The sequence below is a fragment of the Nocardia sp. NPDC127579 genome, from assembly GCF_042672005.1.
GTDB lineage: Bacteria > Actinomycetota > Actinomycetes > Mycobacteriales > Mycobacteriaceae > Nocardia.
The window spans coordinates 1-110,611 of the sequence record NZ_JBHXVZ010000001.1; the positions used below are offsets into that span (position 1 = coordinate 1).

122 protein-coding genes and 3 tRNA genes (1 of these 125 cut by a window edge) are annotated in these 110,611 nt (G+C 66.7%); 32 read left to right on the forward strand and 93 right to left on the reverse strand.

Features of this window, described 5'->3' with window-relative positions; all coding sequences use genetic code 11:
* Window positions 1-282: 282 nt before the first annotated feature.
* Complete coding sequence (murA, locus tag ACFVMC_RS00005; RefSeq protein WP_379205556.1) at window positions 283-1,563, reverse strand: UDP-N-acetylglucosamine 1-carboxyvinyltransferase; 1,281 nt, start codon at window positions 1,561-1,563, stop codon at window positions 283-285.
* A gap of 415 nt (window positions 1,564-1,978) precedes the next feature.
* Between murA and ACFVMC_RS00010 the strand changes: the two genes are divergently transcribed.
* The 3 genes from ACFVMC_RS00010 (at window position 1,979) to ACFVMC_RS00020 (ending at window position 4,454) form a co-directional block, all read left to right on the forward strand.
* The gene (locus tag ACFVMC_RS00010) at window positions 1,979-3,178 is read left to right on the forward strand and encodes an FAD-binding oxidoreductase (protein ID WP_379205557.1); all 1,200 of its coding nucleotides are present in this window, start codon (window positions 1,979-1,981) and stop codon (window positions 3,176-3,178) included.
* Window positions 3,169-3,987, forward strand: coding sequence for a DivIVA domain-containing protein (locus tag ACFVMC_RS00015; protein ID WP_379205558.1), 819 nt, complete (start codon window positions 3,169-3,171; stop codon window positions 3,985-3,987). The genes ACFVMC_RS00010 and ACFVMC_RS00015 overlap by 10 nt, the downstream gene beginning before the upstream one ends.
* 95 nt (window positions 3,988-4,082) lie before the next feature.
* Complete coding sequence (locus ACFVMC_RS00020; RefSeq protein WP_379205559.1) at window positions 4,083-4,454, forward strand: group 1 truncated hemoglobin; 372 nt, start codon at window positions 4,083-4,085, stop codon at window positions 4,452-4,454.
* A 59-nt stretch (window positions 4,455-4,513) separates the two neighbouring features.
* Here the strand turns inward: ACFVMC_RS00020 and ACFVMC_RS00025 are convergent, their stop codons facing one another.
* The 22 genes from ACFVMC_RS00025 to argS form a co-directional block, all read right to left on the reverse strand.
* Complete coding sequence (locus ACFVMC_RS00025; RefSeq protein WP_379205560.1) at window positions 4,514-5,086, reverse strand: cob(I)yrinic acid a,c-diamide adenosyltransferase; 573 nt, start codon at window positions 5,084-5,086, stop codon at window positions 4,514-4,516.
* Window positions 5,087-5,108: 22 nt separating this feature from the next.
* Window positions 5,109-5,531 (reverse strand): DUF2550 domain-containing protein, encoded by a 423-nt coding sequence (locus ACFVMC_RS00030; RefSeq protein ID WP_379205561.1) that lies wholly within the window; start codon window positions 5,529-5,531, stop codon window positions 5,109-5,111.
* Window positions 5,532-5,722: 191 nt separating this feature from the next.
* A complete protein-coding gene (locus tag ACFVMC_RS00035) occupies window positions 5,723-6,100 on the reverse strand; it encodes a F0F1 ATP synthase subunit epsilon (protein ID WP_379205562.1) in 378 nt (125 codons plus the stop codon).
* Window positions 6,101-6,106: 6 nt separating this feature from the next.
* Window positions 6,107-7,555 carry a F0F1 ATP synthase subunit beta gene (gene atpD / locus ACFVMC_RS00040; protein WP_379205563.1) on the reverse strand — a complete coding sequence of 483 codons (1,449 nt, stop codon included), beginning with the start codon at window positions 7,553-7,555 and terminating at the stop codon, window positions 6,107-6,109.
* 24 nt (window positions 7,556-7,579) lie between these two features.
* Window positions 7,580-8,551 (reverse strand): F0F1 ATP synthase subunit gamma, encoded by a 972-nt coding sequence (locus ACFVMC_RS00045; protein WP_379205564.1) that lies wholly within the window; start codon window positions 8,549-8,551, stop codon window positions 7,580-7,582.
* A 53-nt stretch (window positions 8,552-8,604) separates the two neighbouring features.
* Complete coding sequence (atpA, locus tag ACFVMC_RS00050) at window positions 8,605-10,245, reverse strand: F0F1 ATP synthase subunit alpha (RefSeq protein WP_379205565.1); 1,641 nt, start codon at window positions 10,243-10,245, stop codon at window positions 8,605-8,607.
* A 57-nt stretch (window positions 10,246-10,302) separates the two neighbouring features.
* Complete coding sequence (locus tag ACFVMC_RS00055) at window positions 10,303-11,112, reverse strand: F0F1 ATP synthase subunit delta (RefSeq protein ID WP_379205566.1); 810 nt, start codon at window positions 11,110-11,112, stop codon at window positions 10,303-10,305.
* A gap of 19 nt (window positions 11,113-11,131) precedes the next feature.
* On the reverse strand, window positions 11,132-11,692 hold the full coding sequence (locus ACFVMC_RS00060; RefSeq protein WP_379205567.1) for a F0F1 ATP synthase subunit B: 561 nt from the start codon (window positions 11,690-11,692) through the stop codon (window positions 11,132-11,134).
* A 5-nt stretch (window positions 11,693-11,697) separates the two neighbouring features.
* A complete protein-coding gene (locus ACFVMC_RS00065) occupies window positions 11,698-11,946 on the reverse strand; it encodes an ATP synthase F0 subunit C (protein WP_379205568.1) in 249 nt (82 codons plus the stop codon).
* Window positions 11,947-12,017: 71 nt separating this feature from the next.
* Complete coding sequence (gene atpB, locus ACFVMC_RS00070; RefSeq protein WP_379205569.1) at window positions 12,018-12,848, reverse strand: F0F1 ATP synthase subunit A; 831 nt, start codon at window positions 12,846-12,848, stop codon at window positions 12,018-12,020.
* A 269-nt stretch (window positions 12,849-13,117) separates the two neighbouring features.
* On the reverse strand, window positions 13,118-13,567 hold the full coding sequence (locus tag ACFVMC_RS00075; RefSeq protein WP_379205570.1) for a hypothetical protein: 450 nt from the start codon (window positions 13,565-13,567) through the stop codon (window positions 13,118-13,120).
* Between the two features lie 10 nt (window positions 13,568-13,577).
* Window positions 13,578-14,723: an MraY family glycosyltransferase gene (locus ACFVMC_RS00080; RefSeq protein WP_379205571.1), complete on the reverse strand. Its 1,146-nt coding sequence runs from the start codon at window positions 14,721-14,723 to the stop codon at window positions 13,578-13,580.
* A gap of 4 nt (window positions 14,724-14,727) precedes the next feature.
* Window positions 14,728-15,393, reverse strand: a complete 666-nt coding sequence (locus ACFVMC_RS00085) for an L-threonylcarbamoyladenylate synthase (protein ID WP_379205572.1) — start codon at window positions 15,391-15,393, stop codon at window positions 14,728-14,730.
* A gap of 253 nt (window positions 15,394-15,646) precedes the next feature.
* Window positions 15,647-16,525, reverse strand: coding sequence for a peptide chain release factor N(5)-glutamine methyltransferase (prmC, locus tag ACFVMC_RS00090; RefSeq protein WP_379205573.1), 879 nt, complete (start codon window positions 16,523-16,525; stop codon window positions 15,647-15,649).
* Window positions 16,526-17,067: 542 nt separating this feature from the next.
* Window positions 17,068-18,135: a peptide chain release factor 1 gene (prfA, locus tag ACFVMC_RS00095; RefSeq protein ID WP_379205574.1), complete on the reverse strand. Its 1,068-nt coding sequence runs from the start codon at window positions 18,133-18,135 to the stop codon at window positions 17,068-17,070.
* A gap of 246 nt (window positions 18,136-18,381) precedes the next feature.
* Window positions 18,382-18,612 (reverse strand): 50S ribosomal protein L31, encoded by a 231-nt coding sequence (gene rpmE / locus ACFVMC_RS00100; protein WP_379205575.1) that lies wholly within the window; start codon window positions 18,610-18,612, stop codon window positions 18,382-18,384.
* A gap of 793 nt (window positions 18,613-19,405) precedes the next feature.
* Entirely contained in the window at window positions 19,406-21,316 is a 1,911-nt protein-coding gene (gene rho, locus ACFVMC_RS00105) for a transcription termination factor Rho (RefSeq protein WP_379205576.1), read from the reverse strand.
* 394 nt (window positions 21,317-21,710) lie between these two features.
* The gene (gene thrB / locus ACFVMC_RS00110; protein WP_379205577.1) at window positions 21,711-22,700 is read right to left on the reverse strand and encodes a homoserine kinase; all 990 of its coding nucleotides are present in this window, start codon (window positions 22,698-22,700) and stop codon (window positions 21,711-21,713) included.
* 1 nt (window position 22,701) lies between these two features.
* Window positions 22,702-23,796, reverse strand: coding sequence for a threonine synthase (thrC, locus tag ACFVMC_RS00115; RefSeq protein WP_379205578.1), 1,095 nt, complete (start codon window positions 23,794-23,796; stop codon window positions 22,702-22,704).
* On the reverse strand, window positions 23,793-25,166 hold the full coding sequence (locus ACFVMC_RS00120) for a homoserine dehydrogenase (protein WP_379205579.1): 1,374 nt from the start codon (window positions 25,164-25,166) through the stop codon (window positions 23,793-23,795). The genes thrC and ACFVMC_RS00120 overlap by 4 nt, the downstream gene beginning before the upstream one ends.
* Window positions 25,166-26,587: a diaminopimelate decarboxylase gene (gene lysA, locus ACFVMC_RS00125; RefSeq protein WP_379205580.1), complete on the reverse strand. Its 1,422-nt coding sequence runs from the start codon at window positions 26,585-26,587 to the stop codon at window positions 25,166-25,168. The genes ACFVMC_RS00120 and lysA overlap by 1 nt, the downstream gene beginning before the upstream one ends.
* Before the next feature lie 49 nt (window positions 26,588-26,636).
* Window positions 26,637-28,295: an arginine--tRNA ligase gene (gene argS, locus ACFVMC_RS00130; protein WP_379205581.1), complete on the reverse strand. Its 1,659-nt coding sequence runs from the start codon at window positions 28,293-28,295 to the stop codon at window positions 26,637-26,639.
* 84 nt (window positions 28,296-28,379) lie between these two features.
* On the opposite strand from argS, the gene ACFVMC_RS00135 reads away from it, so the two are divergent.
* From ACFVMC_RS00135 to ACFVMC_RS00150, 4 genes are all read left to right on the forward strand, one after another.
* Window positions 28,380-29,279, forward strand: a complete 900-nt coding sequence (locus ACFVMC_RS00135; protein ID WP_379205582.1) for a DUF3105 domain-containing protein — start codon at window positions 28,380-28,382, stop codon at window positions 29,277-29,279.
* Window positions 29,280-29,975: a DUF305 domain-containing protein gene (locus ACFVMC_RS00140; protein ID WP_379205583.1), complete on the forward strand. Its 696-nt coding sequence runs from the start codon at window positions 29,280-29,282 to the stop codon at window positions 29,973-29,975.
* A gap of 104 nt (window positions 29,976-30,079) precedes the next feature.
* Window positions 30,080-30,155 (forward strand) — tRNA-Arg (locus ACFVMC_RS00145).
* A 253-nt stretch (window positions 30,156-30,408) separates the two neighbouring features.
* On the forward strand, window positions 30,409-31,395 hold the full coding sequence (locus ACFVMC_RS00150) for a hypothetical protein (protein WP_379205584.1): 987 nt from the start codon (window positions 30,409-30,411) through the stop codon (window positions 31,393-31,395).
* Window positions 31,396-31,474: 79 nt separating this feature from the next.
* Here the strand turns inward: ACFVMC_RS00150 and ACFVMC_RS00155 are convergent, their stop codons facing one another.
* On the reverse strand, window positions 31,475-31,930 hold the full coding sequence (locus ACFVMC_RS00155) for a hypothetical protein (RefSeq protein ID WP_379205585.1): 456 nt from the start codon (window positions 31,928-31,930) through the stop codon (window positions 31,475-31,477).
* Here ACFVMC_RS00155 and ACFVMC_RS00160 point away from each other — a divergent pair.
* On the forward strand, window positions 31,923-32,828 hold the full coding sequence (locus tag ACFVMC_RS00160; protein WP_379207740.1) for an HAD family hydrolase: 906 nt from the start codon (window positions 31,923-31,925) through the stop codon (window positions 32,826-32,828). The genes ACFVMC_RS00155 and ACFVMC_RS00160 overlap by 8 nt on opposite strands.
* Here the strand turns inward: ACFVMC_RS00160 and ACFVMC_RS00165 are convergent.
* On the reverse strand, window positions 32,825-34,090 hold the full coding sequence (locus ACFVMC_RS00165; protein WP_379205586.1) for a hypothetical protein: 1,266 nt from the start codon (window positions 34,088-34,090) through the stop codon (window positions 32,825-32,827). The two genes, ACFVMC_RS00160 and ACFVMC_RS00165, sit on opposite strands and share 4 nt — an antisense overlap.
* 377 nt (window positions 34,091-34,467) lie before the next feature.
* Here ACFVMC_RS00165 and ACFVMC_RS00170 point away from each other — a divergent pair, with 377 nt between their 5' ends.
* The 4 genes from ACFVMC_RS00170 to ACFVMC_RS00185 all read left to right on the forward strand — a co-directional run bounded on the left by ACFVMC_RS00170 (window position 34,468) and on the right by ACFVMC_RS00185 (window position 35,854).
* Entirely contained in the window at window positions 34,468-34,671 is a 204-nt protein-coding gene (locus ACFVMC_RS00170; protein ID WP_379205587.1) for a hypothetical protein, read from the forward strand.
* Window positions 34,672-34,705: 34 nt separating this feature from the next.
* The gene (locus ACFVMC_RS00175) at window positions 34,706-34,915 is read left to right on the forward strand and encodes a hypothetical protein (protein WP_379205588.1); all 210 of its coding nucleotides are present in this window, start codon (window positions 34,706-34,708) and stop codon (window positions 34,913-34,915) included.
* Window positions 34,916-34,928: 13 nt separating this feature from the next.
* Window positions 34,929-35,312 (forward strand): hypothetical protein, encoded by a 384-nt coding sequence (locus ACFVMC_RS00180; RefSeq protein WP_379205589.1) that lies wholly within the window; start codon window positions 34,929-34,931, stop codon window positions 35,310-35,312.
* A gap of 131 nt (window positions 35,313-35,443) precedes the next feature.
* The gene (locus ACFVMC_RS00185) at window positions 35,444-35,854 is read left to right on the forward strand and encodes a hypothetical protein (RefSeq protein ID WP_379205590.1); all 411 of its coding nucleotides are present in this window, start codon (window positions 35,444-35,446) and stop codon (window positions 35,852-35,854) included.
* 166 nt (window positions 35,855-36,020) lie between these two features.
* Here the strand turns inward: ACFVMC_RS00185 and ACFVMC_RS00190 are convergent, their stop codons facing one another.
* From ACFVMC_RS00190 to ACFVMC_RS00215, 6 genes are all read right to left on the reverse strand, one after another.
* On the reverse strand, window positions 36,021-36,665 hold the full coding sequence (locus ACFVMC_RS00190) for a hypothetical protein (RefSeq protein WP_379205591.1): 645 nt from the start codon (window positions 36,663-36,665) through the stop codon (window positions 36,021-36,023).
* 53 nt (window positions 36,666-36,718) lie between these two features.
* Window positions 36,719-37,486, reverse strand: coding sequence for an ESX secretion-associated protein EspG (locus tag ACFVMC_RS00195; protein WP_379205592.1), 768 nt, complete (start codon window positions 37,484-37,486; stop codon window positions 36,719-36,721).
* Entirely contained in the window at window positions 37,483-38,727 is a 1,245-nt protein-coding gene (locus ACFVMC_RS00200) for a hypothetical protein (RefSeq protein WP_379205593.1), read from the reverse strand. The genes ACFVMC_RS00195 and ACFVMC_RS00200 overlap by 4 nt, the downstream gene beginning before the upstream one ends.
* 12 nt (window positions 38,728-38,739) lie before the next feature.
* Complete coding sequence (locus tag ACFVMC_RS00205) at window positions 38,740-39,117, reverse strand: hypothetical protein (RefSeq protein ID WP_379205594.1); 378 nt, start codon at window positions 39,115-39,117, stop codon at window positions 38,740-38,742.
* A gap of 19 nt (window positions 39,118-39,136) precedes the next feature.
* Window positions 39,137-39,667: a DUF3558 domain-containing protein gene (locus ACFVMC_RS00210; RefSeq protein WP_379205595.1), complete on the reverse strand. Its 531-nt coding sequence runs from the start codon at window positions 39,665-39,667 to the stop codon at window positions 39,137-39,139.
* 82 nt (window positions 39,668-39,749) lie between these two features.
* On the reverse strand, window positions 39,750-40,019 hold the full coding sequence (locus ACFVMC_RS00215; RefSeq protein ID WP_379205596.1) for a hypothetical protein: 270 nt from the start codon (window positions 40,017-40,019) through the stop codon (window positions 39,750-39,752).
* Window positions 40,020-41,185: 1,166 nt separating this feature from the next.
* Between ACFVMC_RS00215 and ACFVMC_RS00220 the strand changes: the two genes are divergently transcribed.
* From ACFVMC_RS00220 to ACFVMC_RS00235, 4 genes are all read left to right on the forward strand, one after another.
* Window positions 41,186-41,500, forward strand: a complete 315-nt coding sequence (locus ACFVMC_RS00220; protein WP_379205597.1) for a hypothetical protein — start codon at window positions 41,186-41,188, stop codon at window positions 41,498-41,500.
* Complete coding sequence (locus ACFVMC_RS00225) at window positions 41,500-42,324, forward strand: hypothetical protein (protein WP_379205598.1); 825 nt, start codon at window positions 41,500-41,502, stop codon at window positions 42,322-42,324. Before ACFVMC_RS00220 ends, ACFVMC_RS00225 begins: the two co-directional genes overlap by 1 nt.
* Window positions 42,321-42,869 (forward strand): hypothetical protein, encoded by a 549-nt coding sequence (locus tag ACFVMC_RS00230; protein ID WP_379205599.1) that lies wholly within the window; start codon window positions 42,321-42,323, stop codon window positions 42,867-42,869. Before ACFVMC_RS00225 ends, ACFVMC_RS00230 begins: the two co-directional genes overlap by 4 nt.
* Window positions 42,870-43,045: 176 nt before the next feature.
* Complete coding sequence (locus ACFVMC_RS00235) at window positions 43,046-43,630, forward strand: hypothetical protein (protein WP_379205600.1); 585 nt, start codon at window positions 43,046-43,048, stop codon at window positions 43,628-43,630.
* On the opposite strand, the gene ACFVMC_RS00240 is transcribed toward ACFVMC_RS00235, so the two are convergent.
* The 28 genes from ACFVMC_RS00240 to ACFVMC_RS00375 all read right to left on the reverse strand — a co-directional run bounded on the left by ACFVMC_RS00240 (window position 43,631) and on the right by ACFVMC_RS00375 (window position 67,184).
* Window positions 43,631-44,902 carry a hypothetical protein gene (locus ACFVMC_RS00240; RefSeq protein WP_379205601.1) on the reverse strand — a complete coding sequence of 424 codons (1,272 nt, stop codon included), beginning with the start codon at window positions 44,900-44,902 and terminating at the stop codon, window positions 43,631-43,633.
* Window positions 44,903-44,915: 13 nt separating this feature from the next.
* On the reverse strand, window positions 44,916-45,353 hold the full coding sequence (locus tag ACFVMC_RS00245; RefSeq protein ID WP_379205602.1) for a hypothetical protein: 438 nt from the start codon (window positions 45,351-45,353) through the stop codon (window positions 44,916-44,918).
* A 67-nt stretch (window positions 45,354-45,420) separates the two neighbouring features.
* Entirely contained in the window at window positions 45,421-45,825 is a 405-nt protein-coding gene (locus tag ACFVMC_RS00250; RefSeq protein ID WP_379205603.1) for a hypothetical protein, read from the reverse strand.
* Entirely contained in the window at window positions 45,822-46,145 is a 324-nt protein-coding gene (locus tag ACFVMC_RS00255; RefSeq protein ID WP_379205604.1) for a hypothetical protein, read from the reverse strand. The genes ACFVMC_RS00250 and ACFVMC_RS00255 overlap by 4 nt, the downstream gene beginning before the upstream one ends.
* A gap of 13 nt (window positions 46,146-46,158) precedes the next feature.
* Window positions 46,159-46,749: a glycine-rich domain-containing protein gene (locus ACFVMC_RS00260; RefSeq protein ID WP_379205605.1), complete on the reverse strand. Its 591-nt coding sequence runs from the start codon at window positions 46,747-46,749 to the stop codon at window positions 46,159-46,161.
* Window positions 46,749-47,789 (reverse strand): glycine-rich domain-containing protein, encoded by a 1,041-nt coding sequence (locus ACFVMC_RS00265; RefSeq protein WP_379205606.1) that lies wholly within the window; start codon window positions 47,787-47,789, stop codon window positions 46,749-46,751. The genes ACFVMC_RS00260 and ACFVMC_RS00265 overlap by 1 nt, the downstream gene beginning before the upstream one ends.
* A gap of 68 nt (window positions 47,790-47,857) precedes the next feature.
* Window positions 47,858-48,193, reverse strand: a complete 336-nt coding sequence (locus ACFVMC_RS00270) for a hypothetical protein (protein ID WP_379205607.1) — start codon at window positions 48,191-48,193, stop codon at window positions 47,858-47,860.
* Window positions 48,194-48,257: 64 nt separating this feature from the next.
* Complete coding sequence (locus ACFVMC_RS00275) at window positions 48,258-48,473, reverse strand: hypothetical protein (protein ID WP_379205608.1); 216 nt, start codon at window positions 48,471-48,473, stop codon at window positions 48,258-48,260.
* On the reverse strand, window positions 48,470-49,345 hold the full coding sequence (locus tag ACFVMC_RS00280) for an N-acetylmuramoyl-L-alanine amidase (protein ID WP_379205609.1): 876 nt from the start codon (window positions 49,343-49,345) through the stop codon (window positions 48,470-48,472). The genes ACFVMC_RS00275 and ACFVMC_RS00280 overlap by 4 nt, the downstream gene beginning before the upstream one ends.
* Window positions 49,269-49,829: a hypothetical protein gene (locus tag ACFVMC_RS00285; protein ID WP_379205610.1), complete on the reverse strand. Its 561-nt coding sequence runs from the start codon at window positions 49,827-49,829 to the stop codon at window positions 49,269-49,271. The genes ACFVMC_RS00280 and ACFVMC_RS00285 overlap by 77 nt, the downstream gene beginning before the upstream one ends.
* A 10-nt stretch (window positions 49,830-49,839) precedes the next feature.
* On the reverse strand, window positions 49,840-51,561 hold the full coding sequence (locus ACFVMC_RS00290) for a hypothetical protein (protein ID WP_379205611.1): 1,722 nt from the start codon (window positions 51,559-51,561) through the stop codon (window positions 49,840-49,842).
* Window positions 51,543-52,457: a hypothetical protein gene (locus tag ACFVMC_RS00295; RefSeq protein ID WP_379205612.1), complete on the reverse strand. Its 915-nt coding sequence runs from the start codon at window positions 52,455-52,457 to the stop codon at window positions 51,543-51,545. Before ACFVMC_RS00295 ends, ACFVMC_RS00290 begins: the two co-directional genes overlap by 19 nt.
* Entirely contained in the window at window positions 52,454-56,719 is a 4,266-nt protein-coding gene (locus tag ACFVMC_RS00300) for a transglycosylase SLT domain-containing protein (RefSeq protein ID WP_379205613.1), read from the reverse strand. Before ACFVMC_RS00300 ends, ACFVMC_RS00295 begins: the two co-directional genes overlap by 4 nt.
* Window positions 56,720-57,016 (reverse strand): hypothetical protein, encoded by a 297-nt coding sequence (locus ACFVMC_RS00305; protein ID WP_379205614.1) that lies wholly within the window; start codon window positions 57,014-57,016, stop codon window positions 56,720-56,722. It lies immediately after the preceding gene.
* A 125-nt stretch (window positions 57,017-57,141) separates the two neighbouring features.
* On the reverse strand, window positions 57,142-57,573 hold the full coding sequence (locus ACFVMC_RS00310) for a hypothetical protein (protein WP_379205615.1): 432 nt from the start codon (window positions 57,571-57,573) through the stop codon (window positions 57,142-57,144).
* An 83-nt stretch (window positions 57,574-57,656) separates the two neighbouring features.
* Entirely contained in the window at window positions 57,657-58,562 is a 906-nt protein-coding gene (locus ACFVMC_RS00315) for an Ig-like domain-containing protein (protein WP_379205616.1), read from the reverse strand.
* 70 nt (window positions 58,563-58,632) lie between these two features.
* Window positions 58,633-59,124: a hypothetical protein gene (locus tag ACFVMC_RS00320; RefSeq protein ID WP_379205617.1), complete on the reverse strand. Its 492-nt coding sequence runs from the start codon at window positions 59,122-59,124 to the stop codon at window positions 58,633-58,635.
* Window positions 59,121-59,489, reverse strand: a complete 369-nt coding sequence (locus ACFVMC_RS00325; protein ID WP_379205618.1) for a hypothetical protein — start codon at window positions 59,487-59,489, stop codon at window positions 59,121-59,123. Before ACFVMC_RS00325 ends, ACFVMC_RS00320 begins: the two co-directional genes overlap by 4 nt.
* The gene (locus tag ACFVMC_RS00330; RefSeq protein WP_379205619.1) at window positions 59,489-59,848 is read right to left on the reverse strand and encodes a hypothetical protein; all 360 of its coding nucleotides are present in this window, start codon (window positions 59,846-59,848) and stop codon (window positions 59,489-59,491) included. The genes ACFVMC_RS00325 and ACFVMC_RS00330 overlap by 1 nt, the downstream gene beginning before the upstream one ends.
* A complete protein-coding gene (locus tag ACFVMC_RS00335; protein ID WP_379205620.1) occupies window positions 59,848-60,243 on the reverse strand; it encodes a hypothetical protein in 396 nt (131 codons plus the stop codon). Before ACFVMC_RS00335 ends, ACFVMC_RS00330 begins: the two co-directional genes overlap by 1 nt.
* Before the next feature lie 3 nt (window positions 60,244-60,246).
* Complete coding sequence (locus ACFVMC_RS00340; RefSeq protein ID WP_379205621.1) at window positions 60,247-60,603, reverse strand: hypothetical protein; 357 nt, start codon at window positions 60,601-60,603, stop codon at window positions 60,247-60,249.
* On the reverse strand, window positions 60,600-61,508 hold the full coding sequence (locus ACFVMC_RS00345) for a major capsid protein (RefSeq protein WP_379205622.1): 909 nt from the start codon (window positions 61,506-61,508) through the stop codon (window positions 60,600-60,602). Before ACFVMC_RS00345 ends, ACFVMC_RS00340 begins: the two co-directional genes overlap by 4 nt.
* A gap of 15 nt (window positions 61,509-61,523) precedes the next feature.
* Window positions 61,524-61,895, reverse strand: a complete 372-nt coding sequence (locus tag ACFVMC_RS00350; RefSeq protein ID WP_379205623.1) for a capsid cement protein — start codon at window positions 61,893-61,895, stop codon at window positions 61,524-61,526.
* A gap of 15 nt (window positions 61,896-61,910) precedes the next feature.
* Window positions 61,911-62,528: a hypothetical protein gene (locus tag ACFVMC_RS00355; RefSeq protein ID WP_379205624.1), complete on the reverse strand. Its 618-nt coding sequence runs from the start codon at window positions 62,526-62,528 to the stop codon at window positions 61,911-61,913.
* Window positions 62,525-63,592 (reverse strand): hypothetical protein, encoded by a 1,068-nt coding sequence (locus tag ACFVMC_RS00360; protein WP_379205625.1) that lies wholly within the window; start codon window positions 63,590-63,592, stop codon window positions 62,525-62,527. Before ACFVMC_RS00360 ends, ACFVMC_RS00355 begins: the two co-directional genes overlap by 4 nt.
* Window positions 63,593-65,035, reverse strand: coding sequence for a phage portal protein (locus ACFVMC_RS00365; RefSeq protein WP_379205626.1), 1,443 nt, complete (start codon window positions 65,033-65,035; stop codon window positions 63,593-63,595).
* A 15-nt stretch (window positions 65,036-65,050) separates the two neighbouring features.
* A complete protein-coding gene (locus tag ACFVMC_RS00370) occupies window positions 65,051-66,826 on the reverse strand; it encodes a hypothetical protein (RefSeq protein ID WP_379205627.1) in 1,776 nt (591 codons plus the stop codon).
* On the reverse strand, window positions 66,810-67,184 hold the full coding sequence (locus ACFVMC_RS00375) for a hypothetical protein (protein WP_379205628.1): 375 nt from the start codon (window positions 67,182-67,184) through the stop codon (window positions 66,810-66,812). Before ACFVMC_RS00375 ends, ACFVMC_RS00370 begins: the two co-directional genes overlap by 17 nt.
* A gap of 89 nt (window positions 67,185-67,273) precedes the next feature.
* Between ACFVMC_RS00375 and ACFVMC_RS00380 the strand changes: the two genes are divergently transcribed.
* Window positions 67,274-67,768, forward strand: coding sequence for a hypothetical protein (locus ACFVMC_RS00380; RefSeq protein ID WP_379205629.1), 495 nt, complete (start codon window positions 67,274-67,276; stop codon window positions 67,766-67,768).
* A gap of 110 nt (window positions 67,769-67,878) precedes the next feature.
* Here the strand turns inward: ACFVMC_RS00380 and ACFVMC_RS00385 are convergent, their stop codons facing one another.
* Together ACFVMC_RS00385 and ACFVMC_RS00390 are read right to left on the reverse strand one after the other, a co-directional pair.
* A complete protein-coding gene (locus tag ACFVMC_RS00385) occupies window positions 67,879-68,235 on the reverse strand; it encodes an HNH endonuclease (protein WP_379205630.1) in 357 nt (118 codons plus the stop codon).
* Between the two features lie 81 nt (window positions 68,236-68,316).
* On the reverse strand, window positions 68,317-68,826 hold the full coding sequence (locus tag ACFVMC_RS00390; RefSeq protein ID WP_379205631.1) for a hypothetical protein: 510 nt from the start codon (window positions 68,824-68,826) through the stop codon (window positions 68,317-68,319).
* Window positions 68,827-68,964: 138 nt separating this feature from the next.
* Here ACFVMC_RS00390 and ACFVMC_RS00395 point away from each other — a divergent pair, with 138 nt between their 5' ends.
* On the forward strand, window positions 68,965-69,546 hold the full coding sequence (locus ACFVMC_RS00395; RefSeq protein WP_379205632.1) for a hypothetical protein: 582 nt from the start codon (window positions 68,965-68,967) through the stop codon (window positions 69,544-69,546).
* Window positions 69,547-70,088: 542 nt separating this feature from the next.
* On the opposite strand, the gene ACFVMC_RS00400 is transcribed toward ACFVMC_RS00395, so the two are convergent.
* The 14 genes from ACFVMC_RS00400 to ACFVMC_RS00465 form a co-directional block, all read right to left on the reverse strand.
* Window positions 70,089-70,283 carry a hypothetical protein gene (locus ACFVMC_RS00400; RefSeq protein ID WP_379205633.1) on the reverse strand — a complete coding sequence of 65 codons (195 nt, stop codon included), beginning with the start codon at window positions 70,281-70,283 and terminating at the stop codon, window positions 70,089-70,091.
* A gap of 183 nt (window positions 70,284-70,466) precedes the next feature.
* On the reverse strand, window positions 70,467-71,516 hold the full coding sequence (locus tag ACFVMC_RS00405) for a hypothetical protein (RefSeq protein ID WP_379205634.1): 1,050 nt from the start codon (window positions 71,514-71,516) through the stop codon (window positions 70,467-70,469).
* A complete protein-coding gene (locus ACFVMC_RS00410; protein ID WP_379205635.1) occupies window positions 71,513-71,683 on the reverse strand; it encodes a hypothetical protein in 171 nt (56 codons plus the stop codon). The genes ACFVMC_RS00405 and ACFVMC_RS00410 overlap by 4 nt, the downstream gene beginning before the upstream one ends.
* A gap of 3 nt (window positions 71,684-71,686) precedes the next feature.
* Complete coding sequence (locus tag ACFVMC_RS00415; protein ID WP_379205636.1) at window positions 71,687-72,061, reverse strand: hypothetical protein; 375 nt, start codon at window positions 72,059-72,061, stop codon at window positions 71,687-71,689.
* On the reverse strand, window positions 72,058-72,291 hold the full coding sequence (locus ACFVMC_RS00420) for a hypothetical protein (protein ID WP_379205637.1): 234 nt from the start codon (window positions 72,289-72,291) through the stop codon (window positions 72,058-72,060). Before ACFVMC_RS00420 ends, ACFVMC_RS00415 begins: the two co-directional genes overlap by 4 nt.
* Window positions 72,291-72,635: a hypothetical protein gene (locus ACFVMC_RS00425; protein ID WP_379205638.1), complete on the reverse strand. Its 345-nt coding sequence runs from the start codon at window positions 72,633-72,635 to the stop codon at window positions 72,291-72,293. The genes ACFVMC_RS00420 and ACFVMC_RS00425 overlap by 1 nt, the downstream gene beginning before the upstream one ends.
* On the reverse strand, window positions 72,635-73,483 hold the full coding sequence (locus ACFVMC_RS00430) for a hypothetical protein (protein ID WP_379205639.1): 849 nt from the start codon (window positions 73,481-73,483) through the stop codon (window positions 72,635-72,637). The genes ACFVMC_RS00425 and ACFVMC_RS00430 overlap by 1 nt, the downstream gene beginning before the upstream one ends.
* The gene (locus ACFVMC_RS00435; RefSeq protein WP_379205640.1) at window positions 73,484-74,212 is read right to left on the reverse strand and encodes a hypothetical protein; all 729 of its coding nucleotides are present in this window, start codon (window positions 74,210-74,212) and stop codon (window positions 73,484-73,486) included. It abuts the gene before it with no gap.
* The gene (locus tag ACFVMC_RS00440) at window positions 74,209-75,147 is read right to left on the reverse strand and encodes a hypothetical protein (protein ID WP_379205641.1); all 939 of its coding nucleotides are present in this window, start codon (window positions 75,145-75,147) and stop codon (window positions 74,209-74,211) included. The genes ACFVMC_RS00435 and ACFVMC_RS00440 overlap by 4 nt, the downstream gene beginning before the upstream one ends.
* A complete protein-coding gene (locus ACFVMC_RS00445; RefSeq protein ID WP_379205642.1) occupies window positions 75,144-75,965 on the reverse strand; it encodes a hypothetical protein in 822 nt (273 codons plus the stop codon). Before ACFVMC_RS00445 ends, ACFVMC_RS00440 begins: the two co-directional genes overlap by 4 nt.
* Window positions 75,962-76,219, reverse strand: coding sequence for a hypothetical protein (locus tag ACFVMC_RS00450; protein WP_379205643.1), 258 nt, complete (start codon window positions 76,217-76,219; stop codon window positions 75,962-75,964). The genes ACFVMC_RS00445 and ACFVMC_RS00450 overlap by 4 nt, the downstream gene beginning before the upstream one ends.
* On the reverse strand, window positions 76,219-76,530 hold the full coding sequence (locus ACFVMC_RS00455; RefSeq protein ID WP_379205644.1) for a hypothetical protein: 312 nt from the start codon (window positions 76,528-76,530) through the stop codon (window positions 76,219-76,221). Before ACFVMC_RS00455 ends, ACFVMC_RS00450 begins: the two co-directional genes overlap by 1 nt.
* Before the next feature lie 85 nt (window positions 76,531-76,615).
* The gene (locus tag ACFVMC_RS00460) at window positions 76,616-76,852 is read right to left on the reverse strand and encodes a hypothetical protein (protein WP_379205645.1); all 237 of its coding nucleotides are present in this window, start codon (window positions 76,850-76,852) and stop codon (window positions 76,616-76,618) included.
* The gene (locus ACFVMC_RS00465) at window positions 76,849-77,688 is read right to left on the reverse strand and encodes a phage antirepressor N-terminal domain-containing protein (protein WP_379205646.1); all 840 of its coding nucleotides are present in this window, start codon (window positions 77,686-77,688) and stop codon (window positions 76,849-76,851) included. Before ACFVMC_RS00465 ends, ACFVMC_RS00460 begins: the two co-directional genes overlap by 4 nt.
* Window positions 77,689-78,294: 606 nt before the next feature.
* Here ACFVMC_RS00465 and ACFVMC_RS00470 point away from each other — a divergent pair.
* The 4 genes from ACFVMC_RS00470 to ACFVMC_RS00485 all read left to right on the forward strand — a co-directional run bounded on the left by ACFVMC_RS00470 (window position 78,295) and on the right by ACFVMC_RS00485 (window position 80,889).
* Complete coding sequence (locus tag ACFVMC_RS00470) at window positions 78,295-79,131, forward strand: helix-turn-helix domain-containing protein (RefSeq protein WP_379205647.1); 837 nt, start codon at window positions 78,295-78,297, stop codon at window positions 79,129-79,131.
* 69 nt (window positions 79,132-79,200) lie between these two features.
* A complete protein-coding gene (locus tag ACFVMC_RS00475; RefSeq protein WP_379205648.1) occupies window positions 79,201-79,674 on the forward strand; it encodes an ImmA/IrrE family metallo-endopeptidase in 474 nt (157 codons plus the stop codon).
* A 202-nt stretch (window positions 79,675-79,876) separates the two neighbouring features.
* The gene (locus tag ACFVMC_RS00480; RefSeq protein WP_379205649.1) at window positions 79,877-80,104 is read left to right on the forward strand and encodes a hypothetical protein; all 228 of its coding nucleotides are present in this window, start codon (window positions 79,877-79,879) and stop codon (window positions 80,102-80,104) included.
* Complete coding sequence (locus ACFVMC_RS00485) at window positions 80,101-80,889, forward strand: hypothetical protein (RefSeq protein WP_379205650.1); 789 nt, start codon at window positions 80,101-80,103, stop codon at window positions 80,887-80,889. Before ACFVMC_RS00480 ends, ACFVMC_RS00485 begins: the two co-directional genes overlap by 4 nt.
* A 7-nt stretch (window positions 80,890-80,896) precedes the next feature.
* On the opposite strand, the gene ACFVMC_RS00490 is transcribed toward ACFVMC_RS00485, so the two are convergent.
* Window positions 80,897-82,267: a tyrosine-type recombinase/integrase gene (locus ACFVMC_RS00490; protein ID WP_379205651.1), complete on the reverse strand. Its 1,371-nt coding sequence runs from the start codon at window positions 82,265-82,267 to the stop codon at window positions 80,897-80,899.
* A gap of 97 nt (window positions 82,268-82,364) precedes the next feature.
* Between ACFVMC_RS00490 and ACFVMC_RS00495 the strand changes: the two genes are divergently transcribed.
* Window positions 82,365-82,433: transfer RNA gene (locus ACFVMC_RS00495), tRNA-Ser, on the forward strand.
* 352 nt (window positions 82,434-82,785) lie between these two features.
* Window positions 82,786-84,204, forward strand: a complete 1,419-nt coding sequence (locus tag ACFVMC_RS00500) for a metallophosphoesterase family protein (RefSeq protein ID WP_379205652.1) — start codon at window positions 82,786-82,788, stop codon at window positions 84,202-84,204.
* On the opposite strand, the gene ACFVMC_RS00505 is transcribed toward ACFVMC_RS00500, so the two are convergent.
* A tRNA-Cys gene (locus ACFVMC_RS00505) sits at window positions 84,205-84,276 on the reverse strand.
* Window positions 84,277-84,369: 93 nt separating this feature from the next.
* On the opposite strand from ACFVMC_RS00505, the gene ACFVMC_RS00510 reads away from it, so the two are divergent.
* Together ACFVMC_RS00510 and ACFVMC_RS00515 are read left to right on the forward strand one after the other, a co-directional pair.
* Window positions 84,370-84,918, forward strand: a complete 549-nt coding sequence (locus tag ACFVMC_RS00510) for a MarR family winged helix-turn-helix transcriptional regulator (protein ID WP_379205653.1) — start codon at window positions 84,370-84,372, stop codon at window positions 84,916-84,918.
* A 117-nt stretch (window positions 84,919-85,035) separates the two neighbouring features.
* Window positions 85,036-86,070, forward strand: a complete 1,035-nt coding sequence (locus ACFVMC_RS00515; protein WP_379205654.1) for an Hsp70 family protein — start codon at window positions 85,036-85,038, stop codon at window positions 86,068-86,070.
* Here ACFVMC_RS00515 and ACFVMC_RS00520 read toward each other — a convergent pair.
* The 5 genes from ACFVMC_RS00520 to ACFVMC_RS00540 are packed head-to-tail and all read right to left on the reverse strand — an operon-like array spanning window position 86,067 to window position 91,419.
* Window positions 86,067-86,843, reverse strand: a complete 777-nt coding sequence (locus ACFVMC_RS00520; protein WP_379205655.1) for an enoyl-CoA hydratase — start codon at window positions 86,841-86,843, stop codon at window positions 86,067-86,069. The genes ACFVMC_RS00515 and ACFVMC_RS00520 overlap by 4 nt on opposite strands.
* Window positions 86,840-87,736, reverse strand: coding sequence for a 3-hydroxyisobutyrate dehydrogenase (gene mmsB, locus ACFVMC_RS00525; protein ID WP_379205656.1), 897 nt, complete (start codon window positions 87,734-87,736; stop codon window positions 86,840-86,842). The genes ACFVMC_RS00520 and mmsB overlap by 4 nt, the downstream gene beginning before the upstream one ends.
* The gene (locus ACFVMC_RS00530) at window positions 87,733-88,779 is read right to left on the reverse strand and encodes an enoyl-CoA hydratase/isomerase family protein (protein ID WP_379205657.1); all 1,047 of its coding nucleotides are present in this window, start codon (window positions 88,777-88,779) and stop codon (window positions 87,733-87,735) included. The genes mmsB and ACFVMC_RS00530 overlap by 4 nt, the downstream gene beginning before the upstream one ends.
* Window positions 88,776-89,915: an acyl-CoA dehydrogenase family protein gene (locus tag ACFVMC_RS00535; RefSeq protein WP_379205658.1), complete on the reverse strand. Its 1,140-nt coding sequence runs from the start codon at window positions 89,913-89,915 to the stop codon at window positions 88,776-88,778. Before ACFVMC_RS00535 ends, ACFVMC_RS00530 begins: the two co-directional genes overlap by 4 nt.
* A 4-nt stretch (window positions 89,916-89,919) precedes the next feature.
* Window positions 89,920-91,419: a CoA-acylating methylmalonate-semialdehyde dehydrogenase gene (locus ACFVMC_RS00540; protein WP_379205659.1), complete on the reverse strand. Its 1,500-nt coding sequence runs from the start codon at window positions 91,417-91,419 to the stop codon at window positions 89,920-89,922.
* A gap of 209 nt (window positions 91,420-91,628) precedes the next feature.
* Here ACFVMC_RS00540 and icmF point away from each other — a divergent pair, with 209 nt between their 5' ends.
* Both icmF and ACFVMC_RS00550 read left to right on the forward strand, forming a co-directional pair.
* The gene (icmF, locus tag ACFVMC_RS00545; protein ID WP_379205660.1) at window positions 91,629-94,838 is read left to right on the forward strand and encodes a fused isobutyryl-CoA mutase/GTPase IcmF; all 3,210 of its coding nucleotides are present in this window, start codon (window positions 91,629-91,631) and stop codon (window positions 94,836-94,838) included.
* Between the two features lie 51 nt (window positions 94,839-94,889).
* Window positions 94,890-95,960, forward strand: coding sequence for an amidohydrolase family protein (locus ACFVMC_RS00550; RefSeq protein ID WP_379205661.1), 1,071 nt, complete (start codon window positions 94,890-94,892; stop codon window positions 95,958-95,960).
* 103 nt (window positions 95,961-96,063) lie between these two features.
* Here the strand turns inward: ACFVMC_RS00550 and ACFVMC_RS00555 are convergent, their stop codons facing one another.
* The gene (locus tag ACFVMC_RS00555) at window positions 96,064-96,897 is read right to left on the reverse strand and encodes a helical backbone metal receptor (protein WP_379205662.1); all 834 of its coding nucleotides are present in this window, start codon (window positions 96,895-96,897) and stop codon (window positions 96,064-96,066) included.
* A gap of 328 nt (window positions 96,898-97,225) precedes the next feature.
* Window positions 97,226-97,750 carry a TetR/AcrR family transcriptional regulator gene (locus ACFVMC_RS00560; protein ID WP_379205663.1) on the reverse strand — a complete coding sequence of 175 codons (525 nt, stop codon included), beginning with the start codon at window positions 97,748-97,750 and terminating at the stop codon, window positions 97,226-97,228.
* A 72-nt stretch (window positions 97,751-97,822) separates the two neighbouring features.
* Here ACFVMC_RS00560 and ACFVMC_RS00565 point away from each other — a divergent pair, with 72 nt between their 5' ends.
* Window positions 97,823-98,308: a hypothetical protein gene (locus ACFVMC_RS00565; RefSeq protein ID WP_379205664.1), complete on the forward strand. Its 486-nt coding sequence runs from the start codon at window positions 97,823-97,825 to the stop codon at window positions 98,306-98,308.
* 254 nt (window positions 98,309-98,562) lie between these two features.
* Here ACFVMC_RS00565 and ACFVMC_RS00570 read toward each other — a convergent pair whose 3' ends face one another.
* Complete coding sequence (locus ACFVMC_RS00570) at window positions 98,563-99,321, reverse strand: SWIM zinc finger family protein (protein ID WP_379205665.1); 759 nt, start codon at window positions 99,319-99,321, stop codon at window positions 98,563-98,565.
* Entirely contained in the window at window positions 99,318-102,098 is a 2,781-nt protein-coding gene (locus tag ACFVMC_RS00575; protein WP_379205666.1) for a DEAD/DEAH box helicase, read from the reverse strand. The genes ACFVMC_RS00570 and ACFVMC_RS00575 overlap by 4 nt, the downstream gene beginning before the upstream one ends.
* A gap of 158 nt (window positions 102,099-102,256) precedes the next feature.
* Here ACFVMC_RS00575 and ACFVMC_RS00580 point away from each other — a divergent pair, with 158 nt between their 5' ends.
* Window positions 102,257-102,619: a hypothetical protein gene (locus ACFVMC_RS00580; protein ID WP_379205667.1), complete on the forward strand. Its 363-nt coding sequence runs from the start codon at window positions 102,257-102,259 to the stop codon at window positions 102,617-102,619.
* 41 nt (window positions 102,620-102,660) lie between these two features.
* Window positions 102,661-103,353 (forward strand): HNH endonuclease family protein, encoded by a 693-nt coding sequence (locus ACFVMC_RS00585; RefSeq protein ID WP_379205668.1) that lies wholly within the window; start codon window positions 102,661-102,663, stop codon window positions 103,351-103,353.
* A gap of 16 nt (window positions 103,354-103,369) precedes the next feature.
* Here ACFVMC_RS00585 and ACFVMC_RS00590 read toward each other — a convergent pair whose 3' ends face one another.
* Window positions 103,370-104,191, reverse strand: coding sequence for a sulfurtransferase (locus ACFVMC_RS00590; protein WP_379205669.1), 822 nt, complete (start codon window positions 104,189-104,191; stop codon window positions 103,370-103,372).
* A 220-nt stretch (window positions 104,192-104,411) separates the two neighbouring features.
* Between ACFVMC_RS00590 and ACFVMC_RS00595 the strand changes: the two genes are divergently transcribed.
* A complete protein-coding gene (locus tag ACFVMC_RS00595) occupies window positions 104,412-105,617 on the forward strand; it encodes a benzoate/H(+) symporter BenE family transporter (protein ID WP_379205670.1) in 1,206 nt (401 codons plus the stop codon).
* A 103-nt stretch (window positions 105,618-105,720) separates the two neighbouring features.
* Here the strand turns inward: ACFVMC_RS00595 and ACFVMC_RS00600 are convergent, their stop codons facing one another.
* The 6 genes from ACFVMC_RS00600 to pdhA form a co-directional block, all read right to left on the reverse strand.
* A complete protein-coding gene (locus ACFVMC_RS00600; RefSeq protein WP_379205671.1) occupies window positions 105,721-106,023 on the reverse strand; it encodes a type II toxin-antitoxin system PemK/MazF family toxin in 303 nt (100 codons plus the stop codon).
* A complete protein-coding gene (locus tag ACFVMC_RS00605; RefSeq protein ID WP_379205672.1) occupies window positions 106,020-106,262 on the reverse strand; it encodes a ribbon-helix-helix domain-containing protein in 243 nt (80 codons plus the stop codon). The genes ACFVMC_RS00600 and ACFVMC_RS00605 overlap by 4 nt, the downstream gene beginning before the upstream one ends.
* A 37-nt stretch (window positions 106,263-106,299) precedes the next feature.
* Window positions 106,300-107,658: a nucleobase:cation symporter-2 family protein gene (locus ACFVMC_RS00610; RefSeq protein ID WP_379205673.1), complete on the reverse strand. Its 1,359-nt coding sequence runs from the start codon at window positions 107,656-107,658 to the stop codon at window positions 106,300-106,302.
* 67 nt (window positions 107,659-107,725) lie between these two features.
* Window positions 107,726-108,997, reverse strand: coding sequence for a dihydrolipoamide acetyltransferase family protein (locus ACFVMC_RS00615; RefSeq protein WP_379205674.1), 1,272 nt, complete (start codon window positions 108,995-108,997; stop codon window positions 107,726-107,728).
* Window positions 108,998-109,009: 12 nt separating this feature from the next.
* Complete coding sequence (locus ACFVMC_RS00620) at window positions 109,010-109,984, reverse strand: alpha-ketoacid dehydrogenase subunit beta (RefSeq protein ID WP_379205675.1); 975 nt, start codon at window positions 109,982-109,984, stop codon at window positions 109,010-109,012.
* Window positions 109,981-110,611 carry the 3' portion of a pyruvate dehydrogenase (acetyl-transferring) E1 component subunit alpha gene (gene pdhA, locus ACFVMC_RS00625; protein ID WP_379205676.1) on the reverse strand. Its footprint extends 479 nt past the window's final position, so only the last 631 of its 1,110 coding nucleotides appear in the window; its start codon lies beyond the right edge, outside the window — the gene reads right to left on this strand; its stop codon occupies window positions 109,981-109,983. The genes ACFVMC_RS00620 and pdhA overlap by 4 nt, the downstream gene beginning before the upstream one ends.

The window sequence follows — 110,611 nt, forward strand, 5'->3', positions numbered from 1 at the left end:
TCATCGACACACTATTGAGTTCTCAAAGAACACACGCACACACATCCGCCACTCGATCTCTCGGGGTTTCAGTGAGGCAACTTGAATAGCTTAGCCCAACCAGTCATCCGGATCCAAATCCGAGGTCTTGGTCGAACTAGTGTGATCGTCAGGCGCTCCTCGTCCGACCTCGTGTCCCTCGCTCGGCGTGTCCGCCTCAGCACCGGGTTGGTGTCCGTGTCGCTCTGACTGGATAAAAGTTACGTGGCGCGATGATCAATGTCAAATCGCCTGGTCAACAGGCTAATTCGCGGCTCCGACCCGTTCCACCTGTCCGCCGAGCGCCTGCAACTTCTCCACGAAGTTCGGGTAGCCGCGGTCGATGTGGAAGACATCGTGCACCTCGGTGACACCGTCGGCGCACAGCCCCGCGAGCACCAGACCGGCACCGGCGCGAATATCCGACGACCAGACCGGCGCGCTGGACAACCGCGGAATACCGCGCACCACAGCGTGATGCCCGTCGGTCCGCGCGTCGGCACCCAGCCGAATCATCTCCTCTACGAAACGGAAGCGCGCCTCGAAGATGTTCTCGGTGATCATCGAGGTGCCGTCGGCGATCGCCGCCAAACCGATGGCCATGGGCTGCAGGTCGGTCGGGAAACCCGGGAACGGCAGCGTGGAGAAGTTGACCGCACGCGGCCGCTCCTGCTGAACGACCCGAAAACCGTCCACCTCGAACCAGATTCGCGCGCCGGCCGAGCGCAGCTTGTCCAGCACCAGGGACAGATGCTTCGGGTTCACGCCGGTGACCTTCACATCGCCCATCGTCATGGACGCGGCGATACCCCAGGTCGCGGCGACGATACGGTCGCCGATAACCCGATGGTCGGTCGGCTTCAACGTCTTCACGCCCTGAATGGTGAGCACCGACGTGCCCGCGCCGCTGATCCGCGCGCCCATGCGCACCAGCATGTTGCAGAGGTCGACGATGTCGGGTTCGCGTGCCGCGTTGTCGATCACGGTCTCCCCCTCGGCGAGCACGGCCGCCATGAGGATGTTCTCGGTCGCGCCGACCGACGGGAAGTCGAGCCGAATGGGCGCGCCCTGCAACTGGTCGGCCTGGGCCACGACGCAGCCGTGCTCGATCTCACTGGTCGCCCCGAGCAGGCGCAGACCGGTCTGGTGCATGTCGAGTGGGCGGGAGCCGATGGCGTCACCGCCGGGCAGCGCGACCACGGCGCGCTTGCACCGAGCCATGAGCGGGCCGAGCACGCAGACCGAGGCGCGGAATTGGGTGACCGCCGGGAAGTCGGCGTGATATTTCGGCTCGGCCGGAGTGGTGATGGTGACGACCGAGCGATCGCCCGGCGTCTCATCGGTAATAGTGACCTCGCAACCGAGACCGCGCAGTACGTCCGCCATCAACGGCACATCGAGGATGTCCGGGCAGTTCGTGATGGTCGATGTGCCCTCCGCCAGGAGAGCGGCGGCCATCAGCTTGAGAACGCTGTTCTTCGCGCCGCCCACCGAGACCTCGCCGACGAGTCGATTGCCCCCGGTGACCAGAAACCGCTCGCTCACGCCATGACCTCGCTAGGTCCCGGCGTGCCCGGGAGCGCTGTGCCGATGCTTCCCTCGCTTCGCTCACTCACGGGGGCTAGCTTATCCACCCCCGCACCCGCATACGCGTGTGTACGCGAACCCGGTGCACGACTGAGCGGTTTGCGTGGAATGCGCTCGCTCGAACGCCGGTCGCCGCGATGCTCGCGCGTATCCGCTCGTTCTGCGGTGGGCGTTCGTTTCGACTACGCTACTTGCCAGTCAGTTCGCCCATTGTCGACAGACCAACCCGCGGCGCGTCGCGCCCACCCTGGTGTCGGCTGGGCTCGAAAACCCTACCGTCACCACAGGATCGAGGATTTCTCCGTTGATCACCGGCATACCGGGCCCCGCTGTACCGCCCGGCGCTCTCCCCCGCACCGCCTGCTGACCCGCCATGGACATCCCCGCACTCCAAGCGAGCTGGCGCGACGTCGAGAAGGTCGGCGACGAAGCGGTCTTGTACTTCTACTCACATCTGTTCATGGCCCACCCCGATGTCCGCGCCATGTTCCCGGTATCGATGTCGGCGCAACGCGGCAAATTCTTCGCCGCGCTCGGGCGCATCGTCAGCAATGTCGACAAGATCGGCGCCGACCCCAGCTTCGTGCAGCAGCTCGGCCGCGACCACCGCAAATTCGAGGTCGTCGCCGATCACTATCCGGCCGCGGGCGCCTCGCTGCTCGCGACCCTCCAGTACTTCCTCGGCGCCGCGTGGACCGACACCTTGGCCGCGGACTGGGCCGAGGCCTACGGCATCGTCGCCAAACTGATGGTCATCGCGGCCGAGGACGACGAGGCAACCTCCCCCGCCTGGTGGGAAGCCGAGGTCATCGGCACCGATCGCCGCAGCATCGATGTCGCGGTGCTGCGAATTCGCCCGACCGAGCCGTACCCGTATGTGGCCGGTCAGTCGATGGCCGTGGAAATCCCGCAGCGGCCGAAACTCTGGCGCTACTACACCCCCGCGAACGCGCCGCGCGAAGACGGCACCATCGACCTCAACGTCCAGATCGTCGCGGGTGGGCAGGTCAGCGCGGCGCTGGCCCGCGAGACCCGGCCCGGCGACACCATCCGGCTCGGCGCGCCGCTCGGCACGGCGCTCACCCTGACCGAGGAGTTGCGCGGCGATGTGCTGATGATCGCCGGCGGCACCGGCCTGGCCCCGATGAGCGCGGTGATCGAACAGCTCGACGCGGACTGGCGCGCCACCGGCCGCACCACCAATGTGCATCTCTTCCACGGTGTTCGGACCCAGTGGAATCTCTACGAGCACCACTTCCTCACGGAGATGGCCGATACCCGGCCGTGGTTCCGCTACACCCCCGTCGTCTCCGAGGATCCGACCTATCCCGGCGCGAAGGGCATGGTCGGTGCCGTCGCCGCCCAGACCCACCACTGGCAGGGCTACAACGCGCTGGTGTGCGGCTCCACTCCGATGGTCGAGCACGTCACCGCCGAGTTGACCGCGGTGGGGATGCCGCGCTCGGCCCTCCGATTCGAACAGTTCGACTTGGTCGCGGAGCCGGAACCCGCAGCGGCCGATGCCCTGGCAGTGCCCAGTGCCGATAGACCCGAGGTGACCACATGGCGCTGAAGCCACGCGAAATCGAGAAGGCGAAGTTCAAGAGGTCCGCGCTCGGCAGGCGGGGATACGACGAGAACCAGGTCGAGGAGTTCCTGGAGCGGGTCGCCCGCGAGGTCTCGCGGCTCAATGCCACCAACAAACGTCTTACCCAGCAGCTGGAACTCAGCGGCGACAAATCGCTGCTGTCGGACAACGACTACCTCGCCTCCCGGGTCGCCGATCTGGAACGGCAGCTCGCGATGTACAAGTCCTCGGCGGCGCCGACGGACACCTTCACCGTGGAACAACTGCGTGCCGATCTCGCGGCGGTGCGCCGGGAAAACCATCAGCTGCGCGAAGAAGCCCAGCACGACCTGCTCGGGGTGAACATCCGCGCGGTGAACATGCTCAGCCAGGCGCAGCTGTCGGCGGAGTCGACCGTGGCCGAGGCCGAGATCTACGCGCGCGAACTCGTCGCGGCGGCCCGCCAGCAGTACGCCGACATCCTGCGCCAGGCGCAGGAGTCCGCGGCCCAGGCCGCCGACGGGATCGCCTCGCTGACCAGCGTGCCGAAGGACGTACCCGAACCCGCGCCCGCGGAGATCGAGTACATCCGCACCTACGCGCAGATCGCGCAGAAGCAGATGCACACGATCGTCGAGGCGCTGTTCAGCGAGATCGACAAGCTCGGGGGGCCCGAGGCCGGGCAGCAGAAGGCGACCGCTCGGCCGGTGCAGGCCGAGATCGCGAAGCCGGCCGAGATCGTGGACAAGCCGACCCCGTCGGTCTCGTACTGGAGCCAGGCCCAGCTGACCAGCGGCGAGGACTTCGGCCACTGATCGGCGCTGAGAATCCAAATCTATTGCGCTACAGTGCAATTGGATTCGTGGTCAAGATTCGAACGATCACGACAATTGAGAAGGGGAAGCCTGCAATGGCGGATTCCATTTATGACCGGATCGGTGGGGGCGAAGCAGTCGCCGCCGTCGTCGACGATTTCTACGTCCGGGTGCTCGCCGACGACGAGCTGGCCGGATTCTTCACCGGCGTGAACATGTCCCGGCTCAAGGGCATGCAGGCCGAATTCTTCTGCGCCGCCCTCGGCGGACCCGACGCCTACACCGGCGCTCCGATGCGGGACGTGCACCAGGGTCGCGGCATCGAACAGCGGCACTTCGACCTGGTCGCCGGGCATCTGATCGCGGCGCTCAGCGGGGCCGGGGTGCCGGATGACACCGTCGAGCAGATCATCGCCGCCATCGCGCCGCTGTCCAGCGACATCGTCAGCGCCGGCGTCCGCGGCTGAAGTTCACCGGACAACGAAAGGCCCCTTGATCCGAGCGGATCAAGGGGCCTTCGACGTTTCTACTTCCCCCCACCGGGCTGCCAGAGCACATCCCCGCCCGGATTGGTGACCCGGCTCAGAATGAACAACAGATCCGACAGGCGATTCAGATAGCGCGCGGGCAGCGGATTGGTGTCGTCGGGATGAGCGTCCAGCGCGGCCCACGCCGAACGTTCGGCCCGCCGGGCGACCGTCCGTGCGGTGTGCAACAGCGCGGCCAGCGGCGTACCACCGGGCAGAATGAACGAATTCAACGGCGCCAGTTCGGCATTGAACTCATCACACCAGCCCTCCAGGCGATCGATATAGTCCTGGGTGATGCGCAGCGGCGGATACTTGGGCGCGGCCACCACCGGCGTGGACAGATCCGCGCCCGCGTCGAACAGGTCGTTCTGCACCTGCCGCAGCACGCTCAGCACGGCGGGCTCGGGATCGCCCAGCGCGACAGCCACACCGATCGCGGCATTCGTCTCATCGCAATCGGCATAGGCGGCGAGCCGGGGATCGTTCTTGGAGACCCGGGAGAAATCGCTGAGACCGGTGGTCCCGTCATCGCCGGTGCGCGTATAGATCCGCGTCAGGTGCACGTTCACGGCATCCAGCGTAGTAGCCGGATCAGTGTCCGCCCAGACGGCGGGTGCGGTCCGACGGCCGCGATTCCACCCAGGACAGGAACGCGGCACGCGCACCGCGATCGAGCGCGATCTCGTAGCCGCCATGATTGTCCGAGACGCCGGTGACGATGATTTCGTCGGTCATGATGTCGTATTCGTCCCCGACCGGACCGCGACGCTCCCCGATATCGATACCCTGCCGGCGGATCACCGAATCCGGGCCCAACTTCAGGCTGGTGAGCTTGTAGAAGACGAGGCGATCCTCGTCGTAGCGGATCAGGCCGTGCCGCCAGCCCTGACCACCGCTCGCGGGCAGCACCCGCAGCAGTGCGGCGGTGCCGCCGCGACGCAGCATGATCAGGCGATAGGTGGATATCAAGGCCAGCACGACCAGCAGCACTACCAGGGTGATCAGAACAACCATCCCGGTCTGCAATGCAGTTCGTCCTTTCGCCCGGTGACCACGAGCGGCCGCCGTTACCCATCCGTTGCGATATTCAAACACGAGTCTACAAACGGCCGACCAGTGGGTTACCCTGACCGGCCTGAAAAGCATTGTCGGCGGCGAAGATAACCTTCGCCGCCGACAAGCCTATGGAATTGTGGATCCGGTGCTCAGTGCCCGGCGAGCGCTTCGACCGCGCGCACCTGGGCTTGGGCCACCGTCCGATCCTCCTCGGAGGCCTCGGCATCGGCGAGCACCTTGCGGGCCGCGTCCACATCGACCTCACCGGCAAACTCCGCCGACTCGGCCAGCACGCGCACCGTGTTGGCCGTGACGGAGAAGAACCCGCCGTGCACCGCCGCGACGATCCGCTCACCCTCGACCGGGACGATGGTCACGGTGCCGCCCTCGACCAGCTGGCCGAGCAGCGGCTCGTGGCCCGGCATGATGCCGATCTGGCCCTCGGTGGTCTGCGCGCTGACGAACGAAGCCTGGCCGGACCAGAGCTTGCGCTCGACAGCGACGAGATCAACTGTCATCTCCGCCATGGTGGACTACTTCCCGGCGATCTTCTTCGCGGCCGCCTCGACGTCGTCGAGACCACCGCAGGAGTTGAACGCCTGCTCCGGGAAGTGATCGAACTCGCCCTTGCAGACCCGATCGAAGTCGTCGATGGTCTGCTCCAACGGCACGACCGAACCCGGCTGACCGGTGAACTTCTCGGCCACGATGAAGTTCTGACCCAGGAACTTCTCCAGGCGACGGGCGCGGCCGACGAGGACCTTGTCCTCCTCGGAAAGCTCGTCCATACCGAGGATGGCGATGATGTCCTGCAGTTCCTTGTACTTCTGCAGGATCCGCTTGACCTCGTTGGCCACCGCGAAGTGCCGGTCGCCGACGATCGAAGCCTCGAGGATACGAGAGGTCGAGGTCAGCGGGTCGACAGCCGGGTAGATGCCCTTCTGCGAGATCGGGCGGGAAAGCTCGGTCGTCGCGTCCAGGTGGGCGAAGGTGGTCGCCGGCGCCGGGTCGGTGTAGTCGTCGGCGGGGACGTAGATCGCCTGCAGCGAGGTGATCGAACGGCCACGGGTCGAGGTGATGCGCTCCTGGAGCTCACCCATCTCGTCCGCCAGCGTCGGCTGGTAACCCACGGCCGAAGGCATACGACCCAGCAGGGTCGAGACCTCGGAACCGGCCTGGGTGAAACGGAAGATGTTGTCGATGAACAGCAGCACGTCCTGGTGCTGCACGTCGCGGAAGTACTCGGCCATGGTCAGGGCCGAGAGGGCGACGCGCATACGCGTGCCCGGCGGCTCGTCCATCTGACCGAAGACCAGGGCGGTGTCCGGGAGGACGCCCATCTCTTCCATTTCCAGGCGCAGGTCGGTGCCCTCACGGGTGCGCTCACCGACACCGGCGAACACCGAGGTGCCGGAGAACTCACGCGCGATACGGGTGATCATCTCCTGGATCAGCACGGTCTTGCCGACACCGGCACCACCGAACAGACCGATCTTGCCGCCCTTCACGTACGGGGTCAGCAGGTCGAGCACCTTGACGCCGGTCTCGAGGATCTCGGTCTTGCCCTCGAGCTGGTCGAAGCTCGGCGGCTTGCGGTGGATGCCCCAGTTCTCGCCGTCGCGGCCCAGGCCCGGGGTGTCCAGGCAGTCGCCGAGGGCGTTGAACACGTGGCCCTTGACGATGTCACCGACCGGCACCGAGATCGGCTTACCGGTGTCGGTGACGGTGGCGCCACGGACCAGGCCGTCGGTCGGCTGCATCGAGATGGTGCGCACGATGTTGTCGCCGAGGTGCTGGGCGACCTCGAGGGTCAGGGTCTTGGCCACCGACTTCAGGGCGATGTCGGCGTGCAGAGCGTTGAACAGCTCGGGGATGGCGCCACGCGGGAACTCGACGTCCACGACGGGGCCGATGACACGGACGACGCGACCGGCGGTTGCGCCCGCCTTGCTCGCGTTGTCCTGAGTGACAGCTGCGGTCATTAGATTGGTTCTCTTCCTGCGCTTCTAGTCGCGGTCCGAGCTAGACGCCAGCGCGTTGACGCCGCCGACGATTTCGCTGATTTCCTGCGTGATCTGGGCCTGACGCACCGAGTTCGCCTCGCGCTGAAGCACGCTGGCGAGCTCGTTGGCGTTATCGGTGGCCGCCTTCATTGCGGTGCGCCGAGCCGCGGACTCGGATGCCGCTGCCTCGAGCAACGACGCGTAGATACGCGTATTGACGTACTTCGGCAGCAGGGCCGCCAGCAGCACATCGGCGTCGGGCTCGAATTCGTACTGCGCCTGCGGCTCGGCCGTGGCCGAATCGCTGAACGAGTCCTCGCCCATGTCGAAGTTCTCGTCGACGAAGCTGACCTGGATCGGCGCCAGGCGGCGCACCTCCGGGGTCTGCGTCAGCATGGACACGAACCGCGTGTAGACGACATGCAGTTCGTCCACACCCGCGATCTCACCCTCACCGTTCGGCGCGGCGACCGTGGCCTCCGAGCCCGCCATGAACGCCTCGACCAGGTGGTTGCAGGCGGCCGAGGCATCGGTGTAGTTCGGCTGCTGGGAGAACCCGGTCCACGACGCCATCGGACGGCGGTTGCGGAAGGTGTAGTACGTGAGGCCCTTGTTGCCCATCACGTACAGCACCGGTTCCTTGCCCTCGTTACGCAGGGTGGTCATCAGCTCTTCGGCGCGCCGGAACACGTTCGAGTTGTAGCCACCGCACATGCCGCGGTCACTGCTGATCACCAGAACCGCTGCCCGGCGCGGGTTGTCCCGCTCGGTCAGCAGCGGATGGGCCAGGTTCTTCGACGCGCTCGCCAGCTCGGCCAGCGCCTTGGTGATCTCCTCGGCGTACGGCTTGGCGGCCGCCACCCGGGCCTGAGCCTTGGTGATTCGCGAGGTCGCGATCAGCTCCTGGGCCTTGGTGATCTTCTTGGTCGAATTCACACTGCGAATGCGGGAGCGCAATTCACGCAAGCTTGCCATTGGTCACCCTCCCTTCATTCGCCAGTTCCGAATAGCGCATCAGCTCGTCCGGCTTACTTCTCGACGTGCTTGCGGGTGACCGACAGCTGCTCGACCTCTTCGTGGTCCAGCTCACCGGCCGCCGCCTCGTTCACCACACGGCTGCCGTCGGAGGCGAGGAAGCCCTGCTTGAACTTGTCGGTGGCCGAGGTGATCGCATCGGCGTTCTCGCTGTCGAGCGGCTTGGCGCCACCCTGCAGCGAGTCGATCGCGCCCTGCACGTTGCGGTGCAGGTCCTCGAGCAGCTCGCGGTTGAAGCGGCGGATGTCGCCGACCGGAACCGAGTCGTAGTAGCCCTTGTCCACCAGGAAGATCGAGACGACCTGGTCCTCGACCGAAACCGGCGAGTACTGGTCCTGCTTGAGCAGCTCGACCCAGCGGGCGCCACGCTCGAGCTGCGCCTTCGAGGCGGCATCCAGGTCGGAGGCGAAGGCGGAGAACGCCTCCAGCTCACGGAACTGGGCCAGCTCCAGACGCAGCGAACCGGCGACCTTCTTCATGGCCTTGGTCTGGGCGGCGCCACCGACACGGGAGACCGAGGTACCGACGTTGATCGCCGGGCGGACACCCTTGTTGAACAGGTCGGACTCGAGGAAGACCTGGCCGTCGGTGATGGAGATGACGTTGGTCGGGATGAACGCCGAGACGTCACCGGCCTTGGTCTCGATGATCGGCAGACCGGTCATCGAGCCGGCGCCCATCTCGTCGGACAGCTTGGCGCAACGCTCGAGCAGACGCGAGTGCAGGTAGAAGACGTCACCCGGGTACGCCTCGCGGCCCGGCGGGCGACGCAGCAGCAGCGAGATGGCGCGGTAGGCCTCGGCCTGCTTGGTCAGGTCGTCGAACACGATCAGGACGTGCTTGCCCTGGTACATCCAGTGCTGGCCGATGGCCGAGCCGGTGTAGGGGGCCAGCCACTTGAAGCCGGCGGAGTCGGAGGCCGGGGCCGCGACGATGGTGGTGTACTCCATCGCGCCGTGCTCCTCCAGCGCGGCCTTGACACCCGCGATGGTGGAACCCTTCTGGCCGATCGCGACGTAGATGCAGCGCATCTGCTTCGACGGATCGCCGGAGTCCCAGTTCGCCTTCTGGTTCAGGATGGCGTCGATGCAGACCGCGGTCTTGCCGGTCTTGCGGTCGCCGATGACCAGCTGACGCTGGCCGCGGCCGATGGCGGTCAGGGCGTCGATGGCGGTGATGCCGGTGGCCATCGGCTCCTCGACCGGCTGGCGCTCCAGCACGGTCGCGGCCTGCAGCTCCAGCACGCGACGCTCCTCGGCTTCGATGTCGCCGAGGCCGTCGATCGGCTGACCGAGCGGGTTGACCACGCGGCCGAGGAACTTGTCGCCGACCGGAACCGAGAGCACGTCACCGGTGCGCTTGACTTCCTGGCCCTCTTCGATCTCGGCGAACTCGCCGAGGATGACCGCACCGATCTCACGGTCCTCGAGGTTCAGCGCCACGCCGAGCACGCCGCCCGGGAACTCGAGCAGCTCGTTGGCCATCGCCGAGGGCAGGCCGGAGACGTGCGCGATGCCGTCGCTGGTGTCGGTGACCACACCGATTTCTTCGATGGAGGTCTCGGGGGTGTAGCTCTGGGTGTAGCTCTCGATCGCGCTACGGATCTCGTCGGAGGAGATCGTCAGCTCCGCCATGTTCTTCCTGCTCTCGCTGTGTGGGTCTCGAATGTCGGGTGGTGGGGCGCCGCTGGGCTAGGCCAGCTCGCGGCGCAGCCGCTCCAGTCGGCCGATGGCGCTGCCGTCGATCACGTCGTCGCCGACGCGGACGACCAGCCCGCTCAGCAGACTCGGTTCGACCTCGACGTGCACCGCGACCGCTTTGCCGTAGATGCGCTGCAGGGATCCGGCCAGCCGGTCCCGCTGCTCCTGGGTCAGGTCGATCGCGGACTGCACATGCGCGACAACCTGTTCGCGCCGGGCGGCCGCCAAGTCGGACAACGCGTCGAACGCGTCACCGATGCTGGTCTTCTGCCGGGCGACGGCCTGTTCGGCGAGGGCGACCGTGATGTCGGAGGCCTTGCCGTTCAGCAGCCGGGCGATCAGGTCGCGCTTGGCCTGGGCCGGCTTGGCGCGATCCGACAGTGCCTGCTCCAGTTCGGGGCTGTCGTCGATGATCCGGCCGAGCCGGAACAGCTCGTCCTCCACCGTGCCGAGCTTGCCGCTGTCGGCGGCCGACGCCAGCAGCGCCTCCTGACCGAGCAGCACCAGGGTGTCGACCAGGTCGGCGGTGCGGGACCAGTCCTGGGCCACGGCGGTGGTCAGTACTGCCTGTGTGGCAGGACTGACCTTGCCGCCGAAGACCCGCTCGCTCAGCTCGGCGCGCGCCGAACCAGGCACCGACACGTCCGCGAGCGCAACACGCAGCGAACGCTGTTCGTCCAGCACGGCGACAACGGCGAACAGCTCGGAGCCCGTTGTGGCGGCAACGCTGTCGCTTCCGGTCAGGGCCGCCCGAAGCGCTTCCCGGGACCGGGCGCTTGCCTCGCGGCTCGCTGCGTACATGCTTCTCACTTTCGCGTCGTTACCTTCCGACCCCGATGCCGGCATTCGACTGATCGAGTTCGGTCAGGAACCGTTCGATCGAGGCCGCCTGCTTGGCTTCGTCCGAAACCGACTGCCCGATAACCTTCTCGGCCAGGTCGACGGCCGTACGGCCGACTTCGGAACGCAGCTCGTTCTGGATCTGCTGGCGCTGGGCTTCCAGCTGGCTGTGGCCGGCGGCCACGATGCGATCGCTCTCGGCCTGGGCCTCCGAGCGCATCTGCGCCAGGATGTCCTGCCCCTGGGTGCGGGCTTCCTCACGGATGCGCGCCGCCTCCAGGCGAGCGTCGGCCAGCTGCTGCTTGTACTGCTCGAGCGTCTGCTGGGCCTCTTCCTGCGCGACCTCGGCGCGGGCGATGCCGCCCTCGATCTTCTCGGCACGCTCGTCCAGCACCTTCATCAGGCGGGGGACGACGTACTTGTAGAAGACGATGCCGATGACGAGCAGGCAGACTGCCGACCAAAAGATGTCATACAGCTCGGGAATGAGGGGGTTGCGTTCCTCCCCCGCAGCTTCCGCGAGCACAGTCATGCCGGTCATGGCAATCAGAAGATGAAGCCGGCGACGAGACCGATCAGGGCCAGCGCCTCGGTGAACGCGATACCGAGGAACATGTTGGTCCGGATCGTGCCCTGGAGCTCGGGCTGACGGGCGATGCCCTCGATGGCCTTACCGACCACGATGCCGACGCCGATGCCGGGGCCGATGGCAGCCAGGCCGTAGCCGATGGCGCCGTAGCCCTTGATCTTCTCGCCGGTGGTGGCGGCTTCCTGGGCCAGGTACGCGAGGCTCATGAGTCTTCCATTCCCTTTCTGTTGCACACCGCCGGTCGGCGGTGAGCAGGTATCCAGTCGTTAGTTGTCGGTCAGTGAGAATCTGCGTGCTGCGCGAGCCCGATGTAGACGGCGGTCAGCAGGGCGAACACATACGCCTGCAGGAAGACCACCAGCAGTTCGAACAGCGTGAATCCGAGGCCGGCCAGCAGCGAGAACGGCGAGAAGATCTTCATCCACGCCGCGGCGTCGAAGAGGAAGAACTGCGTCGCGCTGAAGAACAGGACCAGCATGATGTGGCCCGCCAGCATGTTCGCCATGAGTCGGACGGTCAGGGTGAACGGCCGGAGCACGAAGGTCGAGATGAACTCGATCGGGATCAGCAGCACATGCAGCGCGGGCGGAACATTCGGAACCACGATGCTGCTGCGCATGTACTTCAGGAAGCCGTACTTCTTGATACCCACGTAGTTGAACGTCAGGTAGGCGAGTACGGCCAGTACCAGCGGCATGCCGATGCGGGCGTTCGACGAGATGTTCAGACCCGGAATGACGCCGGAGAAGTTCAGAAAGAGAACCGTGAAGAAGATCGTCGCGATCAGCGGGAAGAACTTGCGACCGGATTCCTTACCGAGGACCTCGTCGCAAATCTGCTCCTTCACGAAGAGCAAGCCGTATTCGGCGACGTTCTGGAGGCCGCGCGGAACGATCCTCGGGCTGCGGAATGCCAGCAGCATGAAGCCCAGTAGCAGTGCGGTCATCAAGATGCGTACGAGCATCAAGCGATCGAGTTCGAAGAACGTTCCCTCGAACAGCACAGCTTCAGGGAAGAAGTCATCTAGCGAAGGCGCGTGGAACTCGCCCGCCGCCAAAGTGGTGACGCTCAGCGTTCTCTCCCGTGTTCGGGCCGCGGGTACGGTCATATCCCGCGGTTCGATCGGACATTGACGATCAATTTGGGTCGACTAGGTCGGCTCGAAGTTCGTCAGCAGCTGAGCGGCAAACCCGCCGTGGCGTCTGTACGTGTGTCGGCGACATCGTCGACATGCAGAACCGAAGCCCTCGGGCCCGGTACGGCAGTAAGCATAGCGGCACTTGGCGGGATCATGCTGACCCCCCCTGCCTTGGGTGCTTGCTTACCAACACTTTACCAAGTTATCTACGACGCTGTGTAGGGGGGTGAGAGTTTTTCCTACTCCCCAGTATCGGAGTCGCCCGCCGGAGTGGTCACGTACGGAACCTTTTGGCGCAGAACACCGTACGTCTCGGCCCCAAGAACAATGAGCAGCGCGCCCACCACGGTGAGGAACAAAGCCATCCGGTTGTAGAAGTCGAACTGCTGCAGCACGGCCACCACCAGCAGCACCACGAGCAGCTTCCCGACCCAGCTGACCAGGATGATCAGGCCCGCGGTGCTCGGCGGCAGCTTGGCGCCGAACAGCACCACCGCCGCCGTGGTCAGGATGAATCCGCCGCCGATCGCGGCCCCGATCAGCGCACCCCACAGGCCGGGCAGACCGGCCGTCGCGGTACCGATCGCGACGGCCAGCACGACCAGGACGGCCAACCCGATGAGGCCGTAACGCAGCGCCGACTTCAGCGGAGCGTCGGGACCGGGGATGGGATTCGGTGTGAAAGTCACGATCGAAACTTTACCCGGGCGGCAGCTGGTCGGCGGCGGCCCCGCTGCGGTGCAGCACCGGAACAGCGGTCACAACCAAAGCGAACAGCAATCCGGCAGCCATCACCAGAACGACCACAGTGCGGTCCATCAGCGAACTGCCGACCGCGCCGAAGGCGAGCACGCCGACCCACAAATAGATAAGCAGCACCACGCGCCGGTGCGAATGTCCGATCTGCAACAAACGGTGATGCAGGTGCATTTTGTCCGGAGTCGAAAAACTCACTCCCGCGCGCACCCGGCGCACGATCGCGAGGACCAGATCCAGCACCGGAATGAACATCACCGCACCGACCAGGAGCAGCGGCGAAAGCAGACCGACGATGTCGCGTGTACCGAAACCGGTCATCGGAATACGTCCGGAAGCACTGGTCGACACCGCGGCCAGCACCAAGCCGATCAACATAGAGCCGGAGTCACCCATGAAAATTCGAGCCGGCGAGAAATTGTGCGGCAGAAATCCGAGGCACGCACCCGCCATGGCAGCGGCCAGCATCGCCGGCGGGTAGGTGTTGACCGAGCCGTCCTGCTCGTTCATCAACCCGACAGCAAACACGAAAACAGCACTGGCGCAAATCAATCCGAGTCCTGCGGCCAGGCCGTCGAGGCCGTCGACGAAGTTCATCGCATTCACCAGTGTCACCGTCACGCCGACGGTGACCAGACCGCCTTGCAGCGCGTCCAGCACCACTGTCGTATTGGTGAATACGTTGTAAATAGTGAACCAACTCAGGCCCATTACCGCCATCACGCCCGCAGCGGTCACCTGACCGGCGAACTTGGTCAGCGCGTCCAGGCCCCAGCGATCGTCCACGATACCGACGACCACGATGAGCGTCGCCGCCACCAGCACCGCCGGAATATCGGGCGCATAGTCGAATCCGCGACGCAGTGCGGGTAATTGGTGCGCGAAGAGCACGGCCGCGACCAGGCCGATATACATGCCGACACCGCCCATGCGCGGGATCGGCTTGACGTGCACGTCACGGTCCCGGGGCACCGCCACCGCACCGAATGCGATGGCGAGCGTCCGGACACCACCGGTGGCCAGAAAGGTGACCGTCGCCGAGACGAGCAGCACGAGCAACAGCTCGCGCAGCGGCACAACAGAGTTCATCCGATCACCGGGCAGCGGGACTGGTGAGTTCGTCCGGCTTCATCCCGAGGACCTCGGCGATTTCGGCCACCGGCACCGCACCCTCGCGCAGGATCCGGGGCTGATCGGCGGTCAGGTCGATGATCGTGGAGGCGACAGCGTGCTCGGCTGGGCCACCGTCGAGGTACACCCCGACCAGCGAACCGAGCTGCTCGCGCGCCTCGGCGGCGGTTTTTGCCGGGGCCTGCCCGGAGACATTGGCGCTGGACACCGCGAGCGGGCCCACCTCGCGCAGCAATTCCAGCGCGACCGGGTGCAGCGGCATCCGCAGCATGACCGTGCCGCGGGTGTCACCCAGATCCCACGCCAGCGAAGGCGCTTGCTGCACAACAAGACTCAGTCCACCCGGCCAGAAGGCACGGATCAGCTCGCGGGCCTGCGGGCGCACCGAGAACACCAGGCCGTCGATGGTGTGCCAGGAGCCGACCAGCACCGGGACCGGCATGTCCCGCCCGCGCCGCTTGGCCGCGAGCAGTGAATTCACCGCGGTCGAGTCGAAGGCGTCGGCGGCCAGGCCGTACAGCGTGTCGGTAGGCAGGACCACCAGTCGTCCGGACTTCAGAGCGCTCGTCGCTGCGGACAGTCCGGCGGCGCGCGAGTCGGGATCCGCGCAGTCGTAGACGGTACTCACGGCGCCCATCCTGTCACAGGGCGATTTTCACGAATCTGTCGCGCCGGGTGTCTCGCCCGCCACACCGCTCACCGTGCACAGATCTCACATCGCCGAGCACGCGACAGGCCAGCTCGCTCGGCACAGCAGGACTGGCCACACCGGTGGCGTTGACAGCGTCGTGCTCGATCGTCACGCCGAGGCGGGGCGGCCAGGTGCGAACTTCGGGGGGCAGCGCGCGGATGCCACCCAGGCGATCATCCCGGCCTGCGGTTCAGACGCGGGTGGCGGTGACGAAGCGCGGTTTCTCGGCGAGGTCGAGGTGCTCGGTGACGGCGGTGAAAGCCGCGGATGCCGTCAGCAGGGCGGCGGTGGCGTCGCCGTTGGTGTCGTCGTGCTCGATTCCCACACCGCCGGCCGGACGGAGCAAACGGGAGATGACGGGAAGCATCGGGCGGATGACATCCAGGCCGTCCGGTCCCGCGAACAGGGCGCGGTGCGGATCATGGTCTGCCACTTCGGGGTCCAACGACGCACCCTCCGGTATGTACGGCGGGTTGGCGACAACCAAGTCGACGCGGCCGCTGAACTCGGCGAGCAGGCCCGGATCGGTGACATCCGCGGCGTGCACGGTGATCGGTGTGTCCCCCTCGGCGGCACGCGCTTCGGCATTGCGACGAGTCCAGACCAGCGCCTCCGGATCGAGCTCGACAGCATGGACTTCGGCATCCGGCCGAGCGTTGGCCAGCGCCAACGCCAACGCCCCCGACCCCGCACACAGATCGATAACGACCGGCCGATGATCGTGCGGCAAGGTCTCCAGGTACCCCAGCCCCCACGCGAACAGCAGCTCGGTCTCCGGCCGCGGCACAAAAACCCCTGGACCGACTGCAAGATCGATCGCGCCCATAGCCGCCACCCCGGTCAGATGCTGTAGCGGAATGTGCCCAGCGCGCCGCTCGACAAGAGCCCGATACGCGGCAAGCTGCTCGGGTTCGAGCAACGGCGCCAGCACCAACCGCGTCCGCTCCACCCCGAGCAGATGCGCCGCAAGCTGTTCAGCATCGGCCCGCGGACTATGCACCCCCGCTTCCCGCAGCACCTCCGCAGCCTGACTGATGGCCGGAAGCAAGGGCACCCGCGACGCACTCATACCGACACCTCGATAGCCAGCGCGACCGCTGGTAACTCAGCATCGCCGCGCGCCGCCTGCACACCCGTCACCCGCAGCACCTCCGCAGCCGCTCTGATCGCTGGAAGCAACGGCATCCGCGACGCACCCATACCGAGTCCCCCGCAACCGGCAAGGTAGGCAGCTCAGCATCGCCTCGCACCGCCGCCACCCGCAGCATCTCCGCAGCTCCGTCGATCGCTGAACGCAAGTCCGGCCCCGGCGCGTTCATAACCTGTACCCCCTGGCCGACAAGGGCGCGCCCACCAGCCAGCCGCGCGCGGCCATAACCATCCATCCCGAACAGCCCGGCGTCACCACCCGTGCCGCACAACCCAACTCTCAGCGCGCCAGGCCCGCGTCCGCTGCTGCCCAACCGCAAGCCGACACTTCCCACCGTGCCCATCAACTCCTTCTTTTCGTACTCGCCCGACCCTGTTCGAGCCTCACCCGAACGTCTTGGTCACCACAGGTCGCCCGCCCCACCTCAGGACGAACGCCGAGCGCAGCGAGGCAAGTCCCGATTACTCCGTCATGCGGGCTTCGCGGTCCGCTTTACCCAGCGCATCCAGCAGCGCGTCCATATCCCCGTCGAGTACCGCGTCCAGGTTATGCGCCTTGAAGCCGATGCGGTGGTCGGCGATCCGGTTCTCCGGGAAGTTGTAGGTGCGGATCCGCTCGGAGCGGTCGACCGTGCGGATCTGGCTGGCCCGGCCCGCCGCGGCTTCCTGCTCGGCCTGTTCTTCGGCCAGCGCCTGCAATCGCGCGGCCAGCACCTGCATGGCGCGGGCCTTGTTCTGCAACTGGGAGCGCTCGTTCTGGCAGGTGACGACGATGCCGGAGGGCAGGTGGGTGATCCGCACGGCGGAGTCGGTGGTGTTGACGCCCTGGCCGCCCTTGCCGGAGGAGCGGTAGACGTCGATGCGCAGATCGGTTTCGTCGATCTGCACCGCTTCGACCTCGTCGGGTTCCGGGTAGATGAGCACGCCCGCAGCCGAGGTATGGATGCGACCCTGTGATTCGGTCACCGGCACACGCTGCACCCGGTGCACGCCACCCTCGAATTTGAACCGCGACCAGACGCCGTCGCGGGCGGCGTCCTTACTTTTGATCGAGAGCGTGGCTTCCTTGTATCCGCCCAGGTCAGAGATGGTGGCATCGAGCACCTCCACCTTCCAGCCGTGCCGTTCGGCGTAGCGGATGTACATGCGGGCCAGATCGGAGGCGAACAGCGCGGATTCCTCGCCGCCCTCACCGGACTTGACCTCGAGCACCACGTCGTCGCCGTCGTGCGGATCGCGCGGGGCGAGCAGGTCGGCCAGCGCCGCCTCCAGCTCCTCGGTCCGGCGCATCAGTTCGGGAATCTCGGCCGCGAACGCCGGATCGTCGGCCGCGAGCTCCTGGGCGACTTCGAGATCCTCGTGCGCGGTCTTCAGTTTGTTGTAGGTGGACATCACCGGAGCCAGCTCGGCGAATCGCTTTCCGACCCGGCGCGCGGCACCCGCGTCGTTGTGCAGCGACGGATCGGCCAACTGCGTCTCCAGGCCGTGGTATTCGGCCAGAATGTCGTCGATCGCGGACGGCTGCGTCATAGTGCTTCCTTCTCATTTTGCGGCGCCTGCGGCACCGCGTGTTCGCGGCCCCTGGTGTCTCGCATCCGAGCAGCCGAGACTCGCGCTGACGCGCATACGCTTCGGCTACTCGGATGCGAGACGGCCGCGAACGGGTCGGTCGTAAGACTCCCTCCGAACGGGCCGATTCATGCCTATCGGGTGTTCACCTGCCGGAAATGCACCGACGCCCGGTCTGCGGAGCAGAACCGGGCGTCGACGGGGAAGCTAGGAGGCGTCGGCCTTCTTGCCCGCACGCTTGCCGTAGCGAGCCTCGAAGCGGGCCACGCGGCCGCCGGTGTCGAGGATCTTCTGCTTGCCGGTGTAGAACGGGTGGCACTGCGAGCAGACCTCGACGGTGATGTGTCCGGACTCCTTGGTGGAGCGAGTCTGGAAGGTGTTACCGCAACCGCAGACGACGGTGGTGTCGACGTAGGTCGGGTGGATTCCTGCCTTCATGGGTGTCCTTTCGAGATTGGCCGCCGGGTCGCCCGCACAGGAGCGTGAACCGGAGCCGACTAGGCGGGATTGTCTGCCGATGGGCAGACGCACAGCGATTCAGTATGCCAGAACCGCCGTTATGCTGCCAAAACGCCCCCCATCCCCAATTTGTTCCCACCGGCACACCAGCACATTCGCGCCCGCCCCAGCCCCGCCCGGAGGGAGTCTCGCCCCAGCCCCGCCCGGAGGGAGTCTTACGACCGACCGTTTGCGGCCGTCTCGCATCCGAGCGGTCGAAGCGATGCGCGCAGCGCGAGTCTCGACCGCTCGGATGCGAGACACACGGGGCCGCAAACCCGCGGCGCCCGCGCCGCCATGTCACCGCCCCAGAAAGTGCGGGCACGCATTCCGAGCCCTCGTGCGGGAGCCTAAGACGGGTAGTTCGCTACTCAAGAATGCGAACACGTCTGTTCATAGAGTTTGGGGACCTGGAAGACAAGCACACCGGCGTGCCCTATGACAGAGGAGGGGAATTGACATGAGCAGCCGATTTGCCGCGGCGATCATGCTCGCGCTGACTCTCGCTGTCGTGGTGGGCTGGTTCGCGGTGCCCGATACCGATGCCACCTCCGCGACAGCGCAGACGGTCGCCTACGACGCGGCGGCAACGGGCGGGGCGGCGTTTCCGACGGCCGTCATCCTGACATTCCTGATTTCCGGTTCCGCTCTGATCGGACTGTTCTTCTTCGCACCGAAAACACCGAAAGGGCCCCGCTTACGCGAGACCCTTTCGGTGACAGCAGAGTTCGTCCTACTCGTCGATCGCGCCACCCGGCGCTGTCTTGCTGACCGACATCAGGAACTCCAGGTTGTTCTTGGACTTCTTCAGACGGTCGATCAGCAGATCGATCGCCTGATGCGAATCCAGACCGGACAGCACGCGGCGCAGCTTGTGCAGCACGGCCGCCTCATCCGGGCTCAGCAGTAGTTCATCCTTGCGGGTACCGGACGGATTGACATCCACCGCCGGGAACACACGCCGCTCCGCGATCTTGCGGTCCAGCTTGAGCTCGGCATTACCGGTGCCCTTGAACTCCTCGAAGATCACCGTGTCACCGGTGGAACCGGTCTCCACCATGGCGGTGGCGATGATCGTGAGCGAGCCGCCGTTCTCGATATTGCGCGCCGCGCCCAGGAAACGCTTGGGCGGGTACAGCGCGGTCGAGTCGACACCACCGGAGAGGATACGACCCGAGGCCGGCGAGGAGTTGTTGTACGCGCGGCCCAATCGGGTGATCGAGTCGAGCAGCACCACAACGTCCTTGCCCATCTCCACCAGGCGCTTGGCGCGCTCGATGGCGAGCTCGGCGACCGAGGTGTGGTCTGACGGCGGCCGGTCGAAGGTGGAGGCGATGACCTCACCCTTCACCGAACGCTGCATGTCGGTGACCTCTTCGGGACGCTCGTCGACCAGCACCACCATGAGGTAGACCTCGGGGTTGTTGATCGCGATCGCGTTGGCGATGTCCTGCATGATCGTCGTCTTACCGGCCTTCGGCGGCGAGACGATCAGGGCGCGCTGGCCCTTACCGATCGGCATGATCAGGTCGATCACGCGGGTGGTCAGCTTGTTCTGCTGAGTCTCCAGGCGCAGTCGCTGGTTCGGGTACAGCGGGGTGAGCTTGCTGAACTCGGGACGCCGCTTGGCCGCATCGACCTCACCGCCGTTGACCGTGTCCAGCCGCACCAGCGGATCGAATTTCTGGCGCTGGTTGCTCTGCTCGCCGTCGCGCGGGGCGCGCACCGCGCCGGTGATCGCGTCACCGCGGCGCAGGCCGTTCTTGCGGACCAGGTTCATCGACACGTAGACATCGTTGGGCCCGGCCAGATAGCCCGAGGTGCGGACGAACGCGTAGTTGTCCAGCACGTCGAGGATGCCCGCGACGGGCTGCAGCACGTCGTCCTCGCGGATCTCAAGCTCGCGCGCCTCACCACCACCGCCGACGCCGCCTTCGCGGTCACGCCCGCGGCGCCGCTCGCGGAAACGACGACCCCGGCGACCGCGGCCGCCTTCCTCGTCGTCGCCGCCTCGGTTGTCGCCCCCGCGGTTGTCGCCCCCGCGGTTGTCGCCACCACGGTTCTCGCCGCCACGGTTCTCGTTGCCGCGGTTGCCGCTTCCGTTCTGGTTGCGATCGCCCTGCTGGTTACGCTCACGGCGACGCTCACCCGGCTCGGCATCCTGCTTCGGCTCGTCACCACGCGCCTCGGCGTTGTCGCCGCCGGATCGCGCCTGGTCACGGCCGCGCCGCTGCCGACCGCGGCCCCGCTGGCCGGATTCGCGACCGGCATCGTCGGCGGAATCACCCGCCGGGGCATCCGCTGCGTCGGACTTGGCCGGCTGCTCGGCCTTGGCCGGTGCGGCTTCGGGAGCGGCGGCTTCGGGAGCGGACGCCTTGGCGGCCTTGGCCGGAGCGGCCTCGGCGGCAGACGTCACGTCGGCGGTCGCCTGCTCGGCCTTCGCGTCACCGCGCGGGGCCTTGTCGGCCTTCTCGGCTTTGGCGGGCGCGGGCTTTCCGGCTTGATTTTCCTTGATGGCGGCGATCAAATCGCCCTTGCGCATGCCGGAGGTCCCTCGGATTCCGAGCTCCCCCGCAAGCTGGCGCAACTGCGGCAACAACATTCCAGTCAGCCCCGATCGTGCGACGTCGGTGTGTTCGCTCATCTTCGAAATCTGTCCGGATTCACTATCGCGGCCCGAGTTGCTTGGGTTGGATTCCACCCCGGGTGTCGCGAGCAGGTCCGTATCTGTCACGGAAATCCTTTCCTTCCCTCGACCGCCGTGTGCTGTTTCGAGGGTTTCGTCCCGCAGTCCGGGCACTGTGCCGGACTCGGCTGCCGTAAATCACCTGCCCCACCGGTTATGCAGGGCCCAACTCCATGAAGGTGGGAGAGATCATTCCAGTTGCGCAGCTACGCAGCACCTCCATGGCCTGGAGGCTCGAGCCTGGACCTGCTGGAGCGATTGCCCTGATGAAGCACCGGCGTCTGATGCGCACGATGTACGGACTTGCCCAGGATAGCCGGATAGTGCGAGCCTCGGCAAGACAGACTCGCCGTTAGCTGACCTGTACTCCTTCGGCGAGTCCAGGCTCGACCACTCGGAGGCCGTCGGCGGCCGCCAGTTCGGCCAATTCCGCGGGGAATTCGCTGGTACACAAGGCCAGTACGGTCGGACCGGCGCCGGAAACGGTGGCCGGGATACCGGCCGCGCGCAGCCGCGCGATCCAGGCCGTGGTCAACGGCAGCGCGGGGGCCCGCTGAGTCTGGTGCAGCCGGTCCATGGTGGCCGACATCAGCAGGTCAGGGCGGGTTGTCAGGGCCACCACGGCGAGCGCGGCCCGGCTGACATTGAACGCCGCGTCCCCGTGCGGGACGGTCTCGGGCAGCAAACCCCTGGTGTGCGCGGTGGAGGAGCGTTCCTCCGGAATCAGCACCACCGGGCGCAGCGCGTCGTGCGCGGCCAGGCGGACCGCGTGATAACTGCGGCCGGGCGGACTGTCGGTCTCCACCGCGGATTCGGTCCAGGACACGACGACGCCGCCGAGCACGCTGGCCGCGGCATTGTCCGGGTGTCCTTCGAATTCCGAGGCCAGCTGCACCTGCTGATCGAGGTCGAGCGCCAATTCGGGATCGAGCTTCGCGGCCAGCGCGCTGCCGACGGCCAGGCCGCCGACCACCGCCGAGGCCGAGGAGCCGAGGCCGCGGGAATGCGGAATCACGTTGCGGCACACCACATCGAGGCCGTCGGCCCAGACGCCGGCGGCCTCCAGGCCACGCTCGATCGCGCGCACGACCAGATGCGAAGGGCCCCAGGGCACATCGTCGGCGCCCTCACCCTCGACCCGGATCGTAAGCCCGGAATCGGTGGTGCGCACCTCGATCTCGTCGTAGAGGCCCAAAGCCATTCCCAGCGAATCGAATCCGGGACCGAGATTGGCGGTGGACGCCGGAACACGCGCGGTGACCGCGATTCCGGCGGGCAGCGTCCGGGCCCGAGCCGGGGTCGACTCGGTCTCCGGGGCCAATTGGGTTTCGCGCGAATTCAACTCAGGCCAGCTCGAGCTCGTGGGCGACGGCGACCGGGTCCACCGCGATGGCCTGCACGTCGGGCATGCCGAGCAGCGCGGTGTCGGGGTCCTTGAGGCCGTTGCCGGTCACCGTGCACACCACGGTGAGACCGGAATCCAGCCAACCCTCCTTGCGCGCGGCGAGCACGCCGGCGACCGAGGCCGCGGACGCGGGCTCGACGAAAACGCCCTCGGTGGCCGCGACCAGGCGGTACGCCGCCAGGATCTCCTCGTCGGTGGCCGCGCGGAACGCGCCGCCGGACTGCTCCTTGGCCTCGACCGCACCGTTCCAGGACGCGGGCGCGCCGATCCGGATGGCGGTGGCGATGGTCTCCGGGTTCGACACCGGAGCGCCGTTGACCAGCGGAGCGGCGCCGGCCGCCTGCACGCCGAGCATGCGCGGCAGACCGCTGATGAGGCCGTCGGCGTAGTACTCGCGGTAACCGCGCCAGTACGCGGTGATGTTGCCCGCATTGCCCACCGGCAGCGCGTGCACGTCGGGGGCCTTACCGAGCACATCGCAGATCTCGAACGACGCGGTCTTCTGGCCCTCGATGCGCGCCGGGTTGACCGAGTTCACCAGGCCGACCTCGGGGAAGTCGGAGGTGACCTTGCGGGCCAGCTCGAGGCAGTCGTCGAAGTTGCCGTCCACCTGGATGATCTTGGCGCCCAGCATGACCGCCTGGGCCAGCTTGCCCATCGCGATCTTGCCCTGCGGGATCAGCACCGCGCAGCTCAGCCCCGCCCGGGTGGCGTAGGCGGCCGCCGATGCCGAGGTGTTGCCGGTGGACGCACACAGCACGGCCTTCTGGCCGCGGTACTTGGCGTCGGTCATCGCCATCGTCATTCCGCGGTCCTTGAACGAACCGGTCGGGTTGGCGCCCTCGACCTTGAGGTAGACCTCGCACCCGGTCAGCTCGGACAGGTGCGGCGCGGGCACCAGCGGGGTTCCGCCCTCGAACAGGGTCACCGGCTCCCAATCGGCCGCGCCCTCGAGCCGATCGCGGTAGGCCGCGATCAGGCCCGGCCAGCGCGAGTGCACCTTCAACTGCGGTGCAACACCAGTGGAGTTCATTCTTCGGTGCCTTCCAATCTCAGAACGCTGGTCACGGATGTGACGGATTCCATCTCCGCGAGCGCGGCGACGGTGTCCGCGAGTGCCGACTCGAGGGCGTGATGGGTGACGACCACCAGGCGCGCACCCTCGCCGTGCCCGGCCTGCCGGACGGTGGAGATGCTGACGCCGTGGTGGGCGAACTCGCCCGCGACCTTGGCCAGGACACCCGGAACGTCCTCTACCTGCAAGTTCACGTGGTAGCGGGCCGGTGTGTCACCGATCGGCGCGATCGGCAGCTCAGCATAGACCGATTCGCCCGGAGCCCGTCCACCGTAGAACTTGTTGCGCGCGGCCATCACCAGATCACCGAGCACCGCCGACGCGGTCGGCGCGCCACCGGCGCCCTGGCCGTAGAACATCAGACGTCCGGCGTTCTCGGCCTCGACGACGACGGCGTTGAACGCGCCGTTGACCGCGGCCAGCGGGTGCTTGCGCGGAATCAGCGCCGGGTAGACCCGCACCGAGATGCGGTCCTTGCCGCCCTCGGCCGCGGGCGGGTTGCCCGGGATGCGTTCGCAGATGGCCAGCAGTTTGACCGTGCAGTCCAGCGCGGACGCGGTTTCCAGATCCTCGGAGGTGATCTTGGAGATGCCCTCGCGGTACACATCGGCGGCGGTGACGCGGGTGTGGAAGGCCAGCGAGGCCAGGATCGCGGCCTTGGACGCGGCGTCGTAGCCCTCGACATCGGCCGTGGGATCCGCCTCGGCGTAGCCCAGGCGGGTCGCCTCCTTCAGCGTGATCCCGTAGTCGGCGCCGGTCTCGTCCATCGCGGACAGGATGAAGTTGGTGGTGCCGTTGACAATGCCGACCACCTTGTTCACCCGGTCGCCGGACAGCGACTGGATGAGCGGGCGCACCACCGGGATGGCGCCGGCGACGGCGGCCTCGAAGTACAGGTCGGCGCGGTTGAGTTCGGCCGCGGCGGCGAGCTCGCCGGTGTAGTCGGCCAGCAGCGCCTTGTTCGCCGAGATCACCGACTTACCCGCGTTCAGCGCCGCCAGGATCAGGCCGCGGGCCGGGTCGATACCGCCCATGACCTCGACGACCAGGTCGACATCCGGGCGCGCGACCAGCGCTTCGGCGTCGGTGGTCAGCAGGTCGGCGGGCAGGCCGCGATCGCGCTCCAGGTTGCGCACGGCGACACCGCGCAGCACGACCGGCGCGCCCACGCGCGAGCGCAGGTCCTCGGCGTGCTCCCGCAGAATCCGCACGACCTCGGTGCCGACATTGCCCATCCCGAGCACCGCGACACCGATCGGACGATCGATACCCCAGGCCCCGCTTCTCTGTTCGGGCCCACCCACGGAATCGCTACGCGATGCTGTCATCATTCCACCTCCAGGCTGAGCAAATCCGCCACCGTCTCCCGGCGCAGAATCAGACGCGGCTGCCCGTCCTTGACGGCCACCACGGCCGGACGGGTCAACTGGTTGTATCGGCTCGACATCGAATAGCAGTACGCACCGGTCGCCGCGACGGCGACCAGATCGCCCGGGCCGACATCGGCGGGCATCCAGGTGTCGCGAATGACGATATCGCCACTCTCGCAATGCTTTCCGACGACCCGCGCGACCACGGCCGACGCGTCCGAGGACCGCGAGACCAGGCGGCAGTCGTAATCGGCCTGATACAGCGCGGGCCGGATGTTGTCGCTCATGCCGCCGTCGACGCTGACGTAGCGGCGGCGATTGCCGCCGTCCAGCGAAACGTCCTTGATGGTGCCGACCTCGTAGAGCGTGACGGTGCCGGGCCCGGCGATGGCGCGACCGGGTTCCACCGCGATCTTCGGGGTGGGCAGCCCCGCGTGCGCCGCCTCGGTCTCGACCAGGCTGCGCAGCTTGGCCGCGAATTCGTCCAGCGGCGGCGGATCATCGTTCGGCAGGTACGAAATACCAAGTCCGCCACCGAGATCCAGCGTCGCGATCTGCGCGGTGCGCTCCACGCCGAACTTCTGGATGGCCTCACGCAGCAGGCCGAGCATGCGCCGGGCCGCGATCTCGAAGCCGTCGATCTCGAAGATCTGCGAACCGATATGCGAGTGCAGGCCGACCAGTCGCAGATCGTCGGCGTCGAAGACCCGGGCCAGCGCCTCCATGGCATCGCCGCCGGCGATCGAGAAACCGAATTTCTGATCCTCGTGCGCGGTCGAAATGTATTCGTGCGTATGAGCTTCCACGCCGACGGTGACGCGCACCAGCACGTCCTGCACTACGCCCGCGGCGGCCGCCACGGCTTCCAGGCGTTCGATCTCGATCAGCGAGTCGACCACCACGTGGCCGACACCCGCGCTGACCGCGGCCTCCAGCTCGGCAACGGATTTGTTGTTGCCGTGCAACGCGATTCGCTCGGCCGGGAAACCCGCGTGCAGCGCGATCGCCAGTTCGCCGCCGGAGCACACATCCAGGGACAGGCCCTCGTCGCGGATCCAGCGCGCGACCTCACCGCACAGAAAAGCCTTGGAGGCGTAGTGCACCCGGGCGTTCGGGCCGAACGCGCGCACCATATCGCGGCAGCGGGAACGGAAATCGTCCTCGTCCACCACGAACAGTGGTGTGCCGAACCGCTCGGCCAGATCCGCGACCGGCACACCGGCCAGGCTGACCGCGCCGTCGTCGCCGCGAACGGCGTTGCGGGGCCACACATTCGCGGGCAGATCGATCATCTGCTTCGGATCACCCGGGCGTTCCGGGAGATTGGGGGCATGGGGGATCTCCGCATGCCGGGGACCAGCGGGATGTGCGCCGCTCACGATGCTTCCTTTCGGGGGTTCACGAGCGCGCGGCTCGATAGGTGCGGGTTCACATCCGCTCCGGTGCGCTCACGCCCAGCAGGGCCAGGCCATTGGCCAGCACCTGCTGGGTCGCCTTGACCAACTCCAGGCGCGCCGCGTGCCGCGGGGTGACCGGCTCGTCGCCCTTGGGCAGCACACGCATGTCGTCGTCGGACTGGAACGGGTGATAGGCGCCGGCCAGTTCCTCCAGGTAGCGCACCACACGATGCGGCTCGCGCATCTCGGCGGCGGCCGCGACCACGCGCGGGAACTCACCGAGCACACCGATCAGCCTGGTCTCGCGCTCGGCCGTCAAGAGGCTGAGATCGACCGGTACCGAAGCGAATTCGAACGCCGCCGCGTTCCGCAGAATGCTGCAGGTGCGTGCGTGCGCGTACTGGACGTAGTAGACCGGGTTGACGCTGTCCTGCGTGGTCCACAGATTGATATCGATATCGATGCTGGTGTTCACCGAGGAACGCACCAGCGAGTACCGCGAGGCGTCGACGCCGATCTCCGCGACCAGGTCGTCCAGGGTGACCACGGTGCCGGCGCGCTTGCTCATCTTCACGGCCACGCCGTCCTTCACCAGATTCACCATCTGGCCGATCAACACCTCGACGGTGTCCGGGTCGTCGCCGAAGGCCGCGGCGGCGGCCTTCAAACGGCCGATGTAGCCGTGGTGGTCGGCGCCGAGCATGTAGATGCACAGGTCGAAGCCGCGCGCCCGCTTGTTCTGGAAGTAGGCGATGTCACCGGCGATATAGGCGGAGGTGCCATCGCTCTTGAGGACCACCCGGTCCTTGTCGTCGCCGTACTCGGTGCTGGCGATCCACCAGGCACCGTCCTTCTCGTACAGGTTGCCCGAGGCCTTCAGCTCCGCCACGGCCTGATCCACCGCACCCGAGGCGAACAGCGAGCTCTCGTTGAAGTAGACGTCGAAGTCGCAGCCGAAATCGTGCAGCGTCTTCTTGATGTGGGTGAACATCATCTCGACGCCCTCGCGCCGGAACAGTTCGTGGCGCTGCTGCTCGGGCAGGTCGGCGGCGCCCGGATGGTTCGCCACGATCGCGCCGGCGATCTCGGTGATGTAGGCGCCCGCGTACCCGTCCGCCGGGGTGGGTGCGCCGGTCGCGGCGGCGACCAGGGAATTGGCGAACCGGTCGATCTGGGCGCCGGCGTCGTTGAAGTAGTACTCCCGGGTCACGTCCGCGCCCTGCGCGGCGAGAATCCGGCCCAGCGCGTCACCGACGGCGGCCCACCGGGTGCCGCCCAGATGGATCGGGCCGGTCGGGTTGGCGGAGACGAACTCCAGGTTGATCTTGGTGCCGGCCAGCGCGTCGGCGGTGCCGTAGCCCGAGCCCGCGGCCAGGATCTTCGCCACGATCGCGCCCTGCGCGGCCGCCGCCAGCCGGATGTTCAGGAAGCCCGGACCGGCGACCTCCGCGGTCTCCACACCATCGGCGGCGGCGAGCGCGTCGGCCAGCCAGGTGGCCAGCTCGCGCGGATTGGCGCCGACCTTCTTGGCCACCTGCATCGCCACATTCGTGGCATAGTCACCGTGTTCCGGATTACGGGGGCGCTCCACTGTGACCTCGTCGGGCAGGACCGTAGGGTCGAGTCCGCGTTCGACGAGCACCTCCGCGGCAGTTGCGCGGAGGAGAGATGCAAGGTCAGCTGGAGTCACGAGTCACTATCCTATGGTCTGGGCAGGTGAACACCTTCGGGCGGGCACCGCAGCAGATCAGCACATGAGAGAGCACAACGAGCGATGCCGAGTAGTAAAAGCGCCTCGAAATCGGCCAAGGCCGTCCGAGCCGCCGGGAAAGCCTCGCCTTCCCAACGCAGGGGAAGCGGCCGCGGCCAACTTCCGTCGAATCGCCAGATCCCATGGCTGGCCATCGGGGCCGCCACGGTAATCATCGCATTGGTCGGTGTTCTGGCCTACAGCCTGGTCCCGAAGTACCGCGAGCAGGCCGAGCTGGACAAATACACGCCCAGCGCGGAGCGCAAGGACCCGTCCGAGCAGATCCCGGGCGTGGTGAAGAAGGACTACGCGGAGGGCGCGGGCAAGCACATCCAGCCCACCCAGCGCGTCGCCTACGACACCACCCCCGCCTTCGGCGGACCCCACGATTCGCAGTGGGCGGCCTGCACCGGCGTGGTGTACAGCAAGCCGATCCGTAGCGAGAACGCGGTGCATTCGCTCGAGCACGGAGCGGTGTGGATCACCTACAACCCGGACAAGGTCGACGCCGCCGGACTCGACGTGCTCAAGCGCAAGGTCGACGGCAAGCAGTACACGATGCTGTCGCCGTACCCGGGCCTGGACAGCGCCGTGTCGCTGCAATCCTGGGGTCACCAGCTGAAACTGGACGACCCCAACGACAAGCGAGTCGGACAGTTCATCACCGCGCTGCGGCAGAACCCCTACGCCTACCCCGAAGTCGGCGCGGACTGCTCCAACCCGTACTTCGACCGGGACAACCCGCTTCCGTTCGACCCGACACCGCCCGGACCCGACGCGGTCCCCGTGGACGGCACCGGCATCCCCGCCGACCAGAGCGAACTCGGCGGCGTGCCGGGTGTGCCCACCATCCCGGGCCTGACCGGGCTGCCGACCGCGCCCGCCGCGCCGGTCGAACCCGCCACCCCACCGGCGACACAGTAGATGAGCGCCGACAGCGAAACCGAGACCGGAATCCGGGGCCAGGTGCGCGGCCAGCGCACCGCACTGCTGATCCTGGGCGTCATCGGGGCGATCCTGCTCGGTTTCGCCGTCGGCGTCCTGGCCCGCATTCCCCTGGACGGCAGCCGCGAACCCGACCCGGGCACCGTCGACATCGGCTTCACCCAGGACATGTCCGCACATCACGCGCAGGCGGTGGAGATGGCCGGTGTCGCGCTGCTGCGCTCGGCCGACACCGATGTGCGCCGGCTCGCCTACGACATCATGACCACCCAGCAGGCCCAGGTCGGCCGCATGCAGGGCTGGTTGCAGCTGTGGGGCAAACCAGCGCAGAGCGTGGACGGGTACATGGGCTGGATGACCGACATGTCCTCCGGACACCACGGCGGCAGCACCGGCGCCCAGCACACCGGTCCGGTGGCGAGCATGCCCGGCATGGCCACCGCGGAGGAACTGGCCGCCCTGCGCCAAGCCCCCGAACCGGACACCATGTTCCTGCGCCTGATGCTGCGCCACCACCAGGGCGGCCTGTCGATGATCGAATACGCGGCCACGCACGCCGAAACCACCGCCGTGCGCACCCTGGCCGCGACCATGAGCGCCACCCAGCAGAACGAAGCCCAGCTGATCACCCGAATGCTGAGCGCCCGCGGCAGCACTCCCCTGCCGCTCAACTGATCGCGAAGTCCCCGGCCCGCCCTGCTTTTTGGCGGTGGGCCGGGTATGCGATACGCTTTCCCCGCCCGATCGGACCGGCCCCCGGCCCGATCGAGAACTATCCCGCCCTCGTAGCTCAGGGGATAGAGCGTCTGCCTCCGGAGCAGAAGGCCGCAGGTTCGATTCCTGCCGAGGGCACCACCAAAATAGGCCCTGACCAGCGCAACAACGGTTCAGGGCCTTTCTTCGATCCGGCTACTGTAGCCAAAGTTGTAGCCTACGTTCCCTTTTCCGATGTCCTGTCCTCGGCCGGTCGGCGGAGCGCCGTCTGGCCCGTCTCCTCGTCGGCGACCGGACCCGAGAGCCCCTCCGAACCAATTGATTTCATTTCATCATCACCGCGTGATGATATGAAATCAATCACATTCGCTGCCGTGAGCGGAGGTGCGGGCCGATGACCACCTCCACCGTCGTCACCTGTGGGTACCCCCGCTGCGTCGAACTAGCTGCCCGGACCGGCAAGCGCGGGCGCCCGAGCCAGTACTGCGACAACCCCGGCCACACCGCGGTGACGGCGTGGCGGGAACGGCAGAAGATCACCGCGAAGGACGCGAAAGCCGCTGCCCGACAACCGGCACCGGTCGAGCGGCCGGTCAGCGAGGCGACTGACACTCTGGCCGGGCTCGTGCGCCGCCTCGAGGAGCTGCGCGGCGAGATGGTCGCGACATTCGACGACGCCGGCGATCTGCTCGCGACGATCACCGACCCTCGTGCGGTCACCGACGAGATAGCTCAGGTGCGCCGGGAGTGCGACCGGCTGGTCTCCGATGCCGAAGCCGCGCGCGAGGGCGCCGAGCGGGCCGCCGACCGGTATCGCGCCGAGCGCGACCAGGCGCACGCCGACCGTGCGCTCGCCGACGGCGCCGCCGAACACGCCGTCGCCGAGCGCGACCAGTCCGTCGCCGACGCTGTCGAGTCCATCCGCCGCGCCCGCAAGCAAGTCGCCGAGGCGGTCGCCGAGCGCGATCAAGTCCGGGAGGAGGCAGACCGCGAGCTCGACCAGATGCGCGAGCAACTGGCGCAGGCCCGAGCCGCCCAGGCGCGCGCCGAGACCGAGCGTGACACGGCGGCCGCGGCGGCTGCGACCGCGAGCTCCGAAGCGGCGCAGCTGCGTTCGGCGCTCGACGAGTCCCGGCAGGCCCACCAGGAGCGCGTCGAGCTGCTCCACACGAAACACCTCGACAGCCTCTCCGAGGCTCACGCCGCCGCCGACCAGGCCGCCCGGGCGATGAGCGGCGAACACGCGAAAGCGATGGCGGCGCTTCGAGATGACGGGATGCGTGAGCGCAACGAACTGCGAAGGGATCTGGAGACTGTCCGCGATCACCTGGAGAAGGTTCGGCGCTCGGCGCGGCGGCGGGCGCCGGAGGCAGACATCTGACCCAGACACCGCCGCCAGACCACGCGACGCGATCCGGTCCCATGGGTCGGATCGTGATGAACTGCAACGAATTACACGGTCAGTCCCGTTCCGCACCATCCGGCCACACGATGATCACGGGAACACTCTTCTCCCTGGCCAATTCGACAACCGTTCCGGTGCCGCCCTTTTCGCTGATCTGGGAGTCCCACACCGCGATCAACTGGTCGCAGGTTCCGACAACCGCCTCGTTGGCAGCTTCGTAGGCTTCTCGGCCTGCGTCGTCGAAGTCCATCACCCGGACTTCGGCCGCCTGTTCGATAAGCGTGTCGAATTGCGTTGCGTGGTCGGGTTTTACCTTGCGCTCGCGATATTTCCGCGAGGGCAAGACGACCTCGAGATTCCCGCCGGCGTCGAGGACGGCTTGGGCGAACACCGTGTCGGCACCGCGGGCTATACAGCTCACTCCGATCAGTTCGGCCGGATCGCCCGCGTCGGCGAGAATCTTCCTGATCGCCTCGTACACCAGTGATTTGGTGGACTCGGTGATGTTCATGTGGCCCGTGACACCGAACCGCACCATTCAACTCTCCTATGCCGTGGTCGCGACCAGCGGCCGCATTCGCTCCCCGGAAGTCGGCTACCACGCCGACTCTAACGAACTGGCCAGTGCGGCAGATCTGGACAGAGGAGCCGAGTCGCTCCACTCGGGGTGCGTGGACACTGGTGCAGCATCAGGAACGGCGGCTGAACCGGTTTGCCGCGCGGCCCTTGCCGCCGACATCGGTAGCGTGTGCTCCATGATCAATGCGGTTGTGTTCGACGTCGGCGAAACGCTCGTCGACGAAACCCGAGAGTACGGAACGTGGGCCGACTGGCTGGGCGTTCCCAGACACACCTTCGTCAGCGTCTTCGGCGCCACAATCGCCCTCGGGGGCGACTACCGCGAAACCTTCCAAGTCTTCAAACCCGGCTTCGACCTGGCTGCCGAGCGCGAGGCTCGCGCGCAGGCTGGACAGCCCGAAACTTACGGCGAGGAAGACCTCTACCCCGATGTGCGCCCCGCCCTCTCCGCACTGCGCGAAATCGGCGTTTGGGTAGGGATCGTCGGCAATCAGACAGCGCGCTCCGGCCGCATCCTCCGGAGTCTCGAACTGCCTACTGATTTCGTCGCCACCTCTGACGATTGGGGCGTCGAAAAGCCCTCCATCGAGTTCTTCGAGAAGGTAGTCGAAGTCGCGCCGTGCGACGCACACGAGGTCGTCTACGTCGGCGACCGGATCGAAAACGACATCGCGCCGGCAAAGGCGGTGGGGATGCGGACCGCCTATATTCAGCGCGGCCCCTGGGGCTGGATCCAGCGGAAGAAGCCGGAGGTCGCGGAGCTATCGGATTGGATGATCCACGACCTCACCGAGCTCACAGCCATCGCCGCCGCCGAAAACGACAGTTAGGCCGACAACGACCGGATCATCGTGTGCCAGTTGTAGAGCTGGTCGTCGAGCTTGCGCAGCCGCGGAAGCGAATCCCACTCCCGCAACGACTGGCGTACGTCCTTGACGCGGTCCATCGCGGTGGCGTACCAGTGCTCGCCGAGCAGTTTGAGGGCTTCCTCAAGATGGTCACACGCGCGCTCGGGTTCCCGCTGCAGGACGGCCGCCGCCGCGAGATCAGCATGAAACACCGCACGCTGCTTGATCGCGTCGACCGGCATCTCGGCCAGCGCCCGCTCCAGCGCTTCGCGAGCTTCCGCGGCCCTCCCGGCAGCGAGCAGCGTGTTGCCCTTGAATCCCGCCAGCCGGGAAGTTGAGAACCAGTCCAGCCACACCGGGCTTACGTGCTCGTCCGGGTTGTACTGGCCATAGGACTCTTCGGCGTGCTGGATCAGTTGCAGGGCGCGTTTAGGATTCCCGAAGCGGGTTTCCACCTCGGCCTCGACCGCATCGAGCCACGCGACCATCTCGGCGCTGACATCGCCCCGCCGAGCGAATGCGCGCGCCCCATGGAGCTTGTCGCGGGCTTCGTCGGCGCGCTCTGGATCGCCGGAGAACGCGGGCGCGAAGGCCATGTGTGCGAGCACCGCGGCGCCCAACATCTCGTCCCCGGCTTCGCCTGCGGCTTGTAGCGCGAGGGTAAAACTCGGCTTCGCGACCTCGGGTTGCTGGAGGTCGAAAAACTCGAGTCGCCCAGCCAGTAACGCCGATTCGGCAACCGCACGCGCCATCACCACCTTCGCGGAGCCCGGCAGCTGTGGCAACAGATCCCATCCGAGCGCGGCATGCTCGGACACGAGCCGTTGGAGACGTGCGGGCGGCACTGACCAGTACAGGCGCCGGAACGCGCCGGTCGCCGACATGTAGTCCGAGGCGACGGCCGGCGGCACGACGCCGGCTGGGGTCCCGGCATGTCGCGATGCCCAAGTCTCGGTGTAGCTGGTGCCCTGCTGTCGGACGGCCTGCTCGCTGCCCGATCGGCGGGTTGGTGAGAAACCGAGCTCGCTCAGTGGCCGGTTGAACAGGGTTTCCAGCGCTGTCGCGTGCTCAGCTTGCGGCCATGGAGGTTCCGCGGACTCCCAGCGGCGTACCGTGCGCGCATTGATCGACACGCGTAATCCGATCGCGGCCGCTGCCTCGTTGAGCGCCTTCGCGAGTGCTTCTTGAGATCGGTAGCCGAGTGCTAGACGCGCCGTGCGCAGCGCATCTTCCGAGTTGGTCACACCCTCAGTCTAGTCAGAAAGCGGACATAAATACGCCATGCGGCCAAAATTTGGCCGCTCAGTGTCCCCATGATTGCCCTTTTATAGGACATTTACGCATGCGATCGTTTGTAGGCAACCGGCGGCCAGAAAGTCACTACCGAGGGAGCCGCACCTGCCGGTGCGTCCCTTCGATAACTGCGAACTGGCGTTCCGGGCCGGTTCCAGCCAAAACAACCGCACCTTGGGGGTACTCCCATGCCCGCGTCACAACTCATCCCGAGCCTCATCCTGGCCGTCACGCCTTACGTCATCTTCCTGATGGTGGCCCGCCGGACTCTTCGCCAGCCCACGCCCGGACCTCATCGGGGGCGTACCGACGGGGAGGTGGCGGCCCAGTGACCAGCGAGATCCGGGTCGACGCCGTCACCGTCTACGGCTCGCAGCGTCGGCACGAGGACTTCGGCGCAGAAGTGCTGCCGAAATCCCCGAATGATGGCCACCACGTCGCGACGGCGCACGGCGGCCGTGGCCCCGGCTGCCTCCAAGTCCTCGCCGAGAGCCCCTACATCTCCGACTATCCAGATGCGTTCGAGGTCTGAGCACATGCCGACGCGCGAGGAGAGTGCCTCGACGATGTTTCGCACCGAATACGGCCAGACCAGTGCGGATTGGTTCGTCGACCGAGAGGGCGTGATCCACGTCTTCCGCGTCAACAGCCCCGACCGCGTCATCGACGTGCCGCACGGGCCCGCACTCGGCGAGTGCCTGGAGATCATGCCTCGGCGTCTGTGGGATCGCATCCGCTACGAGTACGAACAGGATCGAGACCAATGGTCCACGTAACCGAGGTGCCGCGATGACTGCCGTGGCCGTGATGCTCGGCGAACCCGATGCCCGCGATGTCGGCGTGCGGCGCTACTTCGGCCTCGGGACGTTCGCCCTGCTGTCGGGCCACCCGTACCGCCAGCTCATCGGCTGGCGTCACAGCGAACGGATATGGGTTCCCTCGCCCGATATCGAGATCGGCCGGTGGCCGGGGTGGTCGCTGGCGTGTATCCGCGCGTACTCGCCCGACGGGCCACCGTTCCTGCGGCCGAACATGGTCTCGTTCGCCGACACCACCGAGGCAATGCACTACTACGGCACGTCACGAAAGACGCTGTGGGCCTGCGTCAGTGACCACACCATCCCGGGCCCGGTCGTCTGGATCGACGACCGGGCGGGGTGGCTATTGCGTTGACGCCCTGACCCGAGTCCAGCTCGGCCGCGCCTGCGCGCTCTTGTTTCCTGCACGGCCCCAATGCCCCGCGGGGACAACGCTATCGCTGCCTCATCACTCGTCCTGTCGTCAACCGAAGGAGTAGCAATCTCATGTTCCCATCCACCGGAGCACCGAACCCCGACGAAGTTATCCGCGTTCCGTCCCGAGCCGATCCGGCCAACCCCGATGCCGATGCACGGAATATGACTGGTCCCCGCCGCACCGAACACGATGGCGCGCCAGTTGATTGGTTTGTCGATGCCGGAGTCATCCAGGCCGCCAGGATCGCTTTCGACGGGAAGACGATCGAGCTTCCCCAACACCTGTCCCTGGGCCAGTGCGTCCAGCTCATGCGCGCACTCTTGGATCAGATCGGCTATGAGTTCGACAGGAGCCGGGAGGATCCAGCTGCGACCACCCGCGAGATGCCGCTCCGTGAATGCAGTCGCTGCCACCCATTCATCGGCGTCCCAGGGCTCAAGAGATCGCCGGTGCAGGGACACGAGGAGTCGCTGGGATAGAGGCTTCGACCTCCACAACAGATCGGTCTACCGCATCGAGCACCCGCCGGCGCGGACTGGTACAACTCAGACGGCAATGTCCGTCATCCGCACACCCGTCCCGCACCACACACGACCAGGGGCGCCAGCAAGGACTACCGCCGGGCAACCACTCAAGCTCCGTGCGTCAAGAGGTACCCGCGAGGGATGCCGACACAACCTCGGTCATCGCCGATCGGACCTGAGGCCCCGATCCCGGGTGCGTGTAGTAGTCCACCCAGAACAAATCCGCACCGCGGCGAATGACCGCGGAACCGATTGCGGTCGCCCCGTCCTGCGTATATGCCGTACATGCCTCGTCTCCGAGGCCGTGCTCGCCCTGGAGCTTCCCACCGATCTTGGTGTTCCCGCATGCACTCACGAAGGCTTCGCTGGCGACATCCGAACGCGATTTCCATGCGAACCGACCGTGACGCAACAACCGAACCTCAAGGAAGCCATAGGTATCGGAGGTGCTGCTCCGACTGCCATCAGCGGTGCGGTACGCACACCGCGCATCCCGTCCAGTGGAATAGTTCGTCTCCGTGTCCGCGACACCGTCGGGCACCAACCGTTCGAACAGTGTGGTGCCGATCGCGGCGCACAGATCCGGCGGCGCATCGGCCGCCGGGTCGGACTCGTTCACCGCGTCCATGATCTTCTCGCCGAACACCGACAGCACGACGAAGAGAACCACCGTAATCACGAGCACGACTTGTAGGAGTCTCAGGCGACGACGTGATGAATTCGTTCCGACCGGCGTGACCGCTGATGCTTCGCTCGTCTCAGTCATTCGGCGTCACCGAAGCTCGCGCTGCTGCGCACCATACTTCCCCTCCTCCGTTGCTATCGATAGCTGGGACCGTGTTGCTCGCGGTAGCTCCCGACCGTCACCTTGAGGACCCGGTCCAGATCCGTGGCGACCGTCATGCGGTCGCCCGGACTGACTTTCACGGTCGCCCCACTGCGAACCAGGTACCGGCCGTCCGGGTAGTCCATCACATGAAATCCCCGCGACGGCGCCGGCCGGTTGTCGATCGCCGCACCCGGATACACCGCCAGCTGTATCACCCCGCTGCGGGGGCGCTCGAAGAACGCTGCCGCCTCATGCTGCGGCGAGACCCGGTCGTCCAGACGCGACGTACGCGGCCGGTTGTCGGCGTCTTCGAGGTCCTGGCGCGTATGCTCGAACCCTGGATGCTGGCCGGGCCGGATGTTCGGCAGCATTGCCGCGATCCGGCGCGGAAGTTCCTCGGCAGCAAGCATTCTCATCCGCACGTTACCGCCGTGCTCGGGCGACCCGGCGGAGTCCTGCTGCAACAGCACAGCATGCCGATGCAGCACCGCCGCATGGACACGCAGCCGTTGCCCGTCGATCTCCCCGGCCATCTCCAGCCGGGCTTCAGGTTCGGCCAGCACCCGCAATGCCCCGTACAGCGACTCGTCGAAATGCGCTGCTACGGCCACCGCTTGGTTCTTCCATGCCTGTTCGAAGTCTTCGACAGTGTCTGCGGTGGAACGGAATTGCAGCGGATACGGCAACACGTCCCGTTCCATGGCCCGCCACAGAACCTTGAACGCCAGAGCGGTGAACAGCCAATCCGGGCGGGTCATTCGCCGATCACCGGGGAACCCGGCGTGTGGCGGTTGATCTCGCCGAGCCCGGTCAGCTCCTCGCCGTTATGCATGTTGACCAGGTAATCAGGGGTCTGGTGCTCCTGCTCGGAGTCGGAGTCCTTGCCGCGCGGCGAGATCCCACCCATACCAGGCATCCCGCTCCGCGCGGCGGCCGCTGCCGACCGCGCCGCCGCCGTACCGGTTCCGGTCCCCGTACCACCGGGGATACCGGAGACCGTGCGCCCCGCACCCGGCGCGTTCGCCCCCGGTACACCCGAGCCGGGTGTACCCGAACCTGGGATGCTCGAATTCAGTTTCGGGTCAGTCGTTTTGCTCGGGTCGACCGACGACGGTGTGGTGGGCGCTGCGGTCGAGGCCGGATTGGTCGAGGCCGGGTTGGTGTCCTCCGGAGACTGATTCGGATCACCCGTTGTCGGCTCTTCGGGTTGGTCACCGGTCTTCGGATCGTCGGTGTTCGACGGTGTCACTGGGTCATCGGCTGGTTTCGGAGTACCCGGCACGATGGACTTCGGCTTGCTGCTGTCGTCGGTGTTGTTGGGCTGCACGGGGTTCGCTGGTGTCGGCGCCAACGGCACCTTGTCGTCGGCTTCCTTGACTGCCGGGTAGAAGACGTTCTTGACCGCGTTCACCGCTGCGGTGTCGTAGGTTTCGTCGCGGTGCTGGTTCAGCTTCCACGTAGGCCCGGGAACCCAGGAAGCGATGTTGCTGGTCCAGGAAGGCTCGGGCGCTTGCTGGACAGCGGGTTTGGTGATGTCGACCGCGGACTTCACCAACTTCACCTTCGCGGTCATCAACGCCGCCGACTCGACCAAGGTGTTCGAGTTCTTGACGTACTCGGTGATCCCGGTGGCGGCCGAGTTCGCTGCCTCGCCTTGCCATTTGGCTTCGATCAGCTTGGTCATCTCGAGGCCGAAGCTGACGAACCCTTCGTTGAGTTCGTTGCGGAAGGTCTCCCACCGCTGATGCATCGTCGTGACCGTACCGGGGTCCATGGCCTGCACCCGCTCGTACAGGTCATCCATGCCGTCGGGTTCCTTGTAGGTGTCGGCAGGAACCTTCGAGCCTTGGAAGTCCAGCGCGTTCGCCGCCAGGATCTCCGAGATTCTGGTACGTGCCGCTGTCGCGTCGGGGCTTTCGTCTTTCCCGACGTCGGGCGGCCCGGACTTACTCGACTCGAACAGTGCCGCGGCGACAGCTGCCAGCAGTGGTAGACCCACGATCCCCCCTGGTTAGTTCAATAGATTGTCTTGCGCAGCCGCAGCGGCCTGGTCCTGGGCGTCGTACCTGGCCACCGATACCTCAATCGTGTCTCTGATGAGCGTCACAGCGGCTATATGAGCAGTGATCGCCGAGTAGAAATCGCCCTCGCCACCGATCGCCTTGGCCCCCAGCATCTCCGCCAGCTTGTCAGCGCAATCGAACCGCCCCAAGCCGGTCACACGACTCATGAACTCCAGGCTCGTGAGCAGACGTTCATATAGTGCGATCTGCTTGTTGCAGGCGTCGCGGCAGTCCTTAGCGACCGACTTGTCAACGAGCAGCCGACCGGCCTTGGCTTCCTCGGCGAGGAAGCTCCACCGAGTCATCTCCTCATTCAACTCCGCCACTGGGCACTTCCTCTCGTGATCATTTCGGCCACAACGGCACCAGCGCCTCAGCAGCCGCCTGGGCCCGCGTGCACGGGTCGACCTTGTTCTTCGACGAGACCCGGTTGGAAATGGTCACCGTGAAGGAGCCCTGCTGGGCGGGGAATGTGATGTCGCAGGTCTTGTTGTCCTTGTCGGACTTCGTGTCGTACCGCACGCCCTTACGGCCCCCGATCGTGACGTCGACGAAGTCGATGTTGTCAGGCTTTTGCTTGTACTCCTCCACCGTTCGTGGTGAGGAGAAGACACCAAGCGCGTAGTCGTTGTTGTTCCAGCTGCAGATCTTCCAACCGGGCTCCTCCACCCCGAGGATTCCGGACTCCTTGGTTGCCGGGTCGAGCCCGATCTGCTGGCTGAGGACCTGGTCCGAAATTTGGGTACAAGGATCCCAGATCGCGGCCGGTGCGGCGGTCGTACTCGACGGACCCCCACCACCTCCCGTGGAGTCACATCCAGCCGCCAGCGCCGCCAGCGCCACCAGCGCCGTAGCCGCTGTCGTTCGCCGTCCCACTACACGCCTCCCAGTCCGCGCCGCACCCATGCCCCACTCACTTGGACGCACCAGGCGACGCTTCGGTTCCCTCGCCCCATGATCAGTTCCGCCGCCCCGCCTCATGCGCCCCCTCGATCGCAGCACGCGTCAGCTTCGCCTGCGCGGCGACCTGGCCGGCGTAGTCGACCAGGTTCTTCGATTCCAACAGGAACTCGGCGATGCCCAGTTGGGCTTCACCCGCCGCCGGCCCGCCCCACCGACCGTCGAGGGACTCCGACAGCGAAACCCCCAACTCGCGGGTCGCCTCATCCAGGCGGGAATGCACCGACTCCCACGTCTCATGGATCGACTTGATCTGCTCCGCGTCCATCCCCCGCCTCCCGGAATCCGGTGTAGCGGCCGCAACCGGCCGACGATAGTCGGCACGATCGTATCGTGCGGCACCCCGATCGTGGTCTACGAGACGCTGATCAGGGACCAGGCCGCGTAGGTAGCGCACGGGATGGTCGCCCAAGTTGCTTCTGCGGCAGTCGATTTCGCGTTCCACGGCGCATCTTCGGTTGACAACGTCGCAGTTGAGAGGCGAGGGTTGTCGCGATGGATTCCGGGGTAGCGCAGATACGCGAATGGGGGATTAGATGCCAATTCACCAGATCGACACACCACCCAACTCGGGTGCCGAACCTCGCTGTGAGGTCCCGTAATGGCCGGTGGGTACTTCAATCATTTGGACGATCCCGATGAATACTGGGATGACGAACCACTTGCCAAACCGAGGTCCGCGCCGGTTCGCCCAACACCGCCACCACCGTCTCCTCCTTCATTCCGGGCCGAGGCTTCTTTCCAGGACCACTCACCCGCATACGAGCGCGCACATTACGTCGCTCCAGCAGCAGGTGTGCCACGGACGCCAACAGGTAACCTCCACCCCCTAATCCAGCTTGCTCAAGCGGCAGGCAACAAATCCCACGGTGGGCTTGTCGGGGTAGGAATATTCGAGATGACTCTCGACAGCGATCGACTTCCGATACACGTTCGTGTAGACAAATTTCTGCATAGCCGCCTGGATTCCAAGGATTTTTCGGACGCTGCAATGACCGGTTACCACATGGCTCTGTGGCGGCATGACGCGCCTGCCATCACTCAAGGTAGGCTCAGGTCACTCAGCGCGATGCCCTCAAGCAGAGCAGCGGCTATCAGGCTCCTAAGTTCCAATTCCTACGCTGAATTCAAGGCGGTGGAGGACTCACTGAGCGGCAGGGACGTTTTCCAAGCCTATGGACCTGCAACCGAATTCGGGTCGAATTCCGTTCATATCGATGCAAGTCTATCGCGTTTGAGCCGCATTGATATCGATCCACGGTGGGCGTCACGAGTAGACCCCTCCTATATTGCGCACGATATTCTTGAGTGCGTGCACGAGGTTCGACGGAAACGTCCGATTTTTCGGGACGAAGGGCCGTGGTCGAATCGCACTGATGCGGAGCTGGAGAACGAGCTCCAAAAATTCAAGAGCTATCTGATGAGGACCGCGTAATGCCCCAATTTTCCGTCGATTTCAACAAGCTTCTTTCGGTCACTCGCGCATGGGACGAGGCGTCGACAGCGCTTGGCAATGGTGCAGCAAAGGCTGATGCCATTGATCCCAACAGTGAAGTGGTCTGGGGAATATTTCAGAATGCATGGGGAGCCAATCTTCGGGCGGCGCAGTATTTGCGCGACCGAATGAAAGAGGGGCAGACCGAAACTGATTCCATGGGTAACACGCTCGCGCATGTCTCCAAGGTTCTCCAAGAACAGGACCAGAATTTCGCCAATGTTCTACACCAGCTAGAAGGCGATGTGCGCTAGTGACTGATACTAACAAATCTCTCGAAGACATACGGGCCGCCATAACCAAGTTCTCGGAACAAGTTGAACTAGTCAGGACTTCTCCTGAAGCCCTTGATATCGCGTTTGACGCCTATCTAACCGCGTTCAATCCTATTGGCATAGCTGTTACCAAAGCAGCGGAAGCAGTGGACATGGGGGCGGTTAGCGACAGTATTCTCGCAGAGAAGGAGCATTGCAAGAAGCTGATCCAGGAACTTTTGCAGAAGTTGCAGACCGCTGTTGACGCGATGGATGCTCCCATTGCGTTGGCGCAATCCGGCCTAGAGTGGGCCGAGATATATAAAGATGCCAGCGAGGCTCGCAACAAGATCCTCGTCGGGGGCGACCTCGAACGAACATGGAGTGGCACGGCGGCAAATACGTACCTCGCAAAGCACACAACTCAAGCGGCGGCAGCTGAGTCAGCCTTGAATCTTTGCGAGAAGGTGCGTCAGCAGATGACAGCCGCATCTGATGCGGCATGGAAGTACTACTCTGGGCTAGCACAAGACCTCGTAGATTTCTTCGTGGACTTCGTTGCAGCCTTGACTAAGATTATGTCCGGCATTTCGGCGCCATGGGGAGTGTCGGATCTGATTGACGCATTGACTAAGATTGCCAAGAAGGTTGTAGAATGGTCTCTCGAAACCGGTGAGACGAAGCTAAAGATTTTGGCAGTCGAGACATCCATCGGCGTTGAGATTACGAATCCGAAGACGTTCGATGGAAACAAATGGCCTCTCGCTAATTCCCAAGTGCTTTCAATTGACAAGCCCGACTCGGAGAGATGGTCTGCGCAATGATCTACAGAGCCATCCTAGGTATCGTCTGCCTGGTCACCATCACGGGGTGCAATACTTCAAATCCAAATGATGTAGGTTATAGCAATCACAAGATTCAAGAGTTGTGCGATTTTTCGAAATCGTTCTATATGAGCCGCTTCAACGCTGCTGAGTTACGAGTCGCCCTTTCCTCACCCGACCAGATGTCCGGAGAGATCGCAGAGGGTAGCAGCTGCTCATACTATCAACCGGCTGGCGCAGGCAGTGCCTATGAGACCTACCTCGGCAACGTGCTCCTAGGCTTTGGGAAACCTCAATCCAATGATGCAGACAATGCAGAATCAGAAAAGAAGCTTACAGTCGATGGTGTCGTCGTTACCCAGGAAGTCGAAAAGATCGGCAATAACCAGGATCCACAAAAGGCGGGTCGCACATACGTATTGTCCGCCTACGTCGACGGCTGGTATGGACGAATGTTGTTCGTTCGAGGAGATGACGAAGGGACAAAAGCAGCCGCGCCACTTCTGGTGAATATGATTCAAACCCTCAAAGGCTCGGTAAGCTGAACTGTTGGTCGATGGAATGACCGTCGTGCCGACCGGCCACAATTCAGGCCTGAGCCCGATGCTTGAGTTTACTCGGAGACGTGAACCGGACGGCGCGGCCTGGCTGACGTAGGTCAGTCCCCGCTGTCGATCCGGATGACCCGCGTGAGCACTGGGACTCGGCACCCTCCTGAGCCGTGGCCGATCAGAATTCGAGCGCGATTCGCTCTGGCGCGTCGCATCCCGATCCTGAATCATGGCCGAGCGCGACGGCTTCCGTTGGGAGCCTGGTCGTTTCGTTCTCCGTTGCCTTCAGGGGGTCGGCTGTGAGCCGCAGGTCCTTCCTCATCCGCTCTGGGATCTTCACGTTGTTCGTGGCGCTCCTCGTCACCGCGGCGGTGATGTCTTACCGAAGCAACATGCCCGACAGCACGGGATCCGCCGCTGCGGCACCGGCGGTGATCAGCACTTCCTCGCTGGTCTCCAGGCCGGCGGTCCGGACTACGTCCCAGCCGAATTGGGGTGGCAACGGAGTCTTCAGCGTGGGCCAGCCCGCAGGCGGGCAGAAGACGATTGCGCCTGGGCGCTACACGGTCGAGATGGCTGATCCCAAGCTCGATGTCCTCGTGATCATGCGGTGCTCTGGGATTCCGTGTACAGAGTCCGAGAACTTCATCGCGGGCGATTCGGGTTTCGGCGCTGGGTTTTCGACGGTGATCGAGATCCTGCCGACGGATGTGGCTGTGCGGCTCGTCAACGCGCGCCTGATCCCTATCGGGTGATCAGGTGATTCGCACATAGGGGGTGTTCGCGGTGACGGTCCCGAATCCGTTGGAGGACACCGCCTGAACGCGTACGACGTCGCCCGCGACGATGTCGTAGGTGCAGCTGGCGGTAGAGGTCGCGCCGGATCCGCTGGTCTGGCCGGTGCCGGTCCCGCCGGGCGGTACGGTGCCGTTGACCGTCAGTCGCACTGTGATCGTGCAGGAGAAACTCGTGGTCCATGGGATGGACGCGGTGAGTATTGCTCCCGGTTTAGACGTCTGGGCAACTACACCGTCCGAGCTGACCGTCGAACCTGGATAGAGGGCGGTGTCGGCTACCCATCCAGCGATGGTGGCGTAGCCGGTGTTCGGGGATGACGTGCTCGCGTTCTTGTTCATGCCGGACGGCAGGAAGTTCACCGCGGTGGCGGCTGGCACGGACATCGCCGCGGCGGCGGTGGCGGCGGGTGCGCTCACCTGGGCATCGGCGTGCACAACTGGCGGTGCCGCCGCGACGGTTGTCGTGGCGGCCGGCGGCGCAGCAGTGCTTTCAGCTGTGAACGACGGCACGGCCGCAGCCAGGGCGACGGTCATAGCCGGCGGTGCCACAGCAACACCGGCTACGGGAACAGCCATCGCAATCGCCATGGCGGCTGTGGGCGCAATGGCGGTGGCGTCCGCGGTCGGCGCCGGGTGGTGCATCTCGAGCGCGGCCGACATCACCGGCGGCACCGTCGCGATCACCAGCTCGGGCACCGATGCGGCCAGAGTCCAGGCTGCAGTCGATGGTGCGACCGTCGAGGATGCGGCGACAACCGGGGTGTGGTGCGCGGCGGCGACCGTCATGGCTGGTGGTGTGACCGCGATGCCGACGATCGGTGGTGGCATCATCACCGCCACGAGGATCGCGGGCGAGGATATGACTTCGGCGTCGATGAATGTCGGCGCGAACATCTGCAGTGACAGCTCCGCCGTCGGCGCTGCAGCGACCGTCGGGAGATCCGGGGGCCGGACTGCCAGGGACAGCGTCGCGCGCGGCGCGTGCACGGTGGCGTGCGTGTGAACGCCCGGGGCACGCATCTGCAGCGTCAGCGCGGCGGTCGGCGCACCGAACCCCGGCACCACCAGGGGCGTGCGCATCGACACCGACATCGGTGCGGTGGTCACGCCGACGACGCCGAGGGTGACGTCGGACCAGACGAGGCGCTCGCCGAGGTAGACGCGTGCGCCCCGGCGTCCGTCGGGCAGGTAGATGCGCTGTGTCGCCCGGCCGCGGGTGAATATCCCCACGCTGGATCTCCGGTTACGCCGCTGTGGCGGTGATGATTCCAGCGGCATCCCAGACGATGGAGAAGGTGCCGGCGGTGGTGGAGATGTCCTGGCCGAAGTCCACATAGCCGATGAGTGGACGGGTGGCATCGGTGGCGGGTGTCGAGTTGTAGAGGACGGCGTAGCGGGCGGAGATGGTGGAGTTCGGCCAGGACACGTCAGCGGCATCGAGGGTGAGGGTGTTGGTGCCGGCGTTGTAGGTGGCGGTGCAGCTGGTCAGCAATGCTCCGCCTGCGGTGTACCCGGTGCCGGTCGCCTCCGCGGTGATGTCGCTCTTGTATTGGTGGGTGTCCTGATTGGGGGTGTAGCTCACGGTGCACAGCATTACCTTGATGGCGTCGGTGTCCCAGTCGAGCTCCTTGTTGAAGAGCGACTTCTGGGCGAGCCCATATAGTTTCGCGCTGGCGGCCATGGTTCCTACTCCTATCGGTGGGTACGAGAAAGGCCCTCGCGTCGCGAGGGCCTCAAGGTGGTCTGGTCTATTCGGGGACGATGTAGACGGTTTCGGGGTCTGGACTGGGCATTGCGAGATAGTCGTCGAGTTCGGCCACCGCGATCCGCCGCACACCGCCGCCGTTGCGGACCGCCGCCGCTTCCTGCGCGGGAGGGACGGGAAGTCCGGCCTGAATGAGGGGCCAGAGTCTGATCGGGATCGCGGAGTCGGGGACGGTGATCAGGTAGCGCCGAGACCCGACGTTCACGATCGTCTCGCCCGGATCGAGGGCGATCTGGAGCACGCCGTCGATAGCCTGGGTCGTGACCAGCGCCGCGGTGACCATCCCTGTGCCTGCTGCGTTTTCGCGATCGAGAATCGACTGGAAGCCGAACACGGTGTTGTTGTCGGCGCTGGCGATGCTGGCCACCGGTTCGCTGATGAGCGTCATGGCGCATCGACAACTGGCTCGGTCTGGTAGCCGCCGAGCATGAGCAGCGCCAGCCAGTACGCGCCGTCGATCCGCTGAGGCGTGTTCGGTTCTTCGTGCAGGACATACGATCCCGGTCGCCGCTTCAGGCTGTGCTCCGCGCAGGCACCCGTCTCCGTCGCCGGGACTACGCAGGCCTCGGCCAGCTGATGCTGTCCGAAAGACCGCTGCACCCAGACAGTCACGTAGCGCGCGCCGCCGTAGGGCGGATCGACCTCGAAGCAGCGGGCCGGACCGGGATAGCCGCCTACATCGGCGACATGAATAGTGGCTTTAGCCAACGGAACTCCTCCATTAGTCGAACAAATACTCGATGACCGTGACGCAGCCGTGCGCTCCTGCCGCGTTCGCGCCGCCTCCCCCGGCGGGAAACCCGCCCACGCTTCCCCCTGCGCCTCCGCCGCCCGATTGACCGGTCTGCCACAGCGGAGGGCTGCTGACCCCCGCGGCGACCAGACCCGACTTTCCACCGAGGGCCGCTGCGCCACCGCCACCTCCGCCGCCGGCCAGGAGCCGTACGACGAAGGAGAAGGTCGACCCGCCCGCTTGACCGCTCGCGCCTCCATCGCCACCGCGAATGAACGAGAACCCTCCCGCGCCACTGTTGTTCGCACCCTTGCCTGCGGGGGCGATGAAGTGGCTGCCGAACGAGCTGTCTCCGCCGTCGCCACCGGATGCCCCACCGGAGCCGACCATCACAGCGACAGCGCTGTCGAGCTGGAACTCGGGGATCCGCTTCTTGCTGAGCACCGCCGCGCCGCCCCCGCCTCCATGTGTGGAGTTCCCCGCGCCACCTGCACCGCGCACCACGACGTCGACGGCGAACAGCCCGGCCGGCTTCGTCCAGACAGCGTTCGCTGTGTATACGCGCAGAACGGTGTACATCAGGCGGTCTTTTCGATGACGAACATGATGCCGTTGCCTCCGTTACCGCCGTTGCCGCGCGCGCTGGAGCCGCCACCTCCACCGCCGCCACCGCCGGCAGGAAACGCGCCGGCCCCTCCGTTGTCGCCCTGGTTCAACCCGCCTCCGCCCCCGCCCCCGCCGGTTGCGACGACGTCGGTCGGTGGGGTGCCGGCGTTGCTGGGCGTGCCTCCCGCTGAGATTCCGCCCTGACCGCCGGACTTGCCCATGGACACGAACCCGGCACCACCGCCGCCTCCTCCGCCGCCACCGTTGAGTTCGTACTGGGAGGTCGACAATCCGCCTGCAGTGGCGGGGCCGCCGACGTCGGTTGCCCCGCTTGCTCCGTTTCCGCCGTCACCGCCGGGAACCATGCCCACACCTCCGGCGCCGCCCGGCCCGCCAGCTGCGGACGAGGCTGCGCCGCCTACTCCACCGCCTGCGGTGAGGAAGGTTCCGAACACGGTATTGCCACCGCCGCCACCGGGCTGCGCATCGCCCGTCCCGCCGGATCCGCCCGCTCCGATCGTGATCGGAATCCCGGTGAAGTTCCCGGAGCCGTCCGTGGGCAGTAGCGATGCGGGGATGCTGTAGTGGATCTCCCCACCTCCGCCACCACCGCCGCCGGATCTTCGGTTGGCGGCGACCAGGTCCCAGCGTCCTGCTGCTCCGCCCGCGCCGGCGCCGATGATGATGACCTCGACGGAGGTGATTCCCGTCGTCGGGGTGTAGGTGTTGTTGGACATGAACACGATGGCGTTGCCTTGCAGGATCACCTGATTGAACTGCGCCACCAAGGTTTCGATGCTGTTGGTGTGGTTGGTGATGATCGGGATCGCGGCCACGTACTCGTTGTCGACCGTACCGAAGATCGCGTCGATGACGGTGGCGAAGCCTCCGAGGATCGCCTGGATCGCCGCGGCGATGATGTAGAGGATCCCGCCGTCGATTTGCCCCCAACGACCGTCACCGACAGTGGATTTCAACTGCTCGGTGATAGCGGCCTCGGTGCGCCCGGCCATGCCGGGGATCGAGCCATCGGCCGAAGCTCCGTAGTCGGTGCCGTCGTACGGGGCGCCTACCGGAAACGTCACCGGCTGTGGCCGTTCGTGCGGCCGTAGAGGACTGCCTTCATGCTGGCGGTGTCGTGTCCGTATTCGTCGAGGCGGACGATCGCCCGGTGCAGGGCATCCGACAACTCACCCACCCGATCGCGCAGACTGTCGACGCTGGCCTGACATGCTTCGAACCGCGCCTCGAGCCGTTCGTTGTCGGCGCGGACATCGGCGGCGACCTGCCTCGACATCTCGGCGGCTATCTGGGCAACATTCGCGCTGCGCACCCGCCACCCGAAGAGGCCGGCGACCAGGGCGGTGAGCACACTGCCGACACCTGTAGCGGTGAACAGTGCCGCAAGATCATTCACTGCACACCGCCACCGATCAGGAACGGACGTTCATCGCGAGTGCCACACCAGCCGCCCAGACGAATCACTCGCCGTCCCCCGAGGATTGGGCAATCGGAGTCACCGCCGGCCGGATCAGCGCACCCGCGATCAGCGGGGTCAGCAGCCCGTAGATCGTGAGCACAGTCTCGACCCATGCGGTATCGACCTCACGGCCGAGGACGAACGCGGCAACTCCGGTGATCGCGACCAGCACCGACCGCACGAGCGCGGGTTCCGGGACGCGTGTCGGTCGCCTCACGACGCACGCTCCGACAGCAACCGCTTGATCTCGGCAACATCGGAGCGGACCTCGGCGAGTGCCTCGACGAGTGTGTTGTCGCGCAGCGGTGCGGACTTGGAGCGGCCCAGGATCGGCCAGCCCTTCTCGTCCGGGCCCATCAGCTGGTCCTTGGACAGGCTGGTGTTCTTGTCCATCCACCAGAGGATGTCTTTCCAGGACATCGCGCTGTTCTTGAAGTTATTGACCTGGATATCGAGCCATCCCATGTCGTCCTCCACGGAATCCTTTGGCTTGCGGTCGATTACCGCCTGAACCTCGGCCCGGAAGGCATCCATGTCGATGCCGGCCGGGTCGATCTTTCCCTCGCTCGAGTACTCGCGATGTGCGACGCAGTCGCCGGCGTCGCGGCCGATGTGGCGCAGGATCGCGGCACAACCGCGCTTGTAGGCGTCGAGTTGCACCGGGGTCCAGTCGGATCCGTCGCCGCGCGACACGGCCTCGATCCCGATGACGTGATAGTTGGCGTCATCGGTGGGCCAACCGGGCCAGGAACCGCGGCCCGCGTGCCAGCACACACCCGCGGCGATCACGCGGTAACTGCCGTCGCGTTCGAGCACCAGTTGCGCCAGCGGGCCCTCCAGGTCCGGCCGCCCGTATTGCACGATGCGCCAATCGTTTTCGACGCCGCCAGCGGTGTGATGACACAGCACGCCACGGAGGTCGCGAAAGTCGCCGTGCCCCCTTTCGCGCCATCCGTCGTGTTCGATGACCTGAAGTCCTTCGGCTCGTAGGACATCGGCCAACCAGAGTGGATCAGCCATCTTCTGTCTCTCTTTCTGCCGTCTCGGCGCGGGCGCGCTCGATCTGCTCGACTGCCGCCTGGATGGCATTGATGTGCTTGGGGATCTCTGGCTCGAGGCGGGCGGCCATTGCCGCGCGAGCCTCGGGATCGGTCAGTGCCTCGATCTGCTCGAGCAGGCTGGGCTTGGTCGCGCGCAGCACGTCCTTCATCTGCGCCTCCTGCTGCGCAATCGCGTCCGCCTTCTCCGCCGGTGCGTACGCCGCGGCCTCGGCTTGGGCCGCGAGCCGGGCCTCGTACTCCGCGCGGTTGACCCACTCCATCGGCTGCAGCCAGGTCGCCTCCGGGTGTTCGCCGGTCGCGACCGGCAGCTGTTTCATGAGCTCCGGGACGACGACCACGCCGCGGGCAATGAGCTGCTCGGCCCACGCCCGGCGCACCCGGGGGTGGATCGGAACCAGGACGTGCGGGTTCCCCTGCTGTCCGGGGAACGCGTCCAGCAGCGCCGCGAGCATGGCGAGTTGATCGGCCTCGGCGTGGAAGATCGGATGCGGTGGAAAATCATTGTCGGGCAATCGTTTTCCCTTACGAGACGAGGTGGACGCCGATGTTGGAGATCGTTGTCAGCGCCTTGGTGAGCAGTCGTGCGCTGCGCTCGGCCATCGACAGGGCGGCGTCGGACTTGCCGACGGTGGTGTTCCAGCCGAAGAACTTCGCGGCCTCGAAGTCCCAGTCGATTTCGATGCTGTCGACCTGGTCGACGAGCAGCTTGTCGGTGACGTGCGCCGCGGTGGAGGCGATGCGGTTGCCCTCGACGTAGTCCAGGCCGGGCAGGTATTCGCCGCCGAACCGCATCGTGAACATGTGCGCGGTCTGGGATTTCGTGGATTCGAACCCGGCACGTAGCGCGGCGACTGCGGACAGTGACCAGGAATTGTTTTCCGCGCCTTGCTGGTAGATCTCCCAGAGGTGGATCCATCCGAGGTTGTGGGCGCGAGTGGTGTTCGTCCATTGCAGCCACGCGAAGATCGTGCCGACCAGGAACGGCATCACGACGTCGGCGACGATCGATCCGAGGCCGGAGAATCCGGCCAGGAGGAAGTAGCCGATCAGTGCCGCGATGGATTCGATCGTCAACCGGGCGAGTTGGTCGATGAGCGGATTGTCTCCTCCGACAATGACACTGACCGCGGTGGCTGGTGACCAGGTCAGCTCGGAAGTTTCGATCTGACTGTACGGTCCGTCGCGGACGGTGACGTGTGGTCTCGACGGCACGGTGCCGTGGTAGTGGTTCTGGTAGTACTCGTCGGGCCAGATGCCCTCATCGTCGGTGACCAAGACGCGGATGTCCTCGACGAACCCGGAGAGGAACTGCGCGACCGAACGCTGCAGGCCACCGGCGATTCCGCCGCCGGTACCGGTTCCGTCGGCTGCGTAGAAGCCCGAGTTGTCGACCACTTCGAGAACGAGTGCCCCGTTGGCGCATTCGTCCACGCCGTCGACCGGGCAGGTCTCGCCGTCGACGGTGAGGATGCGGCGGTAGGTCAGTGTCAGCTGGGCGTCGTCGAGCGCGTCGCCGATGACTTGGTCCATGCGGTTCATGCGCGTCGCGAGGATCGTCCACAGCGACGAGTCGTCGAGATCGAACGCCTTGCATTTGATCAGGACTTGCCAGTCCGACCAGTCGAAGAGGTCGTCGTAGCTTTCGACATTGAAGGGGTCGTCCGGCAATGTCCAGGGGTGACCATTCAATCGGATCAGATTGATCAGGATCATCATGGAGATCGCCCACTTCGCGGGCCCGAAAATCGGCAGCACCCGGGGGAATTGGAAGACCGGAATGGGCAGGGCGGGGTTGGGCGGGCCGAGCATGAACTGCAGGAATTGCAGGTCGTCGACGAAGTTGACTTCGAGGTAGTGCAGCCGCCCTCTGGTGATGACCTTCCAGTTCTTCAGCAGGCCCGACCAGCGCTTCGCACCGCCCATCGTGCATACCGTGACGACGACGTTCTTCTTGGCCTCGGGGTCGTCGGGGATCGAGGTCAGCCACCGCGACAGGTGGTGATCCAGCCGCAGCCGCAGCATCCCACCTTGAGCTTTGTTGTTCTTCCAGGGGAACTTGCCGGCCACCGTGTCGGGCACCCGTCCCCGCAGCACCATGCCGGGCGAGCCGTCTTCTTTCAGCGCCCAGAGCCGGATCAGCGGCGGCATCCGGCGCAGGCGATCGAGGCTCTCGCGGATCTCGTCGGTCTGCTCCATCAGCGCCGGGATGTCGGCGAGCGTGGTGGTCAGATCGTCACCCCCCACGGCCGCGAAAACCGGCGCGGAATCCAAATCTGAATGCCCGCACCGGGATTGGCGCCTTCCACCTGGACCGTGACCGGAGTCGGCGGCGTCCACGGCTTGATCGGGTACAGCAGCCCCCGGGACTGCCACCGGTTTTGTACCGGTGCGCCGTTGGCGGCGATCAGGGTCGGCTTGTCCGGGTCGGTGTCGATCGAGGTGTCCTCACCCGCGATCAGAGTCGGCAGCCACTCCATGCGGATGGCGTCGTCGTCAGCGCGGTGGAACGGGTAGCTGGTCTTGGCGTAGAGCTTCTGCCCCCAGCTGCGATCGGCCACCCGCCAGCGCGCCGGCGCCGTGGCGAATCCGTACCACCACACCGGTACGTCGCCGCGGTTCTCGTACATCAGCGTTCCGGTGCCGCTGGTGCCGGAGGTCAGGGACCATTGCAGCGCAACCGGTGTCGCCTCCCAGAACGGCTGCTCGCATGCCGCGCTGATCGCCAGGGTCGAATCGTGGGTGAGCCAGGGGTCTTTGCCCTCGTACTCGGCGGTCTCGTAGGCGGTCGGCTCGGTGAGCAGCCGCATCGCGATCTTCCGAATTCCGTACGGTGTATGCGCTTCCAGCCAGAACGTGTCTTCGCCGACCATGCCCAGTGCCATCCGGAACCGAGAGTCACGATCGGCCCACACCAGCGGGTTCCCGTCGCCGTGGATCTGCACCGAGAACACGGGATCTCTGCGTTCGAACCGCATGCCCTGGTAGTGCGAGCCGGTGGCCGATTCGATCCAGAATGTCTTGGCGGGGGCGTCGATCAGCTTCGAGGGGCCGGGACGCAGCAGCACGCCCTCGGTCTCGTCGGTCAGGTTCCAGCGCGAACCGTCCTGACCGATCAGGTACAGCTTCAGGTAGTCACTCACCCGGGCAGCCCTGCCATCGCGCCTTGCGCCTGCAGCGCAGCCCACCGATCCTGTTCGCGCACAAGCTCTCCCATATCCATCACCGAGACAGGCGCGTGGAAATTCACGCTGTGGTCACGCCGGACCGAGGTGTCCCCGCCGCGCGAGTTCATGCCGGCCGGGAGCGCCGGCAACGGCAACGGCAGGCCGGCATTGATCGCCTCCAGCTGCGGGCCCCACTCCGCGGCCCGCTCGGCGCGAACCACGAACTCTTTGTTCGACAGCGGCGCGAGGAAGCCGTCGTCGCGCGGGCCGCCGGGACCGAAGACCCACCCGCCGTCGCGATAGCCATGGCCCTGGCCCCACACGCCGACCGGCGAGCCGTACCGGCCGACCGTGTAGCGCAGGCTGGCGGCGATGTTCGCCGAGGGGTCCCAGATGTCGTTGGGGTACAGCGCCGACCGGTTGGCTGCGAAGGTCGGGTCGATTACCTGCATCAGCCCTTTCGACGGGGTTCCCTGGGCGGCGTTGCTATCCCAGTTGTTGATCGCCTTCGGATTGCCGCCGGACTCGGTGGTCATCTGGGCCAGGCCCAGGCTCAGCCAGTCGGCCGGCATCGCCAGGGCGCGCAGCACCTGGGCGAAGGTGCCGCTCCACTGCTGCACTCCCCTGGCGGGGTTGTACGACTCGGCCGAACGCGTCGGCGCGCTGGAGTCGCCGCTGTCGTCCGACGCGGGCGTGTCCTTGTCGACGGGCAGGTTCTTCGGCGTGTAGTCGTAGTCGCCGGTGGCGTTGCTGGTCGCGCCCTCTTGGCCCTTGTTGGCGTAGAAGTTGATCGCCGTGTTCAGGCTGCGCGCGTAGACGTTGTTGCCCGAGAGGACGGAATTCTCGAGGCCGAACATCGCGAGGATGCCCTCGGCGAGGATGCCTGCGCCCTTGGCAGCGATGCCGGGCAGGCTGATGTCGATATCGTTGTTGCCGGACTGCTTCGAGGACTTCAGCGTCTCGGCGCGCTGGTTCTGGGCGCGGATGTATGCACGGTCCGCGGCAGCCTTCTCGTCCTCGGTGCTGGCGGGGTTGTTGTATACCTGGTTCCGCTTGGTGTTGGCCTGGTCGACCGCGGCGTCGGCGTCCGCGATGTCGAGTTCGGCGCTGGAGCGGCGTCCGGGAAGCGGTGCCTGGGGCAGGATCTCGGTATTCGGCCCGGTCGATCCGCCACCTGCTTTGCGCTCTTCGAGCTGGCGGACCTTGAGCAGCGCTTCCTGGAGCGCGAGCTCGGCCTTCCGGCGCTCCGACGGGGTGACGTTCTTCTTGAAGTCGAGTTCGCGGAGCTTCTCCTCGGCCTCGGTCACCGAGTTCTGGGCCTGCGCGAGGTCGATATCGTCGGCGGCGCCCCACGGCTTCACTGCTCCGCCCTCGCGCATCGGCTGGACGCGACCGGCCTTGAGCGCGGCGCGGAACCGGTATACGCCCGCTTGGCCACCGAGGCGCGCGACGTCGCCGGTGTCGAGCATGTGCTCGCCGGGCATGGCCAGGATCGGCACACTGTCTACGCCGGGCGTGCCGCCCTCGATGGGGCCGCCGAGCGCCCTCGGCTTGGGGATGCCGGAGATGTCCTCGTGCAGCTTCTGACGGGTCTCGAGGGGAAGCTGGTAGCCGGTCTGGTTGGTGAGCTCGACCTTGACCTGCTTGGTCGCGGGTGCGGTGATCTGCGCGATCCCCGCCTTGGCGGCTTCGTCTTTCAGGATGATCTCGACCTTGCCGCCGGGCAGCGCGGTGACCTGTGCCGCCAGTTCGCGCAGCTCGGCGGGCAGGGCTTCCACCGACGGTGCGTCGACGACAATCGTGTTGGCCTTCGGCACGCTCGACACCGCGACGCCGAGCTCGTCGAAGCGGCCCTTGAGTTCATCGGTCAGCCGGAATGTTCCTTCGACGGCAGCCTGATAGTCGCGCATGTCCTCGCCGGCCTTGGCGGTGTTGGTGCCCAGACCGTTCATCTCGCCGCCGAGCGTCGCGGCGGACTCGCCTGCGTCGTTGAGCAGGGCCTTCAACTCGGCCAGATCCTGGATGCTCCCGTTGCCGCTCTTGGCCCATGCCTCATCGAACTTCGCCACAGCCTCCGGGACACCCTGGAGCGCGCGAGCGACGTCTTCCTTCGACAGGCCGAGGGTCTGCTGCGTCTGATCGAACTGCATCTTGGAGCTTTCGGACTTGCCGTACTCCTCGAGAATCACTTGCGTCAGGCGCGAGTTGATCGCCGCCTTCGCGTCCGGGTCCAGCCCGAGCCCTGCCTGCACGTACGCCTGCGGATCCACGCCGAGCGACCTCGCACGCGCCAGGAAACCACGCTCGGTCAGGTCCTTGGCCGTGGTCGAGATCGTTTCCTCGGTGACATCGCCGGACGCGGCGAGGGTTTCGCGGAGCTCGTCGAGCCGACGGCGTTGCTCGGCGGCGGCTGCGGCCGCCTCCTGGTGGCGCTGGGCCAGGATGCCGACCGCGGCTGCTGCGGCGACGAGCCCGATCATGACGATGCCGCCGCTGCCGAGCATCGCGCCGAGGCCCGACATGGTCCGGCCGAATCCGGACGCCCCGGCGGCGGCGTTGGCCATGCCGCCTTGGAAGCGGCCGACGGCGGCGTGAGCCGACAGGATCCCGCCCTGGACGGCCGCGAAGATCGGGCCGAGGGTGCGGAAGGCCAGGTAGGAGATGAGCACGGTCTTCAGCAGCCCGTCGTGCTGTGCGAGAAGCGACGACGCGGCGGTGAGGAAGGGCAGGATAATCGCCGACCATGCCTGCGCGGCCTCGTAGACGGTCTTGAGCATCGAGCCGACCGACTGCAGGATCGGCATCCACCGGTCGATCTGTTCCCCGCCTTCGCGGAAGAACGTCTTGAGCCCGACCTGCCCCTCGGTGGACTTCAGCCATGTCGCCCACTGCTCGGTGAGCCGGTTGGTGGTCGCGAGGAATCCCTCACCGTCGCCCTTGGCCGCGCGCAGGATCGATGCCAGCGCTGAGCCGAGGTTGCCGATGATCGATAGGAAGTCACGCCCGGCGTCGATGCCTTCGCGCATCCATTCCGCGAGGTCGCCGCGGTCGTTCGCGCGGGTGAGGAACGCGTCGAGTCTGGTTGTTGCGTCGGTGAAGCCTTGGGCCAGTTGCGGTCCGAAGGTGCTGCCGGTTCCCGCGAGGGTTCGAACGCTGTTGACGACCGGGGTGATCGCGCCGTTCAGGATGCCCGCGGCGGTGGCGGTGTTGCCGAACACTTTGTCGAGGGCGTTGGTCGACTGCTCGTTGCCGAGTTCGCCGAGCAGGGTCTTGAATCCGGCATTGAATTGCTCTGCGACAGCGCCCATTCCACGGTCGAGGGCGGGTAGCTGGTTGTCGAGCATCTGATCCAGCGGCTTGGACAGGCCGGCCAGGGTGATGTTCTGGATCCGGCATCCGATTCGATCCCATTCGCGCCCATGGGCTCTCGCGGTGTCGACCAGGGCGCGCCCTTGGCTGGAGAGTCCTTCGTATGCCTGCAGCGCCTTCTTGCCGTCGCCGAAGAGGGCTTCGCCGAGTCCGTCGAGCCCGACGGCCAGCGTCGACGCGCCTGCCGCGGCGCCCGCGAAGATGCCGGGCAACAGCAGTGCGTTCTGGGTGAGCGCCTGCATGTCGACCGCGATCGAGGAGATCGCTGTCGCGGCGGCGGGCAGGGCGGCCAGGCCGAGCGCGCCGACGTTGAGCAGCAGAGGTTCGCTGCCCAGGCTCGACAGCAGCGAGCCCCGGTTCAGGCTGGCGTCGACTCGCACGGGTATTCCGTTGAGCGCGCCGATCTGCGCCGCTGCCGCGGTGGTGTCCGCGTCGACGTTCATCGTCATCTCGCGGTAGGCGGCTTTGAGCGCTGCGAGTTCGTCTGCGGCCGTGCGGGTGTCGGCGCCGACCTGCACGTCCACCCGCAGGTCCATCAGTGCGAGCTTCGCCTGGATCAGCGCCTCGAGATTGTCGAGCGAGGTCTGGTCGACGCCGACCTCGACCTCGATCCGCCGGCGGATCGCGTTGAGACGTTGCTCCAGCTGGGTGGCGAAGTTGGTGAGGTCCGGGTTGATCTCGACGTCGAGGGTGGCGTGCACCGCGTCGAGGTAGTCCTCGAGCTGGCGCACGAAATTCGTGAAGTCGGGGTTGATCTCGACGCCCAGCTCGGCCTGCACGGCTTCGAGGTCTGCCCGCAGCTGCCGCACGAAAACCGAGAAGTTGGGCCCGATTTCGACATCGGCTGTGCCGGCGCTGAAGTTCGCCACTCACTCACCCCCTGTCAGCTGCTGTTCCATCTCGATCAGCGGTGCTCGACGCAGCTGCTCGCGCAGCTCGAGATGCGGGTATTCGGGGCGCGGCGAGCTCGGCGCGGCGTTGGGATCTGCTCGCACCGTGGCGAAGACGACTTGCGCAAGTCGGTCGGTGATGGCCGCGAGCGCAGCTTCGAGGGTGCCGAATCCCTCGATCGCGGGCGGTATCGGCCGATCCGGCTCGGGCTGCTTGGCCAGCTCGGCGACAACGTCGGGGTCCTGGATTCGCTGCGACCAGCACGCTGTGCCCATGCGGTCCCGGATCCGGTCGAAGAATTCGAACAGGATCCGCCAGTCTCGGTCTCCGCGAAGCCAATCGTTCAGGTCGAGTCGCAGGATCTGCTGGAGATCCCACCGGAGGGCGGCCCCGTAGACGGCTACGACGTCGACGAGGCCGCAGTACCCCCCGCCTCGGCCGCACCCCGCCCGAGGAAGTGGTTCGTCAGGCGCATCTGCAGGCCGATCAGAAGTCGGTCGCCGTCGTCCTCGGTCTTGAATGCCTGCAGCACGCGCAGCAGACCAGCGTCCCCGAGGAGCACGGCGAGGATGCCGATGGTGTCACCGCGCCGGGACGCGATATCCAAGGCGACCTTATCTTCGAGGTCGCTCGGGAACCGCGCCACCACAGGCGGATCGAAGCCGAGTTCCGGGCCGAGCTCGTAGGGCTCCATCACCGTGCCGACGAGCCGGGCGTCGCCGGCCATCGCGCGCAGCTCGTCGAAGGCGGCGATCTTCTCGGGCAGCGTCTTCGGCGGAGCCTTCTTCGGTGATGTCCTGCGGGGCGGGGTCTTTCGGGGCGCGCTGGCCATTGTTCCTCCGTAAGTCCTGGCGGTCCTGGCGGAAGCCGCCCCCGCGCTCCGCCAGGACGGCGCGGGGACGGCGCTCGAAGCGATCAGGAGACGGTGACCGCGCACGTGCCGGTCAGCACACCCAAGGTCGCGGTGATCGTCGCGGCCGTGCCAGTTGCCACCGCGGTAACCCGACCGGTGGTCGACACCGTGGCCCGGGCGGCATTGGAGGTGGTCCATGTGCAGTCCGCGGTGCGGTCGAACCCGTTGTTGTCGACGACGAGCAGCTGCACCTGGCCACCGACCGCGAGGGACTGCGTAGCCGGGGTGACGGTGATCGAGGACGGCGCGCCCAGGAATCCGGCGGCCGTGGCGATCGAGTCGAACCCGGCGCCCGCGATACCGAAGTCGTAGGAACCGCCGAAGTCGGCGTCATCGAGCACGCCGAGGGTGAACGGCATACCGAGCTCCTTACCAATCTGGCCCTGCATCGCGCCGCGCTTCTTGACCGAGCACTTCGGGTACATGAAGAACGGATACAGGTCCCCGCCGGAGTTGGTGTCCTTGGCGATGACCAGCGCGCTGTAGTACCGGACATCGAGCGCCGAGGTCTTGCGGGCACGGAATCCCTTGCCGGGCTGCGCGGTCACGGTCGCGAGGGACATGTTGTGCTGCAACTCGAGGTTGATCTTGCGCCACTCCTGGGCGACGTAGTCGATCGAGATCGCCTCGCCGGTCATGATCTCCCGGCGCGGCATCGGCGACCCGTAGCCGTCGATCGTGGCGGTCTGGGTATCGGGCGCCAGCGAAACGCCCGCCGCCTTCTGGATCTCGCCCGAGGTCTTCCAGCCTGCGGGCAGGGTCTGCAGGACACCGGAGGCGTCGGTGAGGTCGGTGGGCATGTAGCTCGCGCCGGCCGACCATTCGTGCAGCAGCACAAGCCAATCCAGCGCGGACGTGACGAGCGGATCTTGCTTGTCCTTGAGTGCGAGGAACGTAGTAGCGGCCACGGCCAACTTCCTTTCGGGCATGACGGTTTGCCGCGGCGCACGGTGCGCGCGGGCTGCGTCAGGGGATGGGTCAGAGAGGGAGGGACTCGCGGATGCGCGTGTAGTCCGGGATGGTGGTGGGCAGACGGCACTCCACCCGGAAGGTCGCCGGGACCAGCCTGTTGTCGAAATCGAAGTCGGCCAGCTGCTGCGGGCCGATGACCTCCTCGACATAGGAGATCTGGGTGATCGAGCCGTCCGCACGTCGCACGGGCCCGCCGTGGCAGTAGGACAGCATCATCTGGCGCAGGTACTCCATGACCGCCCAGCTGTCGGCGCGCTTCCCCGTGATCACGCCGAGCTGCACGTTCGCGGCATCGAAGATGCCCTCGGCGCCGAGGCCGCCCCGGTAGACGCGCACCACGGCGCGGCCCTCAGCGATCAGGGCCTCGATGTCATCCGGGATCCAGGTGACCGCGAGGCCGGTGGGAGTCAGGAGATCGAGGTAACGCTGTATCAGGTCCATGACGACCTCCTCGCGGTCCGGGAATCCGCCCGCGTACCAGTCCGGGAAGGTGATCACAGCTGGCCCAACCGATTCAGCACCTGGTTGAGGTCATGAGCGCCAGCGACCACCGAGGTGGTCTCGCCGGAGGTGTCGCGCACCTCGTACCCGTACTCGTGGCCGAGCCCGTGCGGCGCCTCGTTCCCGCCGACGATCAGACGCGCCTTCCAGCGATCCTTGAGGCGGCCGCCGCGGAAAGTCTCGATCCGCGCGGACCGCGCCAGGCGGCCAGTACGTTTGGAGACGATGTCGCGGTAGATAGCCTGTGCGATCTCGGCGCGTTCGTACATCAGGGCGCGCATCGTGGCCGACAGGAGAATGCCTGCGATCGCCGGATTGCTGCCGCCGCCCGAGGCGTCCCGGTACGGGATGTTGTTGCGCATCAGCCGGTTACCGCCTTCAGCGTGTAGGTGACGTAGCCCGGATCCCATCCGGTCATCGGGTGGACGCCGTCCCACTGGGCAGGTCCGACGACGCTGAACAGCGCGCCGGTTGCCACTCGGCGCACCTGATCGGTGTGGCGGACCGCGGCCTGATCCTTCGGCACCCCCAGGGTGCTCGTCAGGGCAGCGGATTCGCGCGCCGTCGTGGGATAGCCGCCGTCAGGAGCGGCGGGGACGTTGGTCCAGTAGACGCAGCGTTCGAGGGTGGCGACGACCGCCGGGGTCTTGTCGCCGACTCGATCGCGGGCACCGCGCAGCACCTCGAATTGTTCGCCGTACGGGGCCTGGAGCGGCTGCATTACAGCCCCGGTCCCGACATCGACACGGCGCCAGAGACATTCACGCCGAGCAGGGCATGGATCGCGTCACGCTCGGCGTTGGTGATGTAGAGGTTGCCGTCCGGGTTCCGGAATGCGATCTGCGAACTGTACGGGCCGAAGGTTTGATAGGCGGATTGAGCGCCTTCCAGCGCGCCGCTGGTGAGCGCCCGGCGCACCATGCTGCACGACAGGATCTTCAAGCCCTCGGCCAGCTCCTCGTCATCCGCAGCGAGAGTGACGAGATCACCGTAGGGCCGGAACCACACCGACAGCCACCACGCCGCGTCGCCCATCAGTGTGTTGACCTGGACCTCGCTCGCCTGGGGCAAGGCCGGCGGCCGCGCGATGAGATCGGCGTAGGTGGCGAAGGCCATCGGTCAGCCCTCCGTCGGCTCGCCGGGCCGGCTCGCCGCGGTGATGGCCGCGAGGATGTCGGCCTTCTTGGTCGCCTCGCCGAGGTCGATACCCTTGGCCTTGGCGTACGCCTGCAGCTCAGTCACCTTCCAGGTGTCCGACGGCTCACCCTCGGGGTACGCCTCCGGCTCGGGCTCGACGACGACCGGTTCTGGCGCGGCGTCGGGACCTTTCATCAGGACGTTGAGGCGGTCGAACCGCTCCAGCTTCGCCGGGAGCACGAGCACCACATCGCCCTTGTAGGCGGTGCGGTGGTTGCCGTTCTCGTCGATGTAGGACATCAAGCCGAGAACGACCGTGCGCTCGTTGCCCTTGCTCATGCCGCCAGCCCCGTCACCTTGAGCACGTTGTACGGATTGGTGACCGCGAACAACGGACGCACGGACGCCTGAACCCAGGTCTGCTCCTCGCCCGGTTCGCGCCACGTCTCGGTCGAGAGGGGCTTCTCCAGTCGCAGCTGTCCGACCTGGCCCTCGACAACGACGTACGCCTCGCCGGCGGCAACACGGTTGGTGGAGACCAACTCAACGCCGTTGGCCGCGAGCACCGCCGCCGCCTTGTCGCCGTAGATGACGTGGAAGTTGTAGTACTCCTGCGGATTGACGAACCACAGGTTGAACCGGCCGCCGAGCTCGAAGGTGTCCGCCTTGAGCTGGGTCTTCGCGAAGTCCGCCGCCGGGAGGGCCGCGTTGTTCGTGGTGGTCAGCGTCAGCGCGGCGGCGTCGGCCCACGAGGTGCCGGTCATCTGCACATCGGAACCGATGGCGGTGATCGACGCGTCGAGGGTGGCGATCGCCCGGCGGTGGATACCGCGGTTGATCGTGTTGCCGAGCTTGAGGCTCTGCTGCTGCAGCAGCACGGGGTCGTTACGATCCCGGGCCTCGTCGGTCACGCCGAACTTGCCGCCGAACTTCTCGACGTAGGCGATCTTCGGCTCGGGACGCGCGGTGGTGACGATCGGGAACTCGCCACCGGGCTCGACGTTCTGGATGTCGCGCTCGGTGTAGAGGTCGTTCGCCATCAGCTGCGAGTACAGCAGTGCGCCGCCCGACACCCCGCCCGCGCCGCTGAAGACGCGGTCGGCCCAGAAGTTCTGGAGGGTGATGTCGGACAGGTAGGCGGTGATCCGGCTCGGCTCCTTGAGCATCAAGTCGACCGTGATCAGGTTGCCGCTCAGCGTCGGCTGCGCGAGTGGATACTGCGGCGCGACAGGTGTTCCAACCATGACTTATCCCCTTTCTCAGTACAGGTCGACGAGTACGTCGTTGTTGTTGGTGCCGGCGCTGACCGCCATGCCGACGGCCTTGCCGCTGGCGAGAGTGACGGCCTTGCCGCTGGACCCGACTTCGACCTCGGCCCCGACGGCGATGGTTCCGCCCGCGGTGACGGGCACGATGCCCTGCTTGATGACCAGCACCCGAGCACCGGAAGCGGCGTCGCGTGCGGCGACGCCGAACGCCTTGGCGGCGGCGGTGCAGGTGGCGGCCTTCAGCTGGCCGTATGTGTCGGGCGCGGCGGAGATCGCCAAGAACGTCTTGCCGGTTACGGCGCCAGTCGTGAGGACGGTGACGTCCTTGCCGGGCCGGAACAGCGGCGTGCACTCATTCGCCATGAGAACAGTCCTTTCCTAGGTTCGCCCCCGAGGCGGCGCGGGGCGCCACGATTCGGGGTATGAGTTGTCCGGCTGTGCCGGCGGGGTGGGCGAGGCTCCCGGCCTCAAGCCCTCGACCGGCCGATCACTCGGCGGCGGGGGCGGTGCGGCGCTGGACGGGTACCGTGCCGCGAGGCGCGCGGCGCGTGCGTCCAGCTCTTCCGGGGTGCCGGACCCCAGCAAGTCGTAATCCTCTTCGGGGATGCCGTGTTTGGCTGCGGCCCGCAGGACGTTCAGCTCGTCCTGGCGTTCGGCCGCAGCCTTCTCGGCGGCGTCGGCGCGTTCGGTTGCGCGCTGCACTTCGGTCTTGGCCGCCTCCTGTGCGGCGTTGTGCGCCTCGACTATCGGCTCGGCCTCGCGGTACTTGGTGCGCCAGCTGGCGTTCTCGCGGCGCAGTTCCGCGATCTCGGCAGCGGCGGATTCCGGAGTCCAATCCTTCTTCGGCTTCGGCGGGTCGGCCTGATTCACGGGGGCCGCCGGTTCGGTCGGCGTGACGGGCGGGTCCGTAGGGGTGGTCGCGCCGATGCTCGATGGGGTACCGCCTCCGTCGCCACCAGCACCGACGATGACGGGGCCGACCGGGTTGTCGCTCATTCTGTTGCCCTCCTGGGGCTTCGGGCCGCCGCCAGGGCGGCCGGTGGGTTGTCCTTGATGGCGGCGCGGAAAGCGCGCAGTGCCGCACCGCCGGTCAAGCCTTCGGTTGCCGTGGCCCAGAGCTGCTCGACCTCTTCGCCGAGCGCAGGGTTCTTCGCGATCCGCTGGAACGCGCGGTTGAAGTTCTTCCGCGCTACCTCGTCTAGGTCAGCCGCCGCGGCGCTAGCCGCGATCCAGAGGCGTTCCAGGCGTTCGAACTCTTCGCGGCCTTCCCAGTCAGCGCCGCGGCGGACGAGCACGGCCTCGCAGTCGCAGTGGTCGTGGTACTTCTCGCCGAGCGCGCGGCTTCCACGGCGTCGGCCGCCGCGGCCGACGACCGACAGCGCCGACTTGTCCGATTTGTAGACCGGTCCCCGGCTCGCGAGCATTGCGCAGAACGCACAGTTCTCGTCGCCGGAAAGCACGCGGGCCCAGCCGACCTCTTCCTCGGCGCCGAGGGCCGCGTTGATCACCGCGTCTCGGCCGGCCTGCGCCGCGTGACGTGCCAGGGTCGCCGAGAGGCGCTCGGCCACTTCGACGACCACGCGCGGGTCGTTGCGGTTTTCCAGGGTCGGCGCGGTCACCCGCGCGCGAGATCGTCGGCGAGACTGTGGATCCAGTTCGCTCGGTGCCGCCACATGTCCGCTCGGCCGCTCGGCGACCTCAGGCGCGGTCACCCGCGCTCGGGTCGTCGGCTCCTCGGCCCGCCGCTCAGGCTCCGGCTCGTGCGCTGGCGTGGGCCGCCGTGGCGATATGGCGCGCTCGATCGCCGCCTCGACTGCGTCGAGCGGGTACGGGTCAGGTTCAGGGATCCGGATATCCGGATCGAACTCGCGGATGGATCGCGCGGCGCGGTCGTGGCTGCGGCGGCGGGCCGAGGCGACCTCGCGGTGCAGTCGCCGCGCCATCTGCTGACGCTGCTCGGGCGTGATGGGCACGCCGTCGGATCGCATGCGGCGCAGGATGATCCGGGCGAGCCTGGCGCCGAGCAGCTTGTGCAGCAGCCGCAGGGCGGTGGAGAGCATTTAGAGCTCGATCAGGCGATCGGCTTGCTCAGCGCGTGCGTTGCGCGCCCGCTCGACCTTCTCTTTGCCCCAGCCCGGGATGTCTTCCCAGATGATCTCGGGCGGGATGTCGAGCATCGTCGCGAGCTTGCCGAGGCCGTCGACGGTCTGAGCGAAGCTTCGCGCCGTGGTGTCTTCCCAGACCACCTCGGCGGCGAAGTCCGCAGCGGACACGCTGTCTCCGGCGATGTGTGCCGCGGTGCGCAGCGTCTGCTCGTGGGATTCACCGAGGGACGTCTGAATTTCGGATGCCTTGCGGTCCTTGCCCGCTTCCAGCGCGGCCAGCGAGGCCTCGCTGATGTTCGAGATCCCGGACAACCCCAGTTGCTGTGCGGGTACCTGGCCGATCGCCGCGGCGTCGCGCAGCGCCGACTCCTTGGACTTGACGTAGTTCTCCAAGTTGGTGGCGTCGAACTCGCCCGCCTTGGTGTTCGAGTCCTTGAAAAACCATGTGTCGGAAACGGTTTGGCGGAGCGCCTCGGTTTGATCCTTCGGAAGCCAGCCCATGATGTAGCGCTGCTTGAACGCCGAGTAGTACTGGGCGACCAGCATTTGATAGGTGGTCTCGTTGATCCGCTGCTGGATGCTCAGCAGCGGCTCGATGATGCCGAACTGCTCTTCGCCGTCCAGCAGCACCCTGTCGCGGTAGCGCACCACCGGGCACACGCCGACGTCGTGGCGGCGGGCCTCGATCCACTCGAAGTTGCTGGCGGCGATGTAGGTCGGGTCACGCCAGCCCAGCCCGGATTGCGGGACGTTCTTCACGCTGACGAAATGCACCGCCTGCTCGTCGTAGAGGCGGATCATCGCGCCTTTCATCTCGAGCGCCATGATCGGCCATGCATCATCGACCGGGCCGCCGTAACGGGGATCCCATTCCAGCGGCTCGGCGTAGAGCGCGGTCATCTGCCGGGGTGAGACGCCGCGGATGTAGACCGGTGTCTCGTTGCCTTCGGTCGCGTCCGAGGGGCGAAGCGAGGGCAGCACGGTCGCGTATGCCGCGCCGTAATGCAGTGCCGAGCGGTGGATGCCGGTCTGGCCGGCGCCCATCCGGTTGCGCTGCCACCACTTCCACGGCCCGGACGGCGTTCCGGTCCGGCGCTGCGTGAGTTCGTTGACGGTGACGGCGGTCAGGTAATTGCCGACCTTCATGGCCTGGCCGTATACATCCAAGATCAAGGGCAAAAAGTTGGTCTGCGACTTGGTGGCGAGACCGACCAATGACGCGAGTGCGCCCTGCACCTGCGAGGAAGTGATGCCGCGGATCTCCAGCGCGCGCACCGCCGCCTCGGGCGAGAGCCATGGCTTGAGCGCCGCATCGAGCAGATCCAGCCGCGGCTGTTCGTAGGCGCGCGGGCCCTGCAACATGGTGCGGACGGCGTCGATAGCCTGTGCCCTATTCACCGATCACCGCCTCTCTCACAGGAAGAACGCCTCGTTCGCGCCTTCGGGATTGGCGATCAGCCACATCTTCCGCATCAACCGCGCACCGACCATGGCAACCGCGGCGTCGACCTTCTTCGCTGAGCCTCGTGCGGATTTGCCGAGGCCGATGCCGTACTTTCCGGGGCGCCGTCGCGCGTTGTGCACGTGCGCGCGGAGCCGCTTGTGTCCGTCGTGCCGGAACGCGCCGTCCTTGATGTCGGTCACGGTGCGCTCGGCGTGCTCGGTGTGCAGCGCGGCGTGCCGCGGGGCGCGCATGTCCCAAATGATCGGGTGCTGCCGGTCACCGGACTTCACCGCGGGTAGCCGCCAGTCCTGGATGGTCGCCCACTCGTCACACAGCGGCTCCCAGAACAGCTCGCCGCTCTCGTCGTCTCGAGCGTCGGACGGGTCGCACCAGAGTCCGAAGACATCCCAGCGGGCGCACGCCCACCGCACTCGCCCGTCGACGTCGGCGCGGTCGACCAGCCACGCACGCTTGCTGTCGTAATTCGCTGGGCGCTCCCAGATCCCGGCCGTCCACACGTCGCCGGTGTCGAGTCGGCAGCCGATCAGCGCGGTCGAGTCGTCGGACTTCGACCCGTCGAGGAACAGGAAGACCTCGGTGCCGTCGGCGGGCACAGGAGAGGGCGGGTTGCCGAGCCGGTCCCACAGCTGCGGCGTGGTCCAGGCATCGGCGGTGGCAACGACCTGGTTGTACCACTTGCGGCGAGACTCCGAGGGCGGGTTCGCCGGGTTCAGGATCGACTTCACGATGCGACCGCCAGGGCGGGTGTCGAGCCAGTAGCTATCACCCGCAATGGACTTCACGACCGCGGGTGCGTCCTCGGCGGTGAGCGGTGCTTCCGGCGGTGCTTCGAGCGAGTCGTACAGCAGGCCGAACTCCATCGCAGTGGCGTCCTCGCCTTGGGTCGCCTCGTACGCCTCGCGGACCCGCTCGCCGACCGAATCCTCGCCGGGCCGGTACGCGTTGCAGATGTCGAGGATCCGCGCGGCGCCGCCTTCGGACTTGGCGGCGTTGCCCTCAAGCGCGCCTGCCATGTCGTGGCCGCCGTTCGACGAGTTCCAGTTCTGCGTCTCGGCCCGGATCACCTGCGTCGGGCGGCCGCCCTCGATCGCCATCGGCGAGCTGGTCACCGCTTCGATCTGGCGAGTGTCGCCGAGCCCGTACACGTTGAGCTTGCCGATCTGGATTCCGTAGTGCCGCCGCGTCTCCGCTGGGATCAAGCTGGGGAACAGCTTCATCGTGTTCTTGGTCTGCTCCTGCGAGACGGCGATGATCTGCACCCAGGCGTTCGGCTCCTCGCGGCCGACCGGGCGCTCGCCGTCCCAGTGGTCGAAGGCGACCTCGGCGAAGCATGCCGCGCTGCTCAGACACGCCGCGATCGGGTCCTTGCCCCAGCCCTTCAGCCGCTGCAGCACCGAGCTGTGGAACAGCCAGTCGCCCTGCTCGTCGATCGCGAAGTACCAGAGCACGAACCGGGTTTGCTCCGGCGTGAACTGCCAGGGCGCGCCCCGCTTGTCCTGCAACCACTTCCCGCACCACGCCAGCACTCGCCAGCCGAGCGTGCGCTCGGGCAGTACCCAGCCGTTATCCCACTGCCAGACCGGGCCCACCTTGACCGGCTCGTATTCGAGATCGACAGGCGGGGCGGTCGTTTCGAGCTGATCCTCGTACCAGCGGATGATCTCAGCGAACTCGGATTCAGCGGTCGTGATGAGGGCGGGGCCAGCGTTACGCGCTCTTGCCACGGGTCGACCAGCGCGCGTTGGCCGCGGCGCGCGCCGCGGTGCTCCGGCACTCCTTCTCGGCCTCGCCGCCATCGGCATCGGGAAGCTTCAGCTGCCGCAGCAGCGCGGCCAACGCGGCGCGGTGCTGGCGCAGTTCGGTTACCAGCGGGTTGACCACTTGCTGCCCCGTCGAGCCGGGGATCATCAGCGAGTCCTTGCTCAGCGCCGACTCGAGCGCGTCGATCAGGTCAACCTCGCGCGCGGCTTCACGCAGCACGCGCAGTTCGTCAGGACGCAGGTCCCACCGGCCAACGATGTCGGTCCACAGCTTCCGGCCGCTGGGCTTTAGCCCTTGTGGCGGTCTGGATTTCGATGCCATTTGACCTCCAGGGTCCAGACCGCCACCAGGACGGCTGACACTTACAGAAATACGTCTGCGCCACTGACCAGCGGCTACGCTGTCGGTTTGTGGACACTGTCAGCGGCTGGGTCGAACTGTTTGGCGCTGGGGTAACAGCTGGAGGCCTCGTGTTCGCCTGGAATCGGGCCTCGAACCGACGGCTTCGCGGGATTGTGTGGGAGGGCGCTCAGGAGTTCTGGCAGAACCTTGCCCGCGCGCAGCAGATCGTCAAAGTCGACGCTCTCGCCGATGACTCAATATCGTCAACAGATTCGTCTGATGTCGAGGTGCATCCCATTAAGTTCGATGACAACAAACCACTCGCTGAGCAAGTTGCTGATCATTTGACAGCAGTAGGCGCTGACCTGCAGCGACATCGGGTACGGATCGAAAAGCTCGTTGCGGCCCAGCAGGCTCAGGCGGACAGTTCCCGCCACGCCATCGAGCAGGCGGTTTCGGCCGTTCAAACACACACCATACGAGCAACATTCTGTGACCTGAGCATCGCACTCGCGGGAATCAGCATCACCATGCTCGGCATCTTTCTAGGCCTCGTTTGCTAGGGCCTACACATTGACGAACGGCACAACGGGCGAGCTGGAAAAATGCCGAGAACGACGCACGCATGGTCGGAGGTGCTATGCGTACCGCCGTCCGCTGGCCCGATCGAGGGTCATCCCCCACCCCCGTGGGTGCGCCACGGCAGTCGTCCAGGATGCTCTTCCGGCTCGCGGTAGCGGCTCCGCTTGGCTCGGCCGACCGCTGCTTCGCCCTGGGTCTTGGTGTTGTGGCACGCAGTGCACAGCACTCGGAGGTTGCTGTCTTCATCGCAGCCGTCACCCTTGACGTTCTGGATATGGTCAACCTCGTGACCTGGCTGGCCACACTGCTGGCAGGTGTGGCGGTCTCGCCGCCGGATCCGAGCAGCCTGCCCTCGTTGCACACCGCGGTAGCGGTCAGGCTCGCGAGACCAGGCCATCGAGACTGCGCTGCTGCACGCCCGCAGCAATTCGGCCATCGTGCAAGGCATTCCGTGCGCTACGTCGGCGACGAAATCCTCGGGGTGGCGAGTCAGGTAGCCCAGATGTCGGCATGCCGGAAGGCTCGGTGGTCATGGCCGCTCTGGTACTGGCGATGGAACCTGACGGGGGACATCCGGAAAGTACTTCACTGCAACAACTTTGAGCTTCAACTCATCTCGGACTGCCTCAAGGAAGTTCTCGAATGCATCGCGCGCCGGAATCCGAAGGCGATACCAATCCTCGATCCGATGCGCCCCATCTTGGGCATCGTAGAAGAGTTCGGTCATTGCAAGGTCGAGCTCTCTCGCCGCCTCGACCACCGCTGGAGATCCATGCAGCCAAACCGCCGAATAGGCATCGTCCCAACTGCTGTCGGCCCGCACCCGATCGACCTTCTCTGCGAACAGCTCGTCGCCTGGAGCGGTCAACGCGACGGCCCTGATTCCCTCGGTGGTCTTGCGAAAGACCTCCGCCATTCGCTGGTAACTGGCCGTCATCTGGTCGCGGCGCCAACGAGCCGCTTCGGATCGAACATCCCAAAACCGCCCGATGATGATCCCCAATGTCGCCGCCACCGCAGCCGCCATCGCCGCTGTCATGAATCCCCCGTAGTCTGCACCGTTGCTGGGCTTGTACCTGGGTCCATTCTCATTGATCTGGCGGTCTTCGCCAAGAACCTGGGCCGGTCACCGACCGAATTCCAGCGCCTCGTCAGTGCTTGGTGAGATGCTGTGAGCGTGACGCCGTGGCTCCCGCTGATCAGTTCTCTCGTCATCGCTTCGGTGACGCTCATCGGCATTCGAATCAACAATCAGACGAATCGCGCTGCCATTGCCGCCGCCGACGTGCGCGAGTTCCGAAAGTGGCAGCGAGAGACTGTCCTTCGGCAGTGCGCCGAGGCTCTCGAAACCGCTCACGTCGCGCACGACGAGTTCCACAACATCTGGACCCGGCTATCCAAACCGAGCATCGCTGAACTCAGAGGCGAAACAGACGAGTTCTACCGGAAGCTGCTGCTATCCGCCACAACGCTTGAGATGCTCGACGCACCCGGTGTTTCTCGAGTATGCCGTGAACTACGTGACCAGATCGGCGAGACCCAGTCCGCCTCGTGGTACGTACTGGATCATCCGGAACTAGACTACGACGACCCGCATCTGGACGAGCTCGAGGAGAACGTGGACCAGCTAGATGCTCTCGTCGGCCGCCTGGCGGCAGTGGCACATGAAGAATTCCAGCGGCTTGCTCGTGCCGCTCGCCTCGAGCAAGCAACGCCCATCAGAAGACGTTTCCTCCATGTCCGCCGCGCTGCCGACTAAGCGCCGGACGCGCCGGTTGTCGCGATCCCTCGCCCCGCCGGTTATTGCACAGCATGCAGTAGCAGGCCCGCCTTGGAACCGCCGCGTACCCGCGCATTGCGAATGATTGACGGCGAGATTCTGCGCGCAGCACACACAACCAACAGCGCGCCCGCCACGATGCCGCGCCAGCAGAGTCCTTTCAATGCGGGTTCGCCATACTCAGCTAGGGCCGCTGAGTGGTGGAGCAGTCAGCGACAGCCGGCGGTGTCGCACACCGGTCCTCCGTCATGGATCCATTCCCACTCGCCCTGGGGGCTACGGCGGGCTTTCTTGTACTGTTTGAGCGCGGCGCCGCAGCGGGGGCACGGCTGGTCTAGCAGGTCATCGACCTTGGTATGTTTCATGCATCAAGCCTATAAGTGCTCGACGTGTCTCGCTTTCCCAACTCGATCCACCGCACCTGGGTGCCCGCCCGTCGGATTCGGGTCTGGCCGGACAGCCTGCGACGGCTGCTACCTCGGGCGGCCCGCAACGGCTCAACTGGCACGCTCAGGGCTGCCCTAGTTCTCGGTTTCGATGGTGACAGTTTCCTCGGGGGCGAATGTTGATTCTTTGAGGCTGAAACCTTTGCCGAACTGGACAAGCACGATGTCGCCATCAGGGACGACGGTGGCGCTCGTGAGAACACCCTGGCCCAGAACGTAGCTACCGATGTGGTTCGGCAGCTGATCTGCGCGTACCTGTCTCTGAATCATGCGACACCCTTTCTCATATGGACGGCTCGGTTGCCACCACACACGAATAACCGGGAACGGATCCACGCTACCCCGGCTTCCAGGGAGAAAAGGCCAGCGACATGCGAAAACCGGTACTGTCGCCGACATTTGGGGTCGGGTTGTCAGTACCGGCTTCGAGGTGCCATCCACGATAGCACCTGATCACGGCACGTTCGATCTTGCAGCGCTGTTCGACGCTGCGACAGGCTCGCGGCACGCCAGGTCGAGCGCATCACCCACTCGGTAGACCGGTACCGCGCCGGGCTCGTGCAGGTCGGTGATGCGGACGCCGACACGACCGCGGATGAGCCAGGCTCGGCGCGTGAGGCGCTGCTCGGCGGCCCAGCGGTACCCGGTACGGCGTGCGATCGGTGAGCCGACGGCCGCGCAAGCGCGCAGCAATTCCGGCATGGTGCACAGCATTTCGCGGGCCGCGGCGGCGGCCTGGTCTTCGAGGTGGCGGACCTCGTGCTGTTGGCGGCAGCGCGGACAGCGAACCCATGCCGCATCAGGCTCGGCGGAAAGGTTCGCAGCGCACTTGGTTTGGTCGGCGAGCAAGTTCGGGCAGCGACCGAGATAGCGCTGATCGGCGCGACGGTCGACAGTGCGGCGCAGGCGTGCGACGGCGCCGACGATGTCGTTGTAGGTTTCCTCGGCGGCGTCGAGCTGGCGGAGCTCGTGCGGGTGGCTGGCCAGCCACACCGCGAGTCGTTCGTCGAGCTGTACAGGTGCAATGAGCTGTGCCGAGGTCCGCCGACTGAACCGGGCTTCGCGCACAGGCTTTCCGCCGCTGAGCCGGTGCTCGACGACGAGCGCGGGCACCGCGGCCGCCATGCTGGTGACCCGGGCGTTGGCGGCCAGGACCGCGAGGGAGCGGGCCTCCATGGGGATCTCGACGCCGAGGTGCTCGGCCAGCACTCGCGCCCATCCGTGCAGTGCGGTCGACAGTGCGGTCGTGTCCCGTTCACCGAGCAGGCGGACACCGCGGCCGCGGTGCTCGCTCGCGGTGTCCTTGATCGGCAGCGGCGCCTCGGCGGATCGTCCGCCGGTCCGTCCGGCGTCGAGGCGAGCTTGCCCGCTGCGTGCGGTTTCGAGGTCGGCGAGCAGGCCGGGCACGGCCAGCAGCTCGGCGACGAGGGTCTCGCCGCACTGCTCACACAACGTGAGCCGGTCGCCGACCAGGCGCGTGCAGACGCCACATGAGGTGCTCACAGCCGCCTCCGAATCGCGTCCCACCACCGACGCGGCGCAGGGGTGCCCGGCTGAAGCGTGGTGACGGCTTCGGCGTCGAGCAGGCGTGGTGGTGGTCCGGGCCGCTCGTCGATGGTCGGGTTGCCGCGGCGGCGGGTGAATTCGTCGTAGGGGTCGTACCAGGGCATTGCTCAGCTCTCCTCGGGTCGATGGCCGACCAGCAGGGCCGCGAGGTCGCGCAGCGTCAACGTGACCCATTGGTCGCCGGGTTCGCTGACGCCGTGGCGCTTGTGCACGACGACGGCAGCGAGGGCGTCGTCGTTGCCGCGTTCGATCTCGGCCTCGGCCGCCCATCCGGCGAGATCGAGCCGGGTGACGTTCTTGCACTCGATGACGATGCGTCCGCCGCCGGGCGCGCGAACGCCGGCGATGTCGCCGCGGTCTCGGGCGCCGGTGCGGGCGCGGCGTTCGATCCGGTCGTCGTCGAGTGCCTCGGCGAGGTAGCGGGCGACAGCGGTCTCGTGGCGAGTCCCAGCGGCTCTGGCGCTGGCACGGGACCGGCTCATCGGATCGCCTCCGAGGTAATGAGCTGTTTCGCGGCCAGGACACGACGCGGGTGCAGGATCCGGGTCTCACGCCAGCCGTCCGCGTGATCGAGCCGCACACAAGGGTTTCCGGCTGTTGCGGGGCAGTCGGGGCAGTCGACCCGTGCGAGGGCGAAGGTGTGCAGGGCCTGTTCGTCTTGGCTGCGCTGTGCCCGCGGTGGCCGGTGCAGCGGGATCACGTTGCTGGCCATCAGTCCACCGCCTTGCGGTCGGCGAGTGCACGCACCAAGCGCATGACCTCGGCGCGGCGCGACGGCCCTGCGGGTGGTGCGGGAAGTGCTGGGATTCCGGCCTTTTCGCGTTCGGCTCGGTCGCGGCGGATGTCGCGGGCGTGGCGGATCAGGTGCACGGGCATGGCGCGGTCGGCGGACTCGCAGTAGTGGCGGGTGACGGCGTCGAGCAGATCCGCGAGGGTGAGGTCGTAGCGGCTGAACGCTTCGGCCCACCCGGTAGCCAGCGCGGGGTCCGGGCGGCTGAATACCGGGTCGTAGCAAGCGCATTTCGCCAGAACCCGGGTTGCTTCGGCAGGGGTCATCACTGGATCGCTCTCTGCTCGTGCGGGTTCGGGTCGAGTTGCGCTCCCAGTTCGAGCCAGCCACGGGCTTTCGTGGTGGCAGCGCCGTCGACGGCGGGCCCGTACGGTCTGGCTCGGTTGCGGACCACCTCCGAGACCAGCGACGGCAGCGCGCCGGGCCCGAGTTTGGGTTTGTCCAGCCACAGCGTGAGTGCCTGGCGTACATCGGATTCCGGGGTGCCGGAGTGCAGCAGGGCACCGGCGCGGATGGCTAGATCGGTGCGGGTGGCGTGCGGGTGCTCGCCAGGAACGGTCTCGCGCACCAGTTTCCAGCCCTGGGCGTCGATGGCCGGGCCGCGCGGCTGCTCCTGATTCTCGGGCGCGCTGGTTACGTGAGATTGCCGCTCGGGGTGCGTCGTTGTTTCTTTCGGGTCGGGACGGGTCGGGTCGGGGTTATGCGCACGATCGTCGAACGTGCGCGCTGGTTCGTGCGAACGTTCGCCGCCGGTGTCGTGGTCGTTCGCGCGAACATCCGCGTCACGGTCGCCACGTTTGGCTGCGCGTGCGCGCTGCATTCGCTGTTTGGCCTCGGTGCGGCGCTGTTCGGTCGCGGCCTTGGACGGTTGGCGTTCGTCCCATTCGTGGAACCGGTATCCGCCGTCCACGCGATGCCACAGGCCGGCCTCGACGAGTCGTTTGGCCTCGGCCGGTTTACCGAGCGAGGAGATCATGTGCGCGGGAACGAATCCGTCGGTGAGCATCTGCGAGCACCACGAACCCGCCCGCACCCACAGGCCCATGGCCGCGTTGCCCGCGGCGATGGTCTTGCCGTGGAAGGCGAGGTTGTCATCGACCTTGAACCAGGGCACCTATCCCACCTCGTCGTTGACCGCCGCAGCGAGGGCCTGCACGTGCCCGTGGCGGACGTAATCGGCGCCGTGGCGGCCGTCGACCAGGTAGCCGCGCGCATACGCCATCGCTCCTGCCCAGCTGCGCCAATGCTGAACCGACCACCAACGCTGAAAGGTGCGCTCGCGCACCAGCTCGACCAGATCCTCACCCCAGCGACAGACCGCGTCCGGGCTGGAGAGGCCGTACCACTCGGACAGATCGGCGACCGAGCGCAACGGATTCCCGGCGGGCAACGCGGTGATCGGGTCGCCCTCGGCCGCGGCCCACCATGTCGGAATCCCTGGGATGGGCCGCTGCCCTGCGACGCCGTAGCCCGACGCGGTCGGCGCTCCCGGGCAGCCGGAACCGCTGGGGCGGGCAGGGTCTGCGATCAGGGCACAGCCGAGCACCTCGAGGTCGGGCAAGACCCCCGTGCTGATCTCGGCCGCGAGGTCACCAGCGATACCGGCTCCCTGGCTGTATCCGGCGATCACCACCAGCTCGGGCGTGGCGCGAATCGCGGTGATCAGCGCCGCGCGGCCGAGCTCCCGCGACCGCCCGTAGGGCATCGGGTCGCCGTAGGCAGCCGGGTAGGCGACGATCCTGGGCCGGAACCTGGCCGGGTCGAGGGCGGCCATGAACGCCTCGCTGACACCGTCACCGCCGCGCGGGTGGCCTGTGCCGGGCAGGACGAGAACCTCGATCACTGCTCGCCCCCTTCGGCCGCGGCTGGCTGGGCGAGGAACGTGATCAGCTGGGACGCTTCGGCATGGGTGAGTTCTTTCGAACTGGTGAACTCGCGGCCGAACTGCTCGGTCAGGTAGGCGAGCTTGTCGGCACGCTCGGTGACGCCGTGCTCGTCGAGCAGGATCGCCAGCTTCTGGTGTTGTGCCACAACGCTCATCGCGGCCACGTCGGTGACAGGCGGCTCGTCGCCGGGCAGCGGCGGCTCGTCACCGGCGGGCTCTGCCACCGGCGCGGCCGCGGCTTTCGGTTCGGCGGACCGACGGGGCTTGCGCTTGCGCTGTACGGTCTCCGGCGCCGGAGTCGGTGGCGTATCCAACCGTTGCGCACTGGCCTGGATCGGCGCGACGGCCTGCTCGTCGACGCCGTCCTCGATTTCGTCGACGGTGGGCAGACCGGAGATGGCGTCGGCGAACTTGCGGCGGCACAACCGCGACGACGCGCGGGCGACGAGCTTGTCCTCGGCGTAGCCGCCGAGGTTGATGCCCGCAGTCTTGGCTTGGGCGGCGCTGAAAGCCACTCGGGTCCAGTCGGATTCGTCGCGGCGGCGGCCCTCGATCACGCATCGGGTGTCGGAGGTTTCGACGAACCGGATCTCGTGCCCGGCGCGCATCGCCTGGGCGCGCATGAGTTCGGCGGACTGGCCGGGCTTGCCCTTGACGATGTGGATGTGACGCAGCGCGGTCATGGGCGGGATACCCATCTCGCGGCCGGTCAGGATCGCCGCGGCGACCGCGGCCGGTTTGCGGCGCATCGCTTCGGGCACGAACTCGGTCTCGGCGATGTAATCCGACAGGCGAACGATGTTGGAGAATGCGGAGAACCAGCCGTCGAGCTCGACGTTCGGTTCGACCGGTGCTGGGGCGGCGGGGGCGGTGTAGTGCTCGATCTGGGTCACAGGGTGGGCCTTTCGTAGACGACGCGGGCGATCTCGCCGTCGGCGTCGGGTGGGTCGATGGGGGCGCCGATCAGCGCGGGCGATTCGTCGACGAACGCCGCGATCTGCTGGACGTAGCGGAAGGTCCGCAACTGCGCCTGGTCGGCGGTGACCGGGACCAGCGAAAACCCGTCCGCGCGAACGTGAACGACCCCGGCGCGTTCGACCGGGATCATGGGTTGCTCGGCGCCGTCGGCGTCGAGATAGACATCGGCATGCCGGTAAGCGGCCAGCTGCAACGCGGTCTCGCCGTACACACCGGAGCGGTTGGTCTTGATGTCCAGCAGCCACCGCACCGGATCGGTCTCACCGGGCATGACCAGGTCAGCGATCAGGTCGGCGGTGCCCGCGTAGCCGAATCGGTACGAGGCGACGACGAACTCGATCAGCACGGGCTCGGCGTCGAACAGGTCCAGGAACCGCACGTACGATTCGACGTGCCCACGTAGTTCCTCGGGAACCGACACCGTGTCACCGCGCACGAGCTGCTCGGCGAGCGCGTGTACCTGGGTGCCGCGGTTGGCCGCGGCGTCGCGTTCCTCGTAGCGGGCCTTGCGCAGTTTGTTCAACCGGGCAGCGACCGCGAGGTCGCCGAGGGTCTCCCAGTTGTTCACCGCGTAGTCCGCGGTCGCGTTCGCGGCCCAGTCGATGAGTGCCTTCTTCGGCACGCCGGCGCCGAGAATGGTGGTCACACCGGGCATTCGGGTGCCGGCACCGTCGACGTAGTAGTGCGAGCGTCCGGCCGACTTGCGCCGGATCGGCGCGACGAACGCCGTCATGACGCCGATCTCGCTCCCGCCGACTGCACCCTGCACTCGACGATCGCGGCGGCGCGATCGGTGAGCGCGCCGGCCGGGCCGTCGTAGTCGACCCACGCGGCCAGGCACATCAGGATCTGGGCCATCCGTTCCGGATCACGCACGCAGTGCGCAGCCAGGCGCCGGTACAGCTCCAACGGTCCGATCTCGCGCACCGCTTCGCACAACTCCAGCGCCGCGGCCCCGAGCTGGTCGTGATCGGTGTAGCGCGCCATCACCACACCCCCGCTCGGGCATCGACGGCGCGGTCGTGCGGCCGATCCCCCTCGGCGCCGTCATCGATGCCTCCGGGCGGCTCGGCAGCCGACTCGCTGAACAGGTCGAGCAGACGCCGCCCGACCATCCGGGCGTCGACCATCACGCCGGGCGGATACGCCGCGAGCACCTTGGCCTCGGCACGGAACTCATCAAGGAGCGCCTGGGAGCGGTCGGCGAATTCCTCCTGTCCGGCCCACTCGAGATCCTGTGCCAGACTGGCTATTCCGACCGGATGGCAGCCATACAGACCAGCGTGCCCGGCGCTCATCGGCGGCCACCCATCAGCACCCAAGCCAGGACCATGCCCGCAACCAACCAGGTTCCGAACGCGACGAGCGGGTAAATCCAGGCGATCATGCGGCGCCCCGATTCGCAGCGCACTCACGGTCGATCTGCCGCTCGCTGGGTAGCGAACGCACATAGCCCGCAAGGGATTCGGCGTCGATCAGGATCGTCGAGCCGAAGTAGCGGGCGGCGATCTTGGCCTCGCGGACCAGGCGACGCAGCGAGGGCTCGCTGATTCCCGTCGCTTCGAACGCCTGGCGGACGTTGTACGAGATCTGTTGTGGCTGATCGAACTTCGCACTCATGCCGCGTGTTCTCCCGCCGCGCGGGTCACGCCCTCATAGTGGCGGTTCCACACCTGGTCGAACAACGGCCGGTCGGCTTCCGTATAGGCGAATACCTCGCGTACGGTGCCGTTCGGTAGCTCCTGGAACGCCTTCTGCGGCGCGTCGCCGTGCTCGGCAATGTACAGGCCCTTCAACCGCTTGCCGAAGCCGGATGCCTTGGCCGCGATCATGTCCGAGGCCAGGCCGCGGCCCTTGAGGTAGTCGCTGACGTACAGCGGGACATCCCGGGGCGCGATCTCCGGCAGCTCGCCGAGGCCGCGAGCGAGCACCGCACGAGCCTTGGCCTCGAGGTGCTTCGGGTCGATGATGCCGCGGAGGGCGGCGATCAGATTGGCCTGCGCGATCGCCCGAACCACGAGGGCGTCGAGCTGATCGACCGTGGCGCCGGGATTGATGGCTCCGCCGTCGTTGAAGTAGGCGTCGAGTGCGTCGGCCGCCTCACGCTGGAATGCCTGGATCGTCGGCCGAGCGTCGTCGGCGACGCGGTTCTCGTCGATCGTGGCCAGCCACATGCTGATCGTGCGGCGGTCGATCATCGCCATCTCGCGCGACTTCCCATCGCTGGCAACCGTGTTGCTGATCGACACGGTTGCCCAGGACTTGGTTCGCAGCTTTTGCAGCTGTGCCGAGTAAGCGATGCCCAGGGCCTCGCACATGGGCCGAAGTGCAGCGAAAGGCTTGCCGCCGAGGGTGGTCGCGAGCAGAGTTTGGTCGGTCCCGGGGATGGGGATCCTCACGAGACTGTTCGCCATCGAACTGCTGTTCGCGGCTACCGGCAGGTTATGGTCGGACATGCTTCAGCCCTCTTGTGGTGGTTGGAGTGTGGAAATGACGGGGCCCGGGTGTTCTTGGTCGGATGGCCGGGTTCCGTCTTCTTTGTCGATGGGTGCTACGTCGGGTGGCTTGCCGTCGGCACGAGGCCCGTGACGCGGCTGGTACTGCGTGTCCAGTGAGCCCAGCGGCAATCCGAAGGCGAGCTCGAGCGCGCCTAGCATCTCCGTGCTCGCTCCGCGGTGCCCGTTCTCGATGGCCGACAGAGTGCCGCGGGTGTAGCGGTGCCCGGTTTCCTCCTCGATGCGATCTCGCAGCCCATCCAGGGTGACACCGACAACGCCCCTCAGATGCTTGAGCGAAACGTACGGTGGTTGCACGGCCTGCCGAGCCAGGGTCAAATCCTTACTTTGGGTTGATCTTGGGGACACGCCGCCGAGCGTAAAGCAAACCTTGGGACCAGGCAAGGCAGCCTTGGGCAAACTTGCTCTCGGAAGTTCCGCTGATTTCCCTTCTCTTTCCCTTTGATTCCCCATGTTCTCCACTGGCGTGATCTGAAATACCCCTCCTGTCCTGCGACTTTCTGGAAAAGGTTTGGGTTTGCCCAACTCTTGGGTAAGTTCCAAGATATGGAAGCAAACATGGCCAGGCTGGGGCAGGCCGTGAAGAGCCGACGACTGGAGCTCGGCCTCACCCAGCAAGAGGTGGCGCAGGCCGGTGGCCCGTCAGACACCACACAAACGGGCATCGAGAAGGGCGTAGCGAAGTCGGTCAGCCCTTCCACTCTCCGGAAACTCGACGCCGCTCTCGGGTGGGCAGTTGGCAGCTCGAAGGAAATCCTCGACGGCGGAGAGCCCACGACACTCCGGCACGCACCCATCGAGCAAGATCAGCGGGTCACACTGAGCGATACCGGACACGAACTACTCATCAGCCGCCTGTGGGACCAGGCTGCAAACATTCGGGACGGCATGGAACAAGACCCCGAGCGCACGGCCGTGTTAGCAGGAGAACTGGCCCAAGGGATTCATGCGAGCTGGGCGACGGCGACCAAGGCGCTAGAACTTGGAGCACCCCCCGCAGACGTGGAACGATTTGCGCAAGCCGGGTTCACCTTGCTGATCCGATCCGGCTTGCTGTTCTACATCGAGCCAGAGATCGACTTGATGCAAACGATTCTGGATGAGTACCGCGAGGTCCAAGCTCGAATCGAAAAGGCTGGCGCCACCACTCCAGGCCCAGCAACACCATCCGCGGCTGCTCCGGAACGACAGGAGCCGAAACGATCCGACAGCACGGCCCGTATGCAGTCCCGAGCGGCGCCGCCAGGTGCGACGCGCCCCCGGCGAGCCGAACAAAGCGGAAATATCGCCCGGCCCCGTCGCCGTGTAATCAACAAAGCCACGCCGATGCCACGCTGGAACCCGCAGAACGAACTGGCAGCGTACGAGCCCGACGAGGACTGAACGCCGAGATCGGACTGCGACGAGCCACACCCTAGCAATCCCTATCGCACATATGTTTGAATCTGGCGAATGGGGACAGCAGCCTCGGGAATGCGTGAGCGGTGGCATCCGTGGCGCCACCTCGGACGGGAATACCCACACATCGGCGTCAGCTGCCTTGAGCTACTGCCAGGCAGAAAGCGTGCGTCATGGACGAGTGACGGCATCTATCTCGACCGCCGCCTAGGCCAAGCCGAGCGCCGGTGCGCGCTCACCCACGAGATAGTTCACCTCGAGCGCGGCCCCGTCCCACCTCAACCGCAACTGGCTGCGCGCGAAGAGCGACGAGTCAGCATCATTGCCGCCGAGCGGTTGATACCCCTGCCCGATCTCACCGCGGCGCTGATGTGGGTGTCCTTGGAAGATCCCCGCGAACTCGCCGAGGAGCTATGGGTCGACGTGCCAACTCTACGAATTCGGCTGCGCCACATTGCAAGTACGGACCTTCAGCACATCAACGCGGAATTGGCACGACGACGGCCATGGAACATCGTGAACGCCTGAAACTCGCTAACCCGCTAGCACATACTCAGCCTCGAACGCTTGAGCGAAGGTTGTCGTACCCATATAGCAGTATGTCTGTGTCCCGGAAGCACCTGGGGCACCTCGCCGCACGGGCGAGAGTCTGCAATGAAAGACGCTCGCGTTTGCATCGCGCCCCCGTAACGGGCCGCGCCGATTGCGTAACGGAGCGAAGGAGGGGACGATGAGCGATGCGAACGAGTACCTGCTGCCGCCGCCGGCAGGAGTCAGCAAGGGGGATCTCAATTGGGAAGAGCAGCGTCGACAGACGATCGAGGCCATGGAACTGGGGAAGGAGTTCATGGCATCGAATCAGCCAGCACCCCAACAGGATCCGGATCCGCCAACGGCGCCACCCGGCCCGTCACCTACACACCACTTTTCCGTGCGCAAAACGAGGACCGATACTTGAGGCGCACACTCATCGAGGAGTATCAGCAGGCGCACGACTGCAACCTGGTCGTGATGATCGACTTGATCTACCCGGCCAGCGTCACCTATCTGGCAGAACTCCTCGAGGCGGTCGACCACAGCAAAGATCTCCATCTCATGCTGTACTCGCCGGGCGGCGACGGCGACGCCGCAGTCCGCTTGGCCCGGATGTGCCAGAAAGCCAGTCGTGAATTCACAGTTGTCGTACCGGATTCGGCGAAGAGCGCGGCTACCATCGTCGCGCTCGGCGCCCACCAGATCATCATGGGACCGACCTCCGATCTCGGCCCGGTCGATCCTCAAATTCCACTAGGAGAACGCCGATGGGCGAGCGCTAAGGATCTCATCACCGCGGTCGACCGTGCGATGAGAGAAGTTGAGAAGCGACCGGATACGTGGCGGCTGCACACCGCGATGCTTACCGGCATCAATGCCACCACCGCACAGCAGGCACGCTCAGCATTGACCGCCACCGGTGACATCGTCCGAAAAGCGGTCAGTAGCAACCCCGATCGCAGTGACGCCGATATTCGCGATCTGTGTAAGAAGATCCACAAGCCACTCATCAGCGCACCCAGCTCGCACAGTGCGGTCATCGGCGCCCGAGAGGCGATCGGCGCAGGGCTACCCGTGAAAGAACTCGAGCCGGCCGATCCGCAGTGGCGGCGAATCTGGCACCTGTGGGTGCAGTACTTCGCTCTGGGGATACCCCACCTGATGGCGTACGAGAGCGCAAAAGCATCACAGGTGTATCCCCTCGATTGATCACCGACTATGCCAACTCGAGCAGACCATGCAGGTTGCCAAGCGCTCTTCTGGCCAGCGCAAGGTCGACGAATTGGTAACCGCGAGTGGTGATCTCGCTGGCATGGCCCATGATGGCCTGGATGATCTTCACATCGACGCCGGCCTCGAGCAGTAGCGTTGCCGTCGTTCCGCGCATTCCGTGCACCTCGGTCTCCGGAACCTCGGCACGCGACTGAGCGTCCGACCATGCCTCGCGGTCGTCGCGGTCCGAGATCGGGGTGCCGTTGCCGGACACCCACACCAGACCCCACGGGTTCGGCTCGCACTTCTTCCTGTGCACTTCCAGGATCGCTGCCAACGGGGCCGGCAGCGGGATCAGTCGCTCGGACTTCTGGGTTTTCGGCCGGGTCAGCGCGGCGCCGCGCCAGAGCGGAATGTGTTCGAAGCCGGGCCGCACGTCGAACCGGTCCGGATCGTCGGGCTTCGCGTCTCGCTTCAACGGCAGCCACTCCAGCTGCCACGACAGATCGAGCGTGCCCTTCTTGAAATCGACTCGGTCCCACTGCAATCCGAGAACTTCGCCCTGGCGGCCGCCGAGCATCAAGCCCGCGGCCCACCGGGTGACCATCCGATCGTTGCCTCGATGTGCCGCCAGGAGCACCGCACGCGCCTGCTCAGTGGTGAGCGCGCCACGTGGCTGCGACAGCACTGGCGGTTTGGTGACCAACTCGCACACGTTGCGGTGAGCCTTGTTCTCGCCGACGGCATCGTTCAGTGCGGCGGACAGACAGTTGTGCGCGGCTTCGACTGTACGGGTGCTGTAGTGCACCTCGTACTTCTCGCCGGTGGCTTTGTCGCGACGCGTGTAGGTCGAGCCGAGGATGTGCTTATGCATGAACCGGATGTCCTTCGGCTGGAGCTTCGCCATCTTCCGCTCCCCGATCGCCGGAATGATCTGGTTCCGCACGAGACTCCGGTAGCTCTTCCACGGATGCGGTTTCATCCGGGGCTTGGCGATGTCCTCGAGCCAGGTGTCGAGGAGCCAGTCCTTGACCGTGAGCCGCTGGTCGAGTTGGTCGAGCCCCTTCGAGAGGTTCTCCTTGACCGCGGCGAGCTTCTTGAGCGCGGTCGCGTGATCCTTCGAATAGACCGGCTTGGAGCGGCGCCGAGTGCCATCCGGATCCGCCTCGAGCTCGATCTGCCCTACCCACATCCCATCGGCTCGCTTGAATAGCGCGCCCTCCCCCTTGGCTCGGCGACGGCCGGCGGTCTCCTTGTCGAGCTTCTTGACGAGCCGTTCGACCGCCGCGACTTTCTTGATCAAATCCGCCTTGGACTCGGCGGTGAGGTTGACCGAGGCTGTCCAAATACCATCGCTCAACTGTATGTCTGCCATGGTTCTACTGTAGCCAAAAAATGTATCCTATGGCACACTGATCGGCATTGATCCCGACATCATTTATCGCCCTCTACCTGGGCGTTAAGGAGTTGACCACTCGTGATTTCGACCGTGATTTGGCCTCCGGAGCAGAAGGCCGCAGGTTCGAATCCTGCCGAGGGCACCTTCACTCGATAGTTGGCCCATGCCCATAGGTGGCATGGGCCGTTTCTCGTTTCGGTGTGTTTTCTGGGGGCCGAGCCCCCAGGCCCCAGCCGGAGGGGCTTCGCCCCCCGGACCCCCCTTGATGGAGTGCCGGGTGGTCTTCGGGGGTTGGGGTGGGAGGGGGCGGAAGCCATTGCCCGCCACAGCTGGCGGAGGCCCGGGCCCTCGGGCGCGCACTGAAACGGAGGGTTGCAGTCAGGACACGGCGAGTGAGCACTGAGGGCCCACTCTCACGCTGGCACATCGCATTCGCATACTCTTGGCGCGCTACTCCCGCAGCGTCTGCCCGGGCTGCCGGTACGCTGTCCCGCATGACCTGCTGTGGTCCGTCGCGTCGGACCTTTCTGGGGGCTGTGGGGCTGGCCGCGCTGCTGTCGGCCACCGCGCCGAAAGTGGCGAGTAGGGCTTGGGCGCAGGGGAATCCGATGGTGGCGACCGATCTGGAAGTGGTCACCGTTACCGATACATCGGTGGTGTTGACCTGGACGACCGGCATGCTGGAATCGGTAGGGCTGTTGCCTGTCGACGCGGGTGGTGAGGTGCGGGTGGGTCCCGCGGATTCCCCGCGCGCGCCGGTGCAGGTGCACGCCGAGGGGGAGCGAACTCCGTTCCACTACGCGGAGATTCACGGCCTGGAACCGGGGCGTGCCTATCGATTCGAGGTCTGGTCCGACGGCGTCCGGGCCACGCCCGGCTTGAATCCGGCCACCATCACGCCCGGAACACCGGAGGCCACGGGCGAATTCACCACGCTGGTGCCGCCGCCCGGGCGGCTGCTGCGCACGCTGGCCCTGGCCAATGACGTGCACTACGGCGAGACCGTCAGCGGGCTGGTCGTGGGTTCGTTTCCGCCGGGGTTCCGGCAGGCGCCGGATCTGCCGCCCTATCCCGAGGTGATGCTGGACGCGCTCCTGGATGACCTGCGCCGGCCCGAGCGCGGCGCGGAACGGCTGTTGCTCGCGGGCGATCTGACCGCGGAGGCGGAGGTGGACGAGGTGCGCGGGGTGCGCCGCGCGCTGGACCGGTGGGGCGCGCACGGTCAGGACTATCTGGCGGTGCGCGGCAATCACGACCGGCCGCATACGGGCGCTGATTATCGATCCTGTGCGCCGATCGGCGATCATTTCGATTGCTGGGGGCCGGAATTCACCGAGCGCCAGCACATGGTCGAGCACGAGGTGGGTGGCCTGCGTCTACTCGGACTGGATACCAGTGAGCTGGATGCCGCGGGCGGGCGAATCGAACGCCCGCAATTCGACCGGCTCACCGAAGCGCTGCGCGCCGACCCGGACCGCCCGACGGTGGTGTTCGGCCATCACCCGGTGACCCGGGAGTCCGGTTTCAGCAATATCGCCGGGCCGGGTTTCATTCTGAATCAATCCGATGCCGCCGAGTTGCAGGCGCTGTATGCCCGTACGCCCGGCGTATTCCTGCATCACAGCGGACACACTCACCGCAATCTCCGCACCCGGCCGGATGTGGACTGCGCCGTCGAGTTCCTGGAGGTGGCCGCGGTGAAGGAGTATCCGGGCGGCTACAGCCTGCTGCGGATCCACGAGGGCGGGTACATGGTCAATTTCTACAAGACTCGCACCCCGGACGCCCGGCGCTGGAGCGGTATTACCCGTGGCGAATTCTTCGGTTTGCAGCCGTTCTACACTCTCGGCAGCTGCGCCGACCGTAATCATGTTGTGCTGCGGGATTTCTCGGGAATCGAGAAAGCCCGGTAGAGCGAGCGGCGGGAATCGAACCCACGTAAACGGCTTTGCAGACCGCTGCCTAAACCTCTCAGCCACGCCCGCGTGGTCTCATAACCATGCCGGTTCCGGGCGCCGCGGCCCACCGTTGCGCTCACCCTGATTCGAATCGCGCATCGGCATGCGATGATCGACTTCATGTCCCGGCCACGCCCGCTTCCGCTCGATCCGATCGAGGAGGCCCACCGCCAGTGGGTCGGCCACGGCTGGGACGCGGTGGCCGATGGAATGGCGGCGGTGACCTCGCTGGTGCGGGCGCAGCAGATCGTCATGGCCCGGGTCGACGAGGCCCTGAAGCCGACCGGTCTGACGTTCTCGCGTTACGAACTGCTCGCGCTGCTGAGTTTCAGCAAGACCGGCGCCCTCCCGATGGCGAAGGCCAGTGCGCGGCTCCAGGTTCATCCGACCAGCGTTACCAATACGGTGGACCGGCTGGAGGCGGCACAGCTGGTACGCCGGGTTCCGCATCCCAGCGACCGCCGCGCGACCCTCATCGAAATCACCGAGGCCGGGCGTGAACTCGTCGCGGCGGCCACCGAACAGCTCAACGCGAAGGTGTTCGCGCAACCCGGCCTGGCGCCGGATCGCCTGCACACGCTGTTGCAACTGTTGGCGGAATTCCGGCATGCCGCGGGCGATTTCGATACCGGTGACGCGCAGGCGCGCTGGGTCACCGGAGAGCACTGACCAGCAAGCGAACTGGGCAGTCGGATATCCGGCCCGATCGGCGTGTCCGTAACGTTCCGGCATCCGACTAGCGAATTGCCGCGCCCCACCTTGGCAGCCGCCGGGAAAAGGTTCACCATGGAGCGCATGGTGCTGGTCTTGGGGGTATCGGCAGGCGCTGGCGGCGCTCGCGCGGTACTGACACATTCCGATCAGCCACACCTACCCCCGATCGATCGCTGCCGGGTGCCCCGACGGGCCGGCGGCGGCGTGGAAGAGGCCGTCTTCGAGGCGATCCGGCGCATGCGCCGCTCAGCCGACCAGCGCGGCGAACTGATCACCGGCACCGCGGTGACCTGCCGCTGTCCGCTGCACGCCGAGGCGATTCGCGCCGCCGCGGGCCACACCCCGCTCACCGTCGTCTCCGAACCCCTTGCGCAACTGCGTTATCTGCGCTTCACCGGCCGCCTGCCCGAGGACGGCACGGTCCTGCTCTACGACCTCGGCAGCTCTGGGCTGACCATCACCCACGCCGACTGCCGCACCGATTCGGTCCTGTCCAGCAAACGCAGCACGGTGCTCGGCGGCGACGGCTTCGACGCGCTACTGCGCTGGCAACTCGCCCGCGACGGCGTCCTGACCGACAAGGGAACCTGTCGCAAGCACCGCGAAGCGCTCAGCACCGACCGCGTGGTCACCGCGACGGACAGCGCGTCCGGCGGGCGGGCCGTACTCACCCGCAGCGATATCACCGAGCTGTGCGCGGCGGGCATCCACCATTCGGTGTCGTTCGTGCACCAGCTGATCGAGCAGGCCGAGACGGCACCGGACGCCATGGTGCTGCTGGGCGGCTGCACGCGCAGCCCCAGCATTCAGGAAACCCTCGCCGAGGACATCGAACTGCCGATCGTCGTCCACCCCGAACCCGAGACGGTGTCCGCCCGCGGCGCGGTCCTGCTCGCGACCGGCCGCCCGGCCGCCGAATTCCGGCCGACGCGCGCCCGCCTGGCCGCCACCGCGCCCGGTGACCGCCGCAAACTCATTGCCGCACTTGCGGTCACCGCCACCCTGGGCGCGACCATCGCCGGTGTGCTGGTCATGGACCGGGACGCCAGCCCCGGCCACTCCCCCGCACCGGCGGAGCATGTGGATACTCCCCCGGCGTTTCGCTAACGGTGCTTGAAGTCCGCGGGCCGCTTCTCGACGAAGGCGGTCATGCCTTCCTTCTGATCCTCGGTGGCGAACAGCGAGTGGAAGACCCGGCGCTCGAAACGCAGGCCCTCGCCGAGCGTGGTCTCGAAGGAACGATCGACCGCCTCCTTGGCGATCATGACCGCGGGCAGCGACATGCCCGCGATGGTCTCGGCCACCTCGAGCGCGGTCGCGACCAGATCGGCAGCCGGGACGATGCGGGACACCAGCCCCGCGCGCTCGGCTTCCTCGGCGTCCATATTGCGGCCGGTGAGGATCAGGTCCATGGCCTTGGCCTTGCCGACAGCGCGGGTGAGACGCTGGGAGCCGCCCATGCCGGGGATGACACCGAGCTTGATCTCGGGCTGCCCGAACTTGGCGGTGTCGGCGGCGATCAGCAGGTCACACATCATGGCCAGTTCGCAGCCGCCGCCGAGGGCGTAGCCGGCGACCGCCGCGACGATCGGCTTGCGGAACGCGGTGAGCCGGTCCCAGCCCGCGAAGTGGTCGGCCAGGAACATGTCCATATAGGACTTGCTCTGCATCTCCTTGATGTCCGCGCCCGCAGCGAAGGCTCGCTCGGAGCCGGTGAGCACGACCGCACCGATCTCGCTGTCATGCTCGAGTTCGTCCAGCGCCGCCGAGATGTCGGTGAGTACCTGCGAGTTCAGCGCGTTGAGGGCCTTCGGCCGGTTCAGCGTGATGAGTGCGACGCGGCCCTTACGCTCCAGCAGAATGGTCTCGAAGTCGGTCACGCCGGTTCCTCTCCAGATCGCTTACGAATGTCGGTCACAATAGCCGAGAAGTCCCTACCGGCCGCTTCCTGGTTGAACCGGCTGTAGATCTCCGCCGCGAGCCGACCGATCCGGCCGTCGACCCCGTTGGCCTGCAAGGCGTTCGCGGCCAGGCCGAGATCCTTGGACATGAGCGCGGTCGCGAAACCGGGCTGGTAGTCGTTGTTGGCGGGGCTGGCCGGAACGGGGCCCGGCACCGGACAGTAGCTGGTCAGCGCCCAGGACTGGCCCGACGCCGTGGACACCACGTCGAAGAACTTCTCGTGGCTCAGCCCCAGCTTCTCGCCGAGCACGATGGCTTCGGACAGGCCGATCATGGAGATGCCGAGCAGCATGTTGTTGCAGATCTTGGCGGCCTGGCCGACGCCGGAGTCGCCGCAGTGCACCACCTTGGCGCCCATCACCTCGAGCACGCCCAGCCCGGCCGCGAACGCCGCCGCGGTGCCGCCGGCCATGAAGGTCAGCGTGCCCGCGACCGCGCCGGCGACACCGCCGGACACCGGGGCGTCCAAGGCCAGGTGCCCGGCCGCGATCGCCTGATCGGCGGCCTGTTTGGCGTCGGCGACATCGATGGTGGAGCAGTCGATGAACAGGGTGCCCGGCTTCGCGACCGGCAGCAGTTCCGCGTACACGTCCAGGACCAGCTTGCCGTTGGGCAGCATCGTGATGACGATATCCCGGTCCGCCACGGCGGCCGTGGCCGAATCCACTACGGTCGCACCGTCTTCGCTCGCCTGCTCACGCGCGGCGGGCACCGGGTCGAAGGCCAGCACGTCATAACCCGCCCGGACCAGATTGGCGGCCATCGGCCCGCCCATGTGCCCGAGTCCCAGGAAACCGATCTTCCCGCTCATGCGCTCAACCCCAGTTCCTTGTCGCCCAATTCGGCGAAGTACGCGTCGACCTGCGCGTCGGTCACCTCGGCCAGCGCCGCGGGCGACCACTGCGGATTGCGGTCCTTGTCGATGACCTGGGCGCGAATGCCCTCGACCAGATCATGCGAGGACAGTGACGCGATGGACACGCGATACTCCTCGTTCAGCACGGCCTCCAGCGTCGGCAGGGCACGGGCCGCACGCAGCGAGCGCAGCGTGACCTTCAGCGCCACCGGTGATTTCGCGAGAATATCGGCGGCGGCCTGGGCAGCCTCGGGTACCCCGCCGGCCTGCAAACGAGCCACGATCTCCTCGACGGTGTCCGCGCTGTAGCAGTCGTCGATCCACTCCTGCTGCACCAGCAGACCGGATTCCGGTGCGGCAGTGGCGAACTTGGCGATGGCGATCTCCGCCGTCTCGGTGCGCAGCGTATCCAGCAGGGCCGGAATGTGTTCGGAGGTGACGTAGTAGTCGGCGAAACCGGCGGCGATGGCGTCACCCGCGGTCATCCGCGCGGTGGTGAGACCGACATGGGTGCCGATCTCACCCGGCGTGCGTGAGAGCAGGTAGGTGCCGCCGACATCCGGGACGAACCCGATGCCGACCTCGGGCATGCCGACCTTGGAGCGTTCGGTGACGATGCGGTGGCTGCCGTGCCCGGACAGGCCGACGCCGCCGCCCATCACGATGCCGTCCATGACGACCACATACGGCTTGGCGTAACCGCCGATCAACGCATTGAGGACGTACTCGTCGCGCCAGAACCGCCCGGTGGGCGAATCAGCATTGGCCGCACCGGATTTCGCGTCGTTGTGGATCGCGACGATATCGCCGCCCGCGCACAGCCCGCGCTCGCCCGCGCCGGTGACGACCACCGTGCGCACGTCGTCATCGGCGGCCCAGGCGCGCAGCGCATCCAGAATGGCCAGTGCCATCGGATGATTCAGCGCGTTGATCGCCTTGGGCCGGTTCAGCGTGATCAGGCCGAGCCCGTCCCGCTTTTCGATCAGTACCTCGGTCATGCCGCTCCTACCACCGAGCGGGCGACAACCACCCGCATGATTTCATTGGTGCCCTCGAGAATCTGGTGCACGCGCAGATCCCGGACGATCTTCTCCAGCCCGTACTCGGCCAGATAGCCGTAGCCGCCGTGCAGTTGCAGCGCCTTGTTCGCCACCTCGAACCCGGCGTCGGTCGCGAATCGCTTCGCCATCGCACACAATTCGACCTTGTCCGGCGCATCGCGGTCGAGCGCGGCGGCCGCCCGCCACAGTAGCGTCCGGGCCGCTTCCAGCTCGGTACGCATATCGGCGAGCTGGAATTGCAGCGCCTGATTCTTCAGCAGCGCCTGCCCGAAAGCATTGCGCTGGGCCAGATACGGAACGGTCTTGTCCAGCGCCGCCTGCGCGCCGCCGACCGAGCAGGCGGCGATATTCAACCGCCCACCGTTGAGCCCGTTCATCGCGATCCGGAAACCGTCGCCTTCGGCGCCGAGCCGGTTCGCGACCGGCACGCGCGCGTCCTCCAGGATCACCTGGCGGGTCGGCTGGGCGTTCCAGCCCATCTTCTTCTCGTTCGGCCCCACCGAGAGACCGGGGGTGTCCGCGGGCACGACAAGCGCCGAGATACCGCGCGCCCCTTGCTCACCCGTGCGCACCATCATCACGTAGACGTCATTGGCGCCCGCACCGGAGATGAACTGCTTGGCGCCGTTGAGGATGTAGTCCTCGCCGTCGCGCACCGCCCGGGTGCTCAGCGCCGCCGCGTCCGAGCCGACGCCCGGCTCGGTGAGCGCGTAGCCCGCCAGCAGGTTCATCGAGGTCAGCTCGGGCAGCCAGCGATGGCGCTGCTGCTCGTCACCGTAGCTGTCGATCATCCAGGTGGCCATGTTGTGGATGGAGATGTACGCGGCGATGGCCGGGCAGCCGGTGGCCAACTGCTCGAAGATGCGGACCGCGTCCAGGCGGCGCAGCCCCGAACCTCCGACGTCCTCGCCGGCGTAGATGCCGCCGAGCCCGAGCGGGCCCGCTTTGCGCAGCACGTCGACCGGAAAGTGCTTCTGCTCATCCCATTCCAGCGCGTTCGGCGCCAGGAACTCGTCGGCGAAGCCGCGCGCGGTGTCGCGGATCGCCTTCTCGTCGTCGTCCAGATCGAACATGCGATCAGTCCATCGTCGGGATGACGAAGGCATTGGATTCCTTCATCCCCGAAGGCCAGCGCTGGGTGACGGTCTTGGTCTTGGTGTAGAAGCGGATCGAGTCGGGACCGTGCTGGTTCAGATCGCCGAAACCGGACCGCTTCCAGCCGCCGAAGGTGTGGTAGGCGATCGGCACCGGGATCGGCACATTGATGCCGACCATGCCCACCTGCACCCGCGCCGCGAAGTCACGGGCGGCGTCACCGTCGCGGGTGAAAATGGCTACGCCGTTGCCGTATTCGTGCTCGTTGGCCAGGCGCAGGCCCTCCTCGTAATCCGCGGCCCGCACGATGGACAGGACCGGGCCGAAGATCTCCTCCTGATAGATCCGCATATCCGGTGTGACCCGATCGAAAAGCGTTGCCCCGGCGAAGTATCCGTCCTCGCCGCCTTCGACGCGCAGCCCGCGCCCGTCGATCACCAGCTCGGCGCCTTCGTCGACACCGATCTGGACATAGGAGTTGACGCGGTCGACCCCGTCGCGACCGACCAGCGGGCCGAAGTCGGCGGCCGGATCGTCGGAGCGGCCGACATTGAGCTTGTGCACGCGCTCGATCAGCTTCTCGCGCAGCCGATCCGCGGTGGCCTCGCCGACCGGCACCGCCACCGAAATGGCCATGCAGCGCTCGCCCGCGGAACCGTAGCCCGCGCCGATCAGCTGGTCGGCGACATCGTCGAGATCGGCGTCCGGCAGCACGATGGCGTGGTTCTTGGCGCCGCCGAAGCACTGGGCGCGCTTGCCGTTCGCGGAAGCGGTCTCGTAGATGTACTGCGCGATCGGGGTGGAACCGACGAAGCCGACCGCCTTGATCCGGGGATCGTGCAGCAGCGTGTCGACGGCTTCCTTGTCGCCGTTGATCACGTTGAAGACGCCTGCGGGCAGCCCGGCCGCGAGGAACAGCTCAGCCAGCCGCAGCGGCACCGAGGGGTCGCGCTCGGAGGGCTTGAGGATGAACGCGTTACCGGTGGCCAGCGCGGGCCCGGCCTTCCACAGCGGGATCATGGCCGGGAAGTTGAACGGGGTGATACCCGCGACCACGCCCAGCGGCTGGCGCATGGAGTACACGTCGATGCCGGTGCCGGCCGACTCGGTGTACTCGCCCTTGAGCAGATGCGGTATGCCGCAGGCGAATTCGATCACCTCGAGGCCGCGCTGGATATCGCCCTTGGCGTCGGCGACAGTCTTGCCGTGTTCGGAGGACAGCAGCGCGGCCAGCGAATCCATCTCGTCCTGCACCAGGGTCAGGAACTTCATCAGCACCCGGGCCCGCTTCTGCGGATTGAACGCCGCCCATTCACGCTGGGCCACCTCGGCATCGGCGATGGCCGCCTCGACCTCGGCCTTGCTCGCCAGCGGCACCCGGGCCTGCACCTGGCCGATGTTCGGATCGAACACGTCGCCGAAGTTGCCGGAAGTGCCGGGGACGTGCTGCCCGCCGATGAAATGCGTGAGTTCGCGAACCATGCCAGTCCTGTCTCGTTGATCGATGCTGGTCAGCCCGATGCGACTGATCTGCGGCCATCCTATAGTTGGACATCCTAGTAATTAGCCACAGTGTGATCCATCACACTGACGAGCGAGCGCCGCGCGTCCGGTAGCGGAGTGATCCACATCACCGTAGAATTAGTTGGACGTCCTACTATCGGGCGAATCGCACCCTTTCGGAGGCAGCCGTGGCCGACCTGCACCAGCCCAAGCACCCCGTCCGTTTCGTCACCTCGGCGGCCCTGTTCGACGGGCACGATGCCGCGATCAACATCATGCGGCGCATCCTGCAAGCCCAGGGCGCCGAGGTCATCCACCTCGGCCACAACCGGGCGGTCAGCGAGGTGGTCGACGCGGTACTCACCGAAGACGTGCAAGGTGTCGCGGTCAGCTCGTATCAGGGTGGACACGTCGAATACTTCGAGTACCTGGCGGCGGCGCTGCGCGCGGCGGGCGCCGGGCACGTCCGGATCTACGGCGGTGGCGGTGGCGTGATCGTCGCAGAGGAGATCGCGCGGCTCGCCGAATCCGGCATCACCATCTTCTCCCCCGAGGACGGCCAGCGGCTCGGCCTGCCCGGGATGATCAATCAGCTGATCCGCGACTGCGACCACGATCCGGCCGAGCACCCGCCGGCCCTGGACGCGGTGCTCACCGGCGACCGCGCCGCGCTGGCCCGGGCCATCACCTGCCTGCAACAGGACACCTTGCCCGGCGCGGATCGGCAGGCACTGGACGCGGCCGCCGCCGCTCGTACGGTGCCGGTGCTCGGCATCACCGGCACCGGGGGCTCCGGAAAGTCTTCGCTCACCGACGAATTGGTGCGACGACTGCGCTCGGACCAGCAGGACAAGCTGCGGGTGGCGATCCTCGCGGTGGACCCGACCCGGCGGCGCGGCGGTGGCGCGCTGCTCGGCGACCGGATCCGGATGAACGCGCTGGACGCGAACCACATCTTCTTCCGTTCCCTGGCCACCCGCGGCGGCCGAGAACTACCGGAGAACATCGACGGCATCGTGAACGCCTGCAAGGCAGCCGGTTACGACCTCGTCATCCTGGAGACACCCGGCATCGGACAGGGCGACGCGGCGGTCACCGACCATGTCGAGGTCGCGCTGTATGTGATGACGCCGGAGTTCGGCGCCGCCTCCCAGCTGGAGAAGATCGACATGCTCGATTACGCGGACGTGGTGGCGATCAACAAGTTCGAACGCCGCGGCGCCGCCGACGCGCTGCGCGATGTCTCGCGCCAACTGGTGCGCAATCGGGCCGACTTCACCGCCACACCGGAGGCCATGCCGGTATTCGGTACCAGCGCGGCGACTTTCAACGACGACGGCGTCACCGCCCTGTACCAGCACCTGATCGGATTGCTCGCCGCACGCGGACTACGACTGGAGCCGGGCGCGCTCCCCCGCGTGCGGACGCGCGCGTCGACGCGGTTCGCGCAGCTGATTCCGCCCGCACGCGTGCGCTATCTGGCGGAGATCGCCGAGACGGTGCGCGACTATCACGCCGCGACGGCCCGCCACGCCCGCGCCGCACAGCGGGTGCAGCGACTGGAGGCCGTGGCGGCCGAACTGCCTGGCAACTCTGAACTCGCCGACCTGGCGGCAGCGGCGCGAGCCGAATTCGACACCGACAGCGCCGAATTGATCGCGAGCTGGCCCGCGCTCGCCGAGTCCTATCGCGGCGAGGAACAGGTGGTTCGGGTGCGGGACAAGGAAATCCGCACCGCGCTGCGGCGCGAGACGCTGTCCGGCAACACTATTCCGCGGGTCGCATTGCCACCGTTCACCGATCACGGTGAACTGCTGCGGTTCCTGCGCGCGGAGCACCTGCCGGGCCGGTTCCCGTTCACCGCCGGTGTCTTTCCGTTCAAACGCGACGGCGAGGATCCCGCCAGGATGTTCGCCGGTGAGGGCGACCCGTTCCGCACCAATCGGCGATTCAAGGTGCTCAGCGAGCACGCCGAGGCGAAAAGGCTGTCCACCGCCTTCGATTCGGTGACGCTCTACGGCCACGACCCCGCCGAGCGGCCCGATATCTACGGCAAGGTCGGCACCTCGGGTGTGTCGATCGCCTCACTGGAGGACATGAAGGCGCTCTACGACGGTTTCGATCTGACCGCGCCCACGACCTCGGTATCGATGACGATCAACGGACCCGCACCCACCATCCTCGCCTACTTCCTCAACACCGCGATCGATCAAGCGCTGCAACGGTTCACCGCAGCCGAGGACCGGGAGCCCACCGCCGCCGAAGCCACCGAACTCCAGGCCCGCACCTTGGCGACCGTGCGCGGCACCGTGCAAGCCGACATCCTCAAGGAGGATCAGGGCCAAAACACCTGCATCTTCTCCACCGAGTTCAGCCTTCGCATGATGGCCGACATCCAGGAGTGGTTCGTGCGCAACAGCGTTCGCAACTTCTACTCGGTGTCGATCTCCGGCTATCACATCGCCGAGGCCGGAGCGAACCCGATCAGCCAGCTGGCCTTCACGCTGGCCAACGGATTCACCTATGTGGAGGCCTATCTCGCACGCGGCATGCACATCGACGACTTCGCGCCCAATCTGTCCTTCTTCTTCTCCAACGGCATGGACCCCGAGTACTCGGTGATCGGCCGGGTGGCACGCCGGATCTGGGCGATCGCCATGCGGGATCGCTACGGCGCCAACGATCGTTCGCAGAAGTTGAAGTACCACATCCAGACCTCGGGCCGGTCGCTGCACGCACAGGAGATGAACTTCAACGACATTCGCACCACGCTCCAGGCCCTGATCGCCATCTACGACAACTGCAACAGCCTGCACACCAACGCCTACGACGAAGCGGTCACCACCCCTACCGAGGAATCGGTGCGCCGCGCCCTCGCCATCCAGCTCGTCATCAATCGCGAATGGGGCCTGGCGATGAACGAAAACCCTTTGCAGGGCAGCTTTCTCATCGAGGAGCTGACCGACCTGGTCGAGGAAGCCGTGCTGGTCGAATTCGAGCGGATCAGCGAGCGCGGCGGCGTACTGGGCGCCATGGAGACCGGATATCAGCGCGGCAAGATCCAGGACGAATCCATGCGTTACGAACAGCGCAAGCATGACGGGTCGCTGCCGATCGTGGGCGTCAACACCTTCCGTAATCCGCACGGCGAACCGCAGCACGTCATCGAGCTGGCGCGCGGTACCGAGGCCGAGAAGCAGTCGCAGCTCGAGCGGGTCCGCGCCTTCCAGCACCGGCACCGCGATCAGGCCCACGCCGCCCTGGCCCGTCTGGAAGCGGTGGCGCGCACCGACGAGAACATCTTCGGGGTGCTCATGGATGCCGCCCGGGTCTGCACGCTGCAGCAGATCACCGACACGTTCTTCCGGGTGGGCGGCCAATACCGCCGTAATGTGTGAACGGGCGTGTGACAATCGCGGAGGTCGGGGGCCTGATGGTAGGACGGCGATATGGACCTTGCAGGCATTCGGATCATCGACGCGCATGTACACCAGTGGGACCCGTTCACCACCCCGCGAGCTTTCGCCGGCAAGGCGAAACTCTTTCGCTACCTGCCGATTTCGGTGGATACGGCGATGAAGTTCGCGCCACGCCGAGATCGTGAGTTCTCCGGCGATCCCACGGCCTATCTGAACCGCTATCTGCCGCCGGACTATCGCGCAGACGTCGGCGACGCGCCGATCGACGAGTTCATGCACATGGAGGTCGAGTGGTCCGGCGAAGGCGCACTGGCCAAAGCCGACGAGACGACCTGGGTAGCGAATCTACCAACGCCCGAGGAGCTTCCGCTGGGCGCATTGATCGGCAGCGCCGATCCTGCCGCCCCCCGATTCGCCGAACTGCTCGACGCGCACCGATCCGCGTCCCCCTTGTTCCGCGGCATCCGCACCATGGTCGCGCACCACCCCGACTCCGGCGTGCGCTCCTTCTGCCGCACCGAACACGCCCTCACCGCACCGGCTTTCCTGGACGGCTTCGCCCAGCTCGCCGAACGCGAGCTGACCTTCGACGCCTGGATCTACTCGCACCAGCTGCCCGAGGTCTCCGCCCTGGCCGAGCGGTACCCCGAAGTCACCATCATCATCGACCACCTGGGCACCCCCGCCGGCCTCTTCGGCCCCGTCGGCAAGCACACCGGCACCGACCCCGGCACCCGCCGCGACCTCCTCCTCCGCTGGCGCGACGATTTCGCCGCCCTCGCCGCCAACCCGAATGTCGTAGCCAAATGCAGCGGCGCCATGATGCCGATCCTCGGCCACCCCGTCCCACCCCGCGGCACCCCCACCCCCGTCCCCGCCCTGCTCGACCGAGTAGGCCCCCTACTCGACCACTGCCAAACCGTCTTCGGCCCGCACCGAATGCTCTGGGGCTCCAACTTCCCCGTCGACAAACCCATCACCACCATCCCCAACAGCATCCAAACCATCGCCGAAGCGATAACCAGCCACGGCGGCGGACCTGCCGAACTCACACAGGTCTTCCGTGGCACCGCCCAGCGGGTGTACCGGTTGGCGAACTAAGCCGGGAGCCGGGAGGACTGTGACAAATCCACAGATCACCGAGCGCGGCGCGACAGCCATCGTTCAGGCAATTTTGGCGATGGACCAACACAGGACGTTCGGGTCAGCGGGGTCGGGCGGCGGCCAGTTGTCGGGTGAGCGTGGCGCGGGCGGTGGTCAAGGATGGGCCGTACCAGGTGAGGTCGCGGCCGCTTACCAGAGCGACCGGGATGGCGGGGAAGGCGTCCGGGCCGTCGGATTCGGTGAAGACGTACGGCTCGTCGGGGAGAACGGCGAGATCGATTCCGGCCGTGAGCTCTTCGGGATCGAGACGGGGGTAGCGGTCGGGCCGGTCGGCGTGGACCAGGTCGAGACCGAGACGGTGGGCCAGGTCGGCGGTGAAGGTGTCGCGGCCGACTACCATCCAGGGATTACGCCAAATCGGGATGACAGCTCTGCGGACCGGGCTGGACAATGGTGCCGCCCAGGCGGTTTCGGCCTCGACCAACCAGGCGGGGGAATCGACGTCCAGCACGGTCGTGAACATTCGCCGCAGCGAGCGGAATGCCTCGTCGAGCGTACGAATCCTGGTGACCCACACCGGAATCCCAGCATCACGCAACCTCTCGACATCGCGCAGGCGGTTCTCCTCCTGATTGCACAGCACCACGTCGGGCGCGATCTCGATGATCCGGCGCACATCCGGATTCTTGGTGCCCCGTACCCGCTCCACCACCAGATCAGCTGGGTGCGAACACCATTCGGTCGCCCCCACCAGCAGCCCCGGACAACTCGACGCCACCGACTCGGTCAGCGACGGCACCAGCGACACCACCCGTCGCACCGGCCGAGTGAGCGGGCACGGCGCACCCAGATCATCCAGAGCCCACAACGCCTGCCGAGCCCCAGCAACCAGCCGCGGCGACAATTCCCCCTGATCGCCCGAAGGCTGCGCCATCTTCCCCACCCCGCCCCTCACGCGCATGACACAGTGCACCGAACTACCGGTCGAGACCGCGGACCTCGCCGCCCGGCCCGCGGAGGCTTCCCGTTCGGCCAATTCCTGCAACCAGCACCTGTGTGGCGCTCGCCTTGTTCCGCAACTGGGAACATTCGCTCTGACAGGTCACCACGACACGGGAGATCGGCACCTGCGCAGCTGGCGGGAACGCGGCAAATCCCGTGGCATACAACAACTCCCATCTCTCCGCCGGTCCACCGGAAATTCCGTGGCACACGACGGTTTCCCGATACCGCCTGCTCGGCTCCAGGACAGAGGCTCGGGGTCATGCTAGGACTCGTTCGCACAGTACGCGCAGTTGATCGGGGGGAAGTTCGGGCATGATCGCGCCTGCGCCGAGGACCAGTAGGTAGAGGATCTGGGCGGTTTGCTCGGCGGCGGGGGCGGGGTAGCCGCAATCGTGGAGTAGTTCGCGTAGGTAGTCGAGGCGGGCGGCGTCTACGCGTTGTTTGGCGGTGGCCGCGAGGGGGTCATCGAGGGCCCATGCTCGGACGGCGACTTCGAGGCGTCCCGGTTCCGCGTCGGCGAGCACCAGGTCGATCAGCAGGTTCAGGCGGGCTCGGGCGTCCGGGCCGGCAGTGTCGGCCTCGCGGATGTAGCGCTGGGTATGCAGTTCTTCGAAGTGTGCGAGCAGGGCCTTCTTGAAGCCGGCCATGCTGCCGAAATGGTGGTAGAAGGACCCGGTGCTCAGCCCGGTCGCGGCCACCAGTTTGTCGATGGTGAGACCGTGCGCGCCCGCGGTGCCGAGGATGGTGAGCCCGGAAGTCAGCCATGAGATCTTGCCTGCCACAACTCCCAGCCTATAACATAACTTTTGTTTTGTTCTGGAATGCGTGAATTCTTGGAGGTCACGATGACCGCGATGACATCCGCTCCCACCCGCACGGCCGCCTGGGCCGGGCCCGTCCACACAGCGGGCGCGGTACTGCTCGGGCTCATAGGGCTGGCGCATCTGCTGGTGGTGCACACGTTCAACGGTGCGGACAGTCCGGAGGAGGAAATCGTCAACGACCTGTCCCGGCAGACCATCACTCCGATGTTCGAAGGCGGGCGCGAGGTCACTGTTTTCGGCCTGAATACCGGCTACAGCGTCGGCATGGGTCTGTGCGCGCTGCTGTTCAGCGCGCTGGCCGTGATCGCCGCCCGGCGCGCTCCGCAGTTGCTCGAACGCTGGTCGGCGTTCAGCGCCGCGTGCACCGCGGCCGCGGCGGGCACCTTCTGGATCGCCTGCCTGTACTTCCCAGAAATTCCCGTCGTGGTATCCGGCCTGGCCACAGTGTGTTTCGCCGCCGTCCTGGTGGCCGGACCCCGAGCCAAGGACGGCGCAAGGGCAGCGAATGGACAGTAATCGGGCAGTTCCGGGCCGCGGACAGCGGCGCACACTGAGACATGGCACCCGGCGTCGGGAAGTCCCGGCCCACATCGCACCGGGCAGGGATCCAGCCAGACAAGCCCGGGAAGCGTAGTCGGCCTCGACACCGGGTGCCTGGCGAGCAGTCACTTGCCCCTGTGAATGCCCCGCCACCCCATGGACGCCAGGTCCGACTGCCCGCATCGGAATCCGCAGACTCCGCGCGCGCGGACCTGGCGTCTCGGGCGACCTCAGCCCTCCAACACCGCATAGAGTGCGCGTAATTCACGCAGACCCGCCGCGGCCATCGACTCGTCCTCGCTGCTCATCCGCATGGCACGGCGCAGCAGGGTGGGGTCCAAATCATCTAGGGCCGGGCAGAATTCGGGCTTCGGGAGATCCGGAAGCACCGCTTCGTCGCCGTAGGGGTCGGCTGATTCCGCCGGCTGCGGATCGCGTTCGATACCGGCGATCAGGGTGTCGAGGTCCAGGCCGCGCAGGGTGAGGATCTCGCGCGGGCGCTCGTCCAGCCGTTCGGCGAGCAGGTAGCAGACTGCGGCCACGTGTTTGCACGGCCAGCCCGGATCAGGGCAGGTGCATTCGAAATCCAGGTCGGCGGCGGTGGTCGGCAGCAGCAGCGGGCCCAGGCCGATGGGCAGCGCGCCGGAGGCGATATCGGCGAGCATGCCGGGTGCGGCGCGAATGGTGTCGATCAGCAGATCGAGTTCCTCCTCGCGCAGCGCACGGACGGCGAACACCGCGGTGAACGGACGTGGTTGGCTCCCTTGCACTTCCGCGGTCACCGCGCCCGGTTCGATGCGATAGCTCACCACCTGACCGGAGCGGGCGTAGGTGCGACCGCGTGCCAATCGCCCCGGTTCGGCCATCGCCTCCACCGCTTCGATCAGCGCCTTGCCCCACCAGGTGCGGCCGAATCCACCACGGCGACTGCGGGCTTCGACGCCACCGCGCACCGGCAGCCGTTTTCCGTACTTGCTATAGTCGGTCATTCGCCCACCGCTTCCGCACCGAGGGTGAACAGCTCACGCAGCTCGTCGGTGCTCAACTCGGTGATCCAGTTCTCCCCCACGCCCACCGCCAGCTCGGCGAGATGCCGTTTGCCGTTGATCATCTCGTCGATCCGCTCCTCGATGGTGTCGACGCAGACCAGCTTGCGGACCTGCACATTGCGCTGCTGCCCGATCCGGTAGGCGCGGTCGGTGGCTTGGTTCTCCACCGCCGGATTCCACCAGCGGTCCAGGTGCACAACATGATTGGCCGCGGTGAGATTCAGACCGGTGCCACCGGCCTTGAGCGAGAGCAACATCAGCGGCGGCCCGTCCGCGGACTGGAACCGCTCGACCATGCTGTCGCGCCGCCGTTTGACGACGCCGCCGTGCAGGAACGGGATCTCGGTGCCGAAGCGCTCGGTCAGATAGGGGGCGATGATCTCGCCGAACTCGCGGAACTGGGTGAACAGCAAGGCTTTCTCACCGTCGGCGAGCACCGACTCCAGCACATCCTCGACCAGGGCCAGTTTGCCCGAGCGGTGGTTGCCGCGCAGCAGCACGGCGGACCCGTCGCCCAGGAAGTGCGCGGGATGGTTGCAGACCTGTTTGAGCCGGGTCAGCGCGCCGAGCACCGCGCCCTTGCGCGCCATTCCCTTGGCGCCCTTGATCTTTTCCAGCATGTCCTCGACGACGGCCTGATAGAGCGCGGCCTGCTCCACGGTCAGATTGGCGCGCACCGTGATCTCGAGCTTCTCCGGCAGATCGGAGATGACGGCCGGATCGGTCTTCACCCGGCGCAGTACGAACGGCTGGGTGAGGAACCGTAGCCGCGAGATCGCGTTCTGGTCGCGTTCCCGCTCGATCGGCACCGCGAAGCGGGCACGGAAGGTCTGCGGGGTGCCCAGCAATCTGGGCTGCGCGAAGTCCAGGATGGAGCGCAGCTCCTCCAGGCGATTCTCCACCGGAGTTCCGGTGAGGGCCAGGCGATGTCGAGCCGGCAGGGCGCGAGCGGCGCGGGCCTGGCGGGTGTTGGCGTTCTTGATGTGCTGCGCCTCGTCCAGCACGATGCGCTCCCACGCCTGGCGACGGAACTCCTCGAGGTCGCGGGCCAGCAGGGCATAGGTGGTGATCACCAGGTCGGCCGCGGCGACGGCCGCGTCCAGTTCCGCGCCGGAACGACGGCCGACGCCGTGATGCACCAGCACGCGCAGGCCGGGGGTGAATCGCTGCGCCTCGCGCTGCCAGTTGCCCACCACCGACATCGGGCACACCAGCAGGGTCGGGCCCGGATCCGCCTGTCCCGCAGGGGTTTCCCGCTCGTGGGCGAGCAGGGCGAGCACCTGCACGGTCTTGCCGAGGCCCATATCGTCGGCGAGTACCGCGCCGCAACCCATCCGGTTCATGGTGGCCAGCCAGGACAGACCCCGCTGCTGGTACGGCCGCAATCGCGCGCGCAGGCCCGCCGGCGCGGCGACGGGTTCCGGATCATGTTGCCGTTCCAGGATTTCCGCGGCCCAGCCGGTGGCGGAGACCTCGGTGACCGGCACCTGGGCAACCTGACCGCCGGCGAGTTCGCCGAGCATGTCGGCCAGAGTGATCGGCGAGGTGTCGGAGTGCGCGGCGACGTAGCGTGCCGCCGCGGCCAGCACTCGGTGATCGGCCTGCACCCATTCGCCCCGCAACTGCACCAGATCCGATTTCGAGCGCACCAGACGCTCCATCTCGGCCTTGGTGAGCACCGTGTCGCCGAGCGCCAATTCCCAACGGTAGGAGACCAATCCGCGCATGCCGACGGTACTCTCGGCGGCCGGGACCGCACTGGTGACCTGGAGGCGCAGCGACGGCTCGGTGATGTTCCAGGCGCGCGGCAGCAGCAGTTTGACGCCCGCCGCGCGTAATGCGTGCGCGCCGTGTTCGACCAGATCGGCCACCACGGCGGTGGGTAGCAGCAGGTCCATGGTGTGGCCGTCGGAGGGCAGATCGCGCAACCGCGGGTAGGCCCGGCGCGCTTCGCCGAGTTTCTCGGCGGCGGTGTGCACCAGGCTCGGATCACCGTGCAGCGGAATCGGAACCGGGGCCTCGCCCTCGGTGCGCAGGCAGACTTCGAGCCGCCACAATGGAAGTTCCTCGTCGCCGTCGGGTTCGAGCAGACGCAGCACCAATTCGGGCTCGTCGACGGTGAGGCTGGCCCGCCAGCGCTCCAGCATCTCCGACAGCTGGTGGCTGCCCGCCTCGAGATCGGTATCGCCGAGCAGCGCGGCCAGCAGTGGATGCGTGGGCACGGGAGCATCCAGGAGTTCGCTGACGATCGGATCGGTGAGTTCGGCGACAAGATCGTCGAGTACGGCAGCCGGGCGACCCGCGACCCGCAGCGCGGGCGGCATCGCCACCGACAGTTCGGCCAGCCAGGCACGCTGGCGGGCGCCACCGAGCAGCCGCCAGCGCGGCCACCACTGCCCGTCTTCCCGGCGCAATTCCGGTACCACCCGCCCGGCCCGGGCCCACCGTTCGATACCGGCGGCGACGTGGGCCAGGAAGCGCAGATCCCCCGCAACCTGCCCGGCGGGCAGGCGTTGGCGCAGCGCGGCGGCGGCTGCCGCGGGCGCCATGGCGTGGGCCTGCACCTTGGCGCGTTCTCCGGCGAGCAGCACCTCCGCGCGGTGGCGCCACCTGGCGGCCCGCAGCGCACTGCCCAGTGGATCCGGCAAATCCTCGGGCACCACCGTGTCGGTCCACAGCAGCAACCCGGAACCCGGTGACCACAGCCCGTGCAGCATCCGCCCATCCAATCAGGTGCCACCGACAGCTTCCAGGTCGCGTCCGCGGATTCCTGGATTTCTCCGCCCGGTCAGCTCATAATTGAATATCCGCTGGTCATAGCATCAGATCCGCTAATTCGCGGTAATACCCCAGCCTAGAAAGGCAGGGCAGCAGCATGACGATTCTGCTCCAGGTACTCGAGCAGAGCTATACGCCGACGACTCCGTGGGAGCGGCGCAAATTCACCTTCGTCGATGCGGGGAAGATCGTCGGCATGCGCTTGGACGGTCAGTCCGGTGTGTGGCTGGATCTCTCGCGGCCCGGTGAATCACAGCGTCTGGCGCGCACCCCGGCCCCGGCCGACGCCATCACCTTCCTGCTCGCGACCTTCGCGAAGATCGCCGAGTGCCAGGAGCGCGGCGGCTCGTGGGTGATCGGGCACGACGGCGCCCGGCACCAGACGATCGGGGCGACCCGATTCCCGCCGCAGGCGGTCGAGTCGGCCGAGGACGAGCTGCTCACCCGCGCCTGGATGTAGCCGCACTCCGGATGTCGGTGCCCGCGGGTAGAACTGGGCCCATGGGCATTCGGGGATGGCTGGTGGTGGCGCTGCTGCTCGCGCTCACCGCCTGTGTCCGCGGTGACGAGCCGGTCGCGCCGGCGCCGGGCAGCCCCTCCCGGGCTCAGGTCGAGCAGCTGCTCGCCTCGGTCCGCGTGATCGCCGAACGGCCGCATCCCGGCGGCTACGAACGCGGCTGTGATCCGGGGCAGGCGTGCGTCTTCGGCGCATCGTGGACCGACGATCACGACGGGCCGGGCGGTCACGACGGGTGCGACACTCGAAACAATGTGCTGGCCGGGCAACTCACCGACGTGGCCTTCCGGCCCGGCACGCGGGATTGCGTGGTCGTGTCCGGCACTCTCGACGATCTGTACTCCGGCCGTCGACTCCCCTTTACCAAGGCGAAAGCCCGCGAGATCCAGGTCGATCACGTGTACGCGCTGGCCGCCGCCTGGGATATGGGAGCGTCGGCGTGGCCCGCCGAGCGCCGCGTGGCCTTCGCCAATGACGTCGATCTCGAATTGCTGGCCACCGACGCCGCTGTCAACCAGTCCAAACGCGACAGCACCCCGGCCGGCTGGCTACCACCGGCCCGGGCCAACCATTGCTTCTACGCGGGCCGCTACCTCACCGTGGCGGTGCACTACGACCTCCCGATCACCGCCGCCGACAACGCGGTACTGGCCGATCTCGCCCGCGGGTGCCCGTGAACCGATGCGGGAGCGGTCATTCGGCGCCGGTGGCGACGGGACGCTTGGGGTCGTTGGACCACTGCGACCAGGATCCGGGATAGAGCGCGGCGTCGATGCCGGCGGTGGCGAGCGCGGCGATCTGGTGTGCGGCGGTGACGCCGGACCCGCAGTAGACGGCGACCGGGCCCGAACCGAGGCCCGTAAAGCGTTCGCGCAGCAGATCGACGGCGTGGAACCGGCCGTCGCTGTCGAGATTGTCGGCGGTCGGCGCGCTGACCGCGCCGGGGACGTGTCCCGCGCGCGGATCCACCGGTTCGACCTCGCCGCGGTAGCGTTCGCCGGCGCGGGCATCCAGCAGCAGGCCCTCCCAACCGGCGACGGCATCGGCGTCGACCACGGGCAGATGGCCCGAGCTCAGGACGACATCGCCGGGTTCGGGATCGGGTTCGGCACCCTGGGCCAGCGTGCCGCCCGTGCGCTGCCAGGCCGGGAGGCCGCCGTCGAGAATGCGGACGTCCTCGAGGCCGGCCCAGCGCAGCAGCCACCACGCGCGGGCGGCGGCCATGCCGCCGGTGGCGTCGTAGACCACCACTGCCTCACCGACGCGAATTCCCCAGCTGCGCGCGCATTTCTGCAACTGCGCGACTTCGGGCAGCGGATGGCGGCCGCGCGCCGGTGAGGCGGGAGCGGCCAGTTCGGTTTCCAGGTCGACGAAGATCGCGCCGGGGATGTGCCCGTCCAGATAGTGTTGGGGCCCGTCCGGATCGCCGAGCGCCCAGCGCACATCCAGGAGACGAACCCTATTGTTCGCCAACGCTTCTCGAAGTTGCTCCGGCGAAATCAGTACGGCGCCCAATCCAGCTCCTCGGGTCGAAGTCCGCTGCTTGTCGTCCGATGCTACGTCTGTGCCGGGCGGGCGGCGCGGTGGGAGGCATACCGTTCGTGCTGCTGCACCCGTTCGGCGGCAACGGCGCGTGCTGGTTCCGGTCGGGTCACTGGCCGCCCGCACCTGATTCAGACCAGTTTCGCGGGAGTGGACGCGGACACGGCGGTGGGCTCGGGGCAGGATTCCGGCAATGTCCAAGGTTTCCGCGCCCGCCGCAGCCGATCCGTCCGCCCCCGAGGTGGGCCTGGGACAGCCGATCGGCGCCGGGGTGGTGACGGCGCTGGTCGGGTTCACCAGTTCGTTCGCGGTGGTGCTGGCCGGATTGACGGCCGTCGGCGCGGATTCGGCGCAGGCGGCGTCGGGTCTGCTCGCGCTGTGCGTCACCCAGGCGATCGGGATGATGCTGCTGAGCTACCGGTATCGGATGCCGATCACGCTCGCGTGGTCCACGCCGGGCGCCGCGCTGCTCGCGAGTACCGGCGCGGTGAGCGGCGGGTGGGCCGCCGCGGTGGGTGCGTTCGCGCTGACCGGCGTGCTGATCGTGATCACCGGGTGGTGGCAGCGACTGGGTGAGCTGGTCGCCGCGATTCCGGTGGAGATCGCGCAGGCCATGCTGGCGGGGGTGCTGTTGCCGATGTGCCTGGCGCCGGTGCAGGCGGTGCGCACCAGTCCCGCCGTGGTGGTCCCGGTGATCCTGGTGTGGCTGGTGCTCCAGCGCTTCGCCACACGCTGGGCGGTGCTGGCGGCGTTCGTCACTGCGGCCGTGGGCGCGGCGATCAGCATTGTGGTGCGGGATCGGCCGCTCGCGGCGTCGGCGCTCGTGCCGACGGTGGAATTAACGCTGCCGCAGTGGAATTGGCAGACGATGATCGGCGTGGCGATCCCGCTGTACATCGTCACCATGGCCTCGCAGAATATTCCGGGCACGGCGGTGATGAAGTCCTTCGACTACCGGGTGCCCTGGCGGTCCGCCATGACGGTCACCGGGATCGGTACCGCGCTCGGCGCGCCCGCGGGCGGGCACGCGATCAATCTCGCCGCGATCAGCGCGGCGCTGTCCGCCGCGCCCGCCGCCCACCCGAACCCGAGGCGCCGCTGGGTTGCCGCCTGCACGGCGGGCGCCGCCTATCTGGTGCTGGCCCTCGGCTCGGCCGCTCTGGTCGCCGTGGTGGCCGCCGCGCCCTCGGGCACCTTGGAAACCGTTGCGGGCCTTGCCCTCCTGGGGACCTTGGCCGCCGCCGTCGCCGGTGCGCTGCGCGCCGAGGAACACCGCGAAGCCGGAATCGTCACCTTCCTGATCGCGGCCTCCGGAGTCGGCTTCCTCGGCGTCGGCGCGGCCTTCTGGGCGCTACTGGCCGGACTCCTGGTCCGCTGGGTCCTCACACCCCGGCCATGACAATGCTCATGACCACCGCGGAACGGCTGCGGGCAGCCGCGCCCGATACAGATGAATCCGACTGCGACCAGCACCAGACCTGCGGCCGAGAATTCGACGTGGGCTATTTCAACGCATAAGCGGCATGGATCGCATCGGTGAGCGCCTGCTCTTGACCGGGATGCAACGAACCGATTCGGCGTCCCAGAGCAGTAGCGGGAATCGTCGTCACCTTGTCCAGCAGCACGACGGATTCATGAGCGATACCGTTCGAGGCATCCAACCGCACTTCCGTGGGAATGTCGCGGATAGTGCTGGTAATCGGCGCGACGGTGACCGTATTGAGCACCGGCCGTGCAACATCGCGGGTGAGTACGAGCACGGGCCGGGATTTGGTCCCCAGTTCGGCCACATGAATCGGCCTCACTGCTCGTCACTCCAGACCGACTGCTCCGCGGCAGCCAGGAATTCGTCTAGATCCTCGTCGTCCCCATCCGGGATGGCCTGGTAGCCCGCCACGATAGCTTCACCGATGACGCGGTCGCGATAATGCTCGAGCGCGGCGGCAACGAGCGCGGCTCGGGAGGAGCAGTGCTGAGCAGTCACCTCGGAGTCCATGAAGGTGACCAGCTCGTCAGGAAGTCGGACAGTGATCTGCTTGGACATACCGAGTATGATACCAACTTGGTATTGCATTTGGGATTCAGCTGCGGCTGGGTACCCCGGCCGTAACCGGTTCCGGCTCGGCCCGCCGGGCCAGGCCGCCCAACCGGGTGTGATTGAAGAGCAGGTTCAGGGCGAAAGCTGTTCCCGCACCCAGGGTTACACCGCTGGTCAGCAGGATCTGCGCGGACGAGGGGAATTTCGCGAACATCTCGCCCGCCATCTCCGGGAGCAGCCCGATACCGACCGCGGCGGCCACGATGGTGGCATTGATCCGATCGGAAAGGTCGGCGCGCAGCAGGGTTTGGACGCCGACCACGGTGACGGTCGCGAACAGCACCAGCCCGACCCCACCCACCACCGGCTTGGGCACCGCCGCCACCACCGCCCCGAAGCGGGGCACCAGGCCGAGCACGATCAGCAGCACGCCGCTGACCGCCGTCACATAGCGGCTGAACACCCGGGTGGCCGCCACCGAACCCACATTCTGATTGAAAATGGTGTCGACGAACGCGGTGAAGACACCGCCGAGCACACCCGAGAGCCCGTCACCCACCAGGCCGCGCGCCAGATCCCCCTTGCCGATCGGCTTGCCGGTGATCTCGCTGAGCGCGAGCATGCTGGCCGTGGACTCCGCGAACACCACCGCCATGACAATGCTCATGGCCACCACCGCGGTCACCGGAAACTCCGGCGAGCCGAAATGGAACGGCCGCGGCACGCCGAGCCACGCGGTGCCGCCGATGCCATCGGCGCTGACCAGTCCCATCGGGATCGCGATCACGATGCCCGTGACCAGAGCGATCAGCACTCCGAGCTGCGACCACACCCCCCGCCCGACACAGATGAACCCGACCGCGACCAGCACCACGACCGCGGCCAGGCCGATATGCGACGGCGCGGCGAAACTCGGCGCCTTCGGATCGGTTCCGATGATCAAACCACCCGCCACGCCGATCAGGGAGACACCGACCACGGTGAGCACGGTGCCGGTGACCAGCGGCGGAAAGAACCGCACCACCCGCGCGAACGGATACGCCAGCGCGACGCCGACCACGCCGCCGACCAGCATCGACCCGTACACCGCGTCGAGACCGTACTCCTTGGCGATCAGGATCATGGGATTCAACCCGACGAAGGTGGCTCCGCAGATGATCGGCAACCGCGCGCCCGCGAGTCTGCCCACACCCAGGCTCTGGATCAGGGTGATGATCCCCGCGACCAGCAGGTCGGCGCTGATCAACAAGCCCACCGTCGCCCGATCGAGCCCCGCCGCCGCGCCGAAGACGAGCGGGACCGTGATACATCCGGTGTACATGATGAGAACGTGCTGGATACCGAACGCCAGCTGCCGCCCGAACGGCAATCGGGTATCCACGGGGTGTGCTGCTACTGCCATGTACTAGAGGTATCCGGCACGCGTTACGCGCGCCCGATGCTGCGTGTTTCTCCCAGGTGACACCTGCTCAGCCGCGGCTGAGCAGGGTGAGCGGGTCCTCGAGGAGGCCGGCGACGGTGGCGAGGAAGCGCGCGGCGAGTTCACCGTCGACGAGGCGGTGGTCGAAGCTGAGGCCCAGGGTGGTGACCCAGCGGACGGCGAGTTCGTCGCGTACGACCCAGGGGCGTTTGGCGATGGCGCCGAGGCAGAGGATGGCGGCTTCGCCCGGGTTCACCAGCGGCACACCGGAATCCACGCCGAAGACACCGACGTTGGTGATGGTGAAGGTGCCGCCGCGCAGGTCGACGGGTGTGGCGCTGCCGGAGCGGGCGGTGTCGGCGAGCCAGCCGAGTTCCTTGCACAGATCGCGCAGGCTCGCCGACTCGGCGTCCTTGAGATTGGGCACCAGCAGGCCGAAATCGGTGGCGACCGCGATGCCCAGATTCACCGAGAACCTGGTGATGATCTCCTGATTGGCTTCGTCCCAGGCGGAGTTGATCGCCGGGAAATCGTTGATCGCGACCAGCACGGCCTTGGCCACCAGCGTCAACGGGGTCAGAGTCAGGCCCTCGAAGGATTTGGTGGTGCGCAGATGATCGAGCATCTCCATCGACGCGGTGCAGTCGACGGTGATGAAGGTGCTGGCCTGCGGGATGGTGCGAGCACTGGCCACCATGGCGGACGCGATCCGTTTGCGGACCCCGCTGACCGGGGTGCGTTCCTCGCGCCCGCGCGGCTGATCGTGTCGCGGTGCGGGGGTGGCCACGCCGGGCTTGCGCGGCTGCGACACCGGAACCGAACCGCGCACGTCCTCCACGGTTACCGCGCCGTCGGGACCGGACCCGGCGATGAACCACAGGTCGATCCCCAATTCCTTGGCGAGCTTGCGGGCCGCGGGGGTGGCCGCGGCCCGGGCGCCGTCGGGTCTGGGCGGAATCGACTCGGCCGCATCACTTTCCACCGCCGGACGACGACGGCGCGAGACGGTCTCCCCCTCCGGCCCGTACCCCACCAGCACGGAGGTGCGTGCACCGTTGGCGGGTGCGTCCTGATCGCTGCGCACCCGGATGAGCGGCGCACCCACCTCGACCGTGTCGCCCGGCTCGGCCAGCAGTTCGACCACGACCCCCGCGAACGGACACGGCAGCGCCACGACCGCCTTGGCCGTCTCCACCTCCGCGATGGTCTGGTTCAGTTCGACGGTGTCGCCGACGGCCACCGCCCAGGATTGCAGTTCGGCGTCGGTCAGTCCCTCGCCGAGATCCGGTAGCCGGAACTCCAGGACGTTGCTGTCGGGCACGGGCGGCACCTCTCAGGCGGCGAGCGAACGGTCGACCGCGGCCAGGATGCGATCGGGATCGGGCAGGTGGTGTTTTTCGAGCTTAGCCGGGGGGTAGGGGATGTCGAAGCCGCCGACGCGCAATACCGGGGCCTCCAGGTGATAGAAGCACCGTTCGGTGATCCGGGCCGCGATCTCGGCGCCGAGCCCGCCGAACACCGGTGCTTCGTGCACCACAACGAGCCGGCCGGTCTTGGTGACCGAGGACTCGATGGTGTCGAAGTCGATCGGCGAGAGGCTCCGCAGATCGATCACCTCGAGCAAATGTCCCTCGGTTTCAGCGATTTTCGCGGAGGTGAGTGCGGTGGCGACCGTGCCGCCGTAGGCGACGACAGTGGCGTCGGTCCCGGTCGCGCAAACCCGCGCGCGATCCATCGGCAGCTCCGGCTCGGTGCCGAAGTCGACCTCGGCCTTGTCCCAGTAGCGCCGTTTGGGTTCGAAGAAGATCACCGGGTCGTCCAGGGCGATCGCCTGGCGGATCAGGTGATACGCGTCGGCGGGTGTGCTCGGCGCGACCACGCGCAGGCCAGCGGTGTGCGCGAAATACGCCTCCGGTGATTCGGAGTGGTGCTCCACCGAACCGATACCGCCGCCGAAGGGAATGCGGATCGTCAAGGGCGCCTTGACCTTTCCCTGGGTTCGGTAGTGGATCTTGGCGACCTGGGAGACGATCTGATCGAAGGCCGGGTAGACGAACCCGTCGAACTGGATCTCACAGACCGGGCGGTAGCCGCGCAGCGCCATGCCGAAAGCCGTTCCGACAATCCCGGATTCGGCCAGCGGGGTGTCGACGACGCGGTTGTTGCCGAAGTCCTTCTGCAAGGTGTCGGTCACCCGGAACACACCGCCGAGCCGGCCGATGTCCTCGCCCATCAGCAGGACCTTCGGATCGTCCTCGAGGGCTTTGCGCAGACCGGCGTTGAGCGCGGCGGCGAAGGTGGTGATCATGGGCGGGCTCCTTCGTGCACGGGTACCGCGCCAGGATCGCCGGTCAGGTACCGCAGATACTCGCGCCGCTCTTCGGTGACGAGCGGATGCGGGGTCGAGTAGACGTGTTCGAACAGCTCGGCCGGCGCCGGATCGGGCATCTCGATGGTGGCGGTGCGCACCTGTTCGGCGACGGTGTCGGCCCGCTCGGCGACCGAGCGCTCGAACACGCTGTCGTACAGGTCTTCTCGCTCGAGCAGGCGGCGCAACCGGTCGATCGGGTCGCGGCGCTTCCACTCCTCGGTCTCGGCGGCCGCACGGTAGCGGGTCGGATCGTCGGCGGTGGTGTGCGGGCCCATCCGGTAGGTCAGCGCCTCGATGAAGGAGGGGCCGCCGCCGCTGCGCGCCCGGCCGACCGCCTGACGGGTCACCGCCAGCACCGCGAGCACGTCGTTGCCGTCGACCTGGACACCGGGTATCCCGTAACCGTAGGCGCGGCGCACGATCGGGGTCGCGCTCTGCACCCGTACCGGTGCGCTGATCGCCCACCCGTTGTTCTGGCAGAAGAACACCACCGGCGCGCTCCAGCTCGACGCGAAACCCAGCGCCTCGGCGATATCGCCCTGGCTGCTGCCGCCGTCGCCGAAG

What these genes read in the sequence shown, in the direction of transcription:
- ACFVMC_RS00010 (WP_379205557.1), top strand. Translation starts at nt 1,979, where the DNA reads ATGGACATCCCCGCACTCCAAGCGAGCTGGCGCGACGTCGAGAAGGTC.
- ACFVMC_RS00015 (WP_379205558.1), top strand. Translation starts at nt 3,169, where the DNA reads ATGGCGCTGAAGCCACGCGAAATCGAGAAGGCGAAGTTCAAGAGGTCC.
- ACFVMC_RS00020 (WP_379205559.1), top strand. Translation starts at nt 4,083, where the DNA reads ATGGCGGATTCCATTTATGACCGGATCGGTGGGGGCGAAGCAGTCGCC.
- ACFVMC_RS00030 (WP_379205561.1), bottom strand. Translation starts at nt 5,531, where the DNA reads ATGGTTGTTCTGATCACCCTGGTAGTGCTGCTGGTCGTGCTGGCCTTG.
- ACFVMC_RS00035 (WP_379205562.1), bottom strand. Translation starts at nt 6,100, where the DNA reads ATGGCGGAGATGACAGTTGATCTCGTCGCTGTCGAGCGCAAGCTCTGG.
- atpD (WP_379205563.1), bottom strand. Translation starts at nt 7,555, where the DNA reads ATGACCGCAGCTGTCACTCAGGACAACGCGAGCAAGGCGGGCGCAACC.
- ACFVMC_RS00045 (WP_379205564.1), bottom strand. Translation starts at nt 8,551, where the DNA reads ATGGCAAGCTTGCGTGAATTGCGCTCCCGCATTCGCAGTGTGAATTCG.
- atpA (WP_379205565.1), bottom strand. Translation starts at nt 10,245, where the DNA reads ATGGCGGAGCTGACGATCTCCTCCGACGAGATCCGTAGCGCGATCGAG.
- ACFVMC_RS00055 (WP_379205566.1), bottom strand. Translation starts at nt 11,112, where the DNA reads ATGTACGCAGCGAGCCGCGAGGCAAGCGCCCGGTCCCGGGAAGCGCTT.
- ACFVMC_RS00060 (WP_379205567.1), bottom strand. Translation starts at nt 11,692, where the DNA reads ATGACCGGCATGACTGTGCTCGCGGAAGCTGCGGGGGAGGAACGCAAC.
- ACFVMC_RS00065 (WP_379205568.1), bottom strand. Translation starts at nt 11,946, where the DNA reads ATGAGCCTCGCGTACCTGGCCCAGGAAGCCGCCACCACCGGCGAGAAG.
- atpB (WP_379205569.1), bottom strand. Translation starts at nt 12,848, where the DNA reads ATGACCGTACCCGCGGCCCGAACACGGGAGAGAACGCTGAGCGTCACC.
- ACFVMC_RS00080 (WP_379205571.1), bottom strand. Translation starts at nt 14,723, where the DNA reads ATGAACTCTGTTGTGCCGCTGCGCGAGCTGTTGCTCGTGCTGCTCGTC.
- prmC (WP_379205573.1), bottom strand. Translation starts at nt 16,525, where the DNA reads ATGAGTGCGTCGCGGGTGCCCTTGCTTCCGGCCATCAGTCAGGCTGCG.
- prfA (WP_379205574.1), bottom strand. Translation starts at nt 18,135, where the DNA reads ATGACGCAGCCGTCCGCGATCGACGACATTCTGGCCGAATACCACGGC.
- rpmE (WP_379205575.1), bottom strand. Translation starts at nt 18,612, where the DNA reads ATGAAGGCAGGAATCCACCCGACCTACGTCGACACCACCGTCGTCTGC.
- rho (WP_379205576.1), bottom strand. Translation starts at nt 21,316, where the DNA reads ATGAGCGAACACACCGACGTCGCACGATCGGGGCTGACTGGAATGTTG.
- thrC (WP_379205578.1), bottom strand. Translation starts at nt 23,796, where the DNA reads ATGAACTCCACTGGTGTTGCACCGCAGTTGAAGGTGCACTCGCGCTGG.
- ACFVMC_RS00120 (WP_379205579.1), bottom strand. Translation starts at nt 25,166, where the DNA reads ATGACAGCATCGCGTAGCGATTCCGTGGGTGGGCCCGAACAGAGAAGC.
- ACFVMC_RS00135 (WP_379205582.1), top strand. Translation starts at nt 28,380, where the DNA reads ATGCCGAGTAGTAAAAGCGCCTCGAAATCGGCCAAGGCCGTCCGAGCC.
- ACFVMC_RS00140 (WP_379205583.1), top strand. Translation starts at nt 29,280, where the DNA reads ATGAGCGCCGACAGCGAAACCGAGACCGGAATCCGGGGCCAGGTGCGC.
- ACFVMC_RS00150 (WP_379205584.1), top strand. Translation starts at nt 30,409, where the DNA reads ATGACCACCTCCACCGTCGTCACCTGTGGGTACCCCCGCTGCGTCGAA.
- ACFVMC_RS00160 (WP_379207740.1), top strand. Translation starts at nt 31,923, where the DNA reads ATGTTCATGTGGCCCGTGACACCGAACCGCACCATTCAACTCTCCTAT.
- ACFVMC_RS00155 (WP_379205585.1), bottom strand. Translation starts at nt 31,930, where the DNA reads ATGAACATCACCGAGTCCACCAAATCACTGGTGTACGAGGCGATCAGG.
- ACFVMC_RS00175 (WP_379205588.1), top strand. Translation starts at nt 34,706, where the DNA reads ATGTTTCGCACCGAATACGGCCAGACCAGTGCGGATTGGTTCGTCGAC.
- ACFVMC_RS00180 (WP_379205589.1), top strand. Translation starts at nt 34,929, where the DNA reads ATGACTGCCGTGGCCGTGATGCTCGGCGAACCCGATGCCCGCGATGTC.
- ACFVMC_RS00185 (WP_379205590.1), top strand. Translation starts at nt 35,444, where the DNA reads ATGTTCCCATCCACCGGAGCACCGAACCCCGACGAAGTTATCCGCGTT.
- ACFVMC_RS00190 (WP_379205591.1), bottom strand. Translation starts at nt 36,665, where the DNA reads ATGACTGAGACGAGCGAAGCATCAGCGGTCACGCCGGTCGGAACGAAT.
- ACFVMC_RS00195 (WP_379205592.1), bottom strand. Translation starts at nt 37,486, where the DNA reads ATGACCCGCCCGGATTGGCTGTTCACCGCTCTGGCGTTCAAGGTTCTG.
- ACFVMC_RS00215 (WP_379205596.1), bottom strand. Translation starts at nt 40,019, where the DNA reads ATGGACGCGGAGCAGATCAAGTCGATCCATGAGACGTGGGAGTCGGTG.
- ACFVMC_RS00220 (WP_379205597.1), top strand. Translation starts at nt 41,186, where the DNA reads ATGCCCCAATTTTCCGTCGATTTCAACAAGCTTCTTTCGGTCACTCGC.
- ACFVMC_RS00230 (WP_379205599.1), top strand. Translation starts at nt 42,321, where the DNA reads ATGATCTACAGAGCCATCCTAGGTATCGTCTGCCTGGTCACCATCACG.
- ACFVMC_RS00245 (WP_379205602.1), bottom strand. Translation starts at nt 45,353, where the DNA reads ATGGCCGCCAGCGCGAAACTATATGGGCTCGCCCAGAAGTCGCTCTTC.
- ACFVMC_RS00250 (WP_379205603.1), bottom strand. Translation starts at nt 45,825, where the DNA reads ATGACGCTCATCAGCGAACCGGTGGCCAGCATCGCCAGCGCCGACAAC.
- ACFVMC_RS00260 (WP_379205605.1), bottom strand. Translation starts at nt 46,749, where the DNA reads ATGTACACCGTTCTGCGCGTATACACAGCGAACGCTGTCTGGACGAAG.
- ACFVMC_RS00265 (WP_379205606.1), bottom strand. Translation starts at nt 47,789, where the DNA reads ATGGCCGGGCGCACCGAGGCCGCTATCACCGAGCAGTTGAAATCCACT.
- ACFVMC_RS00280 (WP_379205609.1), bottom strand. Translation starts at nt 49,345, where the DNA reads ATGCCATCCAGGCGGCAGTCGAGCAGATCGAGCGCGCCCGCGCCGAGA.
- ACFVMC_RS00305 (WP_379205614.1), bottom strand. Translation starts at nt 57,016, where the DNA reads ATGGGCACAGCGTGCTGGTCGCAGCGAATCCAGGACCCCGACGTTGTC.
- ACFVMC_RS00310 (WP_379205615.1), bottom strand. Translation starts at nt 57,573, where the DNA reads ATGGCCAGCGCGCCCCGAAAGACCCCGCCCCGCAGGACATCACCGAAG.
- ACFVMC_RS00325 (WP_379205618.1), bottom strand. Translation starts at nt 59,489, where the DNA reads ATGCGCAACAACATCCCGTACCGGGACGCCTCGGGCGGCGGCAGCAAT.
- ACFVMC_RS00330 (WP_379205619.1), bottom strand. Translation starts at nt 59,848, where the DNA reads ATGCAGCCGCTCCAGGCCCCGTACGGCGAACAATTCGAGGTGCTGCGC.
- ACFVMC_RS00335 (WP_379205620.1), bottom strand. Translation starts at nt 60,243, where the DNA reads ATGGCCTTCGCCACCTACGCCGATCTCATCGCGCGGCCGCCGGCCTTG.
- ACFVMC_RS00340 (WP_379205621.1), bottom strand. Translation starts at nt 60,603, where the DNA reads ATGAGCAAGGGCAACGAGCGCACGGTCGTTCTCGGCTTGATGTCCTAC.
- ACFVMC_RS00345 (WP_379205622.1), bottom strand. Translation starts at nt 61,508, where the DNA reads ATGGTTGGAACACCTGTCGCGCCGCAGTATCCACTCGCGCAGCCGACG.
- ACFVMC_RS00350 (WP_379205623.1), bottom strand. Translation starts at nt 61,895, where the DNA reads ATGGCGAATGAGTGCACGCCGCTGTTCCGGCCCGGCAAGGACGTCACC.
- ACFVMC_RS00355 (WP_379205624.1), bottom strand. Translation starts at nt 62,528, where the DNA reads ATGAGCGACAACCCGGTCGGCCCCGTCATCGTCGGTGCTGGTGGCGAC.
- ACFVMC_RS00360 (WP_379205625.1), bottom strand. Translation starts at nt 63,592, where the DNA reads ATGCTCTCCACCGCCCTGCGGCTGCTGCACAAGCTGCTCGGCGCCAGG.
- ACFVMC_RS00375 (WP_379205628.1), bottom strand. Translation starts at nt 67,184, where the DNA reads ATGGCATCGAAATCCAGACCGCCACAAGGGCTAAAGCCCAGCGGCCGG.
- ACFVMC_RS00385 (WP_379205630.1), bottom strand. Translation starts at nt 68,235, where the DNA reads ATGCCTTGCACGATGGCCGAATTGCTGCGGGCGTGCAGCAGCGCAGTC.
- ACFVMC_RS00390 (WP_379205631.1), bottom strand. Translation starts at nt 68,826, where the DNA reads ATGACAGCGGCGATGGCGGCTGCGGTGGCGGCGACATTGGGGATCATC.
- ACFVMC_RS00400 (WP_379205633.1), bottom strand. Translation starts at nt 70,283, where the DNA reads ATGATTCAGAGACAGGTACGCGCAGATCAGCTGCCGAACCACATCGGT.
- ACFVMC_RS00410 (WP_379205635.1), bottom strand. Translation starts at nt 71,683, where the DNA reads ATGCCCTGGTACGACCCCTACGACGAATTCACCCGCCGCCGCGGCAAC.
- ACFVMC_RS00415 (WP_379205636.1), bottom strand. Translation starts at nt 72,061, where the DNA reads ATGAGCCGGTCCCGTGCCAGCGCCAGAGCCGCTGGGACTCGCCACGAG.
- ACFVMC_RS00420 (WP_379205637.1), bottom strand. Translation starts at nt 72,291, where the DNA reads ATGGCCAGCAACGTGATCCCGCTGCACCGGCCACCGCGGGCACAGCGC.
- ACFVMC_RS00425 (WP_379205638.1), bottom strand. Translation starts at nt 72,635, where the DNA reads ATGACCCCTGCCGAAGCAACCCGGGTTCTGGCGAAATGCGCTTGCTAC.
- ACFVMC_RS00445 (WP_379205642.1), bottom strand. Translation starts at nt 75,965, where the DNA reads ATGACGGCGTTCGTCGCGCCGATCCGGCGCAAGTCGGCCGGACGCTCG.
- ACFVMC_RS00450 (WP_379205643.1), bottom strand. Translation starts at nt 76,219, where the DNA reads ATGGCGCGCTACACCGATCACGACCAGCTCGGGGCCGCGGCGCTGGAG.
- ACFVMC_RS00455 (WP_379205644.1), bottom strand. Translation starts at nt 76,530, where the DNA reads ATGAGCGCCGGGCACGCTGGTCTGTATGGCTGCCATCCGGTCGGAATA.
- ACFVMC_RS00460 (WP_379205645.1), bottom strand. Translation starts at nt 76,852, where the DNA reads ATGAGTGCGAAGTTCGATCAGCCACAACAGATCTCGTACAACGTCCGC.
- ACFVMC_RS00465 (WP_379205646.1), bottom strand. Translation starts at nt 77,688, where the DNA reads ATGTCCGACCATAACCTGCCGGTAGCCGCGAACAGCAGTTCGATGGCG.
- ACFVMC_RS00470 (WP_379205647.1), top strand. Translation starts at nt 78,295, where the DNA reads ATGGAAGCAAACATGGCCAGGCTGGGGCAGGCCGTGAAGAGCCGACGA.
- ACFVMC_RS00475 (WP_379205648.1), top strand. Translation starts at nt 79,201, where the DNA reads ATGGGGACAGCAGCCTCGGGAATGCGTGAGCGGTGGCATCCGTGGCGC.
- ACFVMC_RS00480 (WP_379205649.1), top strand. Translation starts at nt 79,877, where the DNA reads ATGAGCGATGCGAACGAGTACCTGCTGCCGCCGCCGGCAGGAGTCAGC.
- ACFVMC_RS00490 (WP_379205651.1), bottom strand. Translation starts at nt 82,267, where the DNA reads ATGGCAGACATACAGTTGAGCGATGGTATTTGGACAGCCTCGGTCAAC.
- ACFVMC_RS00500 (WP_379205652.1), top strand. Translation starts at nt 82,786, where the DNA reads ATGACCTGCTGTGGTCCGTCGCGTCGGACCTTTCTGGGGGCTGTGGGG.
- ACFVMC_RS00510 (WP_379205653.1), top strand. Translation starts at nt 84,370, where the DNA reads ATGTCCCGGCCACGCCCGCTTCCGCTCGATCCGATCGAGGAGGCCCAC.
- ACFVMC_RS00515 (WP_379205654.1), top strand. Translation starts at nt 85,036, where the DNA reads ATGGAGCGCATGGTGCTGGTCTTGGGGGTATCGGCAGGCGCTGGCGGC.
- mmsB (WP_379205656.1), bottom strand. Translation starts at nt 87,736, where the DNA reads ATGAGCGGGAAGATCGGTTTCCTGGGACTCGGGCACATGGGCGGGCCG.
- ACFVMC_RS00530 (WP_379205657.1), bottom strand. Translation starts at nt 88,779, where the DNA reads ATGACCGAGGTACTGATCGAAAAGCGGGACGGGCTCGGCCTGATCACG.
- ACFVMC_RS00535 (WP_379205658.1), bottom strand. Translation starts at nt 89,915, where the DNA reads ATGTTCGATCTGGACGACGACGAGAAGGCGATCCGCGACACCGCGCGC.
- ACFVMC_RS00540 (WP_379205659.1), bottom strand. Translation starts at nt 91,419, where the DNA reads ATGGTTCGCGAACTCACGCATTTCATCGGCGGGCAGCACGTCCCCGGC.
- ACFVMC_RS00550 (WP_379205661.1), top strand. Translation starts at nt 94,890, where the DNA reads ATGGACCTTGCAGGCATTCGGATCATCGACGCGCATGTACACCAGTGG.
- ACFVMC_RS00555 (WP_379205662.1), bottom strand. Translation starts at nt 96,897, where the DNA reads ATGGCGCAGCCTTCGGGCGATCAGGGGGAATTGTCGCCGCGGCTGGTT.
- ACFVMC_RS00565 (WP_379205664.1), top strand. Translation starts at nt 97,823, where the DNA reads ATGACATCCGCTCCCACCCGCACGGCCGCCTGGGCCGGGCCCGTCCAC.
- ACFVMC_RS00570 (WP_379205665.1), bottom strand. Translation starts at nt 99,321, where the DNA reads ATGACCGACTATAGCAAGTACGGAAAACGGCTGCCGGTGCGCGGTGGC.
- ACFVMC_RS00575 (WP_379205666.1), bottom strand. Translation starts at nt 102,098, where the DNA reads ATGCTGCACGGGCTGTGGTCACCGGGTTCCGGGTTGCTGCTGTGGACC.
- ACFVMC_RS00580 (WP_379205667.1), top strand. Translation starts at nt 102,257, where the DNA reads ATGACGATTCTGCTCCAGGTACTCGAGCAGAGCTATACGCCGACGACT.
- ACFVMC_RS00585 (WP_379205668.1), top strand. Translation starts at nt 102,661, where the DNA reads ATGGGCATTCGGGGATGGCTGGTGGTGGCGCTGCTGCTCGCGCTCACC.
- ACFVMC_RS00595 (WP_379205670.1), top strand. Translation starts at nt 104,412, where the DNA reads ATGTCCAAGGTTTCCGCGCCCGCCGCAGCCGATCCGTCCGCCCCCGAG.
- ACFVMC_RS00605 (WP_379205672.1), bottom strand. Translation starts at nt 106,262, where the DNA reads ATGTCCAAGCAGATCACTGTCCGACTTCCTGACGAGCTGGTCACCTTC.
- ACFVMC_RS00610 (WP_379205673.1), bottom strand. Translation starts at nt 107,658, where the DNA reads ATGGCAGTAGCAGCACACCCCGTGGATACCCGATTGCCGTTCGGGCGG.
- ACFVMC_RS00620 (WP_379205675.1), bottom strand. Translation starts at nt 109,984, where the DNA reads ATGATCACCACCTTCGCCGCCGCGCTCAACGCCGGTCTGCGCAAAGCC.